Source organism: Kribbella swartbergensis (genome assembly GCF_054784135.1).
The window spans coordinates 451,827-562,629 of record NZ_BAAGPM010000014.1 but is presented as its reverse complement, the minus strand read 5'-3'; the positions used below and the strand labels follow the sequence as shown (position 1 = coordinate 562,629).

116 protein-coding genes, 2 pseudogenes and 1 riboswitch (2 of these 119 only partly in view) are annotated in these 110,803 nt (G+C 69.2%); of the genes and pseudogenes, 57 read left to right on the top strand and 61 right to left on the bottom strand.

Translation table 11 applies throughout. The annotated features are described in order from the left end of the window. The 6 genes in view from ACYVOK_RS09660 to ACYVOK_RS09635 are tightly spaced (at most 60 nt apart) and all read left to right on the top strand, a layout consistent with a single transcriptional unit that may run on beyond the window. A protein-coding gene (locus ACYVOK_RS09660) for a saccharopine dehydrogenase NADP-binding domain-containing protein (protein WP_460661946.1) crosses the window boundary here: on the top strand, positions 1-712 show its 3' portion. 254 nt of this gene lie to the left of the window's left edge; only the last 712 of its 966 coding nucleotides appear in the window; its start codon lies off the left edge, out of view; the stop codon is at positions 710-712. 60 nt (positions 713-772) lie between these two features. Then, positions 773-1,633 (top strand): hypothetical protein, encoded by an 861-nt coding sequence (locus ACYVOK_RS09655; protein WP_460661945.1) that lies wholly within the window; start codon positions 773-775, stop codon positions 1,631-1,633. Continuing rightward, complete coding sequence (locus tag ACYVOK_RS09650; protein ID WP_460661944.1) at positions 1,566-2,096, top strand: hypothetical protein; 531 nt, start codon at positions 1,566-1,568, stop codon at positions 2,094-2,096. Before ACYVOK_RS09655 ends, ACYVOK_RS09650 begins: the two co-directional genes overlap by 68 nt. 60 nt (positions 2,097-2,156) lie before the next feature. After that, on the top strand, positions 2,157-2,588 hold the full coding sequence (locus tag ACYVOK_RS09645) for a helix-turn-helix transcriptional regulator (protein WP_460661943.1): 432 nt from the start codon (positions 2,157-2,159) through the stop codon (positions 2,586-2,588). A 5-nt stretch (positions 2,589-2,593) separates the two neighbouring features. Further along, positions 2,594-3,001, top strand: coding sequence for a VOC family protein (locus ACYVOK_RS09640; RefSeq protein ID WP_460661942.1), 408 nt, complete (start codon positions 2,594-2,596; stop codon positions 2,999-3,001). Between the two features lie 47 nt (positions 3,002-3,048). Beyond that, a complete protein-coding gene (locus ACYVOK_RS09635; RefSeq protein ID WP_460661941.1) occupies positions 3,049-5,436 on the top strand; it encodes an ATP-binding cassette domain-containing protein in 2,388 nt (795 codons plus the stop codon). Positions 5,437-5,521: 85 nt separating this feature from the next. On the opposite strand, the gene ACYVOK_RS09630 is transcribed toward ACYVOK_RS09635, so the two are convergent. Continuing rightward, positions 5,522-6,484, bottom strand: a complete 963-nt coding sequence (locus tag ACYVOK_RS09630) for a helix-turn-helix transcriptional regulator (protein ID WP_460661940.1) — start codon at positions 6,482-6,484, stop codon at positions 5,522-5,524. Between the two features lie 91 nt (positions 6,485-6,575). Here ACYVOK_RS09630 and ACYVOK_RS09625 point away from each other — a divergent pair, with 91 nt between their 5' ends. Then, positions 6,576-7,037: a VOC family protein gene (locus ACYVOK_RS09625; RefSeq protein ID WP_460661939.1), complete on the top strand. Its 462-nt coding sequence runs from the start codon at positions 6,576-6,578 to the stop codon at positions 7,035-7,037. Positions 7,038-7,127: 90 nt separating this feature from the next. Here ACYVOK_RS09625 and ACYVOK_RS09620 read toward each other — a convergent pair whose 3' ends face one another. The 4 genes from ACYVOK_RS09620 to ACYVOK_RS09605 form a co-directional block, all read right to left on the bottom strand. Beyond that, positions 7,128-7,865, bottom strand: a complete 738-nt coding sequence (locus ACYVOK_RS09620; RefSeq protein WP_460661938.1) for a VOC family protein — start codon at positions 7,863-7,865, stop codon at positions 7,128-7,130. Between the two features lie 100 nt (positions 7,866-7,965). After that, positions 7,966-8,565, bottom strand: a complete 600-nt coding sequence (locus ACYVOK_RS09615) for a dihydrofolate reductase family protein (protein ID WP_460661937.1) — start codon at positions 8,563-8,565, stop codon at positions 7,966-7,968. Further along, positions 8,562-9,395, bottom strand: coding sequence for a metalloregulator ArsR/SmtB family transcription factor (locus ACYVOK_RS09610; protein WP_460661936.1), 834 nt, complete (start codon positions 9,393-9,395; stop codon positions 8,562-8,564). Before ACYVOK_RS09610 ends, ACYVOK_RS09615 begins: the two co-directional genes overlap by 4 nt. 81 nt (positions 9,396-9,476) lie before the next feature. Beyond that, entirely contained in the window at positions 9,477-10,244 is a 768-nt protein-coding gene (locus ACYVOK_RS09605; protein ID WP_460661935.1) for a phytanoyl-CoA dioxygenase family protein, read from the bottom strand. Positions 10,245-10,444: 200 nt separating this feature from the next. On the opposite strand from ACYVOK_RS09605, the gene ACYVOK_RS09600 reads away from it, so the two are divergent. Then, positions 10,445-11,164, top strand: coding sequence for an alpha/beta hydrolase (locus ACYVOK_RS09600; RefSeq protein ID WP_460661934.1), 720 nt, complete (start codon positions 10,445-10,447; stop codon positions 11,162-11,164). Between the two features lie 122 nt (positions 11,165-11,286). Here the strand turns inward: ACYVOK_RS09600 and ACYVOK_RS09595 are convergent, their stop codons facing one another. Further along, the gene (locus ACYVOK_RS09595; protein WP_460661933.1) at positions 11,287-12,009 is read right to left on the bottom strand and encodes a VOC family protein; all 723 of its coding nucleotides are present in this window, start codon (positions 12,007-12,009) and stop codon (positions 11,287-11,289) included. A 260-nt stretch (positions 12,010-12,269) separates the two neighbouring features. Between ACYVOK_RS09595 and ACYVOK_RS09590 the strand changes: the two genes are divergently transcribed. From ACYVOK_RS09590 to ACYVOK_RS09580, 3 genes are all read left to right on the top strand, one after another. Then, complete coding sequence (locus ACYVOK_RS09590; RefSeq protein ID WP_460661932.1) at positions 12,270-13,019, top strand: DUF3626 domain-containing protein; 750 nt, start codon at positions 12,270-12,272, stop codon at positions 13,017-13,019. Further along, positions 13,016-13,330, top strand: coding sequence for a putative quinol monooxygenase (locus ACYVOK_RS09585; RefSeq protein ID WP_460661931.1), 315 nt, complete (start codon positions 13,016-13,018; stop codon positions 13,328-13,330). The genes ACYVOK_RS09590 and ACYVOK_RS09585 overlap by 4 nt, the downstream gene beginning before the upstream one ends. Before the next feature lie 305 nt (positions 13,331-13,635). Then, the gene (locus ACYVOK_RS09580; protein WP_460661930.1) at positions 13,636-14,091 is read left to right on the top strand and encodes an NUDIX hydrolase; all 456 of its coding nucleotides are present in this window, start codon (positions 13,636-13,638) and stop codon (positions 14,089-14,091) included. A gap of 245 nt (positions 14,092-14,336) precedes the next feature. On the opposite strand, the gene ACYVOK_RS09575 is transcribed toward ACYVOK_RS09580, so the two are convergent. Beyond that, positions 14,337-14,666: a hypothetical protein gene (locus ACYVOK_RS09575; RefSeq protein ID WP_460661929.1), complete on the bottom strand. Its 330-nt coding sequence runs from the start codon at positions 14,664-14,666 to the stop codon at positions 14,337-14,339. Positions 14,667-14,862: 196 nt separating this feature from the next. Between ACYVOK_RS09575 and ACYVOK_RS09570 the strand changes: the two genes are divergently transcribed. After that, positions 14,863-15,126 carry a hypothetical protein gene (locus ACYVOK_RS09570; protein ID WP_460661928.1) on the top strand — a complete coding sequence of 88 codons (264 nt, stop codon included), beginning with the start codon at positions 14,863-14,865 and terminating at the stop codon, positions 15,124-15,126. 406 nt (positions 15,127-15,532) lie between these two features. Here ACYVOK_RS09570 and ACYVOK_RS09565 read toward each other — a convergent pair whose 3' ends face one another. Together ACYVOK_RS09565 and ACYVOK_RS09560 are read right to left on the bottom strand one after the other, a co-directional pair. Then, entirely contained in the window at positions 15,533-16,459 is a 927-nt protein-coding gene (locus tag ACYVOK_RS09565; RefSeq protein ID WP_460661927.1) for a phosphotransferase family protein, read from the bottom strand. Between the two features lie 493 nt (positions 16,460-16,952). Further along, positions 16,953-17,723, bottom strand: a complete 771-nt coding sequence (locus tag ACYVOK_RS09560; RefSeq protein ID WP_460661926.1) for an HAD family hydrolase — start codon at positions 17,721-17,723, stop codon at positions 16,953-16,955. Here ACYVOK_RS09560 and ACYVOK_RS09555 point away from each other — a divergent pair. The 5 genes from ACYVOK_RS09555 (at position 17,695) to ACYVOK_RS09535 (ending at position 20,827) form a co-directional block, all read left to right on the top strand. Further along, positions 17,695-18,600 carry a phosphotransferase family protein gene (locus ACYVOK_RS09555; RefSeq protein WP_460661925.1) on the top strand — a complete coding sequence of 302 codons (906 nt, stop codon included), beginning with the start codon at positions 17,695-17,697 and terminating at the stop codon, positions 18,598-18,600. The two genes, ACYVOK_RS09560 and ACYVOK_RS09555, sit on opposite strands and share 29 nt — an antisense overlap. Positions 18,601-18,814: 214 nt before the next feature. Further along, positions 18,815-19,276 (top strand): NUDIX domain-containing protein, encoded by a 462-nt coding sequence (locus tag ACYVOK_RS09550; RefSeq protein WP_460661924.1) that lies wholly within the window; start codon positions 18,815-18,817, stop codon positions 19,274-19,276. 41 nt (positions 19,277-19,317) lie between these two features. Next, positions 19,318-19,647: a hypothetical protein gene (locus ACYVOK_RS09545; RefSeq protein WP_460661923.1), complete on the top strand. Its 330-nt coding sequence runs from the start codon at positions 19,318-19,320 to the stop codon at positions 19,645-19,647. 47 nt (positions 19,648-19,694) lie between these two features. Continuing rightward, positions 19,695-19,820, top strand: a complete 126-nt coding sequence (locus ACYVOK_RS09540; protein WP_460661922.1) for a hypothetical protein — start codon at positions 19,695-19,697, stop codon at positions 19,818-19,820. An 86-nt stretch (positions 19,821-19,906) separates the two neighbouring features. After that, positions 19,907-20,827: an aldo/keto reductase gene (locus tag ACYVOK_RS09535; protein ID WP_460661921.1), complete on the top strand. Its 921-nt coding sequence runs from the start codon at positions 19,907-19,909 to the stop codon at positions 20,825-20,827. On the opposite strand, the gene ACYVOK_RS09530 is transcribed toward ACYVOK_RS09535, so the two are convergent. Both ACYVOK_RS09530 and ACYVOK_RS09525 read right to left on the bottom strand, forming a co-directional pair. Continuing rightward, positions 20,814-21,398 (bottom strand): dihydrofolate reductase family protein, encoded by a 585-nt coding sequence (locus tag ACYVOK_RS09530; RefSeq protein WP_460661920.1) that lies wholly within the window; start codon positions 21,396-21,398, stop codon positions 20,814-20,816. The genes ACYVOK_RS09535 and ACYVOK_RS09530 overlap by 14 nt on opposite strands. A 99-nt stretch (positions 21,399-21,497) precedes the next feature. Further along, on the bottom strand, positions 21,498-22,001 hold the full coding sequence (locus ACYVOK_RS09525) for a cysteine dioxygenase family protein (protein WP_460661919.1): 504 nt from the start codon (positions 21,999-22,001) through the stop codon (positions 21,498-21,500). A 149-nt stretch (positions 22,002-22,150) separates the two neighbouring features. On the opposite strand from ACYVOK_RS09525, the gene ACYVOK_RS09520 reads away from it, so the two are divergent. Beyond that, entirely contained in the window at positions 22,151-22,957 is an 807-nt protein-coding gene (locus tag ACYVOK_RS09520; RefSeq protein WP_460661918.1) for a LysR family transcriptional regulator, read from the top strand. Positions 22,958-22,982: 25 nt separating this feature from the next. Further along, positions 22,983-23,366 (top strand): VOC family protein, encoded by a 384-nt coding sequence (locus tag ACYVOK_RS09515; RefSeq protein ID WP_460661917.1) that lies wholly within the window; start codon positions 22,983-22,985, stop codon positions 23,364-23,366. A gap of 4 nt (positions 23,367-23,370) precedes the next feature. On the opposite strand, the gene ACYVOK_RS09510 is transcribed toward ACYVOK_RS09515, so the two are convergent. The 5 genes from ACYVOK_RS09510 to ACYVOK_RS09490 all read right to left on the bottom strand — a co-directional run bounded on the left by ACYVOK_RS09510 (position 23,371) and on the right by ACYVOK_RS09490 (position 27,478). Then, positions 23,371-24,249 (bottom strand): metallophosphoesterase family protein, encoded by an 879-nt coding sequence (locus ACYVOK_RS09510; RefSeq protein ID WP_460661916.1) that lies wholly within the window; start codon positions 24,247-24,249, stop codon positions 23,371-23,373. A gap of 24 nt (positions 24,250-24,273) precedes the next feature. Continuing rightward, a riboswitch (ZMP/ZTP riboswitch) is annotated at positions 24,274-24,352 on the bottom strand. Positions 24,353-24,396: 44 nt separating this feature from the next. Next, positions 24,397-25,407 carry a pectate lyase family protein gene (locus ACYVOK_RS09505; protein WP_460661915.1) on the bottom strand — a complete coding sequence of 337 codons (1,011 nt, stop codon included), beginning with the start codon at positions 25,405-25,407 and terminating at the stop codon, positions 24,397-24,399. Positions 25,408-25,618: 211 nt separating this feature from the next. After that, positions 25,619-26,176 carry a cysteine hydrolase family protein gene (locus ACYVOK_RS09500; protein ID WP_460661914.1) on the bottom strand — a complete coding sequence of 186 codons (558 nt, stop codon included), beginning with the start codon at positions 26,174-26,176 and terminating at the stop codon, positions 25,619-25,621. 56 nt (positions 26,177-26,232) lie between these two features. Further along, positions 26,233-26,535, bottom strand: a complete 303-nt coding sequence (locus tag ACYVOK_RS09495) for a DUF1905 domain-containing protein (protein ID WP_460661913.1) — start codon at positions 26,533-26,535, stop codon at positions 26,233-26,235. Next, entirely contained in the window at positions 26,528-27,478 is a 951-nt protein-coding gene (locus ACYVOK_RS09490; protein ID WP_460661912.1) for a helix-turn-helix transcriptional regulator, read from the bottom strand. The genes ACYVOK_RS09495 and ACYVOK_RS09490 overlap by 8 nt, the downstream gene beginning before the upstream one ends. Before the next feature lie 120 nt (positions 27,479-27,598). Here ACYVOK_RS09490 and ACYVOK_RS09485 point away from each other — a divergent pair, with 120 nt between their 5' ends. Next, positions 27,599-28,546, top strand: a complete 948-nt coding sequence (locus tag ACYVOK_RS09485; protein ID WP_460661911.1) for a helix-turn-helix transcriptional regulator — start codon at positions 27,599-27,601, stop codon at positions 28,544-28,546. A gap of 7 nt (positions 28,547-28,553) precedes the next feature. Here ACYVOK_RS09485 and ACYVOK_RS09480 read toward each other — a convergent pair whose 3' ends face one another. From ACYVOK_RS09480 to ACYVOK_RS09470, 3 genes are all read right to left on the bottom strand, one after another. Beyond that, on the bottom strand, positions 28,554-28,988 hold the full coding sequence (locus tag ACYVOK_RS09480; RefSeq protein ID WP_460661910.1) for a GNAT family N-acetyltransferase: 435 nt from the start codon (positions 28,986-28,988) through the stop codon (positions 28,554-28,556). A gap of 93 nt (positions 28,989-29,081) precedes the next feature. Further along, the gene (locus ACYVOK_RS09475) at positions 29,082-29,507 is read right to left on the bottom strand and encodes a nucleoside deaminase (RefSeq protein ID WP_460661909.1); all 426 of its coding nucleotides are present in this window, start codon (positions 29,505-29,507) and stop codon (positions 29,082-29,084) included. Further along, positions 29,504-30,352 (bottom strand): LLM class flavin-dependent oxidoreductase, encoded by an 849-nt coding sequence (locus tag ACYVOK_RS09470; protein WP_460661908.1) that lies wholly within the window; start codon positions 30,350-30,352, stop codon positions 29,504-29,506. Before ACYVOK_RS09470 ends, ACYVOK_RS09475 begins: the two co-directional genes overlap by 4 nt. A 93-nt stretch (positions 30,353-30,445) precedes the next feature. On the opposite strand from ACYVOK_RS09470, the gene ACYVOK_RS09465 reads away from it, so the two are divergent. The 3 genes from ACYVOK_RS09465 to ACYVOK_RS09455 are packed head-to-tail and all read left to right on the top strand — an operon-like array spanning position 30,446 to position 32,532. After that, positions 30,446-30,913, top strand: coding sequence for an Lrp/AsnC family transcriptional regulator (locus ACYVOK_RS09465; protein ID WP_460661907.1), 468 nt, complete (start codon positions 30,446-30,448; stop codon positions 30,911-30,913). A gap of 12 nt (positions 30,914-30,925) precedes the next feature. After that, positions 30,926-31,759, top strand: a complete 834-nt coding sequence (locus ACYVOK_RS09460; protein WP_460661906.1) for a hypothetical protein — start codon at positions 30,926-30,928, stop codon at positions 31,757-31,759. Next, positions 31,756-32,532: an SDR family oxidoreductase gene (locus ACYVOK_RS09455; RefSeq protein ID WP_460661905.1), complete on the top strand. Its 777-nt coding sequence runs from the start codon at positions 31,756-31,758 to the stop codon at positions 32,530-32,532. The genes ACYVOK_RS09460 and ACYVOK_RS09455 overlap by 4 nt, the downstream gene beginning before the upstream one ends. Before the next feature lie 2 nt (positions 32,533-32,534). Here the strand turns inward: ACYVOK_RS09455 and ACYVOK_RS09450 are convergent, their stop codons facing one another. The 4 genes and pseudogenes from ACYVOK_RS09450 to ACYVOK_RS09435 form a co-directional block, all read right to left on the bottom strand. After that, complete coding sequence (locus ACYVOK_RS09450; protein ID WP_460661904.1) at positions 32,535-32,969, bottom strand: OsmC family protein; 435 nt, start codon at positions 32,967-32,969, stop codon at positions 32,535-32,537. A gap of 30 nt (positions 32,970-32,999) precedes the next feature. Beyond that, complete coding sequence (locus ACYVOK_RS09445; protein WP_460661903.1) at positions 33,000-33,263, bottom strand: NAD(P)H-binding protein; 264 nt, start codon at positions 33,261-33,263, stop codon at positions 33,000-33,002. A gap of 85 nt (positions 33,264-33,348) precedes the next feature. Beyond that, positions 33,349-33,651, bottom strand: a pseudogene (locus tag ACYVOK_RS09440) (NAD(P)H-binding protein); the annotation flags it as partial. A gap of 66 nt (positions 33,652-33,717) precedes the next feature. After that, on the bottom strand, positions 33,718-35,598 hold the full coding sequence (locus ACYVOK_RS09435; protein ID WP_460661902.1) for a propionyl-CoA synthetase: 1,881 nt from the start codon (positions 35,596-35,598) through the stop codon (positions 33,718-33,720). A gap of 51 nt (positions 35,599-35,649) precedes the next feature. Between ACYVOK_RS09435 and ACYVOK_RS09430 the strand changes: the two genes are divergently transcribed. After that, positions 35,650-36,570, top strand: coding sequence for a threonine/serine dehydratase (locus ACYVOK_RS09430; RefSeq protein ID WP_460661901.1), 921 nt, complete (start codon positions 35,650-35,652; stop codon positions 36,568-36,570). Here the strand turns inward: ACYVOK_RS09430 and ACYVOK_RS09425 are convergent. Continuing rightward, the gene (locus ACYVOK_RS09425; protein ID WP_460661900.1) at positions 36,567-37,172 is read right to left on the bottom strand and encodes a rhomboid family intramembrane serine protease; all 606 of its coding nucleotides are present in this window, start codon (positions 37,170-37,172) and stop codon (positions 36,567-36,569) included. The two genes, ACYVOK_RS09430 and ACYVOK_RS09425, sit on opposite strands and share 4 nt — an antisense overlap. Before the next feature lie 83 nt (positions 37,173-37,255). Continuing rightward, complete coding sequence (locus ACYVOK_RS09420) at positions 37,256-38,677, bottom strand: APC family permease (RefSeq protein ID WP_460661899.1); 1,422 nt, start codon at positions 38,675-38,677, stop codon at positions 37,256-37,258. A gap of 442 nt (positions 38,678-39,119) precedes the next feature. Here ACYVOK_RS09420 and ACYVOK_RS09415 point away from each other — a divergent pair, with 442 nt between their 5' ends. Continuing rightward, positions 39,120-40,067, top strand: coding sequence for a LuxR C-terminal-related transcriptional regulator (locus ACYVOK_RS09415; RefSeq protein ID WP_460661898.1), 948 nt, complete (start codon positions 39,120-39,122; stop codon positions 40,065-40,067). A 7-nt stretch (positions 40,068-40,074) separates the two neighbouring features. On the opposite strand, the gene ACYVOK_RS09410 is transcribed toward ACYVOK_RS09415, so the two are convergent. From ACYVOK_RS09410 to ACYVOK_RS09395, 4 genes are all read right to left on the bottom strand, one after another. After that, entirely contained in the window at positions 40,075-40,704 is a 630-nt protein-coding gene (locus tag ACYVOK_RS09410; protein ID WP_460661897.1) for an HNH endonuclease family protein, read from the bottom strand. Positions 40,705-40,841: 137 nt separating this feature from the next. Continuing rightward, on the bottom strand, positions 40,842-41,663 hold the full coding sequence (locus ACYVOK_RS09405) for an oxygen-binding di-iron domain-containing protein (protein WP_460661896.1): 822 nt from the start codon (positions 41,661-41,663) through the stop codon (positions 40,842-40,844). Positions 41,664-41,769: 106 nt separating this feature from the next. Continuing rightward, positions 41,770-42,531 (bottom strand): YaaA family protein, encoded by a 762-nt coding sequence (locus tag ACYVOK_RS09400; RefSeq protein WP_460661895.1) that lies wholly within the window; start codon positions 42,529-42,531, stop codon positions 41,770-41,772. Further along, positions 42,528-43,472, bottom strand: a complete 945-nt coding sequence (locus tag ACYVOK_RS09395; RefSeq protein WP_460661894.1) for an aldo/keto reductase — start codon at positions 43,470-43,472, stop codon at positions 42,528-42,530. Before ACYVOK_RS09395 ends, ACYVOK_RS09400 begins: the two co-directional genes overlap by 4 nt. Positions 43,473-43,506: 34 nt before the next feature. Between ACYVOK_RS09395 and pepN the strand changes: the two genes are divergently transcribed. The 3 genes from pepN to ACYVOK_RS09380 all read left to right on the top strand — a co-directional run bounded on the left by pepN (position 43,507) and on the right by ACYVOK_RS09380 (position 48,276). Further along, entirely contained in the window at positions 43,507-45,963 is a 2,457-nt protein-coding gene (gene pepN, locus ACYVOK_RS09390) for an aminopeptidase N (RefSeq protein WP_460661893.1), read from the top strand. Between the two features lie 187 nt (positions 45,964-46,150). Continuing rightward, entirely contained in the window at positions 46,151-47,629 is a 1,479-nt protein-coding gene (gene sepH, locus ACYVOK_RS09385; protein ID WP_460661892.1) for a septation protein SepH, read from the top strand. A gap of 233 nt (positions 47,630-47,862) precedes the next feature. Continuing rightward, the gene (locus ACYVOK_RS09380) at positions 47,863-48,276 is read left to right on the top strand and encodes a hypothetical protein (protein WP_460661891.1); all 414 of its coding nucleotides are present in this window, start codon (positions 47,863-47,865) and stop codon (positions 48,274-48,276) included. Between the two features lie 58 nt (positions 48,277-48,334). On the opposite strand, the gene ACYVOK_RS09375 is transcribed toward ACYVOK_RS09380, so the two are convergent. Beyond that, a complete protein-coding gene (locus ACYVOK_RS09375; RefSeq protein WP_460661890.1) occupies positions 48,335-48,718 on the bottom strand; it encodes a winged helix-turn-helix transcriptional regulator in 384 nt (127 codons plus the stop codon). Positions 48,719-48,809: 91 nt separating this feature from the next. Here ACYVOK_RS09375 and ACYVOK_RS09370 point away from each other — a divergent pair, with 91 nt between their 5' ends. Next, on the top strand, positions 48,810-49,634 hold the full coding sequence (locus ACYVOK_RS09370) for an NAD(P)H-binding protein (RefSeq protein WP_460661889.1): 825 nt from the start codon (positions 48,810-48,812) through the stop codon (positions 49,632-49,634). Between the two features lie 118 nt (positions 49,635-49,752). Then, positions 49,753-50,847, top strand: a complete 1,095-nt coding sequence (locus ACYVOK_RS09365; protein WP_460661888.1) for a Gfo/Idh/MocA family protein — start codon at positions 49,753-49,755, stop codon at positions 50,845-50,847. Between the two features lie 44 nt (positions 50,848-50,891). Here ACYVOK_RS09365 and ACYVOK_RS09360 read toward each other — a convergent pair whose 3' ends face one another. The 3 genes from ACYVOK_RS09360 to ACYVOK_RS09350 are packed head-to-tail and all read right to left on the bottom strand — an operon-like array spanning position 50,892 to position 53,629. Further along, positions 50,892-51,449: a GNAT family N-acetyltransferase gene (locus ACYVOK_RS09360; RefSeq protein WP_460661887.1), complete on the bottom strand. Its 558-nt coding sequence runs from the start codon at positions 51,447-51,449 to the stop codon at positions 50,892-50,894. A gap of 47 nt (positions 51,450-51,496) precedes the next feature. Then, positions 51,497-52,750 carry an enolase C-terminal domain-like protein gene (locus tag ACYVOK_RS09355; protein WP_460661886.1) on the bottom strand — a complete coding sequence of 418 codons (1,254 nt, stop codon included), beginning with the start codon at positions 52,748-52,750 and terminating at the stop codon, positions 51,497-51,499. Then, positions 52,751-53,629 (bottom strand): NAD-dependent epimerase/dehydratase family protein, encoded by an 879-nt coding sequence (locus ACYVOK_RS09350; protein WP_460661885.1) that lies wholly within the window; start codon positions 53,627-53,629, stop codon positions 52,751-52,753. A 168-nt stretch (positions 53,630-53,797) separates the two neighbouring features. Between ACYVOK_RS09350 and ACYVOK_RS09345 the strand changes: the two genes are divergently transcribed. After that, positions 53,798-54,277 (top strand): GNAT family N-acetyltransferase, encoded by a 480-nt coding sequence (locus ACYVOK_RS09345; RefSeq protein ID WP_460661884.1) that lies wholly within the window; start codon positions 53,798-53,800, stop codon positions 54,275-54,277. On the opposite strand, the gene ACYVOK_RS09340 is transcribed toward ACYVOK_RS09345, so the two are convergent. Continuing rightward, positions 54,274-54,438, bottom strand: a complete 165-nt coding sequence (locus ACYVOK_RS09340; protein WP_460661883.1) for a DUF4185 domain-containing protein — start codon at positions 54,436-54,438, stop codon at positions 54,274-54,276. The genes ACYVOK_RS09345 and ACYVOK_RS09340 overlap by 4 nt on opposite strands. Before the next feature lie 302 nt (positions 54,439-54,740). Between ACYVOK_RS09340 and ACYVOK_RS09335 the strand changes: the two genes are divergently transcribed. After that, a complete protein-coding gene (locus ACYVOK_RS09335) occupies positions 54,741-55,484 on the top strand; it encodes an SDR family NAD(P)-dependent oxidoreductase (protein WP_460661882.1) in 744 nt (247 codons plus the stop codon). A 1-nt stretch (position 55,485) separates the two neighbouring features. On the opposite strand, the gene ACYVOK_RS09330 is transcribed toward ACYVOK_RS09335, so the two are convergent. Together ACYVOK_RS09330 and ACYVOK_RS09325 are read right to left on the bottom strand one after the other, a co-directional pair. Then, positions 55,486-56,313 (bottom strand): sulfurtransferase, encoded by an 828-nt coding sequence (locus ACYVOK_RS09330; protein WP_460661881.1) that lies wholly within the window; start codon positions 56,311-56,313, stop codon positions 55,486-55,488. Continuing rightward, on the bottom strand, positions 56,310-56,963 hold the full coding sequence (locus ACYVOK_RS09325) for a thymidine kinase (protein WP_460661880.1): 654 nt from the start codon (positions 56,961-56,963) through the stop codon (positions 56,310-56,312). Before ACYVOK_RS09325 ends, ACYVOK_RS09330 begins: the two co-directional genes overlap by 4 nt. A gap of 121 nt (positions 56,964-57,084) precedes the next feature. Here ACYVOK_RS09325 and ACYVOK_RS09320 point away from each other — a divergent pair, with 121 nt between their 5' ends. Further along, on the top strand, positions 57,085-58,731 hold the full coding sequence (locus ACYVOK_RS09320) for a S8 family peptidase (RefSeq protein WP_460661879.1): 1,647 nt from the start codon (positions 57,085-57,087) through the stop codon (positions 58,729-58,731). Here the strand turns inward: ACYVOK_RS09320 and ACYVOK_RS09315 are convergent. The 5 genes from ACYVOK_RS09315 to ACYVOK_RS09295 form a co-directional block, all read right to left on the bottom strand. Next, positions 58,728-59,852 carry an alkaline phosphatase family protein gene (locus tag ACYVOK_RS09315; protein ID WP_460661878.1) on the bottom strand — a complete coding sequence of 375 codons (1,125 nt, stop codon included), beginning with the start codon at positions 59,850-59,852 and terminating at the stop codon, positions 58,728-58,730. The genes ACYVOK_RS09320 and ACYVOK_RS09315 overlap by 4 nt on opposite strands. A 5-nt stretch (positions 59,853-59,857) precedes the next feature. Next, a complete protein-coding gene (locus tag ACYVOK_RS09310; protein WP_460661877.1) occupies positions 59,858-60,469 on the bottom strand; it encodes a DUF5998 family protein in 612 nt (203 codons plus the stop codon). A 57-nt stretch (positions 60,470-60,526) separates the two neighbouring features. Continuing rightward, the gene (locus ACYVOK_RS09305) at positions 60,527-62,176 is read right to left on the bottom strand and encodes an FtsX-like permease family protein (protein WP_460661876.1); all 1,650 of its coding nucleotides are present in this window, start codon (positions 62,174-62,176) and stop codon (positions 60,527-60,529) included. Then, positions 62,173-62,871: an ABC transporter ATP-binding protein gene (locus ACYVOK_RS09300; RefSeq protein WP_460661875.1), complete on the bottom strand. Its 699-nt coding sequence runs from the start codon at positions 62,869-62,871 to the stop codon at positions 62,173-62,175. The genes ACYVOK_RS09305 and ACYVOK_RS09300 overlap by 4 nt, the downstream gene beginning before the upstream one ends. A 108-nt stretch (positions 62,872-62,979) precedes the next feature. Continuing rightward, positions 62,980-64,047 carry a P1 family peptidase gene (locus ACYVOK_RS09295; RefSeq protein WP_460661874.1) on the bottom strand — a complete coding sequence of 356 codons (1,068 nt, stop codon included), beginning with the start codon at positions 64,045-64,047 and terminating at the stop codon, positions 62,980-62,982. Positions 64,048-64,116: 69 nt separating this feature from the next. Between ACYVOK_RS09295 and ACYVOK_RS09290 the strand changes: the two genes are divergently transcribed. Next, positions 64,117-64,623: a DUF2087 domain-containing protein gene (locus tag ACYVOK_RS09290; RefSeq protein ID WP_460661873.1), complete on the top strand. Its 507-nt coding sequence runs from the start codon at positions 64,117-64,119 to the stop codon at positions 64,621-64,623. On the opposite strand, the gene ACYVOK_RS09285 is transcribed toward ACYVOK_RS09290, so the two are convergent. Next, positions 64,616-67,318, bottom strand: coding sequence for a bifunctional acetate--CoA ligase family protein/GNAT family N-acetyltransferase (locus ACYVOK_RS09285; protein WP_460661872.1), 2,703 nt, complete (start codon positions 67,316-67,318; stop codon positions 64,616-64,618). The two genes, ACYVOK_RS09290 and ACYVOK_RS09285, sit on opposite strands and share 8 nt — an antisense overlap. Before the next feature lie 41 nt (positions 67,319-67,359). On the opposite strand from ACYVOK_RS09285, the gene ACYVOK_RS09280 reads away from it, so the two are divergent. The 4 genes from ACYVOK_RS09280 to ACYVOK_RS09265 are packed head-to-tail and all read left to right on the top strand — an operon-like array spanning position 67,360 to position 71,194. Further along, positions 67,360-68,406: an ArsB/NhaD family transporter gene (locus ACYVOK_RS09280; RefSeq protein WP_460661871.1), complete on the top strand. Its 1,047-nt coding sequence runs from the start codon at positions 67,360-67,362 to the stop codon at positions 68,404-68,406. A 22-nt stretch (positions 68,407-68,428) separates the two neighbouring features. Continuing rightward, positions 68,429-70,138 carry an AMP-binding protein gene (locus tag ACYVOK_RS09275; RefSeq protein WP_460661870.1) on the top strand — a complete coding sequence of 570 codons (1,710 nt, stop codon included), beginning with the start codon at positions 68,429-68,431 and terminating at the stop codon, positions 70,136-70,138. A 43-nt stretch (positions 70,139-70,181) separates the two neighbouring features. Beyond that, positions 70,182-70,949, top strand: a complete 768-nt coding sequence (locus ACYVOK_RS09270) for an ABC transporter permease (RefSeq protein WP_460661869.1) — start codon at positions 70,182-70,184, stop codon at positions 70,947-70,949. Then, on the top strand, positions 70,946-71,194 hold the full coding sequence (locus tag ACYVOK_RS09265; protein WP_460661868.1) for a DUF2630 family protein: 249 nt from the start codon (positions 70,946-70,948) through the stop codon (positions 71,192-71,194). Before ACYVOK_RS09270 ends, ACYVOK_RS09265 begins: the two co-directional genes overlap by 4 nt. Positions 71,195-71,242: 48 nt before the next feature. Here the strand turns inward: ACYVOK_RS09265 and ACYVOK_RS09260 are convergent, their stop codons facing one another. Genes ACYVOK_RS09260 through ACYVOK_RS09245 form a run of 4 tightly spaced genes read right to left on the bottom strand, consistent with a single transcriptional unit; the run spans position 71,243 to position 73,998 of the window. Then, complete coding sequence (locus ACYVOK_RS09260; RefSeq protein ID WP_460661867.1) at positions 71,243-71,665, bottom strand: TIGR03667 family PPOX class F420-dependent oxidoreductase; 423 nt, start codon at positions 71,663-71,665, stop codon at positions 71,243-71,245. A gap of 21 nt (positions 71,666-71,686) precedes the next feature. Beyond that, positions 71,687-72,097, bottom strand: coding sequence for a CoA-binding protein (locus ACYVOK_RS09255; protein ID WP_460661866.1), 411 nt, complete (start codon positions 72,095-72,097; stop codon positions 71,687-71,689). A gap of 21 nt (positions 72,098-72,118) precedes the next feature. Continuing rightward, positions 72,119-72,772: a LuxR C-terminal-related transcriptional regulator gene (locus tag ACYVOK_RS09250; RefSeq protein WP_460661865.1), complete on the bottom strand. Its 654-nt coding sequence runs from the start codon at positions 72,770-72,772 to the stop codon at positions 72,119-72,121. After that, positions 72,754-73,998: a sensor histidine kinase gene (locus tag ACYVOK_RS09245; RefSeq protein ID WP_460661864.1), complete on the bottom strand. Its 1,245-nt coding sequence runs from the start codon at positions 73,996-73,998 to the stop codon at positions 72,754-72,756. Before ACYVOK_RS09245 ends, ACYVOK_RS09250 begins: the two co-directional genes overlap by 19 nt. A gap of 138 nt (positions 73,999-74,136) precedes the next feature. Between ACYVOK_RS09245 and ACYVOK_RS09240 the strand changes: the two are divergent. The 8 genes and pseudogenes from ACYVOK_RS09240 to ACYVOK_RS09205 all read left to right on the top strand — a co-directional run. After that, a pseudogene (locus ACYVOK_RS09240) lies at positions 74,137-74,676 on the top strand (ABC transporter ATP-binding protein); the annotation flags it as partial. 253 nt (positions 74,677-74,929) lie between these two features. Beyond that, positions 74,930-76,867: an FtsX-like permease family protein gene (locus ACYVOK_RS09235; protein ID WP_460661863.1), complete on the top strand. Its 1,938-nt coding sequence runs from the start codon at positions 74,930-74,932 to the stop codon at positions 76,865-76,867. A 154-nt stretch (positions 76,868-77,021) separates the two neighbouring features. Then, positions 77,022-79,484: a DNA gyrase/topoisomerase IV subunit A gene (locus ACYVOK_RS09230; protein ID WP_460661862.1), complete on the top strand. Its 2,463-nt coding sequence runs from the start codon at positions 77,022-77,024 to the stop codon at positions 79,482-79,484. A gap of 4 nt (positions 79,485-79,488) precedes the next feature. Further along, positions 79,489-80,199, top strand: coding sequence for an LppX_LprAFG lipoprotein (locus ACYVOK_RS09225; protein WP_460661861.1), 711 nt, complete (start codon positions 79,489-79,491; stop codon positions 80,197-80,199). Continuing rightward, positions 80,196-81,869 carry an MFS transporter gene (locus tag ACYVOK_RS09220; protein WP_460661860.1) on the top strand — a complete coding sequence of 558 codons (1,674 nt, stop codon included), beginning with the start codon at positions 80,196-80,198 and terminating at the stop codon, positions 81,867-81,869. The genes ACYVOK_RS09225 and ACYVOK_RS09220 overlap by 4 nt, the downstream gene beginning before the upstream one ends. A 46-nt stretch (positions 81,870-81,915) precedes the next feature. After that, a complete protein-coding gene (locus ACYVOK_RS09215; RefSeq protein ID WP_460661859.1) occupies positions 81,916-82,857 on the top strand; it encodes a sucrase ferredoxin in 942 nt (313 codons plus the stop codon). Then, positions 82,854-83,354 carry a beta-class carbonic anhydrase gene (locus ACYVOK_RS09210; RefSeq protein ID WP_460661858.1) on the top strand — a complete coding sequence of 167 codons (501 nt, stop codon included), beginning with the start codon at positions 82,854-82,856 and terminating at the stop codon, positions 83,352-83,354. Before ACYVOK_RS09215 ends, ACYVOK_RS09210 begins: the two co-directional genes overlap by 4 nt. Then, positions 83,354-85,222: a beta-L-arabinofuranosidase domain-containing protein gene (locus ACYVOK_RS09205; RefSeq protein WP_460661857.1), complete on the top strand. Its 1,869-nt coding sequence runs from the start codon at positions 83,354-83,356 to the stop codon at positions 85,220-85,222. Before ACYVOK_RS09210 ends, ACYVOK_RS09205 begins: the two co-directional genes overlap by 1 nt. A 4-nt stretch (positions 85,223-85,226) precedes the next feature. Here ACYVOK_RS09205 and ACYVOK_RS09200 read toward each other — a convergent pair whose 3' ends face one another. Then, positions 85,227-85,526, bottom strand: coding sequence for an antibiotic biosynthesis monooxygenase (locus tag ACYVOK_RS09200; RefSeq protein ID WP_460661856.1), 300 nt, complete (start codon positions 85,524-85,526; stop codon positions 85,227-85,229). Positions 85,527-85,586: 60 nt separating this feature from the next. On the opposite strand from ACYVOK_RS09200, the gene ACYVOK_RS09195 reads away from it, so the two are divergent. Further along, the gene (locus ACYVOK_RS09195) at positions 85,587-86,216 is read left to right on the top strand and encodes a TetR/AcrR family transcriptional regulator (protein WP_460661855.1); all 630 of its coding nucleotides are present in this window, start codon (positions 85,587-85,589) and stop codon (positions 86,214-86,216) included. On the opposite strand, the gene ACYVOK_RS09190 is transcribed toward ACYVOK_RS09195, so the two are convergent. Then, complete coding sequence (locus ACYVOK_RS09190) at positions 86,213-86,998, bottom strand: carbonic anhydrase (protein ID WP_460661854.1); 786 nt, start codon at positions 86,996-86,998, stop codon at positions 86,213-86,215. The two genes, ACYVOK_RS09195 and ACYVOK_RS09190, sit on opposite strands and share 4 nt — an antisense overlap. A gap of 132 nt (positions 86,999-87,130) precedes the next feature. Between ACYVOK_RS09190 and ACYVOK_RS09185 the strand changes: the two genes are divergently transcribed. Further along, on the top strand, positions 87,131-88,420 hold the full coding sequence (locus tag ACYVOK_RS09185; protein WP_460661853.1) for a pyroglutamyl-peptidase I: 1,290 nt from the start codon (positions 87,131-87,133) through the stop codon (positions 88,418-88,420). Here ACYVOK_RS09185 and ACYVOK_RS09180 read toward each other — a convergent pair. Further along, entirely contained in the window at positions 88,417-89,070 is a 654-nt protein-coding gene (locus tag ACYVOK_RS09180) for an HAD family hydrolase (protein ID WP_460661852.1), read from the bottom strand. The two genes, ACYVOK_RS09185 and ACYVOK_RS09180, sit on opposite strands and share 4 nt — an antisense overlap. Positions 89,071-89,101: 31 nt before the next feature. Then, the gene (locus ACYVOK_RS09175; protein ID WP_460661851.1) at positions 89,102-91,186 is read right to left on the bottom strand and encodes a DNA gyrase/topoisomerase IV subunit B; all 2,085 of its coding nucleotides are present in this window, start codon (positions 91,184-91,186) and stop codon (positions 89,102-89,104) included. A 484-nt stretch (positions 91,187-91,670) separates the two neighbouring features. Between ACYVOK_RS09175 and ACYVOK_RS09170 the strand changes: the two genes are divergently transcribed. Further along, positions 91,671-91,913 (top strand): DUF7455 domain-containing protein, encoded by a 243-nt coding sequence (locus ACYVOK_RS09170; protein WP_460661850.1) that lies wholly within the window; start codon positions 91,671-91,673, stop codon positions 91,911-91,913. Between the two features lie 155 nt (positions 91,914-92,068). Here the strand turns inward: ACYVOK_RS09170 and ACYVOK_RS09165 are convergent, their stop codons facing one another. Continuing rightward, entirely contained in the window at positions 92,069-93,544 is a 1,476-nt protein-coding gene (locus ACYVOK_RS09165; RefSeq protein ID WP_460661849.1) for an aminotransferase-like domain-containing protein, read from the bottom strand. A gap of 86 nt (positions 93,545-93,630) precedes the next feature. Here ACYVOK_RS09165 and ACYVOK_RS09160 point away from each other — a divergent pair, with 86 nt between their 5' ends. Beyond that, positions 93,631-94,254, top strand: coding sequence for a LysE family translocator (locus tag ACYVOK_RS09160; RefSeq protein ID WP_460661848.1), 624 nt, complete (start codon positions 93,631-93,633; stop codon positions 94,252-94,254). A 16-nt stretch (positions 94,255-94,270) separates the two neighbouring features. On the opposite strand, the gene ACYVOK_RS09155 is transcribed toward ACYVOK_RS09160, so the two are convergent. Continuing rightward, positions 94,271-96,262 (bottom strand): amylo-alpha-1,6-glucosidase, encoded by a 1,992-nt coding sequence (locus tag ACYVOK_RS09155; RefSeq protein WP_460661847.1) that lies wholly within the window; start codon positions 96,260-96,262, stop codon positions 94,271-94,273. Positions 96,263-96,304: 42 nt separating this feature from the next. Here ACYVOK_RS09155 and ACYVOK_RS09150 point away from each other — a divergent pair, with 42 nt between their 5' ends. From ACYVOK_RS09150 to ACYVOK_RS09130, 5 genes are all read left to right on the top strand, one after another. Beyond that, a complete protein-coding gene (locus ACYVOK_RS09150) occupies positions 96,305-96,790 on the top strand; it encodes a DUF456 domain-containing protein (protein ID WP_460661846.1) in 486 nt (161 codons plus the stop codon). 131 nt (positions 96,791-96,921) lie between these two features. Further along, on the top strand, positions 96,922-97,467 hold the full coding sequence (locus tag ACYVOK_RS09145; RefSeq protein WP_460661845.1) for a hypothetical protein: 546 nt from the start codon (positions 96,922-96,924) through the stop codon (positions 97,465-97,467). Between the two features lie 65 nt (positions 97,468-97,532). Then, positions 97,533-98,234 (top strand): response regulator transcription factor, encoded by a 702-nt coding sequence (locus tag ACYVOK_RS09140; RefSeq protein WP_460661844.1) that lies wholly within the window; start codon positions 97,533-97,535, stop codon positions 98,232-98,234. After that, positions 98,234-99,751, top strand: coding sequence for a sensor histidine kinase (locus ACYVOK_RS09135; RefSeq protein ID WP_460661843.1), 1,518 nt, complete (start codon positions 98,234-98,236; stop codon positions 99,749-99,751). Before ACYVOK_RS09140 ends, ACYVOK_RS09135 begins: the two co-directional genes overlap by 1 nt. Next, on the top strand, positions 99,735-100,553 hold the full coding sequence (locus ACYVOK_RS09130) for a phosphotransferase (RefSeq protein WP_460661842.1): 819 nt from the start codon (positions 99,735-99,737) through the stop codon (positions 100,551-100,553). Before ACYVOK_RS09135 ends, ACYVOK_RS09130 begins: the two co-directional genes overlap by 17 nt. A gap of 21 nt (positions 100,554-100,574) precedes the next feature. On the opposite strand, the gene ACYVOK_RS09125 is transcribed toward ACYVOK_RS09130, so the two are convergent. The 9 genes from ACYVOK_RS09125 to ACYVOK_RS09085 all read right to left on the bottom strand — a co-directional run bounded on the left by ACYVOK_RS09125 (position 100,575) and on the right by ACYVOK_RS09085 (position 109,188). Continuing rightward, positions 100,575-101,630, bottom strand: coding sequence for a Gfo/Idh/MocA family protein (locus ACYVOK_RS09125; protein ID WP_460661841.1), 1,056 nt, complete (start codon positions 101,628-101,630; stop codon positions 100,575-100,577). 1 nt (position 101,631) lies between these two features. Continuing rightward, positions 101,632-102,435 (bottom strand): sugar phosphate isomerase/epimerase family protein, encoded by an 804-nt coding sequence (locus tag ACYVOK_RS09120; protein ID WP_460661840.1) that lies wholly within the window; start codon positions 102,433-102,435, stop codon positions 101,632-101,634. Between the two features lie 35 nt (positions 102,436-102,470). Beyond that, positions 102,471-103,631: an ROK family transcriptional regulator gene (locus ACYVOK_RS09115; protein ID WP_460661839.1), complete on the bottom strand. Its 1,161-nt coding sequence runs from the start codon at positions 103,629-103,631 to the stop codon at positions 102,471-102,473. Positions 103,632-103,703: 72 nt separating this feature from the next. Further along, entirely contained in the window at positions 103,704-104,381 is a 678-nt protein-coding gene (locus ACYVOK_RS09110) for a YidC/Oxa1 family membrane protein insertase (RefSeq protein ID WP_460661838.1), read from the bottom strand. Between the two features lie 45 nt (positions 104,382-104,426). Next, complete coding sequence (locus ACYVOK_RS09105; protein ID WP_460661837.1) at positions 104,427-104,681, bottom strand: DUF6412 domain-containing protein; 255 nt, start codon at positions 104,679-104,681, stop codon at positions 104,427-104,429. Positions 104,682-104,684: 3 nt separating this feature from the next. After that, entirely contained in the window at positions 104,685-106,016 is a 1,332-nt protein-coding gene (locus tag ACYVOK_RS09100; protein ID WP_460661836.1) for an RNA polymerase sigma factor, read from the bottom strand. A 258-nt stretch (positions 106,017-106,274) separates the two neighbouring features. Then, complete coding sequence (locus ACYVOK_RS09095) at positions 106,275-106,895, bottom strand: HhH-GPD-type base excision DNA repair protein (RefSeq protein WP_460661835.1); 621 nt, start codon at positions 106,893-106,895, stop codon at positions 106,275-106,277. Between the two features lies 1 nt (position 106,896). Then, the gene (locus ACYVOK_RS09090) at positions 106,897-107,310 is read right to left on the bottom strand and encodes a universal stress protein (RefSeq protein ID WP_131337975.1); all 414 of its coding nucleotides are present in this window, start codon (positions 107,308-107,310) and stop codon (positions 106,897-106,899) included. A 399-nt stretch (positions 107,311-107,709) separates the two neighbouring features. Continuing rightward, positions 107,710-109,188, bottom strand: coding sequence for a glutamate--cysteine ligase (locus tag ACYVOK_RS09085; protein ID WP_460661834.1), 1,479 nt, complete (start codon positions 109,186-109,188; stop codon positions 107,710-107,712). 223 nt (positions 109,189-109,411) lie between these two features. On the opposite strand from ACYVOK_RS09085, the gene ACYVOK_RS09080 reads away from it, so the two are divergent. Together ACYVOK_RS09080 and ACYVOK_RS09075 are read left to right on the top strand one after the other, a co-directional pair. Beyond that, positions 109,412-110,767, top strand: coding sequence for a DNA polymerase IV (locus ACYVOK_RS09080; RefSeq protein WP_460661833.1), 1,356 nt, complete (start codon positions 109,412-109,414; stop codon positions 110,765-110,767). Beyond that, positions 110,760-110,803 carry the 5' end (the start) of a tetratricopeptide repeat protein gene (locus ACYVOK_RS09075; protein WP_460661832.1) on the top strand. Its footprint extends 913 nt past the window's final position, so the window shows 44 of its 957 coding nt (coding positions 1-44); its start codon is at positions 110,760-110,762; the stop codon falls past the right edge of the window. The genes ACYVOK_RS09080 and ACYVOK_RS09075 overlap by 8 nt, the downstream gene beginning before the upstream one ends.

The window sequence follows — 110,803 nt, the reverse complement described above, 5'->3', positions numbered from 1 at the left end:
CGTCGCGGCGGAGATCGAGGCGAACGTGTCGACCTTCGCGGACTACGCCAAGGCCGAGACTCCGGTCGTCCCGGCGATGGCGTTCTACGGCGGACTCGGCGACCTGCTCGTGACCGCGGCGCTGGGGGAGCGGACCACAGCGGACGAGGTGGTCGTCGCGTACGGCTTGAGCAGTTGGCGCCCGACCGCGGGCACTCGCGAGGCGGGTCAGGTCTCGCACAGCCGGCGGGCGGGTCGGCGGGTGCGCTTCCGGAACGGCGCGCTGGAGTACCACGACGAGCCACCGTCGCGGCAGCTGTGGCCGTTCCCGGACGGTCCGCGCGAGGTGATCACCGAGTTCAGCATGGCCGATGTGGTGACCGTTCCCAGCCATCTCGACGTACCGGACGTGCGGACATGCATGACCGTTGTCGCGGCCGCAGACTTGTCCGATCCCGGCACGCCCGCGCCTGGCGAGGACGGGAGCCCTGACCAGACGTTCATCGTCGACGTCCTGGTCCGCGCCGACGGCGTCGAACGGCGAGCCGCCGCCCGCGGCCGGGACATCTACGCCGTGACCGCGCCGTTGGCGGTCGAGGCGGTACGACGGTTGCTCGCCGGGCAGACCAGGACGACGGGCGTGGCCTCGGCCGGCGCGATGTTCGACGCGGCCGACTTCCTGCACTCGCTGGCACCGTACATCTCGGTCGAGCTGCCGGCACGCCGTACCTGAGAGAAGATGTGAGCCTCCCCGCAGAACGTTCCGCCCACGTCCAGCCGGAGGCCGCCCACCATGAAGCTCAATCGTCGCGACTTTCTCCGGGTGAGCGGTGCGGCCGCGATCGCCGGATCGGCTCTGACCGCCACGCCGGCGTTCGCCGCGGAGATCGACTACACCGCGCGGAAGACGTTCGACGACTGGGACCGGCTGTTCCAGCAGGGCGGGCCGGGGCAGCCGGACCAGCCGAACGACAACACGAACGCGGACGGCCGGTCCGGCATGCTGGCCTGGAGCCAGTCCTACGTGTTGCTCGGCCTGGTTCGCATGTACGAGACGTACCGCGACACGTACTACCTCGACCGGCTGATCGACAACGTCGACCAGGTCCTCGCGGTTCGCGACAGCGCGCGCGGCGTCACCGACTACCGCGGACTGTCGCTGCCCGCCTGGCGTGCCGACCACCCGTACACCACCGGCTACACGACACTTGCCGACAGCAACGGTCGCTCGGTGCTGGAGCTCCGGCAGGCGCTGCCGTACGCCGAGGACACGACGGTGACTGTGACCGCCGGGTCGACGCCCGACGCCTTCACGGTCCGGCTGGTCAACAGGCAGGTGAACCGGACTGTGACGCTGACCGATCTCACCATGGACCCGGCGAGTCCGGACTACGCGGTGAACCGGATCTACACAGCCGCGCCGGGGCCGTTGCGGCTGACAGCTCGGGACGTGTCCGGTGGCGCGCGGCTGATGCCGGTGACCGGCTCGTTCCCGATGCTGACGAAGCCGGTCAGTCCCTCGGGCTCGGCCAGACGCTGGTCGAGCTTGCCCTGGTTACCGGCGGAAGGTGGCGGCGCTGGCGAAGATGTTCACCGGGCAGCTGGCGGTCGACGCGGGGGACGCGTACCAGTGGCGCTACTGGCCGATGGGTGAGCGGGTCTACGAGGGGTTCACGAAGACGGGGTCCCCGGAGACGGACGTCTCGATCTTCACGCCGGCGGGTGGGCCGGCTCGGCAGTTCGAGGACATCAGTCACGGGGCGATCGACGTCGAGTTCGCCGTACGGGCGTTCCGGGCTCGGCTCGGATTCACCGGAGTCGACATGGCCCGGCTCGCCAGGACCTACACGCAGAACGTTGCCACCATGTCCCCTGACGGCCTCCCCGCGATCCACACGACCGTCGCCGGTACGACGCTCGGCGCCGCCTCGGTTGCCCACCAAGCGCCCCGCTGGATGCAGATCACCCCGTGGGATCCCGCCGTACACCAGCACTGCCTCGCCCTTTACAACCGCTACCAACCCACGCCCGAACGAGACGGCCAACAAGCCATCGGCTTCGGCTGGCTCCTGGCCAACGTCGCCTACCTCAACTGGGGCACGCGCTTCACCGAGTAGACCGCTCAGTCACTCAATGTCACCGGGGTGCGAGCATGGCATGATCATGGGGTGGCTGGGGTGAAGGACTTACGGGACTTGGCGTTGTTGCGGCGCGTCAAGGACCGGATCGACCGGGAGTACGCGCAACCGTTGGACGTCGAGGCGCTGGCGCGTGGGGTGAACATGTCGGCGGGGCATCTCAGCCGGCAGTTCAAGCTCGCGTACGGCGAGTCCCCGTACAGCTACCTGATGACGCGGCGGATCGAGCGGGCGATGGCGTTGCTGCGCATGGGTGACCTGAGCGTCACCGAAATCTGCTTCGCGGTCGGGTGCTCGTCGCTCGGGACGTTCAGCACCCGGTTCACCGAACTGGTCGGCGTACCGCCGAGCGTCTACCGCGAGCAGGAGCGAGCCCGGTCGATCGCGGGCATCCCGGCGTGCCTGGCGAAACAGGTCACCAGACCGATCAGGAATCGAGAAGCGCCGGGCCCCACGCGGCAACTAGCGTGACCGCCATGGACATCACCATTCACTCGACCTACCTCCCGCACAACGACCCGGACGCCGCGATCGCGTTCTACCGCGACGCCCTCGGCTTCGAGGTCCGCACCGACGTCGGCTACGAAGGGATGCGCTGGATCACCGTCGGACCCGTCGGCCAGCCGGTCTCGATCGTGCTCTACCCGCCGGAGGCGACCCCGGGCCTCACCGAGGACGAGCGCCGTACCGTCACCGAGATGATGGCCAAGGGCACCTACGCCTCGATCAACCTGGCCACCCCGAACGTCGACGAGACGTTCGCCAAGCTCGAGGCGACCGACGCCGAGGTGGTCCAGGAGCCGACCGACCAGCCGTACGGCGTCCGCGACTGCGCGTTCCGTGACCCGGCGGGCAACATGGTCCGCATCCAGCAGGCCCGCTGACCCGGCGACTGCTCCCCAGCCGAGGCCACCTGACAGATGGAGACACGATGAGCAAGGCCACGCGAAAGTCCACGTCGTCGCCTGCCCCCCAGCCCGCCGACAGCCACGACCTGATCCGCGTCCAGGGCGCGCGCGAGAACAACCTCAAGGACGTCACCGTCGAGATCCCGAAGCGCCGGCTCACGGTGTTCACCGGGGTCTCCGGCTCGGGCAAGAGCTCACTGGTGTTCGGCACGATCGCCGCGGAGTCGCAGCGGCTGATCAACGAGACCTACAGCGCCTTCCTGCAGGGCTTCATGCCGAACCTGTCGCGGCCCGAGGTCGACCTGCTGGACGGCCTGACCACGGCGATCATCGTGGACCAGGAGCGGATGGGCGCGAACCCCCGCTCGACCGTCGGCACCGCCACCGACGCCAACGCGATGCTGCGGATCCTGTTCAGCCGGATCGCGAAACCGCACGTCGGACCTCCGACGGCGTACTCGTTCAACGTCCCGAAGCGGACGGCGACGGGCTCGATGGTCGCCGACAAGGGCAAGGGCGAGAAGACCGTGGTCCGCAACGCCGTCTACCACGGCGGCATGTGCCCGCGATGCGAGGGCATGGGCTCGGTCACCGACTTCGACCTGACCGCGCTGTACGACGAGAACAAGTCGCTGAACGAGGGCGCGCTGACGGTTCCCGGGTACAGCATGGAGGGCTGGTACGGCCGCATCTACCGCGGCTGCGGCTACTTCAACCCGGACAAGCCGATCAAGAAGTACACCAAGAAGGAACTCCACGACCTGCTCTACCGGGAACCGACCAAGATCAAGGTCGAAGGCATCAACCTGACCTACTCGGGCCTGATCCCGCAGATCCAGAAGTCGTTCCTGTCCAAGGACGTGGAGGCGATGCAGCCGCACATCCGCGCCTTCGTGGAGCGGGCGGTGACGTTCACGACCTGCCCGGACTGTGACGGGACCCGGCTGTCGCAGGAAGCGCTGTCGTCGAAGATCAAGGGCAAGAACATCGCCGACCTGTGCAAGATGCAGATCAGCGACCTGGCGGAGTGGATCCGCGCACTCGACGAGCCGTCCGTCGGCCCGCTGCTCGCCGGCTTGCAGCACCTGCTCGACTCGTTCGCGGAGATCGGGCTCGGCTACCTGTCGCTCGACCGGCCGGCCAGCACGCTGTCCGGCGGTGAGGCGCAGCGGACGAAGATGATCCGCCACCTCGGCTCGTCGCTCACCGACGTCACCTACGTCTTCGACGAGCCGACGATCGGCCTGCACCCGCACGACATCGAGCGGATGAACAAACTGCTGCTGCAGTTGCGCGACAAGGGCAACACCGTGCTCGTCGTCGAGCACAAGCCGGAGACGATCGCGATCGCCGACCACGTCGTCGACCTCGGCCCCGGCGCCGGATCGGCCGGCGGCACGGTCTGCTTCGAAGGGACCGTCGAGGGGCTGCGGACGAGTGACACCATCACCGGCCGGCACCTCGACGACCGCGCGAAGCTCAAGGAAACCGTCCGTACGCCGTCCGGCAAGCTCGAGGTCCGGGGCGCGTCGACGAACAACCTGCGCAACGTGAATGTCGACATCCCGCTCGGGCTGCTGACCGTCGTCACGGGTGTCGCCGGTTCCGGGAAGAGTTCGCTGATCAACGGCTCGGTCGCCGGCCACGAGGGCGTCGTGGTGATCGACCAGGCCGCGATCCGCGGCTCGCGCCGGAGCAACCCGGCGACGTACACCGGACTCCTCGACCCGATCCGCAAGGCGTTCGCCAAGGCCAACGGCGTGAAGCCGGCCCTGTTCAGCTCGAACTCCGAAGGCGCCTGCCCGACCTGCAACGGCGCCGGCATCATCTACACCGACCTCGGCGTGATGGCGACGGTCGAGTCCACCTGTGAGGAGTGCGAAGGCCGGCGGTTCCAGGCGTCGGTGCTCGAGTACACGCTGGGCGGCCGCAACATCGCCGAAGTCCTCGCCATGTCCGTCGACGAGGCCGAGGAGTTCTTCGAGGAGGGTGAGGCCCGTACCCCGGCCGCGCACAAGATCCTGGACCGGATGTCCGATGTCGGCCTCGGGTACCTGACGCTCGGCCAGCCGTTGACCACGCTGTCCGGCGGTGAGCGGCAGCGGCTGAAGCTGGCCGCCCAGATGGCGGAGAAGGGTGACGTCTACATCCTTGACGAGCCGACCACCGGTCTGCACCTCGCCGACGTCGAGCAACTGCTCGGCCTGCTCGACCGCCTGGTCGACTCCGGCAAGTCGGTGATCGTCATCGAGCACCACCAGGCCGTGATGGCGCACGCCGACTGGATCATCGACCTCGGCCCTGGCGCCGGCCACGACGGCGGCCGGATCGTCTTCGAAGGCACCCCCGCCGACCTCGTCACCGCCAAGTCGACCCTCACCGCCGAACACCTCGCAGCGTACGTCGCCTGACACCACCCAACGGACCTGTCCGCGCCCCCGCAGACAGGTCCGCCTTACCTTGCGCACCTGAACGAGCGGTTGCCAGCAGCAGAGGCTAGTGAGGCTTGGCTGCGGATAGGAGTCTTTTGGCGAGGGTTTGGCAGCGGGTGGAGAGTTCTGGGGGGTCGATGACCTCGAAGTCGTGGCCCAGGAGGACGACGTGCATGAGGACGAAGTCGAGGCTGTCGGCGCCGCTCAGGACCTCACAGCGTTTGGTGCCGCGGGGGCGTACGACGGCGGCCGCCGCCGGGATCTGGGCGCGCACGGTGTCGGCGGGTGCGTGGATCAGGAAGCGTGCCTGATACCGGTAGACCCGGCTCGCGACGCTCTCCTGCACGTACGCCGCCGCGTCGGGCGCCGGCCGAGGCCGGAAACGCCAGGTCCCCGCAGCCACCTCCGTCATCCGGTCGACGCGGAAGCTGCGCCAGTCGTCGCGATCAAGGTCGTAGGCAAACAGATACCAGCGCCGGTCTGAGGCGACCAGACGGTACGGCTCGACGCGGCGCCGGCGTACGTCGGTCCCGGACGGATAGTCGAAGCGCACCACGACCTCGTCACGACAGGCTCTGGCCAGCGTCATCAGCACGTCAGGGTCGACCGACGTACGACCGCCGCCGAACGACTCCACCGAACCGGACAGCGCGCGCACCTCGTGCCGCAGCCGGGTCGGCAGCACCCGGTCGAGCTTGGTCAGGGCCCGCACCGCGGCGTCGCCGGCGCCCGCGACCGCACCACCCGCGCCGGCGAGCAGCGAGACCGCGGTCGCGATCGCTTCCTCGTCGTCGAGCAGCAACGGCGGCAAGTCCTGCCCAGCGGCCAGTTGGTAGCCCCCGCCGACCCCTTGGCTCGCATGCACCTGGTAGCCGAGTGCGCGGAGCCGTTCGACATCGCGCCGTACTGTTCGTGGCGTGACCCCGAGGCGGTCCGCGAGTTCCGTGCCGGTCCAGACGTGGCGCTGCTGCAGCAGCCCGAGCAGGGTCAGCACCCGTTCCGTCGTACCCCGCTCGTTGTCGTCCATGTCGCCTACTGTGCCGCAGAAAGCGGACCGATTCTGTCCGCTAGGCGTGTCATGGTGACCACATGAGAATCACGACGAACGGAGCAGCCCGATGAGCCGCGAATTCCAGGTCACCTTCGACGCCCACGACCCGCGGGCGCTCTCGATGTTCTGGCGCGACGTACTGGGCTACGTCCACCCTGCCCCGCCCGGAGTCGAGCTGCCCGAAGGCGCCGACCCACTCGCGGCGTGGGACGAGTTCCTCGAGCGCATCGGCGTACCGGAGGATCAGCGCAACACGAGGTCGGCGCTCGAGGACCCGACCGGTGAAGGTCCGCGGCTGTTCTTCCAGCAGGTGCCGGAGGGCAAGGTCGCCAAGAACCGCGTCCACCTCGACGTCCGCGCCGCCCCGGGGCTCCAGGGAGACGAGCGGATGGCGGCGCTGGAAGCCGAGTGCGAGCGTCTCGTGGCGCTGGGCGCGACACGCGTACGGCGCTTCGAGCCGGAGCCCCCGCTCGAGTTCGGAACCATCACCATGACAGACCCCGAGGGCAACGAGTTCTGCCTGGACTGAACCTCGGTTGCGGAACCTGTGTGACCTTGCGGCGGACGGGCGGCGGCGCCAGGGCAGCGCGCCGCTGTCCGTCCCGCGGGGGCCTCTGCGTCAGCTTCGAGCGAGAACGCAGAACTCGTTGCCCTCCGGGTCGGCGAGGACCTTCCACCTGACATCGCCCTGGCCGACGTCGGCAGGCGTCGCGCCGAGGGTCCGTAGGCGGTCCACCTCCGCCGCTTGATCGTCACCGGGGTACGGGAGTACGTCGAGATGGACGCGATGCCAGGCGTTCTTCAGATGGGGCGTGCGGAGGAACTCCAGGTACGGGCCGACACCCTTGGCGGAGCGCAAGACGGCATGATCGTCGGTCACCTCGTGCACGGTCCAGTCCACCGCCTCGCCCCAGAAGTGGGCCATGGCCCGCGGGTCTGCGCAGTCGACGACCACGGCGGCGATCGGCCCGGTGTCCCGGTAGATCTCCCGAGGCTCCAGCACGCAGAACAGGTTGCCCTCCGGGTCCGCCAGAACCGTCCACGGCACGTCGCCCTGGCCCACATCGGCCGGCGTCGCACCGAGAGCTTGCAGGCGCGCGACCAACTCCTTCTGATGATCCGCTGAGGTGGTGGCGAGCTCGAGGTGCGCGCGGTACTTCACCGCCTCGGGGTCCGGAACGGTGACGACATCGACGCAGAGGGCGGAGGGGTCCGGCCAGTCGAAGCCCACGGGTTCGACGTTGGTCACACCGGGTCCCTCGCTGGAAACACCCCAGCCGAGCGCGTCCGCCCAGAACTGGCCGACCGCCGAGTCGTCCCGAGCCTTGAAATTCACCTGAACAAGTTGCAACGCCATGCCGCCTACCCTATGTCCACCAGATCCACCGCCATGAACCACTCACCCCCGTTCCGGGGTACGGGTGGCGGCACCCCCGGGTGACCGGGCGCCGGCGTGATCAGCGGGTGCGGTCGTAGACCAGGGCGACCTCGCCGAGTTCGCCGGCGGTCTGGCTGACGAGGGTCCACTGGTTCTCCGGCAGGCCGTCGTCGAACAGGCGCGGCCCGTTGCCGAGGAAGATCGGGAAGATCATCAGCGCCAGCCGGTCGACCCTGTCGGCGGCCAGCAGCGCCTTGATGACGCTCGCGCTGCAGAACACCGCGATGTCGCCACCCTCGGTCGCCTTGAGCTCGTCGACCACGTCCACGGTGGGACGGTCGACAATCGACGTACGCTCCCACGGCGCTTCGCGGAGCGTCGAGGACAGGACGACCTTCTCGGTCTCGACCAGCCACTTCGCGAACGCTTCGTCACGCGGGTCCGCGCCCTCCATGCCGATGACAGTCGGCCAGAAACCCATGAAGCCTTCAGCGTTGACGCGCCCGAGCAGCGCCGTCGTCGCCGGCTCGAACAAGCTGGCCATGTGGTCGCGAGCGACGTCCGTGGTGGCGTACGGCAGCACCCAGCCCATGTCGAGAGGATCCGGCTTCGCGTAGTGGCCGTCGATGGACAGTTTCATGGTGGTGACGACCCGGCGGCCGCTGGTCTGCTGTGTCATGTCGCGCTCCTCAGGTTGGTGCGGTCGAGGGCCGCCGCGAGCTTGTCGAGACTCTGACCGAAGCCGATCTCGATGCCTGCGATGAAGTCGGCGGAGTCGACCGTGCTGTCGGTGATGCGGTACTGGACGTCGAGTTCCGTGCCCGTGTCGGTGGGCTGCAAGGTGAAGTCGACGTGGGCGGTGAACGCCGTGGTGCCATCAGGCAGCGTGGGGGAGAGGTGGTAGAGGAGTCGCTGTCCCGGACGTACGTCGACAACCGTCCCCTCCCCGCGTCCGGCGACGAGATCGGTGCCGTCGGCGTCCTCGGCATCGCGATACTCCAGGACGATCCGGCCGCCGGGCTGCGCCTCGAAGACCAGTTCCGAGATGCGGAGGTCGTTGGGTGTCCACCACGCGGTCAGCAGCGACGGTTCCGTCAGGTGGCGCCAGACCAGCTCCGGGCTTCCTGCGACCGTCCGCTCGAATCCGAACGTTCGCCCGTCGGCCCACCCGGACTGCTCGGCAGCAAGCCGCTCCGCCTGGACGCTGACGCCGTACCGGTCGAAGGTCTCGCGGAATCCGCCGGCCTGATCTGCGCTGTCGGCGAGCCGGAGGAGTTCAGCGGCCAAGTCGCGGAGGGGAGCGGATTCGAGGGCGTAGATCCTGCGCTGCCCGCTCCGCTGCGACGTGACAATGCCGGCCCGCTCCAACGTCTGCAGATGCTTGGTCGTCTGCGGCTGCCGCGCACCGGCCAGCTGCGCCAACACGCCCACAGACCGCGGCCGCTCCGCCAACAACCCCACCAACCGCCACCGCCCGGCATCCGCCAACCCACTCAACACCGCATCCATACCCAGAATCATTCACCAAGACGAATATTCGTATCAAGGAATAATTCTGCGCCTCGGCGACGCGTTGGAGGTTCAGCCGGATCAGCGCGGCCAGCCGGTTTGCCAGATCATGCGGCTGCGCATCATCCGCGGGGTGTCGCGCGCGTTGGGTGCGATCGAGTGGAGGATCCACGGATGGGTGAGGTAGACGTCACCAGCCTGTCCGGTGAGCTCAACCACCCGGACCGGGATGCCGTTCAGGTCCGCCTCGGTCATCAACTCGGCAGCGCTGGTCCTGTCCTCGCGAGTCAGTTGAAGGAACCACGAGTGGGATGCCAGGACCTGATCGCGCACCGTGCTGAAGTCCCGCTCGCTGGTGGTGTCCAGGTACCGCGCGATCACCCGATGGGAGCCCGCGACCTGCGGCGTACCGGCACCACCGGGTTCGAGGTCACCCAGCAGAGCCCAGACCTTGACGCCCACCAGTTCGTCCTGCGGGAGCTCGAATCCGACATCCGTGTGCCAGTGCCGGTGCGGTACCGACCAGGGCTCGCCGGTCGGCAGGGTGACCAGGACCTGTCCTTGGTGCGGCGGCTCGGTCCAACCTGCTGGACCGAACAGCTGGTCGAGCGCTGTCCGGAGCGGTGGGCCGAGGATCGCATTCGCCGCCGGGTCCTTCTTGGTGGTCGCCAGCTTTGTGGGCCGTACCGGCGTCCAGGTGCTGCGATCGTCACGCAGTATCCCGTGCCGCTCGGCCAACTCGCGCCAGAGCACATCCCGCATCCGGGCCGCGTCCTCCGCAGCGAACGCACCCGGGATCCGCAGGATCCCGTCTCGCGTGAACTCCTCCAGCTGCGCGTCGCTGAGCATCTCCCCATGCTGAGCTGGTCGCCCTGACCACGCCACTCATATTTCTCGGCCTGTCTTCCCCGCGACGTGTCACCAACACGCGCTGAACGTGCCAACGCGCGCTGGGGGCGCCCGTTCTGCGCTACGTTTCGACCTTGAGCAGCTAGCTGCGGCCCGCGTCGCTAGGGACACGACCCTGAAAGGTCGAGGTGCGACTACCAATGGATGACCAAGCAGCCGTCGGACCCGGTGCTGCAGAGCCGGTGTCGCAACCAGCTCGCGCTGATCGGATAGCGGGAGAGCTCGTCACCGAGACCTTCGAGTACGACGGCGGTCGGCAAGTCACGGTGTACGTGCCGCCGGAACCGCCGGAGGCAGTCGTGTTCGCCGGCGACGGTCAGTTGATCTCGCAGTGGGGCGCGTACCTCGAGGCGGCCGACGTACCGCCCACGATGATCGTCGGTGTCTACCGCACGGACGACGAGGATGAGATGGCGCGCATCCGCGAGTACTCACCGTCGTTCGACGAGGAACGGTTCGCCGCCCACGAGAGCTTCTTCGTCGACGACGTCCGCAGCTGGGTGCGGTCGCGCTTCAGCGTCGCCTTGCCGGCCGAGCGCACCGCGGTGTGCGGCGTGTCGGCGAGTGGAGAGCTCGCGCTCGCCATGGGGCTTCGGCATCCCGACATCTACGGCGCGGTCTTCTGCGCCTCACCCGGTGGCGGCTACCACCCGCCCGCCGAGCTGCCCAGCCCTCTTCCGCGCACCTACCTCGTCGCCGGAACGCTGGAGCCGTGGTTCCTCGAGAACGCGACCCGCTGGGCGGACGCACTCCGAGATGCCGACGCGGACGTCGTACTCACCGAACGCATCGGAAACCACGGCGACCCCTTCTGGCAAGCCGAGTTCCCCCTGATGATCACCTGGGCCTTCGGACGCTGAATCCGACCCTGGTCGCGCCCTGTGTTTGATCTGTGAAGGCAGTGCGCGGATTGATGCCTGGAGCAACTGACGTGACTGAGCCTCGGGGGAGGTGACATTGCCCGGCGGTGGGGGAGTTCGCGTTAGCGGGGTGGGAGGACGCAGAACTCGTTGCCGTCGGGGTCGGCCATGACGACCCAGTCGACGTCGCCTTGGCCGATGTCGAGTCGGGTGGCTCCGAGGGAGCTGAGACGGTCGACCTCGGCTTGCAGGTCACCACCGGCAGGCGGGGCGAGGTCGAAGTGCAGCCGGTTCTTTCCGAGCTTCGGCGCCACCGGCGGACCGCCCCAGGTGATCTTCGGACCGCCGTGCGGCGACCGGATCGCGGTCTCCTGGTCCTGGTCCCAGACCAGCGGCCACTCCAGCGCCTTGCTCCAGAAGTATCCGACCTCCTGCGAACCGTCGGACGCCAGCGCCCCGATGAACCCACAGTCGGCCAGGAAGTTGTTGCCCGGTTCGATGACGCAGAACTCGTTGCCTTCGGGGTCCGCAAGAACCACGTGACCCTCTTCGGGAAGCTGACCGACGTCGATGTGCCGGGCGCCGAGTGCGAGCGCCCTGTCGACCGTCTGCTGCTGATCCTCGAGCGACTTGCTCGTCAGGTCGAAGTGCATCTGGTTCGGGCCGGCCTTCTGTTCCTGGCTCGCGACGAACCGGATCCGGAACCCGGTGTCGTCGTTCGGCAGGAGCGCCACGCCGTCGTGGTGATCCTCGGTCGTCTCCCAGCCCAGGAAGCCGCCCCAGAACCGCGCGAGACCATCCGGATCGTTCGCATCGAAGCTCAACGCGAAGAGCTGAGTAGTCATCGGCGTACACCTCTCAGATCCGCCAGCCGCCGGCACCAACCAGAACCGCAACGCTAAGCGCCGACCGACACTCACGCAAAGCAATTAGCCACACAACGAAACCCCGCCGCTGTGTCCTCCACGCCGTACGGCGGTGCGGTGAGGAGGGAGTTGACGAGGCAGTGGAGTAGTAGCCGGATTGCCCGGCTGAGCGTGGGCGCCTGGCTGGATGGAGCACAATGCCGTCATGTTGACGACGCCGCGACGGGACACGTGGGCTCGTGCTTGAGTACGTCGGCGTGCAGTTCCACCCTGACTGGCCCTTCGGGGACGGCCTTGTGATCGAGGCGATCGTCCGGGACGGCGTCTACCGCTCTCAGTTCGAGACCAGCATCTCGAACGGCGGGCTGACCGCCTTCCCAGGTGGTGATCGCTGGCGCTGGGAGAGCCGCCTATTCGACGGCCGCTACGACTCGGCGCTGCCCGCCGAGCGACCCATCTACGGCGCTCTGGATCGCGGTCGCTACGCCCACGGCCCGGCGATCCGCTTCGGGTCGGCGTTCCTTCGTCTCCGCCGGGAGGTCACTGCGCGGTCGACCTTCTGTTTCCCGGATTCGGTGTTCGAGCCGGAGCTGGTGGTTGGTCCCGACAGGTTGAGCGACGTGACGGCTCTGGCGGACGCGGCCGAGCATGACGATCTCGACGACTACATCGAGGCACATGTTCACGGCGGCGTCAGGCTGGTCGAAGACGTCGAGGCAATCGTCCTCGACCCATGCTTCCGCGACACCGCGGTCGAACTCGAGGCACGCAGTACTGGTTGCGCGGTCGAGTGGCACCCGGGATTCAGGCTCTCGACCGCTGATTTGGATCCCACCTACCGCGGTCCCGAGTACGTCGGACTAGCACGGTCCCTCGGTGACGACCTGACCCCAGCACTCATCGGATCCGCCGCACGATCAGGCCTCCACGACCTCCAATCCCTCAAACGAGTCTGGCACCTCCTCGCCCACTTCGGCCGCGCCGTGTGATCACACCCTGGCTCGGCTCAGTACGCCGGGGACCGCGGGACAAGGCGGTCGCCACGGCGGCGGATGACGAGCCCGGGACACTTCGGTACGACTGGTTCCAGGGCAGCGATCCACAGAAGTTCGTGGTGATCGAGGAGTACGTCGACTCGGCCGCGGCATTCGCTCACAACGCCCACTGCGAACAACTCCTGACCAAAATCAACGAACTGGCCGAGATGACGATGCTGCAACTCCACGGCAACATCACCCCAGATCTCCAGGCATTCGCCGACAGCCTGCCGATTGCCAGAACGTACCCGTCGCTGACCTGACTTCACCTGGGCAACTAGGGGAGTGGGAGTTGCGGGGGAGTACCCGAGCGAAGGACTCGGGTCAGGCTGTTTGCCTCTTGGCGTGACATGCCCGGCGACCGTCCCAGCGGGGGGACCTCAATCGGAAAGGCCGTCCGCGTGCAGCAGCACTCGCCATCCGGCGGCCCGGTCAGCTTGGCGACGACATTCGTCCGAAGACGACCACGGGTCCCGACTCGACCTCGTCGTACGCAGCATGCTGTATCAGGAGCAGCCGCGATCCGTCCGGAGCCTCGGATACCCGCGCTCGTGGTTATCCTCAGGCGGTGCACTTCACCGACTACGACACGCGACTTGCCGCGTACGCCCTGATAGTCGACGATGCCGACCGAATCCTGCTGACGTGGTACGTCGGGGGACCGCATTCACCGGCCTGCTGGACGTTGCCAGGCGGCGGCGTGGAGTACGACGAGTCGCTGCAACGAGCGGTCGCCCGGGAGGTCCTCGAAGAAACCGGCTACATGGTCGATGTCGGCCGACCCGTCGCCGTCCACACCTCAACCGAACCGCGCACCCGTCACAGCGGCCGCCCGTACAAAGCCGTCAGAGTGGTCTTCGCAGCAACCGTGACAGGCGGATCACTAGGCACCACCGAGATCAACGGCACCACCTCCCACGCCCAATGGATCCCACTCGACCAAACACCCACGCTCACCCCACGCGCCCCCATAATCGACGCCACCCTCTCCGAACTCCAGGCACACCGCCCCCGGGACAGCTGACGATGTGCTAGGCACTGGTCTCGTTTATCAAAAGGCGAGTGGGACTTCGGCGACAAGATCGAACTCGAACGTCACGAGGCGACCTTAGCCAGCGCGCTCATGGGCAGGGACCGTGCGGACTGCGGCATGAGCCGACGTTCAGCTGACCGCCGCATGTCCGAGTGCACCTCTCGTGAACCGGGGCATCGACGCTGACAAAGCAGGCCGGGCCATGCTGTTCGCTGCGATCGGGTCGGAGAAACCGACTAGCTGTCCGTCATAGCCGGTTCGTGCAAGTACGTGACGCGCTTGCCCAGTGCGTTGGCGTACGCGATCTCGCGGCGGGTGGTCTCCCCGACGTAGCCACCGGGGTTCACGATTCGCACCTCATCTGCGAGGTCGATCCGGCGGAGGTGCAGTTCTCCCAAGGCTCGCACGAGCAAAGGGTCCAGCACAGACGCCTCGGTGGCCTCCGGAGCCAGGACGATCGCCAGATCGAGCGTCAAGCGCGTGCGCTCGGTAGCAAACTCCCTGCTGAAGCGCAGAGAACCGCACAGACAAACGATCTTCGGGCGAGCAACCGGCACGTTGGACATGGACACCCTTCAAGAGCCAAACGTTCTCCAGCATCTCATGCTGCCCAGCCGGCCAACCTCCGTGAAGGCTCGCTTCCCGCTCATCGGCTGCTTGTTTCATTGACGTGGAATGGTGTCTGGCAAGCTCGGCCGGTCATCCGATTAGCCACTACGAACCGTCCGCTCATCGGCATGAGGGCGCTTCACTCCCGGCGGCATGTGCGGATACTTGTCCCGTGGACCTTCGAGCGCCGGAGCTCAGGACCGCGTCGCGGAGGCTCAAGCAGCTCTGCGCAACTGGGTGATCAACCTGAACAAGGAACTGGCCGGCAGCGGCGTGCACGCCGCCCACATCGTGATCAACGTCTGGCTCGGCGGCGGTCCGGAAGGCAGCCCGACGGCCACGCCCGAGCAGATCACCCGCCTGTACTGGGACCTCCACGAAAACCGCGACCGCTCCGAGGCCGTCTTCAACGCCTGACCATGTCACCGAAGCCGTCACCCTCACCGCACTACCGGAGTCTCTGCGTCAGATGCAACTCCGACAGTCAGCGCCGATAAGCCACATTATGTCAACTAGTAGCTGCTGCACCAGATGAATCGACGCCGCGGCCGCCGATCGTCGCAGGGATGCTTCTACTCCCCCTCGTCAAGGTCATCACCCTACGGCTCGACATCGTTGACGACCGGCCTGACGGCATGAGCATCACGCTCGGCCGGCGGCCGACCGACGTGCCAGAGCCGTTCGCTCATTCTCCTGTGCGATCACATCGCGGCGCGCCGCATCCTCCGAACGCCGCCGGGCCCGGCAATACCGTGTCTCTTCCCCAGCACTCTCGCCGGACGGCAGCTTCACCCCCAGCACCCGGCACAGAAGTGGGTCACTGTCACATGAGCAGCAGCGCCTCGAGTTCTGGGAGTCGGCCGAACAGGTCGGGGAGGCCGCGGAGGCCGTTGCGTACGGACTCGTGCGACAGAGCGAGGTCAGGGCCGGTGCTCGCCTCGACACCGGCGAGGCAGCGGAGAATGTTCCACCTCGTGTGCCCCAGCCAGCCGCCGATCATGAACACGAACCAGCTTGGACCCCACGGCGGCAGCGCTCCGCCCCCTGCGACGTAGCCGTCGAGGACCGAGCGGAAGATGGTGGGCTCGATGTGGCCGAAGCCAGGTCCCTTCGCGAGGCTCAGCGCGGTCGAGCCGAGCTCACCGGACAGGTCGAGCATCCCCGAGAGCTCCCAGTCGAGGACCACCGGCCGGCCGTCTCGAGCGAGCAGGTTCCACGGTTGGATGTCCCTGTGGGTCAGTACGACGGGGCCCGGCCGTTGGCAGGTGTCGACGAAGTGGGCAATCGCGAGGAACGTCTCGACGCGGGAGGCGAGTTCGTCGGCCCACGGCTGTCCGGTCGCCGCCGCCCGCTCGGCAAGCTCGGGCCAGTCCCCTGACGTCGGCTCCTCGATCGACACGTGGGTCCACTCGACGTCGAGCGCGTGGATGCGCGCGAGGATCTCACCGATCTCGAACGCGTACGCCGCCGACACCGGTGCTTCAGGCACCTTCTCTCCCTCGACCCACCGGTGGACGAGCGTGTTGTGGCTGGCCGAGATCGGCTCCGGCATCGGTATGCCGGCGACGAAGGCCGCCCGCTCGAACCTGAACACGTCCTCGACGTGGTAGGTCCAGCGGCGGTCGACGAGGTTCAGCTCCTTCACCGCGAACGACCCCTGGTCGGTGTCGAGCCGGTACATCCGGTTGGCGAACCCGCCGTGAACGCGGACCATCGGCCCGATCGGCTCGCCGAGCTGCGAAAGGTTCACTGACGCAATCTAGGGCTCGCAGTTCATCGACGCACCGGAATTACCCGGGATACATGCCGCGCAGAGCGTTCCATCACTAGACACCCCCGGCCGACCGATGGCCTCGGTGCAGCTGATGCCCGGTTGACCCGCCCGGCTCCCCCGCCCGGTCAACCGGCGTCCCTTTGCGACCTAACACCACCTCCGGGGATTCCGCGCCAAGGCAGCAGCAGACTTCCCCAGCCAAGCAGGATCACCGAAACGGCGACGTTCCTGATGTGGCTGAACGAAACGTACCGGCGGGCCACCGGGCCTACGACGCGAACCGCGATCCCAACGTTCTTCGTCGCAGCCAAGAAGGCGCGACCCAGCACCGCCGTGCTGTTCAACATCGATCGGCTAAGACCAGGCCGTCGCTCAGCCAGGAGCAGCGTCTCGCCTGGATCCAGGAAATCCTCACCGGCATCGGCGAGTCACTCCCCTACCACGTTGCCGGGATGCTCCTGCCGCTCTATCAGGTTACATTAAGGATAATGTCCTTCAATTCGATCAGGGTTTCGATTCGATAGGTCGCCTGTGAAAAGTCATGTGTTTTTGTGAAGTCGTTATGGACGATGACACAGTCGATGCCGGCCGCCACGGCGGAGTTCAGGCCTCTGGATGAATCCTCTACGACCAGCGTCTCTTCTTTGGTGGCTCCGAGGCGTCCTAAGCCGGTCAGGTATGGTTCCGGATGGGGCTTGGAAAGCTTGTAGTCTTCGCGAACCAGGACGAAATCCATGAACTGTCTAATTCGGCGCCTTTCATGGATAATGTCGAAATCCACACGTTTTGCAGTCGTCACGATGGCCATGCGGACGTATTTTGACAGTTCGGCAAGAGTGTCGACGACGCCTTCGATCTCGATGGCTTCTGTCCTGAGGTATTCCTGGTAATAAGCATCACGAACCTCACGCTGCCTGCTGATGGTCTGTTCATCGATGCCTGCCGCCCTGGCTTGGGCCCAAGTGCCCAGTCCCTGGCTCATGTCCCGGAGGTACTGGTCCTTGTCCAAAGTCAGACCAATGTCCGCCAGGGCGCGTTCTCCAGCTTTGTAATACCAGAATTCGGTATCCACCAGAACACCGTCATGATCGAAGAGTATGTACTTTTTCACTCTCTTGACCTTTCCCAGGTGGGCAGCGAGGCAGCAGGCGGACCTGAGCGGGCGATCGAAAATGCAGATGCCTCGCAGCGGATCGTTGAGGGAGACTTGGATGATGGTGACGACGCCTCGCTCGATCATCGACTCGGTGGTGCGATCAGTCTGCGGCCGCGACGTCGAGTGCCTTGTTCCTCTCGCCGGTGGTGGGATGAATGAGACGTACCGCGTTGAGCTTGTCCGCGATGTCGCTGTGGTCGTCCGGATCGCGCGTCAGGGTACGCCGTGGTTCATCGATGAGGCGCACCTGATGGCGCAGGCGCGTGACGCAGGCGTCCCGACGGCAGAAGTGCTCGGTCTCGAGCATCTCGATCACCATGGCGAGTTGCTGTCCTTCTCGATCCAACGGTTCCTTCCGGGCCGTTCCCTCGGGGAGCTCATCGGCAGGCTGCCTGCCTCTGATCTCGAGCGCTTGGTCCTGGACGCCGGTGAAATTCTGGCGCGGGTACACAGCGTGGACCCGGACGCCGGGCGCGGTATCCGGCACGAGCTGCGGCTGCCCGAGGAAGGCGCCGTCGCCAGGATCGCGCGCATCGTCGAGGAGACACTCGGCCCAGCGGCAGCCGCGGTCGTCGAGCGTGGTGCTGACTTCTTGCGCCACGAGGTGACGACCCGTCCGGTGCCCCCGTTATCGCTCGCCCAGGGCGATTTCTTGCCGAAGAACCTCCTGGTCCACGACGGTGCGATCGTCGGCGTCATCGACTGGGAGTTCGCAGGCCCCGCGTCGCCGGCATTCGACCTCGCCCGGTGGGAGGTGTCTGCCGGCGCGCCCTTGCATGACCGCTCGGACCTGCTGCGCCGCGGGTACGCGCGGGTCGCTGATCCCGAGTTGGCAGATGCCGACTTGACGCCAGCCTTCGCCATCGACTGGACACTCGAGATGCTCGGTTGGAAGAACCCTGCTTCGCCGGCGCAGTTCCGGCGCTGCGTGGACGTGATTGCCCGCTACACGACTTCTTGACCAACTCAGCACCATGCACCTCTTGGTGAGCTGTTCCCGCCGATCCGTCGTAGGGCAAGATCTCGAGCGAGTGCGGCTCAGGAAGGTGGCGAGATCGAGCCCTTCGTGTAGGCGTCCGTAAGCGGTTCCCATCACCGGGCCGGCGGTGCGTCAGCCAGTCGGGGCCCGCACATGCAGGGAAGAGACTGTCGGAGGTTGGTGGCATGGTCAGCGGATGGTGATTCCGAGAGCAGTTGCTGTTGTGTTCGATGCGGACAAGGTGCTCGTCATCAAGCGCTACCTGCGTCGCGACCAGGCCGGCGACTGCGTCATGTGTGAAGCCGGCAACGCGCGAGGGCCGCACTGTGCTGGCCATCATTACGCCGTTCTTCCCGGCGGGCACGTTGAAGCGGGCGAAACTCCGGAAGAGGCTGCATTGCGCGAACTCGCGGAAGAGACGACGCTCACCGCAACGATCGACCGACTGCTATGGATTGGTACGCACAATGGACGGCCCGCCTACTACTTCCTCATGACCGAGATCCAGGGTGTCGCGCGATTGTCCGGCCCCGAGGCGGCGGCACACTCCGACAACAACAGCTTCGAATTGGTCTGGACGTCGCCCCGCAGTCTCGGAAGAGTCGGTATCCACCCAGCAGAAGTCGAAGCACGCCTGACCGAATTCATCGGTAGGTGATCGGGCTTGGCGAGGGTCGTGGTTGGGTGGCGGGATGGGTGATGCGTGATGCCGCTGGGATGACGTCCGACGTGGATCTGATCGTGCTGACCGACGAGCCGGAGAAGTACTGCGGATCCGACGACTGGCTGGCTGCGTTCGGGGCCGTCGACGTCGTACGCCGCCAGCAGTGGGGCCCGTACGTGACCGAAGTGCGGCTCGTACGACGGTCGGGCCTCGAGATCGAAGTCGACGTCACGGCACGAGCCTGGGCGAACACCGATCCGGTCGACGCGGGCACCAGACGCGTGGTCACCGACGGAATGCGCGTCCTGCACGATCCCCAGGCCGTCTTGGCCGCCTTGCAGAAGGCCTGCGGACAGACCCGCTGAGCCGCGGTTGCGCCGCAATGCGCGGGCCAGGCCGTCGGCCTGGCGAGATGGATGCCATCACCGCGTTCAACGACCGGCTCGTGGCCGAGGGCAACTGGGTCTTCGCCGGCGGCCTCGCAGACACCATCGCGGCCGAGGTGTTCGCAGTTGTCGTGGGCGGTGGCCGCGACTGACGCGGTGGATGATGAGCCGGATCATTGGAGAGAAAAAGCTGCCACAAAAGCTGGACGAAATTCACAGCTGGCCTTATCCTGGCCGAATGCAGAATTCGCAGAAGAATGCATTCCTACCAATTAACTTATCATCACAAAATGCGCAGCGCAAGTCGTCGATTGGCGACCGGCGGGTCGGGCGGATCGGGTTCGGCACGAAGCGCCTCGCCGGCGGCAACGGCCACGACGCCCAGGACCAGGCGATGGCGTTGTTGCGGCGCGCCGTCGAGCTCGGCGTCGACCACATCGACACGGCCGGCTTCTACCCGACGTACGGCGGTTCCGGGAAGGCGACGGACTTCACCGGGCTCGGCTGGGCGAACGAGGTGATCCGCCGAGCGCTGGCGCCGTACCCGGAGGAGCTGGTGATCGCCACGAAGGTCGGACCGACCGAGGCCGGGATGGCGTCACCGGAGCAACTGCCGGCGCTGGTCGAGAAGGACCTGCGCAACCTCGGCCGGGACACCCTCGACGTCGTATACCTCCGCCAGCAGGGCCTCGACTCCGTCGCGGAACACTTCGGCGTCTTGGCCGAGCTGCGGGACAAGGGCCTGATCCGGCATCTGGCGCTGTCCAACGTGCGGATACATCACATCGCGCAGGCGCAGGCGATCGCGCCGGTTGTCGCCGTGCAGAACAGGTACGGCGTCGGCTTCGGTCGGGTGAACGACGAAGTCCTGGACCTCTGTGGTGAGCAGGGGATGGCGTTCGTCCCGTTCTTCGCGGTCACCGGAGCCGGCCGGGAGGTCGGTGGGGTTGCCGTGGACGATGTTGTACTCGCCATCGCGCGCGAGCACGGCGCGACACCGGCTCAGATCCGGATCGCCTGGGCGTTGAGCCGCGGCGACCACGTACTCGCCATTCCGGGCACGGGCAGCCGCGACCATCTGGCCGAGAACGTGGCGGCGGGCGGCGTCCACCTCTCCCCCGAGCAGATCGCCGCACTCGACAAACTCAGGGACGACTGATGACGCGGTAGCGCAGGTGGGTGGCGTCACGCCCGCGGAGTACGTCGACCGTCTCAAGTTCGATCTGGTGGGCGTCGAGGTGCTCGAGCAGGCGCCGGCCCTGGCCGAACAGGACCGGGACGAGGTGGATCTGGATCTCGTCGAGCAGGCCCGCCTTGAGGCACTCTGAGGCGACCGTGACGCCGTGCACCAGCACGTTCCTGTCACCGGCGGCGTCCTTGGCCTGACGTACGGCGGACTCGAGGTCGCTGGTGTACGTCACGAGCGGCATGTTCGCGAACTCCGGGCCGGGCTGGTGGCGGCTGTAGATGAAGATCGGTACGCCGTCATGGTGGTCGCCGTCCCAGCCGTCGGCCGGTTCGAAGGTGCCGCGGCCGGCGACCACCGCACCGGTCGAGAGAAAGTCGGCCAGCACCTGCCGATCGCCGTCCTGGTTGGCGGGATCGTCCGGGCCGGTCGTCCACGCGTGCAGCCGCTGACCTCCGTCCCCCAGGCCGTGCTCGCGTGTTTCGTTGGGTCCGGCAACAAAGCCGTCCAGGGACATGGACATGTACAGAACAGTCGACGCCATCGCATTCTCCTGACACACCCGGTCGGCTTGTCCGACCACTCACCCCTCCGTCGATTACACCCGCCACGAATCGACACGTTGATCCGCGGGACGAGTCGGTCAGTTGTAGTAGCGACGGACGCTCGAGCCGATGCGGGTGACGTCGGTGCCGTAGATGTGGATGGAGATGGCGGTGTGGTCGCTGGTGTTGTGGACGCGATGGATGTCGCCGGGCGGGGCAAAACCGCTCACGTCGCCGACGTGGTTGTCGTTCTCCCCGATCAGGCGGAGGTCGGCGTCGTACAACTCCTCGTGCTCGACGCCCTGGACGACGCCGAACACGCACCAGGTGACGTGGTCGTGGATGCGCGTGATCTGCCCCGGCCGCCAGACCAGGCCGATGATGGAGAACGATCCGTCCGGCTCAATCCACAGTTGGTGACTCCGGTAGCTGTCCGGTGAACCGTCGCGCTGTTCGGCGGTCAGTACGTCGGGCGTCGGCAGGTGCAGCCGGAGCTGTTCGGCGACGAGGTCGGCGGTCTCCGACCAGCCGGCGTGCTTGTGGACGGCTGAACGGACGCCGTCCGCCAGTGCGGTGATGGGGTGGATCAGTGTCGTGGTCATGCATCGAGCGTGCGCGCACCGGATGTATTACGTCTAATGCCAAATTTCATGCTCATCGATAGATAGAGTTGATACATGCTGGACGTCACCCGCCTGCGTGTCATCGACGCCGTCGCCCGCCATGGGTCCGTACCGCGGCGGCGAAGGAGTTGCACTACTCGCAGCCGTCGGTGACGCACCACCTCGCCCGGCTCGAGGCCGAGACCGGGGCGCAGCTCCTGCAACGAGTCGGCCGGGGCATCCGCCTCACCCAAGCCGGCCAACTCCTCGCCGACCGTGCCGCCGAGATCCTCGGGCGGATCGACGCAGTCGACGCCGAGCTCGCCGCGCACGTCGGCCTCACCGCCGGCCGGGTACGCCTGGCCGGTTTCTCCTCCGCCATCGGATCGCTCATCCCCCGCGCCGTGGCCGCGCTCGCCGAGTCGCATCCCGGCCTACAGATCCGCCTGACCGACGTCCACCCGCCGGAAGCGCTCGAGCTGCTGCGCACCGGCAAGATCGATGTCGCGGTCATCTTCCGGTACGACGAGACCGAGCCCGAGCCACCCGGCGTACGCCTGCATCACCTGCTCGACGACCCGCTGTACCTGCTGTCAAAGGGCCGAGGGCAACAACTCTCCGACCTGCGTGACGCGACCTGGATCGCGGGGTGTGCGCGGTGCCGCAGCCACCTGCTCTCGTTGTGCGCCGAGGAAGGATACGAGCCGCAGATCGGCTACACCTCCGACGACATGGTCGTGATGCAGACCCTGGTCGCCGCCGGACTCGGCGTGACCACGATGCCCGGACTCGCTCTGCGCGCCCACACGGCCGACGACATCGTCGCAACGAAGCTGGCGGGATCACGCCGGCACGTCTACGCGGCGACGTACGGCGAACCGCCCGATCCACCCGCCACCGCGGCTCTCCTGTCGGCGCTCGCCGCAGCAGCGAAGCTCGGCGACAGCCCTGGATGAATCGGCGCGCAAGTAGCCTGCGGGAATGGCTACGCATTGGACGCTGGGCTGTGACGCCGAGGATCCGCAGCGGCTGGCCGCGTTCTGGGCCGGTGCGCTCGGGTATGTGCAGGAGCCCGGGTACGACGATCCGGACGGCGCGTCGATCGTGGACGCGGACGGCCGCGGACCGGCGATCGGGTTTCTGCGGGTGCCCGAGAAGAAGACCTCGAAGAACCGGATGCACATCGACATCCGGGTCGCCGGCGAGGCGCCGTGGGACATGGCCGAGCGGGAGATGCTGATCCGGGCGAAAGCCGACGAACTTGCCGCCGCCGGCGCGACCCGTGTCCGCGAGGAGTACTACGGCGAACCCCTCGGCCACATCGTCATGCTTGACCCCGAAGGCAACGAGTTCTGCGTTGCCTGAGCCCTCACGTGATGGGGCTGACCTCGGGAGTGTCTTCGCCGGTGAGGGGGTTGTAGACGTAGACCTCGGTGCCGGCCTGGCGGTCGCGGGAGTGAATGGTGTGGAACATCGGCGAGAAGGGGCCGCCCAGGTCGACAACTGTTGCGCCGGCTCCCAGGACGCCTCGGACCGAGGACGGCGGAGCGGTCAGGTCGATGCGGGTGATGACGCCGGGGGTGACCCAGACCGGCTTGTCTCCCAGGCTTCCGGACAGTTGGTGGTGCAGGTGTCCACAGAGGACGGCGTGTACGTCGGTGCCGGCCAGAACCTGACCCAGAGCGGCAGGGTCTTGCAGTACGACGGAACTCATGTACGGCATCGCGTCGACGGAGATCGGCGGGTGATGGAGTACGACGATCGATCTGGCCGGCGCGGGTGTGGCCAACTCGGCCTCCAGCCAGTCGAGCTGATCGCGACCGAGCACGCCGTGCGTTTCGCCGGGGACGAGGCTGTCGAGGGTGATGACGCGCAGACCGTTGACCACGCTCACCGCGGCGATCACGCCGTCGAACTCGGCCCGGCGTCCGATCGGTGCGTCGTCCGGGCCGAGGTGACCCCAGCCGAGGACCGCCGCGAAGCCTTCCCGGCGGTCGTGGTTTCCGGTGCTGTAGACGTGTGGGATCCCGCGTTCCCGGCAGAACGCACCGACAGCCGACCGGACCGCGAGGCATCCTTCCTTGGAGCCGTCGTCGGCGATGTCACCGCTGATCACCACGAGGTCCAGCGACGGGACGTGGCGGACGTCGTACAGCAGTTGCCGCAACGCGGCGAGACCGTCGACGCCGTCCTCGTCCGGTCCGATGCGGCTGACGTGGGTGTCGGACAGATGCAGTACACGGTGCACGACCAGGCTCCTCGAGTCCCTTGCCTCGGGCACCCAGGCGGTCGATGCCCTGCTGTCACTCCCCGGTGGTTCGCGCCCACCCTCGCCAGTCGTGTCCCACCAGCCTACCGGTGTCCCGGCCGAGAGGGCCGGGACACCGGGACGGGACTAGATCTTGCCGGTGCCGGCGCCGGACGTGACGATCGACTTCACGTTCTCGGCGGCGTCGACGACGTACGGGTACGGGATCGCGCCGACGCTGGAGGAGTTCCGGGAAGCCGGCGTACCGGAGTTGACGAGGTAGTTGTTGAGGAGCTTCACGTTGCCCGCAGGTGAGTCACCGGTCTGGGTGACGACGGTGCTACGGACGTTCTCGAAGTAGTTCCGCTCCACATAGACGCCCGCGTTGCAGGTGGACGCGACGCCGTAGCCGCTGTTGCCTCGGTAGTAGTTGTTGACGACGTGCACCGGGTTGCCGAACCGGACCCGCGGGTGCCGCTGCGTGGTCCCGTCGAACCAGTTCGCGTAGTACGTCACCCGCAACTTGCCGATGTCCTCGCCGCCGTTGCCGTCGCTGTGCCCGATCAGCCCGACCTTGTCGTGGTTGGAGAACTTGTTCCACGACACGGTCACGTAGTCCGACGCGCGCTTGACGTCGACGGCGCCGTCGTACCCGCTGCTGAAGCTGTTGTGGTCGACCCAGACCCTGGTCGAGTACTGGATGTTGATCGCGTCGTCGTCCGAGTCGCGGAAGTTGATGTTCCGGATGATGACGTTGCTGACACTCGCGACGTTCAGACCGCCGCCGGTGATGGTGGCGCCGCTGCCGACACCGATGATCGTCTTGTTCGAGGCGACCTTGTTCATGCCCGAGAGGGTGATGGTGCCGGACACCCGGATCACCTTCGCACCGCTCGACTGCATCTGACTGATCAGGGCCGAGGCCGTCGTCACGGTGACCGGCGAGGCGCTGCCGCCACCGGTCGTGCCACCACCCTGGGTGGCCCAGCCCTGCAGTGAGAACGTGGCCGCCGAGGCCTTCGGCAGAGTTTCGGGTACGGCGACCGCCGACACCACGGCCGCCGAGACCACGGTGAGCGCGGTGGCCGCCGCCAGGTACGGCAACCTGCGTCGAACCGGTGATGAGTTCCGGCGCGTTGGGGACGCGAAGAAGGACATGAGAGAACCTCCGATTGGGGCGGATGGCGGGCACGCCGCAGTACGCCGTGGCGTGGGCGGCGGGCTCACCGGAAAGAGTCGGAAAGCGCTTTCCTAGGATCCTGGAACCGTACTGAAACCGGTTTCTCCCTGTCAAGGTCTCGTCACCGTTCGTGGCATGGAGCGAGGCGATCGATCGTTCAAACCCTTCCGTGCCTGGGGTGAAGAGTGTCTACGTGTCCTGGAAGGTGACGTCGGCGGTGTTCTCCACGGCTGCGGTGCGGCCTGGGGCTCGGTGGTACTGCCAGTAGAGGTTGGTGTGAGCAATCACCTGGTCGGGCGGTGGGGCGCCGTACTCGGTGAGGTCCTCGGTGGTGTGGGCGTCGCCGACGAGCGTGACGTCGTACCCGCGGACGAAGGCGCCGTGGATCGTCGAGCGGATGCACTCGTCGGTCTGCGCGCCGCTGACGACGAGCCGACCGATCCCGGCCTGCGCGAGGACCTCCTCGAGGTCGGTGTCCTCGAACGAGTCGGCGAACGTCTTGTGGACAAGCGGTTCGGAGTCTTCCCGGGTCAGCTCCGGGACGAGCTGCCAGTTGTCGCTGTCCTTCGGCAGGTCCTCGCTGTTGTGCTGGACCCAGACCACCGGCACGCGGTCGGCGCGCGCCTTGCCGACCAGGGTGCCGATATTGGCCACTACCTGATCCCGCTGGAAGCCCTGCGACACGACGCCGTTCTGGACGTCGATGACCACCAGTGCCGTGTTCGGCCGATCTGACAGTGTGGACATGCCATCCCCTCCCTCAACCGGGTGCACCAGCACGCTAGACGCGGTCGCCGACAGTTTCACGACACCTTCCAGCTGCGCAGCCGCAGCCGAACGGTCGGTACGTCACCGTCGTCGAGCTCCTCCGCGCGCCGGACCGCCGCCTTGACCGGCAGGACGTAGCGCCCGTCCTTGGGGAACATCGAGGTGTCCCAGACGCTGTCCCCGATCTCGGCCTGGACCGGGATCATTCCCCAGCCGTAGGTGACGAAGTCGGACTGGGCCTCGAAGTACGCGCTCTCGTCGTCCGGCACCGTGATGAAGTACCACGGTGCCGGCCCGCGCCAGTACCAGATCTCCCCGGCGAACTCGATCTCAGTCACAGGCACTCGCCTCCAGCAGCCTCCGGCCGAGCGCACGGCCGGCCTCCCGCAGTTCAGGTGCTCCGATGATCCGGTACGGCGCTTTGATCGCGGTCAGCTGGGCGGCGTACCAGTCCGGCTCGTCGGTGCTGGCGAGCAGCCGGGTGTGCTCGGCGTCGATCTCTTCGAGCCGGCCCATACTCCGCGGAATCCAGCAGGCGGCGTCCGCGAGCGGAGCGTCGATGACGACCTCGATCTGGTACTTCCAGCCGAGCGCGAGGTGTTCCTCCACCGCCGCCAGCGGGTCGAGGTCGTCCGGCGGTGTGAAGGTCGTCTCCGCAGCCTCGACCCGTTTGACCTTGTCGACCCGCAGCACCCGCTTGGCCGACTTGGAGTGGGACCAGCACAGCAGGTACCACCGGCCTCGGCGTACGACGACCGCCCACGGGTCGACGTCCATGGTCCATCTCTCGCCCGGGCAGCGCTCGTAGTCGATCAGCACGCGGCGCTGGGCGGTGCTGTACGAGACCAGCTGCGCCGTGACCTCGGGGTCGGGAGTGCGGGCACCCGGATCGGGCCCGCGCGCGCTCACCCGTCGTACGGCGTCGGTCGAGCGGGCGATCGGCTCCGGCAGCACCCGGATGATCTTGCCGAGCGCGATCTCGACCGGGTCGTCCGCGCCGCGCGGTCCTTCGAGCACCGCCATCACCAGCCCGAGTGCCTCCGCGGGGCTGAACATCAGCGGGGCGAGCCGCACCCCGCGCCCGACCCGGTAGCCGCCGTACGGGCCGCGCACGGACTCGATCGGGATGTCGGCCTCTCGCAGGATCCCGACGTACCGCCGGGCCGCCCGCTCGGAGACGCCCAGCTTCTCCCCCAGTTGTCCGGCCGTGATGCCCGGACTGTTCTGGATCAGTTCGAGCACCATCAGGGTCCGAGCCGTCGGACTTACGTCGTACGCCATACCTCAACCAATCCGGAAGCGGAACGTCCGGAACCACTCTACGGCGAGCTGGGCTCGGTGAACCGACCCAGACCGGATAAGTGCTCAGCCGGTGAGCGGTTTGTCTGGGAGCATAAGGGGGTGCGGGCGGATCGATTGGTGGCGGTGCTGTTGCTGATGCAGGCGCGGGGCCGGGTGACCGCGGCCGAGGTGGCCGAGGAGCTGGAGATCTCGGTGGCGACGGCGCGACGCGACCTCGAGGCGCTGTCGACGGCCGGCATCCCGGTCTATCCCCAGCCGGGGCGCAACGGCGGCTGGCAGTTGATCGGCGGCGCGCGGACCGACCTCAGCGGACTGACCGCACCCGAGGCGCAGGCGCTCTTCCTGCTGGTCGGGCCGGCGGCGTCGGTTGCGCCGGACGCCAAGGCCGCGTTGCGGAAGCTCGTGCGAGCACTCCCCCAGACGTTCCGCGAACAAGCCGAAGCGGCGGCCGATGCGGTCGCGATCGATCCGGCGCGCTGGGGTGAGCACACCAAGGAACGTCCGGCGTTGGTGCGTCAGTTGCAGGACGCCGTCGTACGGCGTCGCAAGGTGCGACTGGTGTACGCGGGACGCGGCCGGGAGCAGTCGGAGCGGCTGGTGGATCCGCTCGGGCTCGTCGACAAGGACGACATCTGGTACCTGATCGCGGGGACGCCGAAGGGGCAGCGGACGTTCCGGGTCGAGCGGGTGGTGTCGGCCGAGTTGACCGATGAAGCGTTCGAGCGGCCGGCCGACTTCGACCTGACCACCGCCTGGAACGAGATCGTCGAGCAGATGGAGGTACGGCGATCCGGCCTCACCGCGACCGTGCTGATGGAGGAACGGCACCTGTGGGTGATGCAGGACCGGCTCGGCCGGCACTGTGAGGTCGACGGAATGGAAGGCGATCGGGTGCGGATCAAGGTGACGGCGCCGACACCGCTGATGATCGCGCAGCACCTGGCCGGCTGGGGTGGCTCGATCGAGGTGATCGACCCGCCGTCGGTGCAGGCGGAACTGGCCCGGCTCGGCCGCGAACTCGCCGAGCGTTACAGCGGGATCGCGTAGACGACCGTTACAGCGGGACCGTGTAGAGGATGAAGCCCTGGTTCTCCGCGACCTGGTCGTAGATGCGCCGGGCGGTCTCGTTGGACTCGTGCGTCGACCAGTAGACGCGGCCGCAACCGCGCTCCTTCGCCCAGTCGGTGACGGCGGCGATCAACGCGCGCGCAGCGCCCTGGCCGCGGGCTTCGGCAGCGGTGAACAGGTCCTGCAGGTAGCAGGAGTCCGGCGCAGTCGTACTGGCGTGGATGAGGAAGTGCGCGATGCCGACCAGCCGGCCGTCGAGCCGGGCGCCGAGCGCGTGGACCTCCTTGTCCTGCTGGAATCTGGTCCAGGCGCGGTCGTAGAAGTCGTCCGGCATCGTCCGGCCGTAGAACTCGTTGTATCCGGCAAACAGTTCCTGCCAGGCGGTGCGATCGGACGGTCGGAGCGGGCCGATGGTGAGCATGGCGAGCACCGTTTCACACCGAGCCGTCAGGTGGCCCGCCGGGGTGAGTCTTGTGCGTGCCTCGCCCCGGTCTGATCCGCGAGCGGTGCCGGTCTACGCGTAGTACCCGTCGACCGGCACCTTCGCCTCGTCGTACAGTGCAGGGCCCTCCTGCGGTACGGCGGGGAAGCCGCCGGACGACTTGAGTCCGTTGAGTTGTTCACCGGACAGCGCGTAGACCACCCGGCCGAGTCCGGACCGGGCCAGCGCGCCCGAGCACATCTCGCACGGCTGGCAGCTGGTGTACATGGTCGTCGCCGCGGCGGTCTCGGCGTCCAGCTCCCGGGCCGCCCACACCGCGAGTTTCAGCTCCGGATGGAAGCTGATGTTCCCGTCGGTGATCGTCGAGTTCTGCTCCTCGGCGAGCACCGTCCCGTCCGGGCCGACCAGCAGCGAGCCGAACGGCGGGTTGCCGGATCGGCGCGCGGCCGCGGCCAGCTCGATCGCCCGGCGGAGGAAACCTTCTGCTTCGGGGGTCACGTGTTCTCCCATCGTCGATGCGCCGCGACCGTCGCCAGCGCCTGAAAGGCCACCTCGGGCCGCTCGGTCTCGGCAGGATCTCCCACGAAGGGATCCAGGACGACGGTTCGCGCGCCGAGATCACGCAGTACGTCGATGTCGGCCAGCACCTGGTCGAGTGAGCCTTCACCCGCGACCCGCTCGTCGTCCGGCAGCGGATCCGGGGTCAGCCGCAGCAGGATCCGCGGCGCGAACTCCGGCACCGGCCGGTCCTCCTCGGCGGCGATGGCACGCAGCCGATCCATTGCCGAGCGCAACCAGTCCACCCGTTCCCGGAGCGGATGCCAGGCGTCGCCGAGGCGGACGGCTCGACGCAGTCCCGCCGTACTGTGGCCGCCGATCCAGATCGGGATGCGGCCGCCGCCGTAGTCCTTGTCGTTCTCCCAGGCGCGACGGATCTCGATCAGCGTCCGGTCGGTCACCTGACCGCGGCGGTCGAAGTCGGCGCCGAGCGCCTCGAACTCCTGCCGGGCCCAGCCGACGCCGACGCCGAGGACGAGCCGGCCGCCGCTCAACTGGTCGAGGTTCGCCGCCATTCTTGCCGTAAGCAACGGGTGGCGGTACGGCGCGATCAGCACGGTGGTGCCGAGCCGGACCCGATCGGTGATGCCGGCCAGCCAGCTGAGCGTGGTGAACGGTTCGTAGAAAGGTGCCGGATAGTGCTCCGCGACATCGGCGGTGATGGCGACGTGGTCGGAGACCATCAGCAGGTCGTAGCCGAGGCGTTCGACCGTACGGGCCCAGTCGCGCAGCCGGGCCGGGTTCGTGCCGGGGCCGAAGTTGGGGACGTTCACACCGAGTTCCACGGCATTCAGGCTAGCCAGCCGCAGCCTCGGTTTGAACGGAATGCTCCCGGCGTTCGGCGTTCTTCGCCGTGGAATCGCCGGTATATTCCCGGTATGACCGAGAGTCTCGACCAGACCGACTGGGCCATCCTGGCCGAGTTGCAGAACGACGCGCGGATGTCGCTGACCGAGCTCGGCCGCCGGGTGAACCTGAGCGCCTCCGCGACCACCGAGCGCGTACGCCGGCTGGAGTCGGCCGGAGTCATCACCGGCTACCGCGCCGAGGTCGATCTGACGAAGGTCGGTTATCCGGTGCTGGCCGTCGTACGGCTGAAGTACCCGGGAAACAAGCACGCGCCGCTGCATCAGTTGCTGAAGGAGCGTCACGAGATCCTCGAGTGCCTCCGCACCACCGGCGACGACTGCTACACCCTCAAGGTCGCCGCCGCCTCCATGCCGCACCTGGAGGAACTGGTCAACGAACTGACCGAGTTCGGCAGCACCACCACGAACCTCGTCTACTCCCGGACCCAGCCGTACCGCGGTCCGCAAAATCCCGCGCCCGACCAGCACCGACAATGAGAGCATCGCCGGGTGAAGGTTCTCGGCATCGACGTCTCCCCCGCCTTGCTCGACCATTGGATCGATTGGCTGGCGCCCGACTTCCAGCCGTTCTTCGTCACTCGGCAACAGGCTGCCGACTGGGACCTACCGGCGGACGAGCGCGAGTTGACCGCCGAGCAGCGTGACACCTACCGGACGTACGGCGTGGACAGCTCGGCAGTAGTGGTGAGCTGGCTCGACGAGGCGTCGTACCTGAGTCTCCCGAGATCGACCCGAGCCCAGTTGGTCCGCGCCCAGGTCGACCACAACCGTGCCGCAGTCCCGACGGTCCGACGCTGGCAGTCGGTCCTCGGTCCAGAGGTGCGTCGGCAAGCAGATGGTCACCGCTTCGTCTGGTGGAAGTCGCTGTTGCACGGCTCCGCCGACATCGTCCTCCCGCAGATCGTCAGCGAAGACCTCGGCCCCAGCCGTCATGCCGAGGTCACCAACTGGCCGTCCGATCGGGTACGGCGTCTGGCCGGCACGTTCGCGGCCGGCAGTGGCCCGAACTGCTTCGGCACGGTGATGGCAGCCGCCGGCGTCGAAGGAGCCGACAAGGTGTGGATGCAGCGGGAACCCTTCGAACGTTGGCTTGCGGACAGCACGACGGCCGGCGGGCGGGACGACGTACCGGGCACCGTGTTCGTCTGGCGGGATGCCACGAACGCCGTGCAGCACGCGGCGATCACCATCGGCGGAGGCTGGATGCTGCACAAGCCGTCGCAGTCGTGGATGACGCCGCGCAAGGTCCGCACGGTCGCCGAGGTCCGGCGCGGGACGCGAACTGCCGGGTGGCGGTTGAGGCGGCGTAGGCTGGTGGCGTGAGGCTGCTCGTCACTGGGGCCGCTGGGCTGCTGGGGGGCGAGGTCGTGCGGCTGGCCGAGCACGAGGTGGTACCGACGTACCACAGAGCGCCAGTTGCGGGTGGGGTCCGGATGGACGTCCGGGACCGGCGTGAGGTCGACGACGTCATCCGGAAGGTCCGGCCGGACGGCATCGTCCACGCGGCTTTCCAGCAGTCCGACTGGGCCACCACGGCCGACGGTCCCGCCAACGTCGCGCTGGCCGCACGCCGCGCCCGGCTGGTGTTCGTCTCGACCGACGTGGTCTTCGGCGGCGGCGAGCAGCCGTACGACGAGGACGCGAGCCCCTGCCCTGTCACGCCGTACGGCGCCGCGAAAGCCGCCGCCGAGACGGCAGTCCGGGCGGTCCGTCCCTCGGCCGTCATCGCCCGGACCTCGTTGATCGTCGGCGACGACGGGAAGTCGTCCACGGAGCGACTCGTCCACGCCCTGGCCGCCGGGGAGCCGGGCGCGTTGTACACCGGCAACATCCGCTGCCCGGTCCACGTGACCGACCTGGCGTCCGCCCTCCTCGAACTCCTGGAGTCCGATGTCAGAGGCCCGGCTCACGTGGCCGGCCCGGAAGCGGTCACCCGGCTCGAACTCGGCCGCCTGATCGCTGCCCGCGACGGACTCGACCAGCACGCACTGCCGTTCGCGCCCGGCCCGCCCTCGGACGTCCGCCTCGACAGCAGGCGAACCCAGGCCAGACTGCGGACCCGCCTCCGGGGCGTGTACGAGTTCCTGGGCGGGTGACGTCAGGCCGTCTCGTCGACGGTCGTGGTGACCGGGGTGCCGAGTTCGACCGTGCGGCTGACCGTGCAGAGCCGGTCGTGGGACATCTTCACCGCACGCGGGAGCGCCTCCCGGGCCTTGTCGCCGTCCTCGCCGTCAGGGAAGCGGATGGTGAACTCGACCGCGAGGTTCTCCATCCGGTTGCCCTCTTCGGCGTCGCGGAGCTTGTCGCCGCGCACGACCGCCCGGAACTCGGTCGGCTCCGCCCGCCGGCTCACCACCACGTCCACGTCGATCGCCGAGCAGGTGCCGATCGCGGCGAGCAGCAGTTCGACCGGGGTGAAGTCGGTGTCCTCACCGCCCGAGCCGACCCGGATGGTGCCGCCGCGCGCGTTGCGGACCTCGTAGCTGCTGTTGGCCAGGCGCTCGAACTGCACCTGCCGGAGAGAGTCGGCCATATCCGTCACATTCTGTTGCCGGTGGCAACGTCAGAGGTTCTTCAGTGCCTCGTCGACCGGGGTGTCCCCGGCGACGAGTTCAAGCGTCCGGCCGATCGAGGCCGGGGTGCGGCAGAGCCCGGCCAGCACCAGCGCCACGTCGTCGCGGCTGATGCTGCCGCGGCCGGTCCTGTCCGCGAGCCGGACCTGACCGGTGCCCGGGTCGTTGGTGAGTGAGCCCGGCCGCAGGATGGTCCAGTCGAGGTCCCGCCGCTTCAGGTCGTCCTCGGCGGCCTTCTTCGCCTTGAGGTACACGGTGAAACACGTCGTCGTCGGTCCGTGAGTCGGCCTCGTCGGCGCCGATCGAGCCGACCTGGATGTGCCGCCGGACGCCGGCCTGCTCGGCGGCGTCGGCGAACAGCGCGGCGGCCGCGCGGTCGACCGTGTCCTTGCGGGCCTTCCCGCTCCCGGGCCCCGCACCGGCGGAGAAGATCGCCACGTCCGCACCGGCCAGGACCTCCGCGACAGCGGCCGCGTCGACCTGTTCGAGGTCCAGTACGACGGCCTGCCCGCCGGCGGCGGTGATGTCGCCTTCGTGGTCGGGGTTGCGGACCAGCCCGACCACCTCGTGGCCGTCGGCGGCCAGCAGCTTGGTCAGCCGCAACGCGATCTGCCCGTGTCCACCCGCTATCACCACTCGCATGCCCCGAGCCTAACCCGCCGCCCCATCAGGCAGACCGCTTACGTGCCCCACGCAACAAGGTCCGGCTCAGTCCGGCCGACGCAGGATCGGGCGGAGCGCCTCGAGGACGGCGGGATCCTCGATCGTCGACGGGACCGGTTCGTCCCGGCCGTCCGCGATCCCGCGCATCGTCTTGCGCAGGATCTTCCCCGACCGGGTCTTCGGCAGCGCCTCCACCACCGCCACGTCCCGGAATGCGGCGACCGGCCCGATGTCCCGACGTACCGCGGCCACCAGTTCCTCCCGCAGTACGTCCTCGGGGATGTCCGCACCGGCCTTCAGTACGACGAGACCGCGCGGGAGCTGGCCTTTCAACGCGTCGTGGACGCCGATCACCGCGCACTCGGCGACCGCTGGATGCGCCGCCAGCACGGCCTCCATGCTGCCGGTCGACAACCGGTGTCCGGCGACGTTGATGACGTCGTCGGTGCGGCCCATCACGAAGATGTAGCCGTCCTCGTCGAGGTAACCGGAGTCGCCGGTCAGGTAGTAGCCGTCGTACGGGCTCAGGTAGTTGTCGATGTAGCGCTGATCGTCGCCCCACAGCGTCGGCAACGCACCCGGCGGCAACGGCAGCCTGATCGCGATCGCGCCCTCCTCGTTCGCCGGTAGCCGGCTGCCGTCGGCGTCGAGGATGTGCAGGTCCCAGCCCGGCATCGGGACGGTCGCGGAGCCGGGCTTGGTCGGCAGCGGTTCGAGACCGCGCGGGTTGGCCGCGATCGGCCAGCCGGTCTCGGTCTGCCACCAGTGATCGACCACCGGTACGCCGAGGTGCTCGTGCGCCCAGTGGTACGTCTCGGGATCGAGGCGCTCACCGGCGAGGAACAACGTGCTGAAGGCGCCCAGGTCGTACTTCGACAACTCCGACGCGGACGGGTCGACCCGCTTGATCGCGCGGAAGGCGGTCGGCGCGGTGAACAGCGCCTTCGCGCCGTGCTCGGAGATCACCCGCCAGAACGCCCCGGCGTCCGGGGTCCCGACCGGCTTGCCTTCATAGAGGACTGAGGTGGCCCCGACCAGCAGCGGTGCGTAGACGATGTAGGAGTGGCCGACGACCCAGCCGACGTCGGAAGCCGTCCACCACACGTCACCCGGGCCGATGTCGTACACCGCGCGCATCGACCACGACAGCGCGACCGCGTGGCCGCCGTTGTCGCGGACCACGCCCTTCGGCTTCCCCGTCGTACCCGAGGTGTAGAGGATGTAGAGCGGATCGGTCGCCGCCACCGGGACCGGATCGGCGGGCGCGGCGCCGGCGGTGAGCTCGGACCAGTCCAGATCGCGGTCGCCGAGCTTCGCGAGCGCGGCCGCGCGCTGCAGGACGATCGTGTGCTCGGGCTGATGCCGGCTGAGCTGGAGCGCGGCGTCGATGATCGGCTTGTACTCGACCACCCGGGTCGGTTCGATGCCGCAGGACGCGGCCACGATGACCTTCGGCTCGGCGTCGTCGATCCGGGCCGCGAGCTCCTTCGGTGCGAAGCCGCCGAACACGACCGAGTGGATCGCGCCGAGCCGCGCGCAGGCCAGCATGGCGACGGCGGCTTCCGGAACCATCGGCATGTAGACGATCACCCGATCACCCTTGCCGACCCCGAGCGAGCTCAGTGCCCCGGCGAACACCGCCACCTCGTCCCGCAACTGCCGGTACGTCAGGGTCCGCTTGGTCGCCGTCACCGGTGAGTCGTAGATCAACGCCGCCCGGTCGCCGTGACCCGCCTCGACGTGCCGGTCGAGCGCGTTGTAGGACGTGTTCAGTTCCGCGTCCGGGAACCACCGATACAGCGGCGCACGGGAACCGTCCAGCGCTCGGGTCGGCGGTTCGGTCCAGGAGATCGCCTCGGCCGCCTCCAGCCAGAACCCCTCCGGATCCTGCAGACTCCGGCGATAGCTCTCGTCGTACGCACCCATCGGCTCGGCCTCCTGTCAGACGGCTGCACTCATCGTGGCAGGGTTGGACGCATGACGGTAAGTCTCGGCGAGGTGCAAGCGGCGGCGGAACGGATCGCCGGACGGGTACGGCGTACCCCGGTGATCGAGGTGGCTCCCGGCCTCACGTTCAAACTCGAACTCCTGCAGCACACCGGCTCGTTCAAGCCGCGTGGTGCGTTCAACCGGTTGCTCACCGCAAAGGAGAACGGCGAACTCACCGGGCAGGGCATCGTCGCGGCCTCTGGCGGCAACGCCGGTTTGGCGGCGGCCTACGCGGCCCGCGAACTCGGCGTTCCGGCGCGCATCTTCGTCCCGGTGACCGCGCCCGCCCCGAAGGTCGCCAAACTGCGCACCCTCGAGGCCGACGTGGTCCAGGTCGGGAACGAGTACGCCGAGGCGTATCAGGCCGCTGTCGAAGCCCGGGACGAGTCGGGCGCGCTGCTGCTGCACGCTTACGACCAGCCGGAGGTCGTCGCGGGCCAGGGGACGATCGGGCTGGAACTGCTCGAGCAGGCCGGCAGGTTCGACACCGTGCTGGTCGCGGTCGGTGGTGGCGGCCTGATTGCCGGCATCGCGACGGCGATCGGTGACAAGGCCCGCGTCATCGGTGTCGAGCCCGAACTCGCTCCGGCCCTCAACCGTGCGATCGAGGCCGGGCAACCCGTCGACGGATCGGTTGGCGGCGTGGCTGCCGACTCACTGGGCGCGCGGCGCCTCGGGGACCTGGCGTTCGCCGCCGTGCAGCGGTACGCCGTACCGTCGCTGCTCGTCGGCGAGGACGCGATCGTTGCCGCCCGCCGTGAACTGTGGCACGACCATCATCTGGCGGTCGAACACGGCGCGGCCGTCGCGTACGCCGCGCTGGCGTCGAGGATCTACGAGCCCGCGGCCGGTGAGCGGGTCGTCGTGGTGATCTGCGGAGCCAACACGGACCCCGCGACGCTCAGCTAGGCGCGTTTGGGCCGGTCCTCGGCCAGGATCCAGGCCGCCAGGACACCAGCGATCGCGCCGAACAGGTGGCCCTGCCAGGAGATGCCGTCCTGCGGCAGCAGACCACCGAGCAGCGCACTCCCCCACACCAGCACCACGAGTACGCCGATCAGCACCTGACCCAGCCGGCGATTGAAGACCCCGCGCGCGATCAGGTACGCCGCGAACCCGAAGACGAGTCCGCTCGCGCCGATCGTGATCGTGTTCGGCGGCGAGACCAGCCAGGTGCCGAACCCGCCGATCACCGTGACGATCGCACTGACCGCGAACAGCCGTGCCGCACCACTGATCGCGATCAGCGCGCCGAGGGTCACCAGCGGCAACGTGTTCGAGATCAGGTGGCCGAACCCCAGGTGCAGGAACGGCGCGGTGACGACGCCGAGCAGTCCCTCCGAGTCGCGGGAGATGATCCCGTACTGGTCGAGTTGGCCGCTGAGCGCGGTGTCGATGATCTCGCTCAGCCACATCAGCCCGACCAGCACGGCGAGCAACTTCAGGCCACTACCGATCCGGGCCGGGTCGACGGCCCGCCCGCTCCGCTTCGCCGGGGTCTGGAAGCTCATATCTCAACGATGCCGTACCGACCCAAGTCTCAGCCTGTGGAGCGCGCGGCGACAGCGGATCGTGACCTCCGCAGCACTGCCGGTCAGTTCACCGGACCGCTCGGGTCGATATGGCTGGGATCGAACTCGGGGTGGCGGTTGAACACATACTTGTTCAGCACCCAGGTCAGCGCCCACAGCCCGACACCGATCACCATCAGCCAGCCGGCGATCTTGTAGTCGCCCGTCGCTCGGCCGGACAGCGGGCTGGCCAGGTAGACGCAGAGGATCGCGCCGAGCACCGGCAGCACCGTCGGCGCGTGGAAGTGCCGGTGCTCGACCCGGTCGCGGCGCAGCACCAGCACGGCGACGTTCACGATCGCGAACACGCACAGCAGCAGGAAGGCCGTCGTACCGCCGAGCGCGGCCAGGTCGGCGAACCCGATCAGGACGAAGGCCAGCAGCGTGGTGAAGATGATCGCCACCCACGGCGTCCGGCGCCGGTGCAGCACCCGGCCGAGCGGTCCGGGCAGCACCTGCTCGTGCGCCATGCCGTACAGCAGCCGGCTCGCCATCAGCATGTTGATCAGTGCCGAGTTGGCGACCGCGAACATGGTGATCCAGGCGAAGATCTCCAGCGGGAAGCCCGGTGCGCCGGCTTCGATCACCTTCAGCAGCGGCGTGGATCCCTCGTTCAGGTCGTCCGGCGACACCAAGGTGACCGCCGAGATGGCGACCAGGACGTAGATCAGGCCGGTGACGCACAGGCCGATCAGCATGATCTTGGGGAAGATCCGGACCGGGTCCTTGGTCTCCTCGGCCATGTTCACCGAGTCCTCGAAGCCGACCATCGCGAAGAAGGCCAGTGCGGTCGCCGCGGTCACGGCGCCGAAGGCGGTCTCGTCGCCCGGGGTCCGGAAGTCGTTCAGCCGGGAGGGGTCACCCTCGCCGCCGGCCAGCGCCCAGACACCGACCGTGATCACGATCAGCAGACCGCTCAACTCGATGCAGGTGAGCACGACGTTCGCCTTCACGCTCTCGCCGACGCCGCGCAGGTTCACCAGCGCGATCAGCGTCATGAAGGCGAGCGAGGTGATCATCAGCCACGAGCCGCGCTCGGGGTCGATGTCGGCGGCCGAGAAGAAGTTCGCCGCGAACGCCTTCGACGCGCTCGACGCCGAGGTGAGACCGGAGCACATCACCGCGAAGGTGAGCAGGAAGGTGAGGAAGTGGATCCCGAACGCCTTGTGCGTGTAGACCGCGGCACCGCCGGCCCGCGGGTACTTGGTGACGAGTTCGAGATAGCTGGTCGCGGTCAGCAGCGCCACGATGAACGCGCACAGGAACGGCAGCCACACCGCGCCGCCGACCTCGCCGGCCACCTTTCCGGTCAGCGCGTACACACCGGTGCCGAGGATGTCGCCGACCACGAACAGCAGCAACAGACCCGGCCCCATGACCCGCTTCAGCTCCGGCCGCTTACCGGTCTCCGATGTAGCAGCGGCGCTGGTGCTGCTCTCACTCATCGTGCCTCCCTGGATTCGGTGGGTCAGTGGACCATATCCGGGGGTGCATCGGCACGGAAGGCACTCAGGTCGTGACCGGAAGGTGACCGGCGGCCTGGGAATATGCCCCGTGACGCACCTTCGTCTCATCGTCCCACCGGATCGCAGCAACCGCGTCCTGGACACGCTCGTCGCCGACCCGCGGGCGACCGGCATCGTCCGGCCGCCCGGCGCCAGGGCAGGAGAGACGAGGGCGCGCGCGTTGAGGCTTGACCGGGCGTCCCCTGTCCGGTCCGCGCGCGCCCCGCTCAGCTAGTCGTACCCCAATCCCGGGTGGTTCGCACCAGAGGTGGCCGTGACGTATCCCGGACATGGCGCGAAGTCGCCAATCACCTGAAAACGAATCCACAGCTTCCGCCGGACGAGATAGCCTGTCCAGGATCCGGTCGCACGGGAGGGTTCGATGCTGGAGACGCTGGGGGTGGAGCCGGCGGACGAAGAGGCCTACCGGGCGCTGCTCGCGGCGCCGGGATGCGACCTGACGGACTTCGCGAAGCGTCTCGAGCGCGACGAGCCGGAGGTGCTCGCGACAGTCGGGCGGCTCGAGGAACTCGGGCTGCTGACCACCACCTCCGACCACCCGCCGCGCCTGTTGCCGACCCGTCCGGACGTCGCCGTCGACGCGTTGGTCGCCGTACGGCGGGCCGAGCTCGACCGGGTCCGGGCCGAGGCGAGGGTGCTGCTGTCCGAGCTGCGGGCGCAGGAACAGCACCGGCCGGAGAACCTGGTCGAGGTGATCGTCGGGCAGGAGGCGATCGCGGCCCGCTTCGCTCAGTTGCTGAACGGGACGCGTGAGCAGTTGCTCGTGCTGGACCGGCCGCCGTACGCGTCCCAGGTCGACGAGTCGGACACGCGGGTGCGCGGCCTGCTCAACGAGGGTGTGGTTGTCCAGGGCATCTACTCCCCCGACTCCCTCGACGTACCGGGCGGCGTGGACGAGGCGTACAGCGCGGCCGACGCCGGCGAGACGTCACGGGTGCATCCGCAGGTGCCGATGAAGCTGGCCGTGTTCGACCGCAGGGTCGCACTGCTGCCGTTGTCGGTCGACCAGTTGGTCGACAGTGCGCTCGTGGTGCACCCGTGTGCGCTGCTGGACGCGCTGATCGAGATGTTCACCTTGTTGTGGGATCAGGCCGTGCCGGTCGTACCGGCGGTCAAGGCCGATCCGACCGACGCACGGCTGATGACGTTGCTCGCCGCGGGGTTCAAGGACGATGCGATCGCGCGGCAGCTCGGGCTGAGCAGCCGGACGGTCGGCCGGCGGGTCGCCGAGCTGATGGAGACGCTGGGTGCGCGGACCCGGTTCCAGGCCGGGATCCACGCCCAGCGGCGGCAACTGCTCGACGACTGACCCTCGCTCAGCAGGTGCCGAGCATCTGCTGCAGTGCGGTCTTCTCCGCCGACTGCAACGACAGGGCGTAGGTGTACTTCACCCAGATCCACTCGCGCGCGTAGACACAGTGCACGGACGTGTTCGTCGGTTTCCACGCCGACGGGTCCTTGTCACCCTTCGACCGGTTGCTCGACGCCGAGACCGCGATCAGCTGGGCGATGCTCAGGTCGTTGGCGAACTGCTGCCGGCGCGACGTGCTCCAGGCGTTCGCACCGGACTTCCACGCCTCGGCCAGGGGAACGATGTGGTCAATGTCGACCGACGAGTCGTCGTTGACCCACGTCGCGTCGTACACGCTGTACCACCGGCCGGCGGTCGGCTCGCACTGGCTGTCGACCGTGACGCCGGTGCCGTCGCGCTTGAGCACCTGGTCGCGGGTGTCACAGGTGCCGGACTGGGCGATCCAGTGCGGGAACAGGTCCCGGCTATACCCGGTGGTCGATCCCTCGGCCTTCACCGTGAGGCTCGCCAGTTGGGTGGCCGCCGTACTGGCCGACGGCGGGGTCGGCGGGTAGGCCTGCGCCGGTGCGGCAGTCAGGCCCCACGCCGTCACGGTGGCGACAGCAGTGATCGCCAGGGTGATGATTCGTCGCATCGGTCAGGCCTCCGAAGGGTCGGGCGGGTCCCCCCTGACGTGCTGCCCTCAGCCTTCCCCGATGACGCGCGGTGAGAAACCACTCACAGATGAAAGCCCTGTGAACGCCTGCCGATGCGTGTGGACAAGCCCGGCGGTCAGCCCGGCGGCGGTGCCGCTCCGGCCGGCTCGAAGCTCGCGAGCATCTCCTCCAAGGCCCGCTGGTCAGGCCCGACGAACGGGTCGGCCTGCGGTGCCGTCTCAAGCAGATCCAGAAATTCTGCGGTGCGTCCCGGGGCCGGCGGCAGATGAGTGCTCAGGATGACCTCTGGATCCATCTGCCGTAGCGGCTGGATGGTGCTCCGGAAGGCCTGCTGATCCACGTTGTGCACCCACGGACTGTCGAGGGTTGCCCACAGCAACTGTCCGCCTCGGAGCGCGTCCCGCGGTGCGTCGCCGACATCACCACAGTCGGCGAGCTCCGACGTCGGCATCGGCGCGCCGAAACAGTCGGAACTGAAGCAGGCCCGCGAGCGGTCGTCGTAGAAGCCCACGGTCGCGGGGCTGTCGTACAACGGCGGCCGGAAGGCGGTCAGCGTCCGATCCGGCAGAGCGAGCGACTGACCCGGATTCAGCAGGTAGAGCCGATCCATCGGCAGCGGTCGCTCGGTCGACATGATCCCGGCGCCGATGAAAGTCGTGATCAGCCGGGCCCGCGGCGCCGCTTCGAGGAGGTCGAAGAGTGAACCGGTGTGGTCGCGGTCGGGGTGGGTCAGCCAGATCCACCGTACGTCGACCGGATCGACGACGGATCCCAGCGCGTCCATGAAGCCCCGGTCCGGCAGGCTCAACCCGGTGTCCACCACCAGCGGCTCGGCCCCGAGCAGGACGAACGCGTTGATGGGCAGGAACCCGATGCCGGGCACCGGTAGCTGGTCGCTCAGGACGCTGACGTCCGCGCCGACACGGTTGATACGCATGACGATTTCCCCCTCTGGAGTCCCGCCGTCACCCACGGCGAGAACGCAGAACTGCTCTCTCTCGGAGAGTCCGCCGCGGCTCCGACCGTGTCAAGCGGCTGGGGGTTCAGTCGTGCTCCACCACGGTCAACGTCCAGCCGGCGCCGGAGCGGTCGAGCTCTGCGTTCCAGCGTTCGCCGACCAGTTTGTGCAGGGCCTTCGGTGTGCCTGGGTCCTTGCCGGACTCGAGCAGGTGACGCGCGACGAGTCCGCGGGTGTGCTTGGCGTTGTGCGACACGACCGACCGGACGCCGTCACGCTCGCGGACGACATTGACCGAGACCCACTTGGCGGCCTGGTCACCGGTCGGGCGCCAGGCCGCTACATACGTGGACGAGCGGCAGTCGACGATCACGCCGTCGACGTCGGCCAGTACGGCGGCCAGCGGACCGCGCCACACCGACGCGAGCGGTCCGAGGCCGGGCAACGTCGTACCCATGGAGAGCCGGTACGGCGGAACGCGGTCGGACATCCTCAACGCACCCCAAGCGGCCGACACGACCACCAGACGGTTCCCGGCCCGGCGCTTGCTGCCGGCCGGCAAGGTGGCGTAGCCGAGCGCGTCGTACAGCACCCCGGAGTACAACTCCGACACCGGCACGGCGGGCTCGGTCCGCCAGCGGGTGTTCCGGTCGACCTCGCCTTGGAGCGAAGCGCCGACACCCAGTACGTCGTACGCGTCCGAAGAAGCGGAGACCTTCGCCAGCGTGTCGAGGACCTGCTCGCGGACGGGATTGAGCTCCGGGAACGACAGGGACGAAGGATCGACGGCCCGGCCCCGGGACCGCCCGGTCTTCCCCTCCGACGGCGGCAGCAGGATCAGCGTCACGTCAGCTCGTCCAGGGCGGCCAGGTCGGCGGCCGTCGGGTCCCACAGGCCGGCCGCGACGTTCTGCTCGATCTGCTCCGGCCTGGTCGCACCGGCGATCACCGAGGCGACCGCGGGCTGGGCCGCCAGGCCGCCGATCGCGACGTCGATCAGGGTCAGGTCACGCTCGGCGGCGAACGTCTCCAGCGCCTCGATCTTGTCGAAGTCGGCGCGGGCCAGCCGCTCCGGCTGGGTCGCCAGCCGGGTGCCCTCCGGCGGCGCCTCGCCGCGCTTGTACTTGCCGGTGAGCAGGCCGGAGGCGAGCGGGAAGAACGGCAGGATGCCGATGCCGAGGTGCTCGCAGGCCGGGACGAGCTCGTCCTCGAGGTCGCGCTCGAGCAGGGAATACTGGTTCTGCGCGCTGATGAAGCGCTCCAGGCCGGAGGTCTTGGCGACCCAGTCCGCGTCGACCACCTGCCAGGCCGCGAACTGGGAGCTGCCCAGATAGCGGACCTTGCCCTCGGCAACCAAATCGGACAACGTCGCCAACGTCTCCTCGATCGGCGTCACCGGGTCCGGGACGTGCAGCTGGTAGAGGTCGATCCAGTCGGTGCCGAGCCGCCGCAGGCTCGACTCGACCGCCTTGCGGATGTACCGGCGGGAGCCGCGGACACCCCAGTCCGGGCCGTTCGCGCCCTGCATGTCGCCGCCGAACTTGGTCGCGATGACCACCTCGTCGCGGCGGCTGCCGAGCGCCTTGCCGAGCAGCTCCTCGCTGTAGCCGTGCTCACCGTGGTAGATGTCCGCGGTGTCGAACAGCGTGATGCCCGCGTCCACCGCGGCGTTCACCACCGCGTCCGTCCGGGCCGCGTCGAGGCGCCGGCCGAAGTTGTTGCAGCCCAGTCCCACCACGCTGACCGTGAGGCCGGAGTCACCCAGCTGCCGGTACTCCATATCCGTCATGGGCTCAGCCTAGTGACGGCATAGAGTTGCGGGCATGCCGAGTCTCACCGTCGACGGCGCCCGCACCCGGGCCGCCGCGCTTTCCGTCCAGTCGTACGACGTCGACCTCGACCTGACCCAGGGCGAGCGAACGTTCGGGTCGGCCACCACGATCAGGTTCACCGCCTCCGGTCCGTCGACCTGGGTCGACGTCAAACCTGACGAGCTGATCTCGGTGACCCTGAACGGTACGGCGGTCGACGTGGCCGGGCTCAACGACGGGCGGCTCGAGCTGACCGGTCTGCAGCCGGACAACGAACTCGTCGTCGTCGCGTCCATGCTCTACTCGCACGACGGTGAGGGGCTGCACCGCGCGGTCGACGCCGCGGACGGCCTCGTCTACACCTACGCGATGTCGTTCCTGGACGCGGCACCCCGGATCTTCGCGTGTTTCGACCAGCCCGACCTCAAGGCGCCGTACCGGATGAAGGTCACCGCGCCGCCGGAGTGGCTGGTGCTCGGGAACGGCGCGGCCACCCAGGTCTCCCCCGGCCGCTGGGAGCTGGCCGAGACCCCGCCGCTGTCGACGTACTTCGTCACCGTCGTGGCCGGGCCGTACCACCAGATCACCGACTCCCACGACGGGATCCCGCTCAGCGTGGTCGCCCGGCAGTCGCTCAAGGAGGCGCTGGAGCGGGAGGCCGAGGACATCTTCACGGTCACCAAGCAGTCCTTCGACGAGTACCACCGGATGTTCGGCTACCGGTACCCGTTCGGCGAGTACCACCAGGCGTTCGTGCCCGAGTTCAACGCCGGCGCGATGGAGAACCCGGGCTGTGTCACCTTCCGGGACCCGTTGGTGTTCCGGTCCGCGGTGACCGACGGCGAGCGGAGCAACCGGGCCCGGACCGTCGTCCACGAGATGGCGCACCAGTGGTTCGGCGACATCGTCACGATGGAGTGGTGGAACGACCTCTGGCTGAACGAGTCGTTCGCCGAGTACATGGCGCACCGGGTCTCGACCGAGGCGACGAAGTACACCGACAACTGGATCGACTTCGCCTTCATCCGGAAGTGGTGGGGTCTGCAGGCCGACCAGCGGTCGTCGACCCACCCGGTCGCCGCCGACGCGGTCAAGGACGCGCTCGCCTCGCTCGACGACTTCGACGGCATCTCCTACGCCAAGGGCGCCGCGGTCCTCAAGCAACTGGCGGCATATCTCGGCGACGACGTGTTCCTGGCCGGCGTCCGGGCGCACATCGAGTCGAACCAGTTCGCCAACGCGACCTTCGCCGACCTGGTCGCCAAGTGGACCGAGGCCGGCGCGGTCGACCTGGAGACCTGGGCCCGGAACTGGCTGCGCACACCGGGCCTCGACACGATCAGCGCGTCACGCACCGGCACCGGGATCACGCTGCGCCGCGTCGCCCCGGCCGACTTCCCGGCGTCGCGTCCGCACAAGTTCACCGTCGGCGGGTACGACGCGGACGGCCGCGGTACGACGGTCGACGTACTGCTCGACGCCGACGAGGTGCGGGTCGAGCTGGACCCGTCGGTCGCGGTGGTGATCCCGGACGCGGGTGACGACACCTGGGCCAAGATCCGGCTCGACGCCGAGAGCCTGGCGAACCTGCCGTCGGTGCTGCCGAAGATCTCCGACGGGGTGACGCGGGCCGTCGTACTGAACAGCATCCGCGACGCGGTCGCCGACGCTGAGCTCGACCCGAAGCTCGGCTTCGACGTACTCGTCGGGATGTTGCCGCACGAGACCAGCGACATCGCGGTCGGGACGATGGTCGGCTGGGCGAACTCGCACCTGCTCGGCATCTACCTTCCCTACGAGCCGTACCGCGGTCAGCTGGCCGAGGCGCTCGGCGCGCGGCTGCGGACCGCCCCGGCCGGAAGCAGCCTGCAGTTGGCGGTGGCGCGTGGGTACGTCCGGTTCACCGACGAGGTCGACGTACTGCGCGGCTGGCTGAACGGCGACGGCGTGCCGCAGGGGCTCGCGATGGACGCCGACCTGCGGTGGACGGTCCTGCTGCAACTCGCCCGGCTCGGCGCCGTCGGTGACCCGGAGATCGACGCCGAGCTCGAGCGCGACACGTCGTCCGAGGGCGTCGTCCACGCGACCCGGTGCCGCGCGGCGCTGCCGACTCCGCAGGCCAAGGAGCGGGCCTGGACGCTGATCATGACCGACGCCGACGTCGCGAACTACGAGCTGTACGCCGCGTGCGAGGGCTTCTGGCATCCCGGTCAGCTCGAGCTCACCGCGCCGTACGTGGACCGGTACTTCGCGGAGATCGCCGGGACCGAGAAGTTGCGGTCCGGCTGGGTGGTCGCCCAGAGCACGAAGCTCGCGTTCCCCCGGTACGCCGTCGAGCAGGCGATCGTCTCGCGGGCCTCCGACCTGGTCGCGGACGAGTCGATCGCGGCCGGCATCCGGCGGTCGGTCGGTGACAGCGTCGACGACCTGAAGCGGGCGCTGGCCGTCCGTTCCGCCTTCGGTGAGTAGCTCCTGAGTCGCGGTCACACCGTGTTGTGACTAATGTGACTGGTGTGATCACAAGGACCCTTGTGAGCAGGCAAGATGTGATTTCGTGACGTAACCTCCACAATGACCGCGCGGCACGGCGCGCCGGTCTTGGTCTGGCAGCACGTCCCGGGAGAGACTGTCGAGAACCGCACAGGAGAACAAGGCAATGCGCGAGGCGAGGCTCGTCGGTCTGAGCCAGGATGGCAAGCAGCTCATCCTGGCGATGGCAGAGACGGGTGAGGAGTTCGCCATCCCGGTCGACGACCGGTTGCGTGCGGCCCTCCGCGGCGACCGTGCCCGACTCGGCCAGCTGGAGATTCAAATGGAGAGCGCGCTGCGCCCACGAGACATCCAGGCTCGTATCCGCGCCGGCGAAAGTCCCGAGGCTGTCGCTGCCGTCGCCCAGATGCCGATGGAGCGCGTGATGGCGTTCGCCGGCCCGGTCCTGGCCGAGCGCGACCACATCGCCAGCCTCGCGCAGCGCGCGTCCGTCCGGCGGCGCGGCGGTGCCGACGCCCCGACCCGCAACCTCGGCACCTGGGTGACCGAACGGCTGCGCACCCGCCACGTCGACCCCGCGTCGGCCGAGTGGGACGCGTGGCGGCGCGAGGACGGCCGCTGGGCGGTGCGCGTGTCCTACTTCGTCGAGAGCGCCGACGACGAAGCGGAGCAGAAGGACGAGAAGGTCGCGATGTTCGCGTACGACGCCCCCGGGCGGTACGCGGTCCCGGACGACGACGAGGCCCGCTGGCTCGTCGGTGAGCAGGCCCGGGTGCTGCCGCCGCCGGCCCAGCCGGCGCCCCAGCCGGGTGAGCGCCGGCTGACCGCGGTCGCCGACATCGACCTGTCCCTCGCCCCCGACCACGGTGCCGACAGCTACGAGGCCGGCTTCGAGGACACCATCAGCCTGCCGCGCAGAAACCACCCGGTTTCCCGCGAGGCCGGAAGCGAGGGCGCCCCGGTCCGCGATGCGTCGCGGGACACGGAGCGCGGTCCGCGCCGGGTCCACTCCGTGCCGAACCCGGACGACGAGCCCACGCTGATCGACGTACCGGTCGAGCAGCCCCCGGCGCTGCGTCCGGCGGTCCGTGCCGTCGAGCGCCCGACCCAGATCCCGGCCGAGGCCGCATCCCTGGCTCCCCCAGAGGAACGCGCCGCCGCCCCGGAGAACCCGTTCACCGAGCGTCGCACCTCCCCCGACCGGGCTCCGGCGCCCGCGGCCCGCCGTACCCCCGACGACCCGACCCCGGCCGAACCGGGCCGTGCCACCCCGGCCGCTCCGCGATCCGGCGTACCGGCCGAGCCGCGCGGTGCCACCCCGGCCGATCTGCGATCCGGCGTACCGGCCGAGCCGCGCGGTGCCACGGCGGCCGATGCTCGCTCCGCAGCACCAGGTGATGCTCGTACCGCCGCTCCGGCCGAGGCCCGGCGTCCCGCGCCCGCGGAGTCCGCACCTGCCTCCTCCGAGCCGGCGACGCCCGGGCCCCGGCCTGGTCACCCCGAGCCGGCCGCTGCTCAGCAGGCCCAGCCGGCCGCGGCGGACGAGCAGCCCGCCGAGCCCAAGAAGAAGCCGGCCCGCCGCAACTCCAAGCGCGCCAGCGTCCCCAGCTGGGACGAGATCATGTTCGGCAAAAAGGCGGACTGACCGAGTCGGCCGACTCCCGCTACCCGAGAGTCCAGCGCACCGGCTGACACCTCACGGACCGTTGTCCCAGATTGCGGACGGTGTTTGGCATCGGATGCGGGCTCTGCCATCATCTTCCGCATGCAGATGCTGTGTTGTTGCTGTCGTCGCTGACGCGCGCCGTCTCCGGCGCACGAGGCCCTGCCCCATTCCGTGGCCCGCCCGCCGACACCAGCACTCACAGGATCTTCCGCATGAATCTCCCGGCCTTCGCCGATCTGCTCGCGTCCCGCGGCCTCCGCCTGCTGCCCGGCTCGCACGCCGTTCCCGTCGAGCTGCTCGTTCAGTTGCCCGACGCAACAATTGTCCGGTTCACCGCGCGCGGTACCACGCTCCGGATGAGCCGCTTCACCGCCGACGCGCTGACCGCGATCACCATCGCCGCCGAGTGCGGTTGCGGCGACCACCACCCACAGACCGGGCCGACGCGGGTCACGCTCAGCCGGTACGCCGTACCGTTCGACGAACGCGCCATCGACGGAGAACTCCTCTTCGGCTGGCAGTCCCACGAAGCCGGCCTGCTCCGCCTCGCCGACGCCGCCACCCACTTCTTCACCCTCCTCGACCAACTCCCCACCCCCGACCGGGTTCTCGTCGGCGTCGCGTGATCTTCGGCCGGTCACGATGAGCGGGCTGTGACGCGGGCCCGTCACGGAGCGGGCGGGGTCACGGGCGGCGGTGGGCCGGCTCGGTGTCGTCGAAGCGCCGGCGGGCCGCTTCGACCTTCGCCAGGTTCGGCGACCACTCGGCGAGGGAGTGGAACAGCGGTGCGAGGCTGCGGCCCAGGTCGCTGATCTCGTACTCGACCCGCGGCGGCACCTCCGGGTAGTACGTCCGCACGATCAACCCGTCGCGTTCGAGTTGGCGCAGTCGCTGGGTCAGGACCTTCGGGGTGATCACGCCGATCCGCCGTTCGAGCTCGACGAACCGCAGCCGGCCGTACTCGTTCAGCGTCCACAGGATCGGTGTCGTCCACCGGCTGAACACCACGTCGACCACCGGTGCGATCGGACACGCCTGCACCGGATCCAGCTCTGTGCGGTCGATCACATTCGCCCCCTGATCCCAATACTTTCCTCTAGGTACCTACTATGCCAGCGCCAGTAGCGTCCTCGTCAGTCAACCAACAAGAGGAGCAACCATGATCGTGGTGACTGGCGCGACGGGGAACGTCGGACGGCCGCTGGTGCAGGCACTCGCCGCAGCAGGCGAGCAGGTGACGGCGGTGTCGCGGACGATCCGAGAATCCGCGGCGGCAGGGGTCGTTCGTCATCACCAGGCCGACCTGTCCGAGCCTGAGACGCTCAAGCCTGTCCTCGACGGTGCTGATGCCGTGTTCCTGCTGACAGCCGCCGGCTTCCTGGCGAACGGCGATCTCTCCGACGTCATGAACGTCGTACGCGCGGCGGGCGTCCCGCGCGTCGTACTGCTGTCCTCCCAGGGCGTCGGCACGAAGCGACACCCCGCTGACCTCGAAGAGGTCGTCAGGGATTCAGGACTGGAGTGGACGATGCTCCGGCCGGGGAACTTCAACTCCAACGCGTTCCAGTGGGCCGAGTCGGTGCGCACGCAGCGGACGATCGAGGCACCGTTCGGTGATGTCGCCCTCCCCGCCGTCGACCCGTCCGACATCGCCGAGGTCGCGGCCGTCGTACTGCGGGAACCCGGTCACGCCGGCGCGATCTACACGCTGACCGGTCCGGAGCCGATCGCGCCCCGGCAGCAGGCGAAGGCGATCGCCGATGCCCTGGGCGAGCCTGTGCGATTCGTCGAGCTCAGCCGGGACGAGGCGCGGTCCCGGATGTCGGCGTACATGCCCGCGCCGGTGGTGGAGGCGACCCTGGACATCCTCGGCAGCCCGACACCGGATGAGCAGTCGGCGACCCCGGACGTCGAGAAGGTCACCGGCCGCCCGGCGCGGAGCTTTGCCGAATGGGCCGCTCGGAACGCCGGCGCCTTCAGGTGAAGCCGCGAACCCTGAAGCCTTCGGTCGACTTCCCGGTACACCGTGACGGCAACGCTGATATCGGATAGCGTTTTCCAGAGTTTCTGACCGCGAACGTCACTGCCCCCGTAGGAGCGAGATGGCTGATCCCACCACCGAACACAAGGTCGCGATCGTGGGCTGCGGCATCATCGGCCGCACCCACGCGGACACCATCGCCGAGCGGCCCGACGCCACCGTGACCGCGCTCGTCGACGGCGACGCCGCCGCCCGCGACGCGCTGGCCGCACGGCTGAAGGAGGCCGGGCAGCCCGAGCCCGCGGTGTACGCCGACCTGACCGCCGCGCTGAGTGGTTCGGACAGCTCGCTCGTGGCGATCTGCACACCCAGCGGGACGCACGCGGCGCTGGCCGAGCAGGCGCTGAACGAGAAGAAGCACGTCGTCATCGAGAAGCCGCTCGACGTCGATCTCACTCGTGCGCGTCGCCTCGGCGCCGCCGCGACCCGGGCGGCGAACCACGGCGTCGTGTCGTCGGTGATCAGCCAGCACCGGTTCGACGCGGGCAGTGCGCTGGTCCACGAGGCGATCCAGGCCGGCCGGTTCGGCCGGCTGACGTCGGCCGTCGCGACGGTTGCCTGGTGGCGCAGCGACGAGTATTACGCCTCGGCCGGCTGGCGCGGGACCTGGGCGCAGGACGGCGGCGGCGCGTTGATGAACCAGGGCGTGCACACCGTCGACCTACTGCTCTGGTTCATGGGCCGGCCGGTGAACATCCAGGCCCAAGCGCTCCGGGCGGCGCACCACGCGATCGAGGTCGAGGACACGGTGGTCGCGACCCTGACGTTCGAGTCCGGGGCGGTGGCCACCCTGCACGCGACGACCGCGGCCTTTCCCGGCGGCCGGACGCGGGTGTCGGTGCACGGAACGCGAGGCGGTGCCGAGGTCGAGGACGACCTGCTCCGGCGGTTCAACGTCGACGGCTCCACCGAGGACGTCCCGGTCGACGCCGGTCCGCCCGGCCGTCACAAGGCGCAGTACGACGACATCCTCGGCGCGATCGTTGACGGCGGGCAGCCGGCCATCACGGTCCAGGACGCGATCGACGCGCTCGCCACGGTCCGGGCCGTCTACATCGCCTCGACGCTCCAGCGGCCGGTGAAGTTCACCGACGTACTGGAAGGCCGCTACGACGACGTCGACGTCTCCCGCGGTATCCGCCTACCACCCAACTAGCGAGAGGCCGAACTCCAACTCCTGGCCGAGTCGTGGTTCCGCGACTAGGCGCCGGGGGCCCGGTCGTTGAGGATTCGCTGGTAGAGGTGACAGTCGCGCCAGGCGCCCGCGATGTGCAGGTACGTCGGGGCCGTGCCGATCTGGGTGAAGCCGGTGCGCTGGAGGACGCGTTGCGACGCCACGTTGTTCGTCAGCGTGCTGGCCTCGATCCGGTGCAGCATCAGCTCGGTGTCGGCAATCTCGGCGACAGTCTCCACCGCGCGCTTCATCAGGCCGCGCCCGAGCCCGTCGACGGACAGCCAGTAGCCGAGGCTGGCGCTGCGGAACGGACCGGGCACGAGATCGTTCAGTGTGATCGCACCGATGATCCGGTCGCCTTCGGCCAGCACCCAGGGCACGGTCCGGCCGTCCTTGTAACGCTCCAGCGAACCGGTCAGCCGTTCACGCTGACCGGCCGCGGTGAACCAGCTGTCCGACCGGTCCGGCTCCCAGGGCTTCAGGTGGTCCCAGCTGCGGATGTACGCGTCGGCGAGACCGGCGGCGTCGTCGAGGGTGGCGATCCGGAGCTGGACGTCCGGCGTCAACGAGCGAGGCGAGATCACTTCGGCAGCGTACGCGCCTGGCTCGACCCGCTGACCCGGGGGCGCTGCTACGGCGCTTCCAGCGCACCGTCGATGCGCCGGACGCCGGCCGCCCACTCGTCGTGGCCGGACAGTTGCGCGGGATAACGCGCGGCCGCCTCGAGATCGATGTCGATCCCCCAGCCGGGCGACTCGTTCGGGGTCAACCAGCCGTCCTCGATTCGCAACGTGCCGGGGAACACCTCGTGGGTCGCCTCGTTGTAGATGTGCCCCTCCTGGATGCCGAAGGCAACGGAACTCACGTCCAGCGCGACGTTCGCGGCGGCGCCGATCGGTGACGTGTCGCCCGGGCCGTGCCACGCCGTACGGACCCCGCACAGCTCGGCCAGGTCGGCCAGCTTGCGGGCCGGGGTCAGGCCGCCGATGTCGGACACGTGCGACCGGATGAAGTCGACCCCGCCGTCGCGCACCAGCCGCACGGCGTCGCCGAGGGAGGTGGTCAATTCACCGACGGCCAGCGGCACCGGCGAGGCGGCGCGCACCTCGGGCAGCCGGTCCCACAGCTCGGGCGCCAGCACGTCCTCGAGGAAGAACAGACCGTACGGCTCGAGCGAGCGCGCGAGCAGCACCGCTTCCTTCGGAGTCAGCCGGGAGTGTACGTCGTGCAGCAGTTCGACGTTGGCCGGCAACGACTCGCGGGCCGCGGCGAACAGGTCCGGCGTGGTCCGCAGGTAGTCCCGCGCCGACCAGCCGTTGTGGTACGGCGAGTTCGGGTAGAGGGTGTCCATCCGCGGCGCGCCGTATCCACCGCCACCCGGTGTGGACACCTGGAGGCGGACGTGCCGCCAGCCCTGCGCGACGAACTTCTGCGCCTGGTCCAGCGTCTCCTCGATCGTGCAGCCGGCGGCGTGGATGTAGGTGTCGGCGGCCGCCCGGACCTTCCCGCCGAGCAGTTCGTACACCGGCATCCCGGCCCGCTTGCCGGCGATGTCCCACAGCGCCTGGTCGACACCGGAGATCGCGTTGTTCGTCACCGGTCCGCCGCGCCAGTAGCCGGAGAACGCCGCCAGCCGGGTCAGGTCGCCGATGTCTCCGGGGTAGCGCCCGATCAGCAGCCGGGCCAGGTGCTCGTCGACGAACGTCTGGACAGCTTTCCACCGCTGGGTGAAGGTCGCACAGCCGAGGCCGTACAGACCGGGCTCGGTGGTGTCGACCTTCACCACGACCAGCGGGATGCCTTGCGGCGCGGTGACGATCGCCTTCACCTCCCGGATCCGTACGTCGTCGCGCACCGGCCACGGCTGGTCGAAGTTCGAGGGCATTCAGGGCTCCAGGGGAAGGGTCGGCAGGTCGAGTTCGTGGCGGGCCTGGAAGCCGAGCACGGTCCGCACCGCGGTCAGGTCGATCGGCACCTCACGTCCGGCGAACCGCCGCAGCCGCGGCACGTCCGGTGCGAACGCCTCCAGCAGGGCTTCGGTCTCGTACGGCGCGTTCGTGGTGTTCGCGGCCACGAAGAAGGTGTGGGCGCCCGACAACGTGGCGGTCAGCGCGAGTTCGATCGCGTACGCCGCGTCGCGGGTGTCCAGGTAGCTCCAGCCCTCGCGGACGCCGCCCGCCGGGTCCTCGCGGTGTCCGTCGGACTGTCGCTGCAGCATGTCGGCGGAGTTGACGTGCGGGAACCGGAACGCGACCACGTCGATCCCCCAGTGCCGCCACGCCATCCGGGCGGTGTTCTCGTCGTTCTGCTTCGACAGCGAGTACCAGTCGGCCACGTCGGAGGGGATCTTCTCGTCCAGCGGGTAGTACGCCGGGTGGACGTCGTGCGGGTTCATCGGCACGCCGTAGGCGTTGATGCTGCTGGCAATGACCGCGCGTTCGATGCCGAGTGCTCCCGCCTGGGCCAGCACGTTGAACGTCGAGACGACGTTGCCGGTGTAGACGTCGTACGGCGTGCCCGCGTCGCGGTGCGCGAGGGCGGCGAGGTGGACGACCAGGTCCGCGCCTTCGAGCGCGTCGGCGACGTCGTCCTCGGACCGCGTGTCGCCGATCACCACCCGGTCGGCCTCGAGCGACGGGTCGTCGACGATCGTCAGCGCGGTCACCTTCGCCCCGAGACCGGTCAGATGCTCGACGGTGACCGACCCGATCCGCCCGGCGGCGCCGGTGACCATCACCCTGCGGCCGTTGAGTGCTGACGTCACTCCTTGATCCCTTCCGACATACCCACACCTTTCAGGACTGCTTCTGCACCACGTGGATCCGGCGCACCGGCGGCGGCCACAGGTAATCCTTCCAGGAGCCGGTGTGCCCCGGCAGCATCGGTTCAAATCCGGTGGAGAACGCGTCGCGCATTCGGCGAGGATGACGTCATGCTGCTCCGACCGGCGACCGCCGACGACTTCACGTTCCTGACCGAGATGTTGCTCGAGGCCTACAACTGGGACGGGACGCCCTGGTTCACCCTGGACAAGCTGCGCGCCGAGGACAAGGCCTGGCGGTACGTCGCCGGCTGGCCGCGGTCCACCGACTTCGGAGTGGTGGCGGAAGTCGACGGCACGCCGGCCGGAGCCGCCTGGGCACGCCTGCTCACCGCCGACCGTCCGGGCTACGGTTACGTCGCCGACGACGTCCCCGAGCTGTCGCTCGGCGTCTCCCCCGGGTTTCGCCGCCGGGGCATCGCGCGTGCCGTGATGACCGAGCTCATCACGGTTGCCCGCAGCAGTACGCCGTACCGGCGCCTCAGCCTCAGCGTGGACCCGGCCAACCCCGCGGCCGACCTCTACCGGTCACTCGGGTTCGCGAAGATCGGCACCGTCGAGACCTCCGACACGATGGTGCTCGAGCTCTAACCGAAACCCCGGACGCGGAACTGCATGACGCGATAGGGCCAGCCTGCGTCGGTCTTCCACTGGCTGACCGACAGGTGCAGGTCGCTGAGGGTCGAGCCGGGGATGATGTACCCGCCGTACAGCTGGGCGACGTGGTTGTCGTTCTCCGAACCCCACGCCACCAGCCGCCGCCGACGTACGGCTGCTCGAAGGTGTCGCCGAACATGAACAACATCCGCCCGTCCGGTGTGCGTGCCGGGATCCCCAGGTCGGTCGCCGGCGACCGGAACCGGTCCGTGAGTCCCGGCCCGGTCAGGTCGGCCACCTTGTTCGTCAGCACGGCCTGGCTTCGCGCGATTTCTGTCACGGTCCCGTATGCCTGCGGGGAGGTCAAGAGCGCGATCCACCTCACACGAAGGGGATGTCACGGGCGAGTGCGCCGCGGCGTCTGGTGCACGAACTGTCGTTTCCACAGGAGGACATGATGACGAACTCTGACCAGACCACTGTGCTGATCACCGGAGCCAACAAGGGACTCGGCTACGAGGCGGCGCGCCGGCTCGGCGAGCTGGGCTGGAAGGTGTTCCTCGGCTCACGCGACGAAGCCAGGGGCCGGACGGCCGCCGAGAAGCTGGCCGCCGAGGGTGTGGACGTCGTACTGGTCCCGCTGGACGTCACGTCGGACGAGTCGGTGGCGGGCGCCGCGGAACTCGTCCGCGGGCACACCGATCGGCTCGACGTACTGATCAACAACGCCGGCGCGCCCGGGCACGTCCTCCATCCGAGCGAGGCGACCGCCGACGAGCTGCATGCGGTGTACGACGCCAACGTCTACGGACCGGTGCGGGTCACCCACGCGTTCCTGCCGTTGCTGCAGGCGGCGGAGAACCCGCGCGTGGTGATGGTGACCAGCGGCGGCGGCGCCTTCAGCGTGGTCCTCGACCCCGAGCAGCCGGTCTCCAAGATGCACGAGCTCGCCTACAGCTCGTCGAAGGCGGCGCTGAACATGATCACCGTCAGGTACGCGCAGGCGCTCCCGGGCATCAAGTTCAACGCCGTGACGCCCGGTGAGACCGTGAATCACACGTTCGCGGCCACCGACATGAACAACCACAAGGGTCAGCTGACCGTCACCGAAGGCACCGACGTCTTCATCCGGATGGCGACGCTCGGCCCCGACGGCCCGACCGGCACGTTCGAGGACCGTCTCGGCCCCATCGATTGGTGATTCAGTCCGTACCTGTGGCCACCGGACGGCTGGGGTCGGTGATCCATTCCGACCATGAGCCGACGTAGACGGCCGGGGTGATGCCGGTGAGTTCCAGGGCGAGGGCTTCGTGGGCGGCGGTGACGCCGGAGCCGCAGTAGACGCCGATCTGGGTCGAGTCGTCCACGCCGAGCTTCCCGAACCGCTCGCGGAGTTCATCCGGTGGGAGGAATCGGCCGGATGCGTCGACGTTCTCGGTCGTGGGAGCGTTGACCGCACCGGGGATGTGGCCGGCGACCGGGTCCATCGGCTCGACCTCGCCGGCGAACCGCTCAGGCGCCCGGGCGTCGAGCAATACACCGGCCGCAGCCACCTCGGCCGCGCCGCCCGCGTCCAGCATGGGGAGATGACCGGCCGTCGCGATGAACGACCCGTGCCCGTCGGCCGGCACCTCCGTGGTCACCTCTCCCCCGGCCGCCCGCCAGGCCGCGAGGCCGCCGTCGAGCACGCGGACGTCGCGCAGGCCGAAGTATCGGAAGACCCACCACGCGCGGGCCGCGGCCATCGAGTTGGCCGCGTCGTAGACCACCACCGGCGTACTCGGGCCGACCCCGGCGCGGCGCAGGGCCGCGGTCACGGTCGTTGCCGCCGGCAACGGATGGCGGCCCGGCCCGGGCGGACCGGCGAGCTCGGTGTCCAGGTCGACGAAGTACGCCCCCGGGAGGTGGCCCGCGTCGTACGCCTCCCGGCCGGGCGGACCGGTCAGGTTCCAGGTGACGTCGACCAGCACCGGCTCGGCCGCGGTTCCGAGCAGAGCCCGCAGCTCGTCGACGGTGATCAATGGACTCATGACGCGGCTCCTCCGAACGGCAGGACCTCGGGTGACAGGGTGGCGCGGGCGCGGGCCTGGGTGAGCCGGCGCCGGTGGTGCCGGCGGCACAGCACCTCGTACCCGACCTGGTGGTCCTGCGTGACGATGTCTCCCACCACCAACTGCTCGCCTTCGGTCACCATCTCCCCACCGATCGTACGGGCGTTGTGCGTGGCCCTTTCACCGCACCAGCACAACGCCTCGACCTGGAGCACCTCCATCCGGTCGGCGAGCTCGACCAGCCGGGCCGAACCCGGGAACAAGGTGGCGCGGAAGTCGGTCAGGATGCCGAAGCAGAACACGTCGATCTGCAGCTCGTCGACCAGCCGGGCCAGTTGCTCGATCTGCGGCGGGCTGTAGAACTGCGCCTCGTCGCACACCACGTAGTCGATCCGGCCGCCGTGGGTCAGCTCGCTGACGACGTACTCCCAGAAGTCGAACTCCGGGCGCACCTCGATCGCCTGCGCCGCCAGCCCGAGCCGGGACGACAGCACGGCCTCGCCGGCCCGGTCGTGGCTGGTGAAGATCCGGCCGCGCCGGCCCCTGGCCTTGTGGTTGTGGTCCATCTGCAGAGCGAGAGTGGACTTACCGCAGTCCATGGTGCCGGTGAAGTAGAGCAGCTCAGCCACGGGCGTTCATCCTGCCAAGTCGACCGACGCCGCCGCACCCCGGGGTGGCGCGTCGTACCAGGTCGGTACCGTTCGCGGGGGTCGGCTTGGGTTCTGGGCCTCCCTCCGGTTTGAATGGATCGTGCGCAAAGCTCTGGTCCTGCTCCTCGCGATCTGCCTGATGACCGCGTCCGCCACCCTTCCGGCGGCCGCCGCCGTACCGGTCCGGGCCGAGGCCGGACTGCGCGCCTACTTCGTCATCACCGAGCCTGAGGAGACCGGGAAGGTCACCGGAGCGATCACCTCCAACGGCGGCACCGTCTACGCGACGTACGACGCGATCGGCGTGATCGTGGCGCACTCGAGCGCGGCCGACTTCGTCGCCAAGATGCGCGGTGTCGACGGCGTCGAGAAGGCCGGGGCCACCCGGACCTCGGACCTGCCCGCCGACGTCGGCGCGCCGGCCGTTCCGGAGCAGGTGCCGGAGGTGCCGAGCAGTACGCCGGAGACCGAACGGCCCGACATGGCCCAGATCGGCGCAGACCGTGCCTGGGACAAGAACCCGGGGTCCAAGACCGTCACGGTCGGGGTGCTCGACACGGGTGTGGACGACCAGCACCCGGATCTCAAGGCGAACTTCGACGCCACCAAGTCGGCGTCCTGCGCCTACGGCAAGGTCGACACCCGGCCCGGTGCCTGGCGCCCGGTCGGTGAGCACGGCACGCATGTCGCCGGGACCGTCGCGGCGGCCCGCAACGGCACCGGCATGATCGGCGTCGCGCCGGGCGTGAAGGTGTCGTCGATCCGGGTCGCCGAGGCCGACAGCCAGTTGTTCTTCCCGGAGAACACGGTCTGCGCGTTCATGTTCGCCGCCGACAAGGGCGTCTCGGTCACCAACAACAGCTACTACGTCGACCCGTGGCTGTTCCTGTGCCCGTCCGACCCCGACCAGGACGCGATCGCGGAAGCGGTCAGGCGTTCCGTCGCGTACTCGGAGTCCAAGGGTGTCGTGAACGTCGCCGCGGCCGGCAACGAGGACTACAACCTGGCCGCCAAGACCGACGACGACACCAGTCCGAACGACTCGACCCCGGCGCTGCGCACGGTGACGAACGACTGCATCAGCCTGCCGACCGAGCTGCCGAGCATGGTCGTGGTCGGGTCGGTGGACGCCGCCGGGGTGAAGTCGCGGTTCTCCAACTTCGGCGAGAACAAGATCAACGTCGCCGCTCCGGGTGAGGGCGTCTACTCGACCGTGCCGGGTGGCGGCTACGAGGCGATGAGCGGTACGTCGATGGCGTCCCCCCACGTCGCGGGGGTCGCCGCACTGCTGCGCAGCCTGAACCCGAAGGCGACCCCGGCGCAGGTGCGGGCGAAGCTGGCCGAGCAGGCGAACGACCTGGCCTGCCCGCCCGGCGCGCCCGGCGAGTGCATCGGCAATCAGGCGAACAACTCGTACTACGGCGAGGGCATGGTCGACGCGGCCGAGGCGGTCGGTGCGGCGGGCGCTCAGCCGAACGGAGCGATCTCGATCACGAAGCCGTCCGATCAGCTCGGGTTCGGCGGCGTACCGGCGGTTCCGCTGCTGATGAAGGGCTCGGGCGGGACTGGCGAGATCAGCTACTCGGCGACCGGCCTGCCGCCGGGGCTGACGATCGACCCGCAAAGCGGCTGGATCACCGGCGTGCTCACACCGGGCTCGGGACGCTACAAGGTGACCGTCACGGCACGCGACGGCGAGGCGAAGGTCTCCCAGACGAGCTTCTTCTGGAACGTCTGGAGCTTCTAGGTCCCCGGATCAACGAGGAGCGGGATCGCCATCTCGTCGTCAGTCACCGATCCGTGCAGACCGATCAACTCGGCCTCCTTCGGGAAGCGGCGACCTGCCACGAGCGCGACCGGGCCCAAGGTGGCGACCAGCACGTCACCGAGCCGCGGCGCGACGCGGTCCTCGACGCCGCCGAACCACCCGCGCCCGACCGCTTCCTCCCGGCTGAGGACCAGCGCCCGGTCGCCCAGCCGTTCCCGGTACGTCGCCAGCACGTCGGCCGCCGCGCCGTTGACGCAGTACAGGTGGCGGAAGCGCGACTCGCCCCCGACCAGCCGGACGCCGTCGGTCAGCGCGGGCTCCTCGTCCAGGTCGATCCGGTCCTCGGGCTCCACGTCGATCATCCCGTGGTCGGCGACGATCAGCAGTACGGCGTCCCGCGGCAAGGCGGCCCGGACCCGCTGGGCGAAGCTGTCGGCCACAGCCAGTTCCTTGCGCCACTGCCAGGAGTCGGACCCCTCGTTGTGACCGGTGTAGTCGAGCTGAGAGTCGTACACGTAGACCAATGACGACGTGCCCTCCCGGATCGCGAACCGGGTCGCGTCCAGCCGGTCCTCGACGGTGTCCGCGCCACGATGCGCACTCCCCCGGAACGCCGCGGCGGTGAGCCCGGACGTGTCGAAACGGGCCTTGCTCACGTTCCTGGTCGCGACACCGGCGGCGGCGACCCGATCGAAGACGGTGCCGTACGGCTGCCACCGCCGCGGGTCGACGGACGCGTCCCACTGCAACGCGTTCAGCAGCGCACCGGACTCCGGGACGATCGACGTGTAGCCGACGATGCCGTGCGCGCCCGGTGGCAGGCCCGTCCCCAGACTGGTCAGGCTCACCGCGGTCGTCGACGGCACTCCGGCCGTCAGGCTCCGACCGGTCGGCAGCAGGGACGCCAGATACGGAGCGACGTCCGCGTTCCGCTGGAGCAGGTTCCACCCCAGACCGTCGAAGAGCAGTACGGCGTACCGCGGCGCGGATGGAAGTCCGAGGACGTTCTGCTCGTGGGGCACCGACAGGGCACCGGCTACCGACGGCAATACGTCGGCGAGCGCCCCACCGCCGTACTGCGGGTCGACCGGCGTGGTCATCCGCACTACCGGCTGGTGGCGGCCGACAGCGCCTGCGCGAAGTCGAGCACCTGCTGGATCCCCGCCGGTCCGTCGGCCGCCGCGCTGATCCGCAACGAGATGTCGTCGGCGGCAACGGATCCGGTGTAGCCGTGGTCGGCCTCGCAGTTCGGGTCGGCGCAGACGGCCGGCTCGAGGTCGATCCGGTTCACCATCCCCCAGCCGATCGTGAGCACCACCTCACCACCGCCGCCGGCCGCCGGGTCGGACTTACCCGAGGCGTAGCCGGCCGGGTTGGGGACCACGCGGTTGACCACCACCGCGTTCACCCGGTGCAGCGGGATCGCCTCGGTCGAGGTCGACGCGTACGGCGCCCGGATCAGTTCGTCGGCCGCGTGCTCGTCGGTGTGCCCGACGATCAGCCGGGTGGGGGTCAGCGCCAGGATGGTGATGTGCCGCCGCACTTCGTCCCGGTCGAAGGTCGGCTCGTGCTGCAGGACGAACGCGGTGATCGGCTCGTCCGCGATCGCCACCGCCAGCGAGTCCGACACGACGTCCGGGTAGTAGCCGCACCGATCGATCGCCTCGCGGAGCGCGGAAGAGACGTCCGCGACTTCCGGCACATTCAGGTCACGCATGCCCTCATCCTCGCACGACCCGGTCCACGCCAGATTTCCCCTTGTGGACAACCGCGATCAGTTCGCACTTGCCTTCCGCAGCACCGGTGCACCGGCGGCACCCGCGACGGCGACCAGCACCAGGCCGGCCACGACCTGCCCGATCAGCAGCAGAAGGCCCGAATTCCCTTGGGTGACGACCTTTCCGCCGCTCAGCGCCAGTCCGCAGAGCGCGCCGAACCCGACCACCGGCAGCCCGACGCCGATCACCGGTACGACGGCGGCCAGCCGAGCCGACCGTTCGATCACCGACAGCGGCACACCGGATCGCCGCAGCGCCCGGGCCGGGCCTGCCTGGTCCAGCGCCGTGCCGACCGCTCCGGCCGCAGTCGAGGCGGCCACCGTCAGGAACACCAGCGCCAGCAGCAGCGCCACCCCGATGCGCAGGTCCTGGTACGTCGGATCGTCGTCACCAGGCGGCATGAACACCGAGAGGAAACCGGTGACGAAGCCGCTCAGCACCAGCGCAGCCACCGGCCGGAACGCACCTTTGGGGTCGTCGGCGAGCCGTCGCCCGGCCAGCAACGCCACCGGACCGTTGGCGAGGTTCGCCAGCATCTTGCCGATCACCTGCACCGCCCACGGGCCGATCACGCGTACGGCGAACGCGGCCAGGCCGATCCCGATCAGCAAAGGCAGAAGGGCTGCCTGCATGCCGTAGTACGCGAGCACCACTGGTCCGACCAGCAGGAGCCCGAGCCGCAGAGCGCTGGTCGCCTTGCGGGTCTGACCACGGACGACGCCCAGCGGGGTGATGCTGACGCGCCCGAGCCCGATGAGCGCGCTGATCACCGAAAGCACGGGTACGGCGGCCAAGACGACGAGCACGTTCCACCAGCTCACCGTGATGTCGGACACGAACCAGCGACCGCCACCGAGCGGGATACGGGCGATCAGTGGTGTCAGAACCGTGTAGCCGACCAGACCGACGACTGCGCCGGCCAGACCGAGCACGGCCTGTTCCACCGCACTCAACCACAGCACCTGGATCCTGGTGGCGCCCGCGAGCCGCAGTGCGGCCAGGCGATGCTCACGACGCTTGGCAGCCACTCCTGCCGCTTGCCCGACCAGGCTGAGCAGTGGGAACAGCACCAGAGCGATGCCGAAGGCAACTGCGATCAGCAGGCCGACCATCCGGCTGTCCATCACGTCCTCGCGCCAACTGTCGACGTACTGCGGGTGTTCCCCGACGGCGCTGGCTGCGACACCGCGGATGAGCACCAGCTCTTCCGGTGACGACAGACCCTTGTCACTGATCACGCCGGTCGGCTGCGCGACGCCGTACTCCTTGCTGAGACTGGACCAGTGCTTGGCGAGCTCTGGTGAGACGAAGACCTCTCCCGGCTTCGGTGCGCGGTCGAGACCGGGCGGCGGCGGGAGCTCGTTGGTTCGGAGGGTCGCAAGGTCGAGGCGGAGCATCGGGAGGCCGTCGACCTTCAGGTCGTCGTCCTGGTTGATGGCTCCGATCGCGGTCGCCGGGTCCGCCTTGTCGCCGCTGCGCCAGCCGATCCGGTCCGACCGATGGACCAGGCCGAGCGATCCGGCGATCAGGAAGGTGACGAGCAGGGAGACCACCGCCGTGGCGCCCAGAGCGGCCAGGTTTGCCGCGCGGCCGCCCGGGCCGGGGCGGCGGACGAACCGCAGCCCGAGTTCGGTCATCGGGTTCATCGCTCGGCTCCCAGGGACTCGCTCACGCGACCGTCGACGATCCGCACCACCCGATGGCAGCGCGCCGCGACCGCGTTGTCGTGGGTGACGACGACCACCGCCGCACCGCGGTGCGTGGCGGCGCCGACCAGCAGATCGATGACCTGGGCACCGGTCGCCGCGTCGAGAGCGCCGGTCGGCTCGTCGGCGAAGACAGCCTGCGGTTCGCCGACCAGGGCGCGCGCGATGGCGACGCGCTGCGCCTGACCGCCGGACAACTCCCCCGGCCGGCGACCGGCTTCCGCGGACAGGCCGACCTGCGCGAGCATCATGCGGGCGCGGCCGATCGCGTCGCGCCGGCTGACGCCGTCGACCATCAACGGCAGGGCAACGTTCTCGTCGGCGGGCAACTCGGCGAGCAACTGGTTGTCCTGGAAGACGAACCCGAGCCGGCGCCGGCGCAGTACCGTCCTGGCGGCATCGTTCAGCTGATCGACCCGCTCACCGGCCAACCACACCTCGCCTTGGTCCGGCGTGAGGATGCCGGCCAGGACGTGCAGGAGAGTGGTCTTGCCGTTGCCGCTCGGGCCCATCACGGCGAGTGCCTCGCCCGACCGTACGGCGACGTCGACACCGGCCAGACCGACCACGTCGCCGTAGTACTTGACCAGCCCATGACCGCTCAGGACAACCTGTTGGGGACTCTGAAAGCTCATGCTGCAGAGCCTTTCGCGCACCGGCGCCGGGATCGTCGGACCACAGGCCGGTACTGCCCTCGTCTTCCGGCGCCCTTCGTCGCGGGTTCGTAGTACTGCAGTCGTACGTCAGCCGGTCCGGAAGGCTGACGGGTAGGCGTCCCGGTAGCTCAGGATCTGGCCGGCCGGTGTCTCGACGGTCTCCGCGCTCAGCATCGCGTGGACGACGGCTCGCGACAGCGTCCGGGCGCCGGCGGTGTAGACGGTCTCGAGTTGGGCGAGTACGGCCGGGTCGGTGACGCTCAGCCGGGGCCGGTCGTCGTCCGGGGTCCGGGTCGACAGCGCGAAGACGCTGTCACCGTCGACCAGCGTGTGGATCGGGTCGATGGCCCGGGCGAGTCCGTCGTGCGCGACCATCGCCATCCGCTTGGTCGCCGCCTTGTCCAGCGGTACGTCGGTCGCGACCACCGCGATGACCGTGTTCATCCCGGAACTCGGGCCGGGGATCAGGTTCCGGCCGGGCGTAACCAGGGCCGGCTGCTCGGTCGGTGTCCGCAGGTGGGTGAACTCGTCGCCGAGGCCGAACCGGGCGCCGTACAGCCGCCCCTCGGCGTCCACCGCCGAGCCGGCCGCGTTCACGATCACCAGCGCGCCGACCGTCGTACCGTCGTCGAGCCGGACGCTGGCCGAGCCGACGCCGCCCTTGAGTGAGCGCGCCCGGGCGCCGGCACCCGCCCCGTGGTTGCCAAGGGCAACGGGACCGTCGGTGGCGGCTGCGATCGCGTCGGCACCCCAGGACGGCTCGGGACGAGCCTGGAAGTCACCGCCCCGGCCCAGGTCGAAGATCACCGCCGCCGGCACGATCGGTACGACGTCGCGCTCCCCCGGGCCGACCCGTACCCCTTCGCCGCGTTCCTCCAGCCACCGCATCACACTGCCCGCGGTGTCCAGGCCGTACGCACTGCCACCGGTCAGCACGACCGCGTTCGCGCCGGGATTCGAGTTCACCGGCTCGAGCAGATCCGTCTCCCGGGTCCCCGGTGCGCCGCCACGCACGTCCACTCCGGCCACCGCCGTACCAGGGACGTGGACGACCGTCGTCCCGGTCAGGTACGGCGCCTCCACCCGCTCGACCTGGCCGACCAGAACCCCAGGAACATCGGTGATCGCGTTGTGCGGACCCGGCGTCATCGTCATGCGCCCTGTTTAGCATTCCGCCTAGCATTCCGCCGAAATCCGGTTGCGGCGAACAATACCGTGGAAGCCATGAACGCTGCTCTGCTCTGTGGGTTGCTGGCCGAACCGTCGAGGCTGCGGACGTACTCCGCCGTCGTCCTCGGCGCCACCACTCCCGAGCAGGTTGCCGGAAGCACCGGACTGCCCGCGCCCGTCGTACACAAAGCCCTGCAGCGGCTGGCCAAAGGCGGTCTGATCACTGACTCACCGGATGGGCTGCGAGCCGACGTGGACGCGTTCAAGGACGCCGTACGGCAAGGACAGCCGGAGCGCGAACCACTGGACCCGGACCCGGATCGGGACGCCGTACTGAAGTCGTTCATCCGGGACGGGCGGCTGACGGTCCTCCCGACCGTGCCGGCGAAGTTCCGGGTCGTGCTGGAGTACATCGTCGAGAGCTTCGAGCCCGGCCGCAGCTACCCCGAGGCCGAGGTCAACGAGATCCTCAACCGTTGGCACCCGGACCACGCCACGCTGCGCCGGCGACTCGTCGACACCGGCCTGTTGAGCCGGACAGCCGGCATCTACGTCAGGTGAGCCGGCGGGCCGGGGTGTCCTGACGGGGCTTCTCGTTCGGGGCGATGCGGATCGACGTGTCGAGCACCGTGGCGCCCTTGGCTGCGACCAGGACCGAGCGGAGGTCGAGTTTGACGACCTCCTCCAGGTCCAGGGTCAGCCGGGAGACGCGATGCAGCAGGTCCTCGATCGCGGAGATGTCGACCGGGTCGGTGCCGCGGTAGCCGTAGAGCATCGGCGCCGCCCGGACCTCGCGGACCATCTCGGCCGCGTCCCGCGTGGTCAGCGGCGGCATCCGGTAGGAGCGGTCGCCGAGCAGGTCGGTCGCGACACCGGACAGGCCGAAACTCACGACCGGCCCGAAGGACACGTCCTCCAGTGCCGAGATCACCACCGGCACACCCGGCGGCGCCATCTTCTGGACGACGAACTGGGCGCGACTCGGGTCGGACGCGACCCCGAAGGTCCGGGTCATCTCGGCCCAGGCCTCGCGCATGTCGTCCTCGTCGTGGATGTGCCGCCAGATGTCGGCCAGGTCCGGCCGCATCCGCCACTGCTCGGCGGTCGCCTTCAGGATCACCTCGAAGCCGAGGTCCGCGGCCCGCTGCACCGCCTCGTCGGCACTCTGGACCGGGAAGGCGGGGAGCACGGAGATGCCGTAGAAGCTGAGCAGCAGCTGCCGGTCCTCGTCGTTCAGGTCGGCGCCGTTCGGGTGCCGCTGCAGGTACTCCGCGACGAAGTCCTCGGCCGCCCGGGTGTCCACGTCGGGCAGGTCCGGGATCCGGCTGTCCGACCGGCGCCGCCATTCCGCGTACTGCGTCGCCTTGGCCAGCGCACCCACGGCGTACTGAGGGTTCAGGAACGACGGGATCGAGCCGCGGGCCGCACCGCCGTCGGCGTCCGGCACCCGCAGCTCCTCGGGCACGCTGCGCGAGGCGAGGAACGTGGACACGACCGGCTTGTCCGACCCCGCGGCGGCCGCGGCCAGCACCTGCGCGACCTCGGCGCCGTTCGCCTGCACGGGCGGGGTGTAGATCACCACGATCGAGTGCACCCGGTCGTCGGCGAATACCTCCGCCAGCGCGGCACCGAAATCCTCCGCCGTCGCGTCCGCGCTCAGGTTGCGCGGAGCCCCCGCCACCTCGAGCCCGCAGCCGGCCATCGTGTCGAGGGCGAGCAGCGTCAAGGCGTCCGAGTTGCTGACGATCGCGACCCGGCGCCCCTTCGGCAGCGGCTGGTGCGCGAGCAACTGGGCCACGTCGAACAACTCACCGGTGGTGTCGACGCCGATCAGCCCGCTCTGCCGGAACATCGAGTCGATCGTTGCTGGCGGCAACTGGCTGCGCCGGACCATCTGGCCCAGCGGCACCCCCTGGGTGGCCCGGCCCGATTTCAGCGCCACCACCGGCTTGCGGCGGGCCAGCCGGCGCGACACCCGGCTGAACTTGCGCGGATTGCCCAGCGACTCCAGGTACAGCAGCACCACCTCGGTCGCGTCGTCGGAGTACCAGTACTGCATCAGGTCGTTGCCGGAGACATCGGCCCGGTTGCCCGCCGAGACGAAACTCGACAGGCCCAGGCCACGCCGGACCATGTCGGCCAGGATCGGCACGCCGAGCGCGCCGGACTGGCAGAAGAACGCCACCCGGCCCCGGCTCGGCATCAGCGGCGAGAGCGTCGCGTTCAGCGACACCCCGGGCGCGGTGTTGATCAACCCGAGCGCGTTCGGCCCGATCACCCGCATCCCGTACGACCGGGCCAGGCCGGCCAGGTACCGCTGCCGTTTCCGGCCCTCGTCGCCGATCTCCGCGAACCCGCTCGACACCACGACCAGCCCGCGCACCCCCTTCGCCGCGCAGTCGAGGACCACGTCGGCGACCATCTCGGCCCGCACCGCGACGACGGCCAGGTCGATCGTGCCGTCGACGTCGCGGATCGCCGGGTACGCCGGGACGCCCTCGATCTCGTCCGCGTCGGAGTCGGTGTTCACGGCGTACAGGCGGCCGGTGAAGCCGCCGTCGCGCAGGTTGCGCAGCAGCGCGTTGCCGATCGAGCCCTCCCGCCGGCTGGCTCCGATCACCGCGACACTCGACGGTGTCAGCAGCCGCGCGATCGACAGGGCCTCGGACCGCTGCTCACGGGCCTGCATCACGCCGAACGACGTGTCGGTCGGCGCGATGTCGAACTCGACCATGATCACGCCGTCCTCGAACTCCCGCGCGACCTTGTAGCCGGCCTCGGTGAAGACGGTGATCATCTTGCGGTTGTCCGGCAGCACCTCGGCGACGAACCGGGCGATGCCGTTCTCCCGGGCCGCCTGGGCGAGGTGCTCGAGCAGCAGCTGCCCGAGGCCGCGGCCCTGGTGCGCGTCCTCGATCAGGAACGCGACCTCGGCGGTCCGCCGCCCGGTCCGCTCGTACCGGCCGACGCCGATCATCTCGTTGCCGACGGTGACGATCAGTGCCAGCCGGTCGTGGTAGTCGACCTGCGTGAACCGCGCCACATCCCGGTCGGACAGCTGGGGATACGGGGCGAAGAAGCGGTAGTACTTCGACTGTTCGGACACCCGTGCGTAGAACGCGACCAGCAGGTCGGCGTCGTCCGGAGTGATCGGCCGCAGGTGCGCGGTGGCGCCGTCGCGCAGTACGACGTCCGCCTCGAACTCGGCCGGGTATCCGGCTGGAGGCGGGGAGTCATACTGGTCCGGCGGAGTCACTCGGCCAGCGTACTCAAACACCCTGACGGGAGGTCGTGAATTTGGCCGAGCGGATCGCGCCGGTGCTGGTGTTCCTGATCGCTGTCACCGCCATCGCGGAGTTGGCCGACAAGGCGAAAGTTTTCGACGTCGCGGCGCGGGAGGCCGCCCACCTGGCGCGCGGCCGGGTCTGGCGGCTCTGGCTGCTCGTCGTCGCGCTCGCCACCGGGTTGACGATCGTCCTGTCCCTGGACACCTGCGCGGTCCTGCTGACGCCGGTGGTGCTCGCAATGGCCCGTCAGCTCGGCATCCCGCCGAAGCTGTTCGCCTTCACCACGGTCTGGCTGGCCGGGACGGCCTCGCTGTTGCTCCCGGTGTCGAACCTCACCAACCTGCTCGCCCTGCACCAGTTCCGCCGGCTCGACGCCGATTTCGTCGCGGTGAGCTGGCGGCCGGCGATCGTGGCGATCCTGATCACGGTCGCTGTGCTGGCCGTGTTGTTCCATCGCGATCTGCGCCGGACGTACTTCGTACCGCCGGCTCCGCACGTGGACGACAAGGTCCTGTTCTGGGGATCGGCCACGGTGTGCCTGCTGCTCGGACCGGCCTTCGTGTCCGGGATCGACGTCGCCTGGCCGGCCGGCGCCGGGGCGATCGTGCTGGTGGCGTTGTTCGCGGTACGACGGCCGGCCGTGCTCAGCTGGTCGCTGATCCCCGTGAAGCTCGTCCTCACGGTGACCGGCCTGTTCCTCGTCGTCGGTTTCCTGTCCGACCACGGCCTGCAGACGATCCTGAGCCGGATCGCGGGCAGCACGTCCGAGCTGCGGTTGAGCGCGACCGCGGCCGTCGGGGCGAACCTGGCCGACAACCTGCCCGCCTACCTCGCGATGGAGCCGGTGGCGGCCGACGACCCGCACCGGATGATGGCCCTGCTGATCGGGGTCAATTGCGGCTGCCTCCTCACGCTCTGGGGTTCCCTGGCCACCCTTCTGTGGCGAGCCCGCTGTGACGCCGCCCGGGTGGACATCTCCTGGTGGTCGTTCCTCTGGCGCGGGCTGATCCTCACACCGCTCGTCGTCGCGGGGTGCGTGCTCGCGCTCCCCGGGTAATGTGCCTGGGTAATGTGCGGGCATGGCTACGGAGCGGAGTACGCAGGACGTCACGCGGGAGTTCCGGGCGGCCCGGGACTTCCTGGTCGCGCACCGGGAGGACTACGAGACGGCGTACCGGGACTTCAGCTGGCCGGTGTTCGACCGGTTCAACTGGGCGCGGGACTGGTTCGACGCGCTGGCGGTCGAGCAACCCCAGGTCGCGGCCCTGACCATCGTCGAGGAGGACGGCGAGGTCAACTCCCGGACGTACGCCGAGATGGCCGAGCGGGCCCGCCGGGTGGCCGGCTGGCTCACCCAGGCCGGCCTGCAACCGGGCGACCGGGTCCTGATCGTGCTCGGCAACACCGTCCCGCTGTGGGAGGTCATGCTCGGCTGCATCCGGGCCGGTGCGGTGATGATCCCCGCCACCACGCTCCTCACCGACGCCGACCTCGCCGACCGGATCCAGCGCGGCGGCGTCCGGGTCGTGGTCACCAGCAGTGCGGACACCGGCCGCTACGCCGGGATCGTCGACCACTGCATCCGCGTCGCCGTCGGCGAGCCCGTGGACAACTGGCTCCACTACGACGACTCCGCGCAGTACGACGGTCCGGTGCCCGAGGTGGACACCGCCGCCAACGATTCCCTGCTGCTCTACTTCACCTCGGGTACGACGAGCCAGCCGAAGCTGGTCGAGCACACCCAGGTCAGCTACCCGGTCGGCCACCTGTCGACCATGTACTGGATCGGCCTGCAGCCGGGCGACGTCCACCTCAACGTCTCCTCCCCCGGCTGGGCGAAACACTCCTGGAGCAACGTCTTCGCCCCGTGGAACGCGGGTGCCACCGTCTTCCTCTACAACTACACCCGGTTCGACGCCGAGAAGATGCTGCAGGTCCTGCAGACGTACGGCGTGACGACGTTCTGCGCCCCGCCGACGGTCTGGCGGATGCTCATCCAGGCCGACCTGGCCGCCGTGAAGGTGCAGCTCCGCGAGTGCATCTCGGCCGGTGAGCCGCTCAACCCCGAGGTGATCGAGCAGGTCCGCAACGCCTGGGGGATCACCATCCGGGACGGGTACGGCCAGACCGAGACGACCGCGCAGATCGGCAACCCGCCCGGCCAGCCGGTGAAGCTCGGTTCGATGGGCCGCCCGCTGCCCGGGTACACGATCGCGCTGATCGACCCGGCCACCGACGAGATCGGCGACGACGGCGAGATCTGCATCGAACTGGCGCCCGCCCCGGTGGCGCTGATGCGCGGCTACCGCGACGCCCGCGAGCTCACCGCCGAGGCGATGCGCGGCGGCTACTACCACACCGGTGACGTCGCGCGCCGCGACGAGGACGGCTACATCACCTACGTCGGCCGCTCCGACGACGTGTTCAAGGCCAGCGACTACCGCATCTCGCCGTTCGAGCTGGAGTCGGTGCTGATCGAGCATCCCGCGGTCGCCGAGGCGGCCGTCGTCCCGTCGCCCGACCCGGTCCGGCTCGCGGTTCCCAAGGCGTACGTCGTCCTGGCCGCCGGGTACGAGCCGTCACGGGAACTGGCCGGGGAGATCCTGCGGTTCTGCCGCCAGAACCTCGCGCCGTACAAGCGGATCCGGCGGATCGAGTTCGCCGAACTGCCGAAGACCATCTCGGGCAAGATCCGCCGGGTCGAGCTCCGGACGGACGAGGCAACCAAGGTGAACCGCGGCCGGCCCGGTGAGCACGCGTACGACGAGGCCGACTTCACGGAAGGGTGAGTCACGGCGCAGCGGCCGCGGACCCGCGTGCTGAAATGGGCGGATGTCTTTCGACACCGGGCTGGGGCTCGCGGCGGTCGTCGTCCTGCCGCTGCTGATCGCGATCGGGGTCGGTGCGTCCCGGTACGCCGGGCTGCGGCACGACAAGGGCATCGTCACAGCCGCTCTGCGTGCCGTCCTGCAGCTGACCGCGGTCGGACTCGTCGTCGGCGCCGCTCTCCGGCACACGCTGGGCGCGATCGCGTTCGTGCTGGTGATGTTCGTCGTCGCCACGATCACCAGCACCCGCCGGATCCACCAGACCGCGGTGATCCCGCGGCAGTGGCTGTACTGCGCGACCGCGATCGGCTCCGGGGCGTTCGCCGTTCTGCTGCTGCTCATCCTGCCCGGCGTGGTGCCGCGGAACCCGGCCACGATCCTGCCGATGGGCGGCATCATCGTCGGCGGCACGATGACGGCCACCACGCTGGCCGGCCGCCGGGTGCTCAACGAGTACGGCACCCGGTACGGCGAATTCGAGGCCGGACTGTCGATCGGGCTGCTGCCGCGCGACGCGTTCAAACTCGTGGTCGGGCCGGTCGCCGGGGACGCGCTGCTGCCCGCCCTCGATCAGACCCGGACCGTGGGGCTCGTCTCGCTGCCCGGGGCCTTCGTCGGGATGGTGCTCGGCGGCGCGTCGCCGACCGAGGCAGCGGCACTCCAGCTCGTCGTCCTGATCGGGCTGGTCGCGAGCGAGGCCCTGGCGATCCTCACCATCACCGAACTGCTCGCCCGCTCGTCCCTTCCCGACGGGCGTACGGTTTCCTCATGACCGATGACAAACCCATCTTCAGCCGGATCGACGAACTGGTCGCCGAGGAGCACGACCTGCGCACCAGGCACGCCGCCGGCCAGATCGCGAACGAGGACGAGCAGGCCCGGCTGCAGGCCCTCGAGGTCGAGCTCGACCGGTGCTGGGACCTGCTGCGCCAGCGCCGCGCCAGGCGCGAGTTCGGCCAGAACCCCGACGACGCCGAGCCCCGCTCCGCCGACACCGTCGAGGGCTACCTGAACTGACCGGCACCGATGCCCTCCCAATGGCGACCGGGAGGGCATCGGACTCGTTCAGAAGCCGCGGAGCTTGTCCGGGGTGATGCGGATGAGCACCGAGTAGTCGGCGTGGAACTGCTCGTTCGTCATGCCCAGGTGGGCGATGTCGTCGCCGTACTTGTTGTTGTACGCCGCGAGCGCTTCACCGCTGATCGGGTTGTCGTCGATGACCGCCGTACCGCTGATGACGCCGACGTCGCCCCCGGTGTGGGTGGCGTTGAAATTCACCGAGACCCGCGGGTTGGCGGCGATGTTGCGCAGCTTGGGCTTGTCCGGCTGGCTGCTGATCAGCACCTGGTCGTCGTACCAGAGGAACCAGACCGGGTTCGGCGCCGGGGTTCCGGACCTGCCGACGGTGGTGAGCCACACCACCCGCTCGTCGTCCAGCTGCCGCGCGATCCGTTTGCCGAACTCGGTGGACGTGTCGATCGTGATCATCAGGCCCCTTCAGGGTCGTGGTCAGGACGGACCCAGGCGTCCCCACTCGATCGCCGGGCAGCGGTTCATCACCATCGTCAGTCCCGCCGCCGTCGTCCGGGTGTAGGCGTCCGGATCCACTACATCCAGCTGGAACCACACCGCCTTGGCGTTGATTCCCACCGCCTGGTCCGCGATGTCGCCGGCCAGCTCCGAACGCACGAACACGTCCACGCAGTCCACCGGGAACGGGATCTCGGCCAGCGTCGCGTAACCCCGCTCGCCGTGCACGGTCTCCGCCGACGGGTGCACCGGCACGATCCGTTTGCCGTGGCCCTGCAGGAACCGCGCGACGCCGTACGCCGCCCGGCTGGTGTTGTTCGACAACCCGACCACGGCCCACGTCTGGCACTCGGCGAGGATCTTCCGGATGTCCCGGCTATCACTGTCCATGCCCCGATCCTCCCCCGCGGCTCAACCCCGCAAGTACGTGAGGACGGCGGACACCCGGCGATCGAGACCGTCGTCGAGTCGCAGCTTCGCGAAGATGTTGCCGACGTGTTTGCGGACGGCGGCCTCGCTCACCACCAACTGTTCCGCGATCGAGGCGTTCACCCTGCCCTCCGCCATCAGCGCCAGCACCTCCAGCTCCCGCGGGGTCAGCGCGGACAGCGGACCGTCGTTGCGCCGGCGCGCCAGCAGCTGCCGGACCACCTCGGGGTCGACCACGGTCCCGCCGTCGGCCACCCGGTCGAGCGACTCGAGAAACTCCGCGACGTGCCCGACCCGGTCCTTCAGCAGGTACCCGATCCCACCGGTGGTTGTCTCCAGCAACGAGGAGAGATACGCGTCGGCGACGTACTGCGACAGCACCAGGATCCCGATCGACGGCAGCTCGACCCGGATCGCGGCCGCCGCCCGCAGGCCCTCGTCACTGTGCCCGGGCGGCATCCGGACGTCGGTGATCACCACATCCGGCGGTTCCTTGCGTACGACGGCCAGCAGCGTGTCGGCGTCTCCGACCGCGTCTCGCACCTCGTGGCCGGCGCGGTCCAGGATGCTGGCCAGGCCCTCCCGCAACAACAGCGAGTCTTCGGCCAGCACGATGCTCAGTCGCCGAGTCGGCACGGGCACTCCATCCTCAGTCGAGTCGGCCCACCGGATGGGCTGTCGATGTCGAGTGTGCCTCCCAACGCGTCCAGTCGGGTCACCAGCCCGGTGAGTCCCGTCCCGGCTCCCGTCCTGGCGCCGCCGACGCCGTCGTCGGTGATCGTGATCACCAACCGGTCCCGCTCGACCCAGCCGATCACCTCGCAACTGGTCGCCTGAGCGTGTTTGGCGACGTTCGCCAGCGCCTCACTGACGACGAAGTACGCCGCCGCCTCGATCGGCGCCGGCAGTCGCGACGGCAGCGTCAGCTCGACCCGCACCGGCAGCGGGCTCCGGTCCGCCACCTCGAGTACGGCGGCCTCCAGCCCGTGGTCGACGAGAACGCGCGGGTGGATACCGCGGACCGCCTCCCGCAGATCGGCCAGTGCCGCCTCCGCTTCGCTGTGCGCCTTCACGACCAGCCGCTTGCCTTCGCCGTCCGGCAGGTCGAGCTCGGCCAGACCGAGCGTCATGGTGAGGCCGACCAGCCGCTGCTGGACACCGTCGTGCAGGTGCCGCTCGATCCGCGCGCGCTCGGTCTCGAACGCGTCGACAAGGTCCAGCCGGGAGCGGCGCAGGTCTGCCAGGTTCCTCTGGAGTTCGACCTGGCGCGGCCCCAGCATCGCCTTCGCCAGCGCTGCCTCCGCACCGGCGACGACCCCGACCAGATAGGAACTGACCACGTAGAAGACCGGACCGAAGCAGAGCAGGAAGATGAACCCCTCCTGCGCGCTGTCCAGGATCCATGGCCCCATGCCCATCTCTTCGCCGTCGGCGATCACCGGCGCGGCCAAGGTGATGCCCAGGACGGTCGCGCTCAGCCCGGCCACCAAGGCACTGAGCGGCCAGACGAAGACCCCCAGCATGAACCCGTACCCGAGCGCCCGCAGTGAAGCCTGCTCCCGGCGCCGGAACTTGAGCTTCTCCCGCAGTGACAACGACTCCGGCATGGCAGCGTGCGGGCTGCTGATCCCCTCGATCAGCACCAGACCCGCCCGCCACCGCTCGATCCGGCCGATCACCACGCCGATCAACGGGAACATCATGATCAACACGATCCCAATCAGGATCGGGCTCAGCACCGCACTGGCGGCGGCCAGGCCGACGAGTACGGCGATCGACAGCACACCGACCGGCACCGAGGTGAACAGGTACGCGTAGCTGCGCCACGGCCAGGACGACACCAGGTAACGCGGCGACGCCATCGCTCCCCAGGTTGTGAGAGGTCTTTCCACGACCTCACCCTAGGTCGGGGGCGGCCTGCGGAACGGTAGCGTGCGCGCTACTCCGAGTCTCTTCTGTGGGCCAGGGTGCGCACCGGCGCATTCCGGTGTGCTGGTTGCATGACCGCTACCGCGCCGACGTACCCGAGCGTCGCACCCACTGAACCGCCGGCACTGCTGCTGGACGGCATCACCAAGACCTACCGATCCAAGGCCGGCGCGGTCGACGCGCTGCGAGGCGTCACGTACCACTTCCAGCGCGGCTCGTTCACCGCCGTGATGGGTCCGTCCGGCTCCGGCAAGTCCACCCTGCTGCAGTGTGCGGCCGGGCTCGACCACCCCACGAACGGCACCGTCGTCCTCGGCGGAAAGGACCTTCGCGGGCTCAACGAGGTCGCACTCACCAAGCTGCGCCGGGCAGAGATGGGCTTCGTCTTCCAGGCGTACAACCTGCTGCCGTCGCTCACCGTCTACGACAACGTCGCACTCCCCCTCCGGCTGACCGGTCGCCGCCCGAACCGGAACGACGTACACCGGGTCCTCGAGCAGGTCGGACTGCAGGGCAAGGCGAAGCACCGGCCGGCGGAACTGTCCGGTGGACAACAGCAGCGGGTCGCGATCGCGCGGGCGCTGATCACCCGGCCGTCGGTCTTCTTCGCCGACGAACCGACCGGCGCGCTGGACAGCGCGACCAGCCGGCAGGTGCTGTCTTTGGTGCGCGAAGCAACCGACCGGGCCGGCCAGACGGTCGTCATGGTCACTCACGACCCGGTCGCGGCGGCGTACGCCGATCGAGTGCTGTTCCTGTCCGACGGGCTGATCTCGGGCCACCTCGACCGCGGTACGCCGGCCCAGATCGCCGCCGCGATGAGTTCGCTGGAGGCCCGGCCGGGGCGACGGGGTGGGGAAGGAAATGACCCAGCTGTTCCACCTGAGCCGCCAAACGGTCAGCCGCCACCGTTCCCTGTACGCCGGTTCGTTCGTCGCGCTGGCGCTCGGCGTCTTCCTGCTCGGGCTCGCGGCCACCGCGACCGCGGCCACGATCGCCTACCGCGGACCGCTCGCCGACAGCATGACCGTGACGACGCTCGGCGGCCACGACACCGCACCGACCCAGGTCCGGGTACCGCTCACGGACGCCGACGTCTCCGGATTGCAGACCGTACTCAGCATGGTCGGCACGCTCGCCGGGTTCATCACGATCTTCGTCATCGCCAGCACCTTCGCCTTCGCGGTCGCGGCCCGCCGCCGTGAGCTCGGCCTGCTCCGGTTGATCGGCGCCACGCCGGCCCAGGTACGGCGCATGGTCCTCGGCGAAGCCTTCGTCGTCGCACTCGCCGCCGCCCTCACCGGAGCGGTTCTCGCCCAGTTGGCGACTCCGCTGGTGCTGAGCAAGGCGTCGTACACGGAGTTGGCGCCGGTCAAGCTCGAGCCGGCCTCCCCGTGGGTTCCACTGGCGATCGCGGTAGGTGTCGGGCTGCTGGTGGCGATGCTCGGCGCCCGGTCGGCGGCGCGTCGCGCCGCGCGGGTCGGTCCGATCGACGCGCTGCGCGAGGCGGCGCTGGAACCACCCCGGATCGGGCCGGTGCGCATCGTCTTCGGCATGCTCTTCCTGGCCGGATCGATCACGCTGCTGACGCTGATCCGGCCGTCGACCGGCGAGGGCGCGATCCCGCTGGCGATGTTCACGCCGATGCTGCTGGTGATCGCGCTGACGCTGCTCGCGCCACTCGTCGTCCCGTGGATCAGCCGGCTCTGGGCGCTGCCGTTGACCGCGTGGACCCGGGTCTCCGGTCTGCTCGCGCGCAGCAACGTGATCGCCGCCCCCCGCCGCAGCGCCTCACTCGCCGCCCCGATCCTGGCCATCTCGGCGATCGCCGGCTCGATGGTGCTCAGCCTCAGCTTCGCCGCCGACGGCGCGGAGGCGACCATCCGCGACACCGTCCGCGCACCCGTCGTGGTGACCGGTACGCCCACCCTCGACTCGGTCCCCGGGGTAGCCGTTGCCGACGCCGGAGTGCCGCTTCAGTTCGTCCGGATCGCCCACGACTACGCCGAACTCGAGGATGCCGAGGGCATCGATCCGGCCGTCGCGGTCAGGACCCGCCGGCTGACGCCACTGTCCGGCGACCTGACCCGGCTCACCGGCAATACCGTTGCCGTGAGCAAGGAAGTGGCCGGGTTGGAGAACTACCGGGTCGGCGACGAGGTCGCGGTGACGTTCCTGGACAAGACCGCGGCCAAGCTGCGGATCGTCGCGATCGTTCCGGACGCGTTCGGCGTGCACCCGTCCTTCCTGGTGCCCATCGATCTCGCCCGCAGACACGCCCCGGAGGCCGAACCCGAACGGATCTTCGTTCTGCCCGATCCCGGCGTCGACCTGCTCAGCACGATCGACAACGCCGTACCGGCGGCCGAGTGGAAGGCGGAACAGGCGCAGGGCGTCCGCGACGGGAACCGGCTCGGGCTGGTCCTGCTGCTCGGGCCGGCCGCGCTCTACAGCGCGATCGCGATCGCCAACAGCCTGCTGATGGGCAGCCTGCAGCGGCGGCACGAGTTCATCACCTCGCGGCTGCTCGGCGCCACTCCGGCCCAGATCCGCCGGATGGTGCTGTGGGAGTCGTCCCTGGTCGCGGCGGTCGCGCTCAGCCTCGGTACGGCGATCACGGTCACGGTCGGGGTCCTGCTCCGGCACGCGATGACGGCCGGGATGACCGACGTACCGGTGACGGTGCCGTGGGCTGTCCTGCTGGGTGTCGCCGGAATCTGTCTGACCCTGGCGGTAGGGTCCGCTCTGGCCCCGACGGCGTACATCCTGCGCCGGTCGCAGCCGTCCGCGGCGGTGGAATGACAACCGGCCAGTGAACTGGTCTGGACCGGTCGCGGCGACTGTCTCGGCAGGATGGCGGGTCGTGGCCGGGCAAACCACCGTTCACCAGGGACAATGGGCACGGCGCCGGACCGTCGCGGCGCCGTACCGGTTAATCGAGGAGCAGTAAACCCGTATGGCACGCCGTTCGAGCACCACCGCCGAGCCCGAGGACTTCGAGGAGCGCATCCTCGACGTCGACGTCTCCGACGAGATGCGCACCAGCTTCCTGGAGTACGCCTACTCGGTGATCTACTCCCGGGCGCTGCCGGACGCGCGGGACGGGCTGAAACCGGTCCAGCGGCGGATTCTGTTCTCGATGGCGGAGAACAACATCCGCCCCGACCGCGGCCACGTGAAGTCGGCCCGCGTCGTCGGTGAGGTGATGGGTAAGTACCACCCGCACGGCGACGGCGCGATCTACGACGCCCTGGTCCGGACCGCGCAGCCGTGGTCCATGCGGGTCCCGCTGATCGACGGGCACGGGAACTTCGGCTCGCTCGACGACGGCCCGGCCGCGATGCGGTACACCGAGTGCCGGATGGCGCCGCCCGCGCTGGCGATGACCCAGGGCCTGGACGAGAACGTCGTCGACTTCCGGCCGAACTACGACGGCCAGGAGGAAGAGCCGTCGGTGCTGCCGGCCGCCTTCCCGAACCTGCTGGTCAACGGCGCGGCCGGGATCGCGGTCGGGATGGCGACCAACATGGCGCCGCACAACCTGGTCGAGGTGGTTCAGGCGCTGCGGCACCTGATCAAGACCCCGGACGCGGACCTGGACGACCTGATGCGGTTCGTGCCCGGCCCGGACCTGCCGACCGGCGGCAAGATCGTCGGCCTGGAGGGCATCAAGGACGCCTACGCCACCGGCCGCGGCAGCTTCAAGATGCGCGCCACCGCCCGGATCGAGAACGTCACCCCGCGGCGCAAGGGCATCGTGGTCACCGAGCTGCCCTACATGGTCGGCCCGGAGAAGGTGATCGAGAAGATCAAGACCCTGGTCCAGGCCAAGAAGCTGCAGGGCATCGCCGACATCAAGGACCTGACCGACCGGACCAACGGCACCCAGCTGGTGATCGAGGTCAAGAACGGCTTCGTCCCGGAGGCCCTGCTGGAGCAGCTGTACAAGCTGACCCCGCTGGAGGACTCGTTCTCGATCAACGCGGTCTGCCTGGTCGACGGACAGCCGCGCACGCTGGGTCTGAAGGAGCTCCTCGAGGTCTACCTGGACCACCGGTACGACGTCGTCCGCCGGCGCAGCGAGTTCCGCCGGACCAAGGCCCAGGACCGGCTGCACATCGTCGAGGGCCTGCTGATCGCGATCCTGGACATCGACGAGGTGATCCAGGTCATCCGGACCAGCGAGGACTCCGCCGAGGCCCGGGCCCGGCTGATCGAGATCTACGACCTGTCCGAGGTACAGGCCAACTACATCCTGGACATGCCACTGCGCCGCCTGACGAAGTACTCCAAGCTCGAGCTGGAGACCGAGAAGGGCGAGCTGGAGCGCGACATCGAGGCCCTGACCGCGATCATCGAGGACCCGAAGCTGCTGCGGAAGACGGTGTCCGACGAGCTGGCCGACGTCGCCAAGACCTACGGCACGCCGCGCCGGACTGTGCTGCTGGAGTCCTCCGGGGCGACCAAGACCGCGGCCGTGCCGCTCGAGGTCTCCGACGACCCCTGCTGGGTGCTGATGAGCTCGACCGGCCTGCTCGCCCGGACCAACGGCGTCGAGCCGTTCGGCACCGGCGACACCCGGGCCAAGCACGACGCGATCGTGTCCGCGGTGAAGAGCACGGCCCGCGGTCAGTACGGCCTGATCACCAGTGCCGGCCGGTTGATCCGGCTCGAGTCGCTCGACCTTCCCGCCGTACCGACGACCGCCAACGCGCCGAACCTGCAAGGCGGTGCACCGGTGGCCGAGTTCGTCTCGCTGGAGCACGGTGAGCGGGCACTCGCGCTGACCACGATGGAGCCCGACTCGGTCGGTGTCGCCCTGGGTACGGCGGGTGGCGTGGTGAAGCGGGTCGTGCCCGACCACCTGAGCAACCGCGACGCCTGGGAGATCATCCGGCTCAACGACGGCGACGAGGTCGTCGGGGCGATCGAGCTGGCCACCGGCGACGAGGAGTTGTGCTTCATCACGTCGGACGCGCAACTGCTGCACTTCCCGGCGTCCGCCGTCCGTCCACAGGGCCGGACCGCGGGCGGTATGGCCGGCGTCCGGCTCGGCAACGGCGCGAAGGTCGTGTTCTTCGGGGCCGTCGACAGCAGCCGGGAGGCGCACGTCGTCACCGTCGCGGGCTCGTCGTCGGCGCTGCCGGGGACCGAGGTCGGCGCGGTCAAGGTGACGCCGTTCAGCGAATACCCGGGCAAGGGCCGCGGCACCGGTGGTGTCCGGTGCCAGCGGCTGCTCAAGGGTGAGGACGGACTCCTGCTCGGATTCGTCGGCGCGGCCCCGGTCCGCGCGAGCGCCAGCAGCGGTGCGCCGGTGGAGCTGCCGCCGATCGACCCGCGGCGTGACGGTTCCGGCGTACCGGTTGCGCAACCGATTGCCGCCTGTGCTCCGGACAGCGTCAGTTACATGGCAGGCTGACCATATGAAGAGACTGCTCGCGCTCGGCGCGGTGCTGGTGCTGACGCTCGCAGGCTGCAGCGACGACAAGCAGGACACCGACGGCGGCAACGGCCGGTCCGGTGACGATCCGGTCGCGCTGCTGACGGAGGTCAAGAAGACCATCGACGAGGCCGCCAGCGTGCACATCGTGCTGACCGGGCGGGACCTGCCGGAGAACGCGCAGGCGCTGGTCAGCGGCGACGGGGTGGCCACGCACGCGCCGGCGTTCAAGGGCAAGCTCACCGTGCGCATGGCCGGCTCGCCGATCGACGCCGAGGTGGTCGCGGTCGGCAGCAAGGTGTTCGCGAAGCTGCCGTTCACGACCAAGTTCAGCGAGCTGCCGCCGTCGCAGCTGGCGGCGATCGGTGCGCCCGATCCGGCGGTCCTGCTCGATCCGTCGAAGGGTCTCACCTCGGTGCTGCCGACGCTGAAGGACCCGAAGATCAGGGGTGAGACCCGGGACGGCGCCAAGGTGCTGACCGAGGTCACCGGCGCGGTCCAGGGCAAGTCGCTGCAGGGCATCTTCCCCAAGGCGCCGGCCGACCAGGACTTCCCGAGCACCTTCAAGATCGACAAGGACACCAAGCAGTTGGTGTCGGCAACGATCACCGGCCCGTTCTACGACGGCGCCACCAGCAGCTACGACGTGACCCTGGACCGGTACGGCGAACAGGTCGAGATCACCCGGCCGTGAGCGCCGACTCCCTCGTCGGCACCCCGAGGGTCCGCCTGACGCTCGCCTCGATCGCGGTGGCCTTCGCGGCTGCCGACACCTACGTCGTCGTCCTGGCGTTGCCGGACATGATGTCCGGGGTCGGCCTGTCCGCCGACGAGTTACAGCGGGCGGCGCCGATCATCTCCGGGTTCCTGCTCGGGTACATCGCCGTACTGCCGCTGATCGGCCGGATCGCCGACGTCGTCGGTCGTACGCCGGTCCTGGTCGGAGCGCTGCTGCTGTTCGCCGTCGGGTCCCTGATCACTGCCGGGGCGTACGACCTGTCCCTGGTGGTGACCGGGCGCTTCCTGCAAGGCGTCGGCGGTGGCGGGCTGGTTCCTGCCACGCTCGCGCTGGTGGCTGATCTGTGGCCGGCTGACCGGCGCGGGCTGCCGCTCGGGGTCGTCGGCGCGGTGCAGGAAATCGGGTCGGTGCTCGGGCCGCTGCTGGGTGCTCTCGTTCTCGCGGTGGCCGACTGGCGGTACATCTTCTGGCTGAACCTCGTCGTCGCGGTCGTGCTCGCGGTACTGCTGCGCGGCCTGCGTCCACCACCGCTCTCGGCCGCGGTCGGCATTCTCGCCTGCGTGGCCCTCGGCCTCACGCTCACCGCACCGGAACGGTTGGCGACCGGCGTCACGCTCGGCCTCCCCTTCGTGCCCTTCTCCGGCGATTCCCGTCTGCTCACGCCGATCGGCGTCGTCACCGCCGTACTCCTGCTGCTCTGGGTCGTGCTTCTGCTTCACGGCGCCCGGCTGCGGGCGACGCTGGCGCAGGTCGACCTGGTCGGGGCCGTGCTGCTCGCGCTGGCTCTGGCCGGCGTGGTGCTCGCGTTTGCGACTGCCGAGCCCGAGCGTGAGTTGATGGCACCGGCCGGACCGTGGTTGCTGGCCGGCGCCGCGGTGTTCGCCGTGGGCTTCGCCGTCTGGCAACGGGGTACGGCGCGGGCCATCGTGCCACGCGGGTTGCTGGCGGCCCGGCCGGCCTGGGGATCGCTCGTCGTCAGCTTCCTCGTCGGCTGCGCGTTGATCGCAGCCCTGGTCGACGTGCCCGTGTTCGCACGGACCACCCAGGGCGGTGGTCAGTTGGCGGCGGCGTTGGTGCTACTGCGGTTCCTGATCGCGTTGCCGATCGGTGCGGTCGTCGGCGGCTGGCTGACCCGACGCTACGGACTCGGGCTGATCACCGGCGCCGGGCTCGCGTTGGCCGGGGCGATGTTCGTGGTGATGGCCTTCTGGGGCCGCGACGCGCTCGATCACTGGCCGGCGAGCGTCGTACTGCTGCTGTGTGGGTTCGGGTTCGGGCTGGCGTTGTCACCGGTCAATACGGCCATGCTCGGCGCCACTCCCCCGGACAGCCACGGCCTGGTCAGCGCACTGGTCGTGGTCGCGCGGATGGTCGGCATGCTGGTCGGCGTCTCCGCGCTCACCGCGATCGGGCTGCGCCGGTACTTCGCGATCGTCGACGACATCCCGTCCCCGAACGAACTGTGCCCGTCCGCACCCGCTTCGTGCCGTCCGTTCGTCGACGCGCTCCGGGACGCCGCCGTTTCACAAGTTCACGCGATCTTCGCCGGCGCCGCCGCCTGCGCCTTCCTGGCCGCCCTCCTGGCGGTCCTCCTGCTCGGCCGACGTGGCGTTGTGCACAGATGATGGTCATCGTGCCGGACACCCGGCTCGACTGTCGTACGGTGAAGGCGTGACCGCGAAACTCGACGCGACCGGCCGGGCCGGGCTGTGTTCGACGTTCTGCCGCGAGTTGCGTGAGCCGCTCCCCGGTACGGCGGTGGTCGCCGGCGGCTGGCTTGTCGTCGAGCAACCCGGTCCATGGGGTGCGAAGGCGCCGACGCAAAGTCATCTCGACCCCGAGTTCGGTGGCGCGATCGACGAGGCCTGCAAGAAGGCGGACGTCCGGTTCGGGCTGATCCGCTCCCCCGGCCGGCACCCGGACACGGTCGTCCGGTCCCATCAGGTGTACGTCGCCTCGACCACACCCGGCCGGACCTGGCTGCTCGGTGCCGCCGTGACCGACCCGCTCGAGCTGCGCGGTCTGGACCTGAGCGCGGTCGGCCGAGGCGACCTGGATGCCGTCGTCCAGTCGTTCCCCGCACTGACCGCCGTCGACGAGCCGGTGATGCTGGTCTGCACGAACGGGAAGCGGGACGAATGCTGCGCCCTGCTCGGACGGCCGTTGGTCACCGCGCTCGCCGCGGTCGCGCCCGGCCGGGTCTGGGAGGCGAACCACCTCGGCGGGCACCGGTTCGCCCCGACCGCGACCTTGCTGCCCGCCGGCACGATGCACGGTCACCTGACTCCCCAGACCGCGGTCGCGGTGCTGGAGGCAGCGGCTCGCGGCGAGACCGTGCTGACCGGGCTGCGTGGCCGGTCGACGTGGACCAAACGCGGTCAGGCCGCGGAAATCGCCGTACGCCGATTGACCGGCGAGCTCGCGCTGGACGCCCTCAGTGTCGTGGGCGAGGACCTCGGGACCGTCACTGTCGTCCATCGCGACGGCCGCTCCTGGACCGTCCCGGTCACCAGCGCACCCGCCGATCCACCTCGTCCGGAGTCCTGCGGAAAGGAGCCGTTCGCCATGTCGATCCTGCATGCCGGAACACCAGTGCCGGGTGATGCCCGATGACGACCAGCGGATTCGAGGACCTGCTGGCGGCCAACGCCGACTACGCCGCCGACTTCGCCTACGGCGGCTTCGACGGTATCGCCCACGCCGGCATCGGAGTCGTCACCTGTATGGACTCGCGCATCCCGCCACTGGAGATGCTCGGGCTCAAGCCCGGTGACGCGAAGGTCCTGCGCAGCGCGGGCGGCCGGGTCACCGAGGTCACCCTGACCGGGCTCGTGCTCGGCGTCCAGCTGCTCGGCGTCCGCCGCATCATGGTCATCCCGCACACCCGCTGCGCGATGGCCGCGATGTCCGAGGGCGAGCTGCGCGCCAAGGTCGAGGCCGCCGCGGGCAAGCCGGCCGGCTACCTGCCGATCCACGTCATCCCCGACCAGCTCGAGGCGCTGCGCCACGACGTCACCGCCGTCCGCGAGCACCCGCTGATCGGCGAGGACATCCTGGTCGGCGGCTTCATGTACGACGTCGACACCGGCCGGCTCACCCAGATCGTCTGATGGCGGCCCCCACCCTCAGCCCGCCGGCGCTCCGCCCGTTGCCGCTGGCAACTCTCCGGCCGGCCGGGTGGCTGCTGGAGCGGCTGCGCCTGCAGGCCTACGGGATGGCCGGGCACCTGGACGAGTTCTGGCCCGACGTCGCGCGCAGCGGCTGGATCGGCGGTGACGCCGAAGGCTGGGAACGCGGGCCGTACTGGCTCGACGGCATCACCGGCATCGCGTACCTGCTCGACGACGAGCGGCTGAAGGCGAAGGTTCGGCGCTGGGTCGACCACATCCTCGCGCACCAGCACCCGGACGGCTGGTTCGGGCCGCGCTCGGGTGAGGCGACCTACGCCGACCACGACGTCTGGCCGCGGATCATCGTGCTCAAAGCCCTCCTGCAGCACCTCGACGCGACCGGCGACAACCGCGTGGTCCCGGCAGCGCTGCGGTTCCTCCGGCTGCTCGACGTACTCCTGGACGATTGGCCGCTGCAGGAGTGGGCGCGGTCGCGATGGACGGACATCGTCTGGGTCGTCAACCAACTGCACGACCTGACCGGCGAGGAGTGGCTGCTCCCGCTGGCGGACAAGTGCAGGAAGCAGGGCTTCGACTGGTTCACGTACGCCGACGACCTGCCGTTTCGGGAGAAGGTGCCGGAGGCAACGCTGCTGGCGATGAAGCAGGAGCACAACGGCAACTGGATGAACGACGTCTACCTGTCGTCCCACGGCGTCAACGTCGCGATGGGTTTAAAAGCCATGCCGGTCTGGTGGCGTCATGACCCGACCGTCGACCAGCGGGCTCGCCTTCTGCACCTGATGGCTGCGTTGGACGAACACCACGGCCTGCCGAGCGGTCTGTTCACCTGCGACGAGCACCTGGCCGGCCGTCACCCGAGCCAGGGCACGGAGACCTGCACCGTCGTCGAGCACCTCGCGTCACTCGAGGTCGCGCTCGAGACCTGGGGCGCCGTCGAAGCGGTCGCCGACCGGGTCGAGCGGCTCGCCTTCAACGCCTTGCCCGCGAGTACGGCGCCGGACGAATGGAGCCACCAGTACGTCCAGCAGTCCAACCAGGTGATCTGTCACGTCACCGAGGACCGGGTTTACACCAACAACGGTCCGGACGCGAACGTCTTCGGCCTCGAACCGCACTTCGGCTGTTGCACAGCGAACCGCCACCAGGGCTGGCCCCGTTTCACCACCCACCTCTGGATGCGCGCCGACGACGGCGCTCTCACCGCGCTGTCCTACGCGCCGTGCTCGTTCGAGTACGACGACCTGTCGGTCGACGTCTCCACGGCGTACCCCTTCGAGGACGACGTCACGATCACGGTCAGCGGCTCGGGCGTCGTACCGCTGAACCTTCGGATCCCCGCGTGGGCGACCGAAGCGACCCTCGACGGCGAACCTGTTGCCGCCGGCACCGTTCACCAGGTACGCCGGGACTGGTCCGGCGGACGGCACGTCGTACGACTGCACCTGCCGGCCGCGATCAAGGCGGTCCCCCGCCCGGCCGACGCCATCACGCTCGAACGCGGACCGCTGGTGTTCTCCCTCGCCGTACCCGAGAAGTGGACCAAGATCGGCGGCGAAGAACCCCACGCCACGTACGAGGTTCACCCGACGGCTCCCTGGAACTACGCGATCGAGCAGGACGACATCCGGCTCGTACGCCGACCGGTCGGCGAGCATCCGTTCACGCAGTCGCCCCTTCATCTGCTGGTCAAGGGACGCCAGGTGCCGGACTGGACGCTCGAGCACGGCGCGGCTGCCGCGCCCCCGGCCAGCCCGGTCACCACGACCGCCGCCTCCGAAGACCTGACCTTCGTCCCCTACGGCTGCACGAACCTCCGCGTCACCGAGCTTCCCTGGACGCGCTGATCCGTCACAGTTCGTCGACGACCTCGATCTCGTCGACCGCCGCGCTGCCTTCGCGGACCACCGCGAAGGCAGCCTTGACCTCCGGCAGGTTCGGCGCGAGCTCGCGGACCGCCTGCAGGCTGTCCTTCGAGTCCCAGCGCCACACGCCGGCCCACTGACCGTCGTCGAGCCGACCGAGGCGTGCCTCGATCAGGCCCGGCCGTGCCGCCCGGACCGCCTGCACCAGTGCGGTGTGACGGTCCCGGATCTCGGTCGCCTCGGCCGTGTCGACGGCCTCGAAACGGGTCACTGCGATGAGAGACATGATTGGATACTTTCTCTAGAGTTGAGTTATAGCGAACACATCTAGAGATAGACTCTAGTCATGACGGTTGTCAAGCGACCCAACAAGCGCGCGGAGAAGGCCCAGGAGACCCGGCGCCGGATCATCCAGGCCGCGACGGACCTGTTCGTCGAGGACGGGTACGGCGCCACGAACCTCCAGGACATCGCGGACCGGGCCGGCGTCGCCGTGCAGACGATCTACTTCGTCTTCGGCAACAAGCGGGCACTGCTGAAGGAACTCGTCGACGTCACGATCGCCGGCGACGCCGAGCCGGTCGCCACGATGGACCGCCCGTGGTTCACCGACGCGATCGCGGCCGCAACGGCCGAGGAGCTGCTGACCGCCTACGTCCCCGGATCGAGCGCGGTCCTGGCCAGGGTTTCTCCGATCATGCGGGTCCTCGAGGCCGCGGTCGCGAACGACCCCGAGGTCGCCACGCTCTGGCCGCAGGACGAGGACCTGCGGTACGTCGTCCAACGCGCGGCCGCGGACGCATTGGTCGGCAAACCCGGTGCTCGCGACGGCCTGACCACCGAGGAAGCCGCCGACATCCTCTACGGCATCCTCAGCCCAGAGCTCTACCTGCTGTTCGTCCGCGACCGCGGCTGGTCCCACGACCGCTGGGTGCAGTGGTCCGGCGAAACCCTCCGCACCCAGCTGTGCGACTAGCCGACAACGACCTTCCCGGTGTCGAGTTCGTAGTACGCGCCGACGAGTTTGACCTTGCCGGACTTCTCCAACGGGCCGATGACCGGGGACCGGCGAAGCTTGGCGAGGGTGAGATCGACGTTGGCGTGGATCGCGTTGGTGAGGCGGTCCCCCGGTTTGCCGGCAACCTGGCGAACCGCCGGGGCCAGGGTGTCGACGAGGAATCCGATCTCACCGTGCTCGGCGGTGCGCCGGCCGGCGTCGAGAGCCTTGATGGTCGCGTCGAGAGCACCGCACCGCTGGTGACCGAGGACCATCAGCAGCGGCGTGTGCAACTCCGCGACACCGAACTCCAGGCTGCCGATCACCGAGTGATCGAGAGCTTCGCCGGCACTGCGTACGACGACCAGATCGCCGAGCCCCTGGTCGAAGATCAGCTCGATCGGGACCCGCGAGTCGACGCAGCCGATCACCGTCGCGAACGGGTGCTGTCCTTTGCTGACGGCAACGCGCCGGGCGATCCCCTCGTCGAGGTCTTCACCGCGGTCGGCGACGAACCGCGCGTTGCCGTCGAGCAGCCGCTGCAACGCTTGGTTGCCGTCCGCAACAGGCTGCGGACTCGGTGGACTGGTCCCCGCGGCGGACGGCGCGGCCGGGGCGGGCGCCGTACCGGAATCCGCGCAGGCGGTGAGCGCGGCGCCGGCCGCTCCGGCGACGAGAGTAGTGTGCAGGGCCGTGGTCAGGAACCGGCGCCGCGAGGTGGCGGGCGACACGGCCGGCCGGCGGCTGGGTGTGATGCTCAACGGTGGTCTCCTCGGACAAGGCGGCGTGGGCGATCGCCGCCTTCTGAAGGTAACCCCTTGCATACTGTCTGCAATACCCGGGGTTGTTCGGAATGTCTCGGCGGACGGCCCGGGATCTGATAGACAGCCGTTATGAGACTCCGCCCCAGCTCGTTCTCACGCTCCCTGCTCATCGGCGCGATCGCTCTGACCACCGCCCTGTCCGGCGCTCCCACGGTCCACGCGGCTCCGGCCACCGGCTGCCTCGACACCGGTGTTCAAGGCACCGTCGAGGAGCAGCGCCTCGACAACGGCATCGCCGGTGGCGCGTCGGTGCCGGCCGAGATCCTCCGCCGCTCCGGCTTCGACCGCCACGTCGCTCTCTTCAGCCGCCTGATCTGCGCGGCGCCCAGTGCACGGGCCGCCGCGGTCCTGGTCCGCGCGCAGGGTGAAGCCCTCTGGCGTACGGCGACCCATCGCGCCCAGCACCCGCGGACCACGCCCGACGCGCTGCCCGCCACCGACGACCGCGGCCTCTACTGGGCGCGCATCTCGATGGCCCTCGCCCTCCGGCAGTGGCAACCGTCGTTCGAGCTGTCCGCGGCGGAACGTGCCGGACTGATCCGGTCACTTGAGTACACCTCCCGAGGCATCACCGCCACCCGGTTCGCGCCCGGCGTACGCAAGATCCTGGTGACCGGCTTCGACCCGTTCACCCTCGACGCGGACATCCGGATCGGCAACCCGTCCGGTGCGAACGCGTTGACCCTGGACGGCCGGCGCTGGGTGGTCAACGGCACGACATACGAGATCCAGACGGTCGTCTTCCCGGTCAGGTACACCGACTTCGACGAGAACATGGTCGAGAACGCTCTCGTCCCGCACTACCGCCCGGGACCGCAACGGGCCGATCTGGTCATGACCGCGAGCCAGGGCCGGATGGGCATCTTCGATCTCGAGGTGTTCAACGGCCGGCGACGTTCGGTCAGCTCGATCGGCGACAACAACAACCTGTGGGGCGGTGGGACCACGAGCGCCCCGGTCGTGTCCCCCAGCATGCCGCCCGGTCCCGAGTGGCTGACCTCGAGCCTTCCGCTGGCCCGGATGTCCCAGGCCGACGTCGCGCCGTTCCGGATGCGGGTCAACACCTCGGTCCTCGAGATCCCGGCCGGCCAGACGCAGCCCGTCCGGCAGCCGCTCGGGCCGACTCCCGGTTCGATCGCTTCGGAGGGCGCCGGCGGCGGCTACCTCTCGAACGAGGTCGCCTACCGCAACACCCTGCAGCGCGACCTCCTCGACCCGTCGATGCCGGCCGGCCACCTCCACGTCCCGGTGCTCTCGTTCGACCCGGCCAACAAGACCGCCGTGACCGACCCGACGTACGAAGCCAACCGCGAGGCGATCATCCGCGGCGCCCACGCCGCACTGCGCGCCGCACTCTAACTGGCGAGGATCACCGGGAAGGCTTCGAGGACGGAGCCGAAGTGATGGTCGGCGACCGGCGTGGCGATGTCGTGGTGGTAGCCGATGCGGATCGTCCGCAGGTTCGCGTTCCGCCCGCCGGCGACGTCGTACGACGGGTGGTCGCCGACCATCCAACCGTCGTCGAGAGTGGCCCCGGCGTGCTCGGCGGCGATGGCGAAGATCCGGGCGTCGGGTTTGCGGACACCGGCTGCCTGCGAGATGCAGCAGTAGTCCACAGCGTCCACGATCCCGGTGTGCTCGAGCTTCCCGGACTGCTGGACGACGTTGCCGTTCGTCACCACGGCCACCCGCCATCCCGCCGTACGCAACGAAGCCAACCCGTCCAGCACAGCCTGCTCGACCCAGGTGAACGGCGGATGCTCCCGGTCGTACGCGGCCACCAGGTCCTCGACCGGCGTACTCAGATCGAACCTCTCCCGCAGCCCCGCGAACAACTTCGCCCGGGGCGTGAACCCACCGTTGTCATGAGCAACCAACCACTCGACCGCCTCGTCCCCCAGCCCGGCCCCCTCGACCCACCACCGAGCCCACGCCACAAACGCCGCATCCCGGTCGATCAACGTATTGTCCAGATCGAAACACGCGAGCCGAGGCGATCCGCCGGCCATGCCACCCTCCATACTCACGCCGCGCGGAGCGTCATACGTCGATGCGGGTTTCGTCCAGTTCGTAGGCGCCCTGGACGAGGAACTCCTTGCGGGGGGCGACGTCGTTGCCCATCAGCAGGTCGAAGACCTGGGCGGCGGCCTCGCCGTCGTCGACGGTGATCCGGCGCAGCGTGCGGTGGCGCGGGTCCATGGTGGTCTCGGCCAGCTGGTCGGCGTCCATCTCACCGAGACCCTTGTAGCGCTGCGGCGGTTCCTTCCAGCGCACGCCCTTCTTCATCAGCTCGGCAGTCTTCCGCTGGTACTCGGCGTCGCTGTAGGTGTACAGGTACTTCTCCTGACCCTTCTTCGGGTTGGTCAGCTCGAACCGGTGCAGCGGCGGTACGGCGGTGTAGACCCGGCCGGCGTCGACCAGCGGCCGCATGTAGCGGAAGAACAGCGTGGCCAGCAGGCAGCGGATGTGCGCGCCGTCGGAGTCGGCGTCGGCCATGAAGATGATCTTGCCGTAGCGGACCTGCTCGAGGTCGAAGCTGCGGCCCGACCCGGCGCCGACCACCTGGATGATCGAGGCGCACTCGGCGTTCTTCAGCATGTCGCCGACCGACGCCTTCTGCACGTTCAGGATCTTGCCCCGGATCGGCAGCAGCGCCTGGAACTCCGAGTTCCGCGCGAGTTTCGCCGTACCGAGCGCCGAATCACCCTCGACGATGAACAGCTCGGACCTGTCCACGTCGTTGCTGCGGCAGTCGGCCAGCTTGGCCGGCAGCGCCGACGACTCCAGCGCCGTCTTCCGCCGTTGCAGCTCGCGGTGCTGACGCGCGGCGACGCGGGTCCGGGAAGCCGCGACGACCTTCTCGAGGACGGCGCGCGCCTGCGCCTTATGCTCGCGCTTGTTCGAGGTGAGGAACGCCTCGAGCTCCTTCTGCACCACCTTCGCGACGATCCTCGAGGCGGCCGGGGTGCCGAGCACCTCCTTGGTCTGGCCGTCGAACTGCGGCTCGGCCAGCCGGACCGTCACGACCGCCGTCAGGCCCTCCATGACGTCGTCCTTGGTGATCTCCTCGCCGCTCTTCAGCAGCCGGGTGCCATCCAGGGCGTTGGTGAAGCTCTTCGCCAGGGCACGCTCGAAACCGGCCACGTGGGTGCCACCCTTCGGCGTGGCCACGATGTTCACGAACGAGCGGACCTCGGTCTCGTACCCGTCACCCCAGCGGACCGCGATGTCGACGTCCAGGTCGCGCTCGACGTCGGTCGGCGTCATGTGGCCGGCGTCGTCGAGCATAGGCACGGTCTCGGTGAAGTTCCCGGTGCCGGTGAGCCGGATCACGTCGGTGACCTTCTGGTCGGTGGCCAGGAACTCGCAGAACTCGCTGATCCCGCCGTCGTGCTTGAAGTGCTCCTCGGTGACCTCGTCACCGCGCTCGTCCCGGATCACCAGCTCGAGCCCGGGCACCAGGAACGACGTCTGCCGCGCCCGGGTGACCAGCTCGTCGTAGTTGAAGGCCGCGTCGCGGGTGAAGATCTGCCGGTCCGCCCAGTAGCGGATCCGGGTGCCGGTCACGCCCTTCTTCGCCCGGCCGGCCTTGCGCAGGCCCTTGGCCGGGGTGAAGTTCGCATTCGCGCCCTCGCCGTCGAACTCACCGGCGACCCCGCGCCGGAACGACGTGGTCCAGACCGTCCCACCGCGGTCGACCTCGACGTCGAGCCGCGCGGACAGCGCATTGACCACCGAGGCGCCGACACCGTGCAGACCGCCGGAGGCGTTGTACGAGCCGCCGCCGAACTTGCCGCCGGCGTGCAGCTTGGTGAACACCACCTCGACACCGCTCAGCTTGGTCTTCGGCTCGATGTCGACCGGGATGCCGCGGGCGCGGTCCCTCACCTCGACCGAGCCGTCCTTGTACAGGACGACGTCGATCCGTTCGCCGTGCCCGGCCAGGGCCTCGTCGACGGCGTTGTCGATGATCTCCCACAGGCAGTGCATCAGGCCGCGACTGTCGGTGGACCCGATGTACATCCCCGGCCGCTTCCGCACCGCCTCGAGTCCTTCGAGGACCAGCAGATGACGGGCGTTGTACGTCGGGTCGAGCTCGGTACTGCGAGGCGTCGGGGCGGCCACTGGGCTCCTTCACTGGTTCACAAACTCACTGCAGCGCGTCGGTGTCGTCCGCGGGACCGGCCCGGTCCGAACGCATGTTCTCACCCTATGCCGCCGTACCCCCAAAACCTGGTAGGCGGGGCTGAGTGCGCCGGTGACCGGTGCCGGTCACCACAGGTTGGTGGCAACGGCTCCGGGGTACTGCGGGAGCAGTGAGGACGTGAGGAGAAATAGGTGCTGCGGCAGGTATCGATCCGGACTCGATTCGGAGTGGTGTACGACACTCCGAACTTGAGCGCGCTGTGACGACGTCATGGCGCACAGTGAGAGAAGACACGCCCGACGCTCGCCGGAAACACCAATTCGCCCGAATCCGAAACGATTCCTCGTCAAGATGCGTCATACGGAGACAGGTGGTTCGTCTCACATACGGACACGCTGCACCGACCGGGAAGCGATCCGCATGTCAGGATGTTGCTATCTGGTGAGTACGGAACTAGATGAGATGAGGCCTCAAGTGACTACAGCACTCGCCCCGAGTTCGACCCTGTCGGCTGCGGACCGTTGTGACCGCTGCGGCGCGCAGGCCTACGTCCGTGTCACCCTGACCAGCGGTGGGGAGTTGCTCTTCTGCGCCCACCACAGCCGGGAACACGCGGAGAAGCTGCGCAACATCGCGATCACCATCCACGACGAGACGGGCCGGCTCGACGCGACCCCCGCCGTCTCGGCGGAGGACGAGCGGTAAGCCCAAGCTTCACAAACGCGCCGACGACGGCGCCAAAGTCATAGAGGCTCCGATGGCGGTCACCCCCCGAGGTGACCGCCATCCGTCACGTTCGGGAAGGAACTACGGGGTGTGGGGTAGGCGGCCAGCTTCCAGGTGACCGCCATCCGTCACGTTCAGACCATCGGTACGTCGGGTGGTGGGCCGTGCCGGCGTAGTTCCTGCCAGGCTCGGGCCAGCCGAGCTACCGCGTCGTCCAGCACAGGTTCCGGATAGGCGAACGGCACCCTCAGGTGGTCGTCGTGCTGTCCGGTCGGGTCCATCGCGCGTCCGGCCACCACCTCGACTCCGTGCCGCAGTGCCACCTGTGCGAACACCCGGGCATCGGTGTCCGGCAACCGGACCCACAGCGCGGACCCGCCTTCGGGCTCTGACCATTCCCATTCGGGCAGTCGTTCCCTCAGCAACTGACCCATCAGCTTCCGTCGTCCCGTCGCGACCCGTCCCCGCGCCGACGTCAGCTCCGTCAGCCGCGGCAACAACCGAGCAGTGAGTGCCTGATCGATCACCGGACTCCCGAGATCGGCCAGCGCCTTGTGCCGGGCCAGCCGCTCGGCCAACGGCCGCGACGACCGGATCCACCCGATCCGCAGTCCGCCCCACACCGCCTTGGACACCGACCCCATCGTCAGCACCTCGGCACCGTCCGGTGCGTAGGCGGCCAGTGGCGGCGGGATCGACGGACCGGCCGGGTCCCAGGCCGAATACGCGTTGTCCTCGACCACCACCACGCCGTACTTGGCCGCCAGTTCGGCGACCTGCCGGCGCCGGTTCGCCGACATCAACCGCCCGGTCGGGTTGTGGAACGTCGGCATCACGAACAGCATGGCCGGCTGGTGCTCGGCGAACGCGGCCGTCAACAGGTCCGGCCGGATGCCGGCATCGTCCAGCGGTACGCCGACCACCCGCCCGCCGGCCGCGCCGAACAGGTCGAAGCAGCCGGGCCAACTGGGCTGCTCGATAACCACGGCCGCGCCGGTCCGCAGATACATCTGGGTCACCAAAGCGATCGCCTGGTGCGCCCCGGTGGTGACCACGATCTCGTCGGGTGACGTCGGCAGACCCGCCTCGTCGAAGTGCTCTGCGATCCGCTCCCGAAGGACCTGCAGTCCGCGCGGATGGTACCCGACGTCGTCGAGCAGCGTGGGCAGGTCGCTGGTCGCCAGGTCGATCAGTTCAGCGGTGAGCTCCGGCATGCCCGGATCGACGGCGTACGTGAGCGAGATGACCTCGCCCGGGCCGACCGTGATCCGGTGGAACAGCGATTCGCCGTACCCCACCGGCATCCGCTTGTCCGCTCGTGAACGACCCCGGCTCGCCGCCCGCGCGATCGTCGTACCGCTCCCCCGGCGGCTCTCCACGAGCCCGCGGGCGCGCAGTTCGTCGTACGCCGCGACGACCGTGGACCGACTCACTGCCAGGGCCTCGGCGAGGCGGCGTTCGGCAGGCAGGCGGGCACCCACCGGCAGCTCGGCCGAGCCGATCAGGGCGGCGATCGCGTCGGCCAGCCGCCGGTACAAGCCGCCGCCGCCACCGGTCAGCCGGCCGCCGATCAGGTCGGCCAGGACGGCAGCATCTCCAGAACGGTCCACTTCTCCCCTTATTGGCTCGGGTGGACTGCTTCGTGCGCGGCCAGGCTAGTACCGGAAGGCAGTCCAGTTCGAGAGGGAGTCGGATCATGGGGATCGCGCAACTGGTGGGGTTCACCACCGCGACGGTGGTGCTGGTCGGGATGCCGGGACCGAACAACCTTTACATCTCGCTGCGCAGCCTCACCCAGGGCCGCCGGGCCGGTGTGGTGTCCGCGCTCGCGATCGAGACCGGCACGCTCGTCTACATCGTCGTGGCCGCGATGGGACTGGCCACTCTGGTGAAGGCGTCGCCGGCGCTGTTCACCGCGATCACTCTGGCCGGCGCCCTCTACCTGGCCTACCTCGGCGTGAAGATGCTCAAGGCACCTGCCGGCGAGCCGACCGACGGTGTCCCACCGGCGCCGCTCGGCCGCGTCTTCCGCGACGGCGTCGTCGTCAACCTCCTCAACCCGAAGGCCGCCCTCTTCTTCCTCGCCTTCCTCCCCCAGTTCACGACTCGCGACGCCGCGGCAGGCCAACTCCGCAACGAGATGCTCCTGCTCGGCCTCGGCGCGCTGTTGATCGGCCTCACCCTCGACCTCTGCTACGCCCTGGCCGCCGACGCACTCGGCCGCCGCTTCCGCGCGGTCCGTACGACGACCCCGTGGCGCAACCGCATCGTCGCCGCCGTCTACCTCACCCTCGCGGCCGCCGCGGTACTCACGGTTTGACCACGAACCGGACCGATCAGTACTGGAGGTCTTTCGGGGCCTCCAGCACCGTCAGGTTCCCGGCGTGCCAGTGCAGGGACAGGCGGTCGGCGCCCAGGCGGAGGCCGGTGAGTTTCAGCGACTGCCAGGGCATGGTCTCGGCCGGGTTGAGGATGAGCGTGCCGCCGGGGACGTCCGGCTCGATGCCGAGGGCGGCGACGAGGACGGCGATGGCGGAGGCCGCGGCCCAGGCTTGGGGACGGCAGGACAGCGGGTACGGCGTCGGCGTCGACTCCTCGCGTCGTCCGCGGCCGCCGTACAGCTCGGGGAGGCGGTAGTCGAAGGCTTCCGCCGCTCGGAGCAGGCCCTCGACGTACGACGATGCGCGCGATGCTTCTCCGGTCGCGTACAGACCCTCGATCGCCATCGCGGTGTCGTGCGGCCAGACGCTGCCGGTGTGGTAGCCGAGCGGGTTGAAGCGAGTCATTGCCGTCGACAACGTTCGCAGCCCGAAGCCGCTGTTGAGATCGTCGCCGGCCAGGGCGTCCGCGACGGCCAGTTCCTCGTCGGCGTCGAGCAGGCCGGTGCCGAGAAGGTGGCCCATGTTCGACGCCCGCCCGGCGACCGGGTTCTTCTCGCCGTCGAGCGCGATCGCCGGATATCCGTCGACCCAGAACGCCTCACGGAATCGCTCCTGCAGCGCGGCCGCCCATTCGCGCCACTCGTCGCCGGACTCGCCGTGCGCCTCCAGCAGCTCGGCTCCCTTGACCGCCGCGGCGTACGCGTAGCCCTGGACCTCGCACAACGCGATCGGTGCCTCGGCGATCGTGCCGTCCGGCCACTGCACCGCGTCGGCCGAGTCCTTCCAGCCCTGGTTCGCCAGGCCGTGGCCGGACTCGTCGACGTACTCGAGGAAGCCGTCGTCGTCGGGGTCGGCGTAGTCCTTCATCCAGGTGAGGGCGCGGCGGAGGTTCGGCAGCAGGCCACGGACCTGGTCGGCGGGCATGCCCCAGCGCCAGGCCTTGTGCAGGGTCATGATCCAGAGCTGAGTCGCGTCGTGCGTGCCGTAGTACGCGGCCGGCAGGACCAGGCCGCCGCCGTGGTCGGCGACGTCGGCCCGCAGTTCGTGCGGGATCTTGCCGGGTTGCTCGGCCGCGCTCGGGTCCACCTTGGTGCCTTGCCACGCGGCCAAGGCCCGGAGCGTTCCCGCGGCCAGTTCGGGATCGACCGGGATCAGCATGCCGGCCGAGATCAAGGAGTCCCGGCCGAACAGAGTGAGGTACCAGGGCGGCCCGGCGCCCAGGTAGCGGTCGTCGCCGGCCGCGAGTTGCAGCGCCAGCACGTCCTCGAGGGACCGGCTGACCCAGCGTCCGACGCGTTGGTCGTCGCACTCGATGCCGACGTCGTACGGCGTCCGGTTCGCCGGCGGGTCGATGCGGAAATCGGTGGTGCTCTTCGGGAAATCGGCCGCGACCTCGATCGTCAGGACGAACTCCTCCCCTGGTTCGAGCCGCGGCGTCGCGGTCACGCCGGGATGCAGCCGGGCGGTCACCCGGGTCCCGGAGTTGTCCCAGTGCAGCCGGCCCGGACCGTCGTACGCCGGACTCAGCTCGGGCAGGCCTCTGGCGGCTTTGCTGCGAACGGCCGCCGTACCGGCCAAATCGGTGCCGAGGGCAACGTCCACCCGGCACTCGACCGTCTCGCGGGAACTGTTCACCAGTCTGATCCGCTCGGTCAGGCCGTCCGCGCGGACCTTACGCGTGCGGTACAGCATCACGGTCGGGTCGTGGCGGTGGGAATCACCCAGTCCCTCGACCACGGCGACGTACTCGTGGGTCGAGGCGCTGCGTTCGTCCGCGTGGACCGGGACCGGCAGCGTGCCGTCGACCGTGACACTGAGCCGGGACAGAATCCTCCGGTCCCGGGCGTAGACACCCTCCGCTCCGGTGCCGGTGAGCTGTCCGGAGCGTGGCGAGAGAACCACCCAGGGAGCAGCGAGTGCGGTGAGCAGTTCGTGGAGCTGGGGCATGTGTCCACCCTAAGGGGCTCGCTTTACGGCAGAGTGGGCCTCGTGAACAGTGTTGCGACGTTCCTGGTCGGGGTGGCGATCTTCGTCGGCATCCTGGGCATCGTCATCCCGGTACTGCCCGGCGCGCTCCTCAGTCTGGCCGCGATCCTGGTCTGGGCGCTGGAGGAGCAGAGCCCGACCGGCTGGACCGTGCTGGCCGCCGCGGTCGTGCTGATCGGAGCCAGCCAGGTGGTGAAGTACGTCGTACCGGAACGGCGGCTCCGGGAGTCCGGGGTCCCCCGGCGGTCGATGTTCGCCGGCGTGGTGCTCGGCATCGTCGGCTTCTTCGTGATCCCGGTGGTCGGCATGTTCGTCGGCTTCCCCGCCGGTGTCTACCTGTCCGAGCGGCAGCGGCTCGGCACCCACGCCCACGCCTGGACCTCGACCAAGCACGCGCTCCGGGCGACCGGGCTGTCCATCCTGATCGAGTTCATCGGTACGTCGCTCGCCGCCGCGGTCTGGCTGGTCGCGGTCCTCTTCCTGGTCTGATCACGCCGCCTCTTGGCCGATTGGCAGCGTTTTCTCAGCCGCGTCGGAGCCTGGTCCAAGGTTGCCGATACAGGGTGGGAGGACCAGTGCCGGGTGCTCGTCCCGGCACGCAGTACGGAAGGCAGCTCAGTATGGCGTCGTACCAGAAGCTCGTCGACAACCGCTGGCGACTGGCCGGCACGGCAGCGGCGGTGGTGGCCACCACGGTGGCGGGTGGAGTCGCGTGGGCATCGTCCACCGCGGACCCGACACCCTCGCCGACACCGTCGGCCTCGCCGTCCAACCCCTCGGCCTCGCCGGACAAGCCGGCAGGACCGGGCGGCAAGGGCGGGCACCGCGGCCTGTTCGGCGTCGGCGCCGCCCTGCACGGCGAGTTCGTGGTGAAGAAGGACGACGGGACCTACCAGACCGTCGCAACCCAGCGCGGCGAGGTCACCGCGGTCAGCAAGGAATCCATCACGGTGAAGAGCGAGGACGGCTACAGCCGGACCTACACGATCACCGAGGACACTCTCGTCAACGCGGCCCGGGACGGGATCGACGACGTGAAGACCGGCAACACCGTGTGGGTGTCCGCTGTGGTCGCCGACGGCAAGGCGACGGCCACCTCGGTGAACGACGGCACTGTCCGCCAGGCCGCCGGCGAGAAGTGGGGCTTCGGCCGCGGTCCGCGCTGACAACTCACAGCTGATTGCCAGGAACCTTCCAGGCTCCGCACAGGTGGCAGCGGCAGACTGAAGGCATGAGTCCGCATCTGCTCGTGGTCGACGACGAGCCGAACATCGTCGAGTTGCTGTCCGCGAGTCTGCGGTTCGCCGGGTACGAGGTCACCACGGCCACCCACGGCGCCGAGGCGCTGCGCAAGGCGCGGGAGGTGGAGCCCGACCTGGTTGTGCTCGACGTGATGATGCCGGGCCTGGACGGGTTCGAGGTGGTCCGCCGGCTGCGCGGTGAGGACCGGCACGTGCCGGTGCTGTTCCTCACCGCGCGCGACGCCGTCGAGGACAAGGTGCTCGGTCTGCAGACCGGTGGAGACGACTACGTCACCAAGCCGTTCAGCCTGGACGAGTTGGTCGCCCGGGTCCGCGCGCTACTGCGCCGGTCCGGCCACCGCGAGCAGAGCGCCCCGGAGGCCGCCGTACTGCGGTATGCAGACCTGGAGCTGAACGAGGACAGCTACGAGGTCTTCAAGGCCGGTCAGGCCGTCCAGTTGTCGCTCACCGAGTTCAAGCTGCTGCGCTGCCTGCTGGAGAACGCTGAACGCGTGATGTCGAAGGGCCAGATCCTCTCCGCGGTCTGGAACTATGACTTCGCCGGTGACGCCGGCGTGGTCGAGTCCTACATGTCGTACCTGCGCCGCAAGGTCGACACCGGCGACCCGAAGTTGCTGCACACGGTTCGCGGCGTCGGCTACGTGCTGCGCACTCCCCGAGGCCCCAACTGATGCAGCTCACCCACCGGCGTTTCACCGACCGCTACCCGCTGCGCGTCACCATCGTCGTCGTACTGCTCACGCTGGTGGCGCTGGCCCTTGTCGCGTCCGGCGTCATCGCCACCACGATCATGCGTGGCTATCTCGTGGATCGTGTCGACACCCAGCTGGCGAAGGCCGCGATGGAGTTCCGGCAGGACGCCGGACCCGACAACCGCCCGCCTCGGCCGGGTCCGGGCCGGCACCGACCTCTGCCGAGCATGATCGTCGTGCAGTTCACCAACGTCGAGGGCGCCCCGGACGACTCGCTGTTCCGGGCGCCATTGGCGGAGACCGAGCCGCTGCCGGACCTGCCGAAGCTGACCCTCGATCAGGTCCGCGCCCTCGACGGTGAGCCGTTCAACACCGACGCGGTCTCCGGCAACGCGACCTGGCGGGTGGTGGCTGTGCCGCTGCACGACGGCTCGGGTTCGGTGATGGTCTCCCAGAGCCTGGGCGATCTCAATCGGACCATCCAGCGACTGATCGGCGTCCAGGCGGCGGCGGCTCTCATCCTGCTCGTGCTGCTCGCGGGAGTCGGGACGTACGTCGTACGGCGCAGTCTGCGCGGGCTCGAGGACGTCGAGCACACGGCGGTCGCGATCGCGGGCGGTGACCTCAGCCGGCGCGTGCCGCAGCGGGACCCGCGCACCGAGGTCGGACGGTTGTCGCTGGCCCTGAACCAGATGCTCGGCCAGATCGAGACGGCCTTCGCACAGCGGACGGCGTCGGAACTCCAGGCCCGGCGGTCCGAGGACGTGGCCCGTCGTTCGGAGGAAGCCGCCCGGCAGTCGGAGGATCGGATGCGGCGGTTCGTCGCCGACGCCTCGCACGAACTGCGGACTCCGCTGACCTCCATCCGGGGCTTCGCGGAACTCAGCCGGCAGCGCGGCGACACCGCGGACCCCGATGTCATGCGGCGGATCGAGGACGAGGCGAAGCGGATGGGTCTGCTCGTCGACGACCTGCTCCTGCTGGCGCGGCTGGATCAACAGCGCCCGCTGACGATGGAGCCGGTCGACCTGCTCCCGGTCGCGGCGGACGCCTTGCACAACGCCCAGGCGGTACAGCCGGACCGGGACATCTCGCTGAGGATCCTGCCGGACTCCGAGGCTCCGGTGGTCCACGGCGACGAGGCCAGGCTGCGCCAGGTACTCGGCAACCTCGTCGGCAACGCGCTCCACCACACGCCGCCGGACGCGCCGATCACGGTCTCGGTGGGCACCCGCGACGGTGCAGCGATCCTCGAGGTGAGCGACACCGGCCCAGGTCTGACCGACGAGCAGAAGGCTCGCGTCTTCGAGCGGTTCTACCGGGCCGACTCGGCGCGCACCCGCTCGACCGGAGGTTCCGGACTCGGGCTGTCGATCGTGGCCGCCCTGGTCGCCGCCCACCGCGGGCGCGTCACCGTCACCGACACCGACCCGCACGGCGCAACCTTCACCGTCTCCCTTCCCCTAAGCTCTGGGAACCATGCAGTTGTGGACTGACGAGGGTGAGGAGATCCCGCTCGCCGGCGGGGACGTGACCGAAGGTCTGGTCCGGATCGGCGACACGGTACGGCGTCCGCCCGGCGAGCGATCCGGGATGGTGCGGGCCCTGCTGAAGCATCTGGAATCGGTCGGGTTCGACGGAGCGCCGCGCTTCCTCGGTGTGGACTCGGCAGGTCGCGAGGTGCTCAGCTACATCGACGGCGAGGTGGCCGGCCGGCCGCATCCGGCGTGGATCGCCGACGAGGACCGGATGCTCTCGGTCGCCCGCCTGGTCCGCGTGTACGACGACGCCGCCGAGAGCTTCGGCATCCCGCCGGATCTCCCGCCACCGTTCGAGCCACCGGACCTGCCGGATCTGGACGACCCGGTGGAACTCGTCGGCCATCAGGACATCACCCCGGAGAACGTGGTCTTCCGCGACGGCCGTGCGTTCGCGCTGATCGACTTCGACCTGGCCCGTCCGGTCAGCCGGGCCCGCGAGGTGGTCAACCTGCTGCTGTGGTGGGCGCCGCTCGGACCCGACCCGGATCTCGACCCGGCGTACCGCGGCCTGGACCGGCCTCGCCGGTGCCGGCTCATCGTCGACGCCTACGGTCTCTCGCGAGCCGACCGGCTCCGGTTGACGGACCTCGCGATCGCTCTCAACGAGCGCGCCTGGCACCTGATGAAGTACCGCGCCGAGTCCCTGGGCGGCGGCTGGCAGCGGATGTGGAGCGATGGAGTCGGCGACAAGATCCGGCGCCGCCAGACCTGGCTCGAGGCCAACGCCGACTCCATCACCACGGCCCTGGTCAGCTGACCAGGACGGGGTCGTCCCTGGTCAGCGAGTGATCGGCACCTCGGCGCCGGTCCTGGCCGATTCGTAGATCGCGGTCAGGATGCGAGCCATCTCCAGGCCCTGCTCCGCCGTGGCGTCGGCCGGGATCTCCCGCCGGCAGATCCGCAGGAAGTGATCGATCTGGTTGGCGAACCCGACCGCGAAGTCAAACCCGAGCGAATCGATCTGCGGGTGGACGTGCACCAGCGTGTCATGGAGTTCGGTGACCATCAGCAGCTCGGGCTCGATCTCCGCACCGCCCTTGACGCCGTGGATCTTCACACTGGTCGAGTTCCGCGCGTGCAGCGAGTACGACGTGTCCACGTCGAGGACCGCCCCGTTCTCGAACCGAACCTGCGCGGTCGCGTAGTCCTCGACGTTGTTGACCCGCGACTCGGACGCGGCCCGGTACCGGGACAGGTGCTGGATGTTGTCCCGGGCACCGAGCTCGGAGAACGTCGCACCCGAGACCGACACCGCGGCCGGCGCTCCCATCAGGTACCAGCACAGGTCGATGATGTGGACACCCAGGTCGATCAGCGGCCCACCGCCCGAGACGGCGACGTCGCCGAACCATCCACCGGGATTGCCGGCGGCCCGGATGATCGAGGCCCGCGCGGCGTAGATGGCACCGAACTCGCCCGCGTCCAGGAAACGCTTTGCCACCAAGGCGTTCGGGGCGAAGCGGCGTACGTAGCCGATCTGCAGGGCCTGCCCGGTCTCCCGGGTCGCCCGGACCAGCGACTCGGCCTCGGCGACCGTCACGGACATCGGCTTCTCGACCAGGACGTCCTTGCCGGCCCGCAGCGCCGCTTCGGCGATCGACGCGTGCAGGAGGTTGGGCACGCAGATGCTCACGGCGTCGACCTCAGGATCGGCCAGGATCTCCTCGACGACGTCGGTCGCCCGCGGAACACCGAACTCGTCGGCTCGGGCCTTGGCCCGCGTCCGGTCGATGTCGCACACGGCCACCAGTTCGGCCTGGGGGTTCTTCTGGTACGAGATCAGGTGCTGGGTCGCGATGGCGCCCAGTCCGATGACAGCAATGCGGGTCGTCATGTCAGGCAGCTCCCACCAGTTCGAGGATGTTCGTGAGCGAGCGCTCGATCGCGTTCGGAGTCGCCTCCAGGCCCTCGAACTCGAGGCTCACGGGCAGTTCGGGCTTGGTGCCGACCAGAGCCAGCAGGCCGGCCAGGTCGAGATCTCCGTGCCCGGCGATGGTGCCGAGCAGGTAGTCCCCGGCCAGCGTCTTGAGCCAGCCGTCTCCCGCCGACCGGCGGATGTGGAAGTCCTTCACGCCCACGGAGGCGGCGATGTCGATCAGTCCGGCGGCAGTCCTGCCGGGCACCTCGCCGACGCACAGTCCGTTGCCGAGGTCGAGGGTGACCCGGAAGTTCGGGCGGTCCACGGCGTGGACGAGCCGGGCCAGCCGGTCGCTGCCGTTCATGAAGAAGCCGTGGTTCTCGATCGTCGACACGATGCCGAGGTCCGCGGCGTGGTCGGCGACGGCACGGCAGCCTTCCACGACCCGCTCGAACGTCGACTCGAACTCCCCCGCGTCCCGCTCACGCCAGGCCCACGGGGCGACGTCGTGCCGGAAGATGCGAGCTCCGAACCGGTGCGCGACATCCAGCTGACGGCGCAGGCGGTCGATCTCCTTGTCCTCCGCCGTCCGCAGGTCGCCGCTGACCAGGTAGTTCACAATCGGTACGCCGAGCTCGCCGGCGTGGGCGGCCACATCCCGCACCACGTCATCGCGCTCCAGGAAGTACTCGCCGTCCATGGCGGCGATCTCCAGATGCTCGGCGGGCGATGCCGCAACCCAGTCCAGAACACCGATCAGGTCCATCTCGCCGCTGGCCATGAGCCCGCGGAAGCAGTATGAGCTGACTCCTAGCTTCACTTACTGGTCCTCTCTCCGTCGTGCGTGAGCGGGATCCACGGACTGGGGTAGTCGTGAACCTTGTAGATGCCGGAACTGAACTGGTCGAACGCGTTTCCGGCCGCCCCGAGCACCACGGCCTCCCGGCCCAGGGCCGAGGCGACGAACGGTGGGCGCTCGGGGAAGAGCAACTCCTTCTCGACCGCGGCCGCGAGTGGACGAAGCAGCGCGCCGCTGTGCTGCGGGTGCCCGCCCCGGACGACCACGACTTCCGGGTCGACGACCAGCAGTACGGTGGCGATGCGACCGGCGATCTGCTCGCAGAAGTCCTCGATCTCCGCCCGGGCGTCCGCATCACCGGCGGCTGCCGCCTTCAGCACGGCCTCGCCGCTCGGCTGCGAGGTCCAGATCAACTGCCCCCGCTGGGCGTTCCGCGTCCAGCGCATCCCGCGCTGCGCGCCGAGTTCTCCGGCGAGCCGGTGGCGTCCCTGCCGGATGACTCCGTTCAGGACGATCGCGACCGACAACCGACGGCCGATCTGGAGGTAGACGACATCGGAGTACCCGCGCCCCGCGCCGCCGCGCTGCTCGGCGAGGGCGGCCAGCTTGATGTCGTTGTCCACTGCCACCGGACAGCCGAGCTCCTGGGACACGGTCTCCGCGATCGGCAGGCCGACCAGGTCGGGCAGCGCGAGACTGGCACGCAGTCGGCCGTTCGTCTCGATCACGCCGGGCAGAGCCACGCCGACCGCACGAAGTCGCCCGACGTCGATCGAGTTCTCCTTCGCCGCGGCGTGGATCGCACGCGGGATCGCGGTGAGGTCGACATGCCCGTCCCGCTGCAGCTCGGTGTAGGCCATCCGGCGGCCGGACAGATCGCAGATGACAGCCCGCGCCCCGCGCGGGCCGAGGTCCACGCCGGCGACAAGCCCGGTCTCCCGGGCGAATCGGAAGGCCCGCGCGGGTCGCCCCGGGCCGACGGTCGACGGGCTGGTGGACACGACCAGGCCGGCGTCGAGGAGGTCGTCGAGGACGGCGTGAACCGTGGGTCGCGACAAGCCGGTCTCCGCGCTGATCGCTCCGACTGTTCGCGCCTCGTCGGTGCCGGCTAGGAATCGCAAGCAGGCGACCTGGTTCTCCGACCGCTCGGCCTGAGCGGCCGCTCGTACACCCTGCATCGATCCCCAACCGTTATGAAACCGCCTTTAATAAATACCGTAGCAGTATCCTCCACCCGGGGCAATGAAGGCTCAGCGCTGCAGGATGCTGCGTTCCACGAGGGTCCAGGTGGTCGTCGTGAGCAGGTAAAGCCCGGCGGCGAGCGGGACGAAGGCTGCTGTCGCCAGCGTTCCGAACGGCAGGAGCTGCGCCAGCTGGCGGGTCAAGGCCGGCGCGGTCTCGTCGAGCTGGCGAAGTTGCAGACGGGCCGAGAACCACGCCACCACAGCGAGCAGTACGGCGAGGGCCAGGAACGCCGGCGTGCCGGTGAGGATCGGCCAGTGCTGACCGAGCGGCGCACCGAGCAGGCTGCCGCTGATCAACTGGTTCGACTCCCCCGCCACGACCGCCCGCGAGAAGAGTGTGTACATCAACCAGAAGAACGGCAGTTGCGCGAGCGTCGGCAGGAACCCGGCGAACAGCGTCGTCCCCGACTCCGCCTGCAACTTCGCCACCTCCCGCTGCAGGCGCTCCGGATTGTCACGATGGCGCTCCGTGATTGCTTTCAGTTCGGGCATGAGGGCGGCGCGTGCGCGCAGGCCGTGATGCGCTCGGATGCTGAGTGGCAGCAACACCAGGCGTACGGCGAGGGTGCACAGGACGATCGCGAGCACAGCGGCGTACGTGCCTGTGAGCGGCTCGATGGCGGTGACGAGGGACGTGATCAGGTGATAGGCACCGGCGACCGGTGCCTCCAGGAAGGAAGGCACAGCAGAACTCCACGAGTGAGAAGGAACGGGTAGCGGGAGAGAGCGCTACCGTCCGGGGGCTCGTGGGCGGGGGCGACCTGCGGCGTCGGGGTCGCGGAGGCGGAGGAAGGCTGCTGCCTCGGCGCGGTGACGGACCGAGGTGGCGATCGCCCGGACCGGGGTGAAAGCCGGCGCCGACGAACGGGCGACCACCAGCAGGGCGAACAGCAAGGCCGCCGCCGTGAGCACGGCGGCGGCCAGAGAAGCCGTATCAAGGACAGGGATCACCAGCGCGAGCGCACCGGCGATGACCTGGCCCACGGATCAGTCCAGGTAGTCGCGGAGGACCTGGGAGCGGGACGGGTGGCGCAGCTTCGACATCGTCTTGGACTCGATCTGGCGGATCCGCTCGCGGGTCACGCCGTACACCTTGCCGATCTCGTCCAGCGTCTTCGGCTGGCCGTCGGTCAGGCCGAACCGCATCGAGACGACACCGGCCTCCCGCTCGGACAGCGTGTCGAGCACCGCGTGCAGCTGCTCCTGCAGCAGCGTGAACGACACCGCCTCGGCCGGCACGATCGCCTCGGAGTCCTCGATCAGGTCACCGAACTCGGAGTCGCCGTCCTCACCGAGCGGGGTGTGCAGCGAGATCGGCTCGCGGCCGTACTTCTGCACCTCGATGACCTTCTCCGGGGTCATGTCGAGCTCCTTGGCGAGCTCTTCCGGAGTGGGTTCGCGGCCGAGGTCCTGCAGCATCTGCCGCTGCACCCGGGCCAGCTTGTTGATCACCTCGACCATGTGCACCGGGATCCGGATGGTCCGGGCCTGGTCGGCCATCGCGCGGGTGATCGCCTGCCGGATCCACCAGGTGGCGTACGTCGAGAACTTGTAGCCCTTGGTGTAGTCGAACTTCTCCACCGCACGGATCAGGCCCAGGTTGCCCTCCTGGATCAGGTCCAGGAACAGCATGCCGCGACCGGTGTAGCGCTTGGCCAACGACACCACCAGGCGCAGGTTGGCCTCGAGCAGGTGGTTCTTCGCGCGGCGACCGTCCTCGGAGATCCAGTCGTACTCCTCGCGGACCTTGTCCTTGAGCTTGTTGTTCTCGTCGGCGAGCTGCTCCTCGGCGAACAGGCCGGCCTCGATCCGCTTGGCGAGCTCGACCTCCTGCTCGGCGTTCAGCAGCGGGACCTTGCCGATCTGCTTCAGGTAGTCCTTGACCGGGTCGGCGGTGGCGCCGGCGACCATCACCTGCTGCTCGGGCTCGTCGGTCTCGTCGGCCTCGGAGACGACGAAGCCCTCGTCCTCGGTGAGCTCCTTCTCCAGCCCCTGGACCACGTCCGGCCGGAAGTCGGCCTCGTCCACGTCGTCGAGGGACCGCGGCTTGCCGGTCTTCGGGTCGATCGACAGCCCGGCCTCGGGAACACCTGCGGCGGCCGGCTTCTTCGCCGTCGACTTCTTACCGGCGGCGGCCTTCTTCGCGGGGATACCGTCCTCCTTGGTGCCGGCGGGCTTGGCCGCGGCCTTCTTCACTGCGGCCTTCTTGGCCACGGGGTCGGTCACTCGGGCGCTGGTCCTCGGAGCCGCGCTGCGGGCGGTGGCTGCCACGACCCGGGCTGACTCGGCGGGAAGGTTCTCGGACGAGCTGGACGACACGAATTACCTCTCGTCTGACGCAGGGTTTGTAGTACGGCGGTACGACGTTGTTGGTGCTGGTCCTGCTGGGTTCTGGATACGACTGTCTGCGGCTGCTCGCTGGTCAGGCGGCGGCAACACTACATTGTAATCCGCGGACCAAGCCCGAGCGTGCCGCGACCCCCCGCCCGCATGCTCAGGCCCCTACCGCGCGGGGGTTCCCGCAGCGGTAGAGGCCTGGTCGCTTCAGCGTTCAACCGTCGCTGTCACGGCCGTCCCTCACCCGTTCCGGGTCCGGCGCAGCGGCCGGGCCACGACCCGCTGCTGCATCAGTTGCTGCTCCTGCTTGAACTGCCTCACCTTCACCAACGACGCCACGTCGATCACGTCCGCGACGGACTTGTACGCGCCGTCCTCGCCGTACGGCTCGGATGCCTCACGCCAGCCCCGCGGGCGGACCTTGAGTTGCTTGCCGAGCAGCGCGACGAAGATCTTCGCCTTCTGCGCGCCGAACCCCGGCAGGGCCGACAGCCTGGCCAGCAGGTCGTCCCCTGACTTCACATCGGCCCACAGGGCCGAGGCGTTACCGCCGTACTCCTCGTCGAGGTGTTTGGCCAGCGTCTGGATCCGCGCGGCCATCGCGGTCGGGAACCGGTGCACGGCCGGCGGACCGGCCACCACTTCGACGAACGCGTCCGGGTCGTAGTGCGCGACCGTGGAAGGATCGAACGGACCGGTCATCCGTTTCGCGATCGCGACCGGTCCCGCGAATGCTCGCTCCATCGGGATCTGCTGGTCGAGCAGCATGCCCACCAGCAGTGCGAACGGGTCCCTGCTCAGCATCTCGTCGGCGTCGGGCTGCTGTGCGAGGCACAGCTTTCTGCTGCGTGTCGAAGTCACCTCAGTCCTCCCCTTCCTCGGCCTTCACGGCCAGCACCGGACACGGAGCGTCGAGCAACACCCGCTGGGCGTTGCTGCCGAGGATGAGCTTGCCGACCGGGGACCGGCGCCGAAGACCGATCACGATGAACTCCGCGTGCACCTGCTCGGCGACGGCCACCAGGTCCTCCGCCGGATCGAGTCCACGCACCAGCTGCCGCACCTCGTAGGGCACGCCGGTCGAGTCGAGCTGCTCCCGTACCTCCGTCAACGCGGCGTCGCTCGCCGCGGCCTCGTCGCTGTCGAAGCTGCGTCCGCCCCGGTGTGAGTTCACCACCACCAGCTTGGCGTCACGAAGCGTCGCCTCTTCCGCCGCCCTCCGCAGGGCTGCGCGCCCCTCGGCCTTCGGCACGTAACCCACGACGATGGTCGTCATCGCCCTGCCTCACCTCCGGGTGTCGTGTCGACCCGTTCCGAACGATACTGCTCCCGACCGTGGTCGGCATCCGCTGGATTTGCACCAGCTGTGTCGCGGCCGTGACGGTCGGCTGATCGTCGCGCGGGTAGTACTCCACCACCGTCGCGGCCACCGTTGTGACAGCCACGCCGGTGCCCGAGTACTACCCGCGACGGGACGCTCTAACCTTCCGGTGGCCACACCTTTGCAGGGCTGTCACCCAACGCGCCACCCCTGTAGTCCGGGTCGTTATGGAACTCCTCACCCAGTTGCCTTGGGCAAGTGCGCGCCGGCTCCACGGCGGTGCCGCGGGGCCGACCGTAGTTCCGCTGCCAGGGGCGGCGTCGTTGTCCCACGTTGTCGCGTGGGCTAACCGGTTCAGTCGACCGGCCACTCGTGCACAGGCGTGTTCGCGTGCATGTGTTCGGAATACCGGCGGAGCATGCCGCGCAAGGCGTCGCGGCGACCGTGCGGTCCCTTTGTATACAGTCGATGAAACTCGTCGGCCTGCCACGCGGCGCCGTTGCGGTTGGTCAGGCAGCGCTGCTCGATGATGCCGAGCAGGCGATCGCGCACCGCGGCGTCGACACCCCAGGTGTCCAGTCCGCGGGACGCCAACGGGAGCAGGCGACGCAGCACGAGTTCGGTGGCGCGCGCCGTCCCGACGCCGGGCCAGAAGACCTCCGCGTCGATACCGTGCCGGGCCGCCTCGTGGAAGTTCTCCTCGGCCGCACTGAACGACATCTGCGACCAGATCGGCCGTTCGTCGTCGGCCAGCGCACGGACCAGGCCGAAGTAGAAGGCGCCGTTGGCCATCGTGTCGACGACCGTCGGACCGGCCGGCAGCACGCGATTCTCCACCCGCAGATGCGGCTTCTCCCGGACAACGTCGTACACCGGGCGGTTCCAGCGATAGATCGTCCCGTTGTGCAGCCGCAACTCCGAAAGGGCCGGGGTGTCGCCGCGGTCGAGGACGGCGATCGGGTCCTCGTCGGAGGTGACCGGCAGCAGCGCCGGGAAGTAGCGCGAGTTCTCCTCGAACAGGTCGAAGATCGAGGTGATCCAGCGTTCGCCGAACCAGACCCGCGGCCGCACGCCCTGCGTCTTCAGTTCGTGGGTGCGGGTGTCCGCGGCCTGCTCGAACAACGCGATCCGGGTCTCGCGCATGAGTTCCTTGCCGAACAGGAACGGCGAGTTGGCGCCGACCGCGAGTTGGACGCCGGAGATCGCCTGGGCGGCGTTCCAGTACCGCGGGAACGCCTCCGGCGTGACCTGGAGGTGGAACTGCGTCGACGTGCACGCGGCCTCCGGGACGATGGTGTCCGCGGTCACCTGCAGCCGCTCGATTCCGTCGATGGAGATCTGCACGTCCTCACCGCGGGCGGCGAAGATCTGGTCGTTGAGCAACGCGTAGCGCGGGTTGGTGCTGAGCGCCTCGCGATGGACGTGATCGGTCATCAGGGTCGGCAGGATGCCGACGATCACCATCGACGAGCCGGTCCGGGCCGCCTTCTCCTCGGCCGCGTTCAGGCTGTCGCGGATGTTCGACTCCATCGTGTCAAGCCCGATGCCGTCGATCTGGCCGGGCGGCACGTTGATCTCGATGTTGAACTGGCCGAGCTCGGTCTGGAACGCGTCGTCCTCGATCGCGCTGAGCACCTCGGTGTTCTTGAACGCCGGGTCGAAGTGCTCGTCGACCAGGTTCAACTCGATCTCGATCCCGGTCATCGGCCGCTCGGGAGCGAACCTGGCCTCGCGCAGCATCCGCGCGAACGCGTCCAGGTTGCGATGGACCTGGCTGCGGAACGCGGTCCGGTCCGCCCGGGTGAACTCGACCCGGTCGACTTCCTCACCCATCTGCGCCTCCCGTGCTGGCTTCTCGCCCGCTCCTGGCCTCAGTCTGCCTGAAGGTGCCCGCTGATGTGAGCCGCAATCGCGTGGTGCGTCACACGGGTCCCGGCGAGCCGCTCCCCCGGGCGGTCCGGGCATCCTGGATGACCCGGCGCCCGGCCGCATTGCCCCCGGCAACGACGCGGGGGCCGCTCACCGGATTGTCGGTGGCGGCGGGGAGACTGGTGGCGTGCGAGGGGATCCGTCGGTGCTGCATGTCGACCTGGACGCGTTCTTCGCGGCCGTGGAGCAGCGGGACAAGCCGTCGCTGCGCGGCAAGCCGGTCGTGGTCGGCGGCATCGGCCTGCGCGGGGTGGTGTCGACCGCGTCGTACGAGGCCCGCAAGTACGGCGTCCGGTCCGCGATGTCGACCGCCGAGGCACGGTCGCGCTGTCCGCACGCGGCGTACCTCGGCGCGCGGTTCGACGTGTACCGGCGGACGAGCCAGGCGGTGATGGCGGAGATGCGGGCGCTGTCGCCGCTGGTCGAGCCGCTGTCGCTGGACGAGGCGTTCGTCGACCTGTCCGCGGCCGGGCTGACCGGGCTCACCGTCGACGACGTGCACGCGATCGCGCTCGACCTGAAAGCCGCCATCAGGAAGGCCAGTGGCGGCCTCACCGCGTCGGTCGGTGCAGGGACGTCGAAGCTGATCGCGAAGATCGCCAGCGACCTGGACAAGCCGGACGGTGTCGTCGTGGTGCCGCCGGGCACCGAGGCCGAGTTCCTGGCGCCGATGCAGGTCACCGTCATCCCGGGTGTCGGACCGGCGACCGCGCAGCGGCTGAGCATGGCTGGCGTCCGCACCGTCGCCGATCTGCAGCAACTGGACGAGGACGAGTTGATCCGGCAGGTCGGATCGGCGCACGGCTCCAGCCTGCACCGGTTGGCGATCGCCGCCGACGACCGGCCGGTGGTGAGCGATCGCGAGACCAAGTCGGTCAGTGTCGAGGACACCTTCGAGACCGACATCATCGATCGCTCCCTGCTGGCCGCGATCGCCGACCGGATGGCCCATCGCGTGGCCGAACGGCTGCGCAAGGCGCAACTGTCCGGCCGGACCGTGACCGTGAAGACCCGCATGCACGACTTCACCACGCACACCCGGTCGTCGACGCTCGCAGGCCCGACCGACGACGCGCGAGTGATCACCCGGGTCGCCCGGCGGCTGCTCGAGGAGAGTGACATCTCCGGCGGCATCCGGTTGCTCGGTGTAGGCGTCTCGTCACTCGCCGACTGGATCCAGGACGACCTGTTCACCGACAGCGAGTACGCCGACGCGTCGCCCGAGGTGGTCGAGCTGCCCGAACGCACCCGCGACCTCACCGGGTACTACCCCGGCCAGGACGTCGTCCATCCGGAGTACGGTCGCGGCTGGGTGTGGGGTTCCGGCCTCGGCCGGGTGACGGTCCGGTTCGAGACCGCCGACACGCCGCCCGGACCGGTGCGGACGTTCGCCGTCGACGATTCCGCCCTGGTAAAAGTGGCAACCGGTGAAGCGGAGGAGGACGACGAACCCGACCATGACCACAATGGGCCGAATGAATGAGGAACGGCGGGGTGTCTACCCGTTCTGCGCTCCGTG

Bases quoted from the DNA above. Each gene is read 5' to 3' on its own strand.
- ACYVOK_RS09550 (WP_460661924.1), top strand. From the start codon at position 18,815: ATGGTGATTCCGAGAGCAGTTGCTGTTGTGTTCGATGCGGACAAGGTG.
- ACYVOK_RS09505 (WP_460661915.1), bottom strand. From the start codon at position 25,407: ATGTCCTTCTTCGCGTCCCCAACGCGCCGGAACTCATCACCGGTTCGA.
- ACYVOK_RS09650 (WP_460661944.1), top strand. From the start codon at position 1,566: ATGTTCACCGGGCAGCTGGCGGTCGACGCGGGGGACGCGTACCAGTGG.
- ACYVOK_RS09380 (WP_460661891.1), top strand. From the start codon at position 47,863: ATGAATCTCCCGGCCTTCGCCGATCTGCTCGCGTCCCGCGGCCTCCGC.
- ACYVOK_RS09115 (WP_460661839.1), bottom strand. From the start codon at position 103,631: ATGCAGGGTGTACGAGCGGCCGCTCAGGCCGAGCGGTCGGAGAACCAG.
- ACYVOK_RS09365 (WP_460661888.1), top strand. From the start codon at position 49,753: ATGGCTGATCCCACCACCGAACACAAGGTCGCGATCGTGGGCTGCGGC.
- ACYVOK_RS09260 (WP_460661867.1), bottom strand. From the start codon at position 71,665: ATGATCACGATCGACACGTCCACCGAGTTCGGCAAACGGATCGCGCGG.
- ACYVOK_RS09090 (WP_131337975.1), bottom strand. From the start codon at position 107,310: ATGACGACCATCGTCGTGGGTTACGTGCCGAAGGCCGAGGGGCGCGCA.
- ACYVOK_RS09180 (WP_460661852.1), bottom strand. From the start codon at position 89,070: ATGGCCGGCGGATCGCCTCGGCTCGCGTGTTTCGATCTGGACAATACG.
- ACYVOK_RS09630 (WP_460661940.1), bottom strand. From the start codon at position 6,484: ATGGACGACAACGAGCGGGGTACGACGGAACGGGTGCTGACCCTGCTC.
- ACYVOK_RS09450 (WP_460661904.1), bottom strand. From the start codon at position 32,969: ATGGCCGACTCTCTCCGGCAGGTGCAGTTCGAGCGCCTGGCCAACAGC.
- ACYVOK_RS09140 (WP_460661844.1), top strand. From the start codon at position 97,533: ATGAGTCCGCATCTGCTCGTGGTCGACGACGAGCCGAACATCGTCGAG.
- ACYVOK_RS09335 (WP_460661882.1), top strand. From the start codon at position 54,741: ATGACGAACTCTGACCAGACCACTGTGCTGATCACCGGAGCCAACAAG.
- ACYVOK_RS09610 (WP_460661936.1), bottom strand. From the start codon at position 9,395: ATGGATGCGGTGTTGAGTGGGTTGGCGGATGCCGGGCGGTGGCGGTTG.
- ACYVOK_RS09605 (WP_460661935.1), bottom strand. From the start codon at position 10,244: ATGCTCAGCGACGCGCAGCTGGAGGAGTTCACGCGAGACGGGATCCTG.
- ACYVOK_RS09155 (WP_460661847.1), bottom strand. From the start codon at position 96,262: ATGCCCCAGCTCCACGAACTGCTCACCGCACTCGCTGCTCCCTGGGTG.
- ACYVOK_RS09230 (WP_460661862.1), top strand. From the start codon at position 77,022: ATGGCACGCCGTTCGAGCACCACCGCCGAGCCCGAGGACTTCGAGGAG.
- ACYVOK_RS09600 (WP_460661934.1), top strand. From the start codon at position 10,445: ATGGATGACCAAGCAGCCGTCGGACCCGGTGCTGCAGAGCCGGTGTCG.
- ACYVOK_RS09640 (WP_460661942.1), top strand. From the start codon at position 2,594: ATGGACATCACCATTCACTCGACCTACCTCCCGCACAACGACCCGGAC.
- ACYVOK_RS09595 (WP_460661933.1), bottom strand. From the start codon at position 12,009: ATGACTACTCAGCTCTTCGCGTTGAGCTTCGATGCGAACGATCCGGAT.
- ACYVOK_RS09545 (WP_460661923.1), top strand. From the start codon at position 19,318: ATGCGTGATGCCGCTGGGATGACGTCCGACGTGGATCTGATCGTGCTG.
- ACYVOK_RS09525 (WP_460661919.1), bottom strand. From the start codon at position 22,001: ATGACCACGACACTGATCCACCCCATCACCGCACTGGCGGACGGCGTC.
- ACYVOK_RS09235 (WP_460661863.1), top strand. From the start codon at position 74,930: ATGACCCAGCTGTTCCACCTGAGCCGCCAAACGGTCAGCCGCCACCGT.
- ACYVOK_RS09405 (WP_460661896.1), bottom strand. From the start codon at position 41,663: ATGCGTATCAACCGTGTCGGCGCGGACGTCAGCGTCCTGAGCGACCAG.
- ACYVOK_RS09575 (WP_460661929.1), bottom strand. From the start codon at position 14,666: ATGTCCAACGTGCCGGTTGCTCGCCCGAAGATCGTTTGTCTGTGCGGT.
- ACYVOK_RS09205 (WP_460661857.1), top strand. From the start codon at position 83,354: ATGGCGGCCCCCACCCTCAGCCCGCCGGCGCTCCGCCCGTTGCCGCTG.
- ACYVOK_RS09125 (WP_460661841.1), bottom strand. From the start codon at position 101,630: ATGACGACCCGCATTGCTGTCATCGGACTGGGCGCCATCGCGACCCAG.
- ACYVOK_RS09120 (WP_460661840.1), bottom strand. From the start codon at position 102,435: ATGGCCAGCGGCGAGATGGACCTGATCGGTGTTCTGGACTGGGTTGCG.
- ACYVOK_RS09130 (WP_460661842.1), top strand. From the start codon at position 99,735: ATGCAGTTGTGGACTGACGAGGGTGAGGAGATCCCGCTCGCCGGCGGG.
- ACYVOK_RS09310 (WP_460661877.1), bottom strand. From the start codon at position 60,469: ATGCGTGACCTGAATGTGCCGGAAGTCGCGGACGTCTCTTCCGCGCTC.
- ACYVOK_RS09160 (WP_460661848.1), top strand. From the start codon at position 93,631: ATGGGGATCGCGCAACTGGTGGGGTTCACCACCGCGACGGTGGTGCTG.
- ACYVOK_RS09655 (WP_460661945.1), top strand. From the start codon at position 773: ATGAAGCTCAATCGTCGCGACTTTCTCCGGGTGAGCGGTGCGGCCGCG.
- ACYVOK_RS09300 (WP_460661875.1), bottom strand. From the start codon at position 62,871: ATGAGCTTTCAGAGTCCCCAACAGGTTGTCCTGAGCGGTCATGGGCTG.
- ACYVOK_RS09490 (WP_460661912.1), bottom strand. From the start codon at position 27,478: ATGGCGTACGACGTAAGTCCGACGGCTCGGACCCTGATGGTGCTCGAA.
- ACYVOK_RS09395 (WP_460661894.1), bottom strand. From the start codon at position 43,472: ATGACGGATATGGAGTACCGGCAGCTGGGTGACTCCGGCCTCACGGTC.
- ACYVOK_RS09560 (WP_460661926.1), bottom strand. From the start codon at position 17,723: ATGATCGAGCGAGGCGTCGTCACCATCATCCAAGTCTCCCTCAACGAT.
- ACYVOK_RS09430 (WP_460661901.1), top strand. From the start codon at position 35,650: ATGACGGTAAGTCTCGGCGAGGTGCAAGCGGCGGCGGAACGGATCGCC.
- ACYVOK_RS09195 (WP_460661855.1), top strand. From the start codon at position 85,587: ATGACGGTTGTCAAGCGACCCAACAAGCGCGCGGAGAAGGCCCAGGAG.
- ACYVOK_RS09345 (WP_460661884.1), top strand. From the start codon at position 53,798: ATGCTGCTCCGACCGGCGACCGCCGACGACTTCACGTTCCTGACCGAG.
- ACYVOK_RS09210 (WP_460661858.1), top strand. From the start codon at position 82,854: ATGACGACCAGCGGATTCGAGGACCTGCTGGCGGCCAACGCCGACTAC.
- ACYVOK_RS09255 (WP_460661866.1), bottom strand. From the start codon at position 72,097: ATGGACAGTGATAGCCGGGACATCCGGAAGATCCTCGCCGAGTGCCAG.
- ACYVOK_RS09275 (WP_460661870.1), top strand. From the start codon at position 68,429: ATGGCTACGGAGCGGAGTACGCAGGACGTCACGCGGGAGTTCCGGGCG.
- pepN (WP_460661893.1), top strand. From the start codon at position 43,507: ATGCCGAGTCTCACCGTCGACGGCGCCCGCACCCGGGCCGCCGCGCTT.
- ACYVOK_RS09265 (WP_460661868.1), top strand. From the start codon at position 70,946: ATGACCGATGACAAACCCATCTTCAGCCGGATCGACGAACTGGTCGCC.
- ACYVOK_RS09200 (WP_460661856.1), bottom strand. From the start codon at position 85,526: ATGTCTCTCATCGCAGTGACCCGTTTCGAGGCCGTCGACACGGCCGAG.
- ACYVOK_RS09555 (WP_460661925.1), top strand. From the start codon at position 17,695: ATGATGGTGACGACGCCTCGCTCGATCATCGACTCGGTGGTGCGATCA.
- ACYVOK_RS09570 (WP_460661928.1), top strand. From the start codon at position 14,863: ATGTGCGGATACTTGTCCCGTGGACCTTCGAGCGCCGGAGCTCAGGAC.
- ACYVOK_RS09435 (WP_460661902.1), bottom strand. From the start codon at position 35,598: ATGGGTGCGTACGACGAGAGCTATCGCCGGAGTCTGCAGGATCCGGAG.
- ACYVOK_RS09535 (WP_460661921.1), top strand. From the start codon at position 19,907: ATGCAGAATTCGCAGAAGAATGCATTCCTACCAATTAACTTATCATCA.
- ACYVOK_RS09625 (WP_460661939.1), top strand. From the start codon at position 6,576: ATGAGCCGCGAATTCCAGGTCACCTTCGACGCCCACGACCCGCGGGCG.
- ACYVOK_RS09330 (WP_460661881.1), bottom strand. From the start codon at position 56,313: ATGAGTCCATTGATCACCGTCGACGAGCTGCGGGCTCTGCTCGGAACC.
- ACYVOK_RS09465 (WP_460661907.1), top strand. From the start codon at position 30,446: ATGACCGAGAGTCTCGACCAGACCGACTGGGCCATCCTGGCCGAGTTG.
- ACYVOK_RS09295 (WP_460661874.1), bottom strand. From the start codon at position 64,047: ATGACGATGACGCCGGGTCCGCACAACGCGATCACCGATGTTCCTGGG.
- ACYVOK_RS09425 (WP_460661900.1), bottom strand. From the start codon at position 37,172: ATGAGCTTCCAGACCCCGGCGAAGCGGAGCGGGCGGGCCGTCGACCCG.
- ACYVOK_RS09420 (WP_460661899.1), bottom strand. From the start codon at position 38,677: ATGAGTGAGAGCAGCACCAGCGCCGCTGCTACATCGGAGACCGGTAAG.
- ACYVOK_RS09410 (WP_460661897.1), bottom strand. From the start codon at position 40,704: ATGCGACGAATCATCACCCTGGCGATCACTGCTGTCGCCACCGTGACG.
- ACYVOK_RS09415 (WP_460661898.1), top strand. From the start codon at position 39,120: ATGCTGGAGACGCTGGGGGTGGAGCCGGCGGACGAAGAGGCCTACCGG.
- ACYVOK_RS09245 (WP_460661864.1), bottom strand. From the start codon at position 73,998: ATGGCGTCGCCGCGTTACCTGGTGTCGTCCTGGCCGTGGCGCAGCTAC.
- ACYVOK_RS09355 (WP_460661886.1), bottom strand. From the start codon at position 52,750: ATGCCCTCGAACTTCGACCAGCCGTGGCCGGTGCGCGACGACGTACGG.
- ACYVOK_RS09225 (WP_460661861.1), top strand. From the start codon at position 79,489: ATGAAGAGACTGCTCGCGCTCGGCGCGGTGCTGGTGCTGACGCTCGCA.
- ACYVOK_RS09185 (WP_460661853.1), top strand. From the start codon at position 87,131: ATGAGACTCCGCCCCAGCTCGTTCTCACGCTCCCTGCTCATCGGCGCG.
- ACYVOK_RS09500 (WP_460661914.1), bottom strand. From the start codon at position 26,176: ATGTCCACACTGTCAGATCGGCCGAACACGGCACTGGTGGTCATCGAC.
- ACYVOK_RS09170 (WP_460661850.1), top strand. From the start codon at position 91,671: ATGAGGCCTCAAGTGACTACAGCACTCGCCCCGAGTTCGACCCTGTCG.
- ACYVOK_RS09615 (WP_460661937.1), bottom strand. From the start codon at position 8,565: ATGACACAGCAGACCAGCGGCCGCCGGGTCGTCACCACCATGAAACTG.
- ACYVOK_RS09370 (WP_460661889.1), top strand. From the start codon at position 48,810: ATGATCGTGGTGACTGGCGCGACGGGGAACGTCGGACGGCCGCTGGTG.
- ACYVOK_RS09290 (WP_460661873.1), top strand. From the start codon at position 64,117: ATGAACGCTGCTCTGCTCTGTGGGTTGCTGGCCGAACCGTCGAGGCTG.
- ACYVOK_RS09085 (WP_460661834.1), bottom strand. From the start codon at position 109,188: ATGGGTGAGGAAGTCGACCGGGTCGAGTTCACCCGGGCGGACCGGACC.
- ACYVOK_RS09315 (WP_460661878.1), bottom strand. From the start codon at position 59,852: ATGACCACGCCGGTCGACCCGCAGTACGGCGGTGGGGCGCTCGCCGAC.
- ACYVOK_RS09515 (WP_460661917.1), top strand. From the start codon at position 22,983: ATGGCTACGCATTGGACGCTGGGCTGTGACGCCGAGGATCCGCAGCGG.
- ACYVOK_RS09480 (WP_460661910.1), bottom strand. From the start codon at position 28,988: ATGCTCACCATCGGCCCGCTCCGACCGTCCGATCGCACCGCCTGGCAG.
- ACYVOK_RS09540 (WP_460661922.1), top strand. From the start codon at position 19,695: ATGGATGCCATCACCGCGTTCAACGACCGGCTCGTGGCCGAGGGCAAC.
- ACYVOK_RS09620 (WP_460661938.1), bottom strand. From the start codon at position 7,865: ATGGCGTTGCAACTTGTTCAGGTGAATTTCAAGGCTCGGGACGACTCG.
- ACYVOK_RS09530 (WP_460661920.1), bottom strand. From the start codon at position 21,398: ATGGCGTCGACTGTTCTGTACATGTCCATGTCCCTGGACGGCTTTGTT.
- ACYVOK_RS09635 (WP_460661941.1), top strand. From the start codon at position 3,049: ATGAGCAAGGCCACGCGAAAGTCCACGTCGTCGCCTGCCCCCCAGCCC.
- ACYVOK_RS09145 (WP_460661845.1), top strand. From the start codon at position 96,922: ATGGCGTCGTACCAGAAGCTCGTCGACAACCGCTGGCGACTGGCCGGC.
- ACYVOK_RS09270 (WP_460661869.1), top strand. From the start codon at position 70,182: ATGTCTTTCGACACCGGGCTGGGGCTCGCGGCGGTCGTCGTCCTGCCG.
- sepH (WP_460661892.1), top strand. From the start codon at position 46,151: ATGCGCGAGGCGAGGCTCGTCGGTCTGAGCCAGGATGGCAAGCAGCTC.
- ACYVOK_RS09135 (WP_460661843.1), top strand. From the start codon at position 98,234: ATGCAGCTCACCCACCGGCGTTTCACCGACCGCTACCCGCTGCGCGTC.
- ACYVOK_RS09305 (WP_460661876.1), bottom strand. From the start codon at position 62,176: ATGAACCCGATGACCGAACTCGGGCTGCGGTTCGTCCGCCGCCCCGGC.